Here is a 115,343-nt window from a genome sequence, read left to right as displayed (position 1 = left end):
TAGCGCCCCTGTTAACACCGGGGCATGACGACCGCGCCCCGCCCCAATCCGCTGCTGTCGGACCGCGACGTGGACTTCCAGCTCTATGAAGTGCTGGATGCCACGGCGCTGTGTGCCCTGCCCGCGTTCGCGGAGCACTCCCGCGACACCTTCACCCTGCTGTTGGACAGCACGCGCCGCTTCGCGCGCGAGGTGCTCTACCCCACCTACCGCGCCATGGACGCCCAGCCCCCGTCCTTCCGCGACGGGCGCGTCCACGTCCACCCGCTGATGCGCGACTTGTACCCGCGCCTGGTGGAGCTGGGCCTGCTCACCGCCTCGCGCCCGCCCGACGTCGGCGGACAGCAACTGCCGCTCACCGTGCACGCGGTGTCCACCGCCTACCTCATGGCGGCCAACCTGAGCGTCTACGCCTGGCTGGGCCTGACGCTGGGCGCGGCGCACCTGCTGGAGGTGTTCGGCACGCCGGAGGTGAAGGCGGCCTTCATGGAGCCGATGTACCGCGGTGAATGGACGGGCACCATGGCCCTCACCGAGCCGCAGGCGGGCAGCAGCCTCGCGGACGTGCGGACCCTCGCGACGCCCGCGCCGGACGGCAGTTGGCGCATCCAGGGCTCGAAAATCTTCATCAGCGGCGCGGACCAGGACTTCCGTGAGAATGTGGTGCACCTGACGCTGGCGCGCATCGAAGGCGCGGAGGGCGGCACGCGGGGCATCTCCCTCTTCGCGGTGCCCTCCCGGCGGCCAGCGGGCGGCACGCTGGTGGACAACGACGTCCGCGTGGCGGGCGTCATCCACAAGATTGGCTGGAAGGGCATCCCCAGCCTCGCCCTCAACTACGGTGAATCAGGTGACTGCCACGGCTGGCTGGTGGGGCCTCCGGGACGCGGCCTGGCGTGCATGTTCCAGATGATGAACGAGGCGCGCATCATGGTGGGCATGAACGGGGTGGCCACCGCGACGGTGGCGTACCACGAGGCCGTGGCCTACGCGCGTGAGCGCCCCCAGGGCCGGCCCGCCGGCGTGCGCGACGCCACGCGGCCGCAGACGCCCATCATCGAACACGCGGATGTGCGGCGGATGTTGCTGCGGCAGAAGGCCATCGTCGAAGGGGGCCTGTCGCTGCTGCTCGCCGCGTCGTACCAGGCGGACCTCGCGGAGCATGGCCAGGACGAAGCCACCCGCCAGCGCGCGGGCCTGCTGGTGGACCTGCTGACGCCCGTGGCGAAGTCGTTCCCCGCCGAGCGGGGCTTCGAGGCCAATGCGCTCGCGGTGCAGGTCCATGGAGGCTACGGCTACTCCAGCGAGTACCTGCCCGAGGCCTGGCTGAGGGACCAGAAGCTCAACAGCATCCACGAGGGCACCACCGGCATCCAGGGCCTCGACCTGCTGGGGCGCAAGGTGATGGCCGGCGGCGGCGCGGCGCTCCAGGCCTTCACGGAGGAGGTGGGCACCACGGTGGCGCGAGCGCGCGCGGCGGGCGTGACGCCGGAGTGGGCCGAGGCGCTCGAACAGGCCCTGGCGGAGACCACCACCGTGGTGACGGAGCTGGGCGCGCGTGGCATGTCCGGCGAGGTGGAGCTGATGCTGCGCCACAGCGCGGACTTCCTGGAGCTGTTCAGCGTGCTCGCGGTGGCCTGGCGCTGGCTGGCCCAGGCCGCGGCGGCGAAAGAAGCGCTGGGGCGTGGCGACCTCGCGCCCGACTTCTACGAGGGCAAGCTGGCGGCGGCGCAGTACTGGTTCGCGGTGGAGCTGCCTCGGGTACCGCTGCTCGCCCGGCTCTGCCGGACAGGAGAGGACTCCTACGCGCGCATGCGCCCGGAGTGGTTCTGAGGCGACGCTCCGGACGATTCTCCTGCATGAATCGTTGGAGCTCGTAAGATGTGAAGGGTGACTGTTTCTTTCCACCTGTGCCAGCCCGGTGGAGGCGCGTCGTGCGGAGCCTGCTGCGGCCTCTACAACTTCCAGGACCATTCCCGCCTGGCCGTGGCCGAGCAGCTCTCCATGCAGACGGAGCGGCTGCGCCGCGTGCCCTGGGAGGCCTCGGCGTGGCACGAAGCCGCCCGGGAGTTGCTGGCGGCCCGGCGCGCCGAGCCCATGTTCTCCGCCGTGCGGGTGTGTCCGCTGCTGGGCTTCCTGGACACCGAGCGCAAACAGGTGGGCTGCCTTGCCCACCCGCTGGTGACGGGCGGCACGGACCTGCGGGACTGCGGCGTGTACCGCTCATCCGTCTGTGAGACGTTCACCTGCCCCTCGTTCGGTTGGCTGACGGACGCCCAGGCGAGGCTGGTGCAGGTGGCCTGCGCGGACTGGTACCTGTACGGGCTGGTCATCACCGACGTGGAGTTCGTCCGCGGCTGCCTGCGCTTGCTGGAGTGGGAGCTGGCCGGGCCCGCGCGTCCGGAAGTGCTGATGGAGCAGCCGGAGGCGCTCGCCGCGATACGGCGGATGTTCGCCTTGAAGGAGACGGCGCCGCGACGGGGGACGAACGCCACGGTGTTCGGCCGCTTCAACCGGGACGCCGACGGCGAGCCCGTGCCGCGCACCCTGGACTACGTGAAGCTGGGCGTGCGGACGGCGCCAGAGGACGACGTGGTGCTGTGCCTGGGCTATGCGCCGCAGGACGCCACGGAGCTGATGGGCGCGCGCGAGCTGGTGCGCTCACACGTGAAGGCCGTGGCCCGCGCGCTGCCTGCGTGACGCGGAAGGGGCTGCGCACACCGTTTGCATTGGAAGCCGCGAAACGGAGCGATTGGGAACTCGAGGGGAACAGTATGGGAAGAGGATGGGCGTGGGTGGGGATGCTGGGACTCTTCGCGATGACGACGGGTTGCCGTGAGCGGGAGCCTCGGGCGGCGGTGGTGACGCCCAGCGGCGTGGAAGCGGACACGACGGCCGGGGCCATTGAACGAGCGCCCGCGATGGAGGTGGACAGCCCGACAACGCCCGCGGCGCTCCAGCCCGCGACGGCGGTGCGGGAACAGGCGCCCCGGATGAACGCCCCGGCGCGAGCGCCCGCGGCCTTGAGCGACACGTCCGTGGCCCCGCTGGAGGGCGCACCCGTGCGCGCGCCGGCTGCGCTGGCGGAGTCCTCCGCGCCGCGGACGCAGCAGCAGGCGGCCGCGAGCCGGGTGATGATTGGCTCCGAGGCGGTCCAGGCCCGGGAGGACGAGGACTGGTACCTGGGCGCGGCGCGCGCGGCGCAGGACGCGACGGTGGAGACGGGCCAGGGCGGCTCGGGGAGTGCGCCCCTGGAGGACGTCGTCATCGCCTCCAGCTCGGTGAGCGGGCGCGTCACGCGGGTGAAGCAGAACACCCTCACCGTGAAGGACCGGGAGGGCGGCGTCTACGAGTTGGAGCTGGACCAGCGCAGCCGTGGCCTGCGGCAGGGGCGGAAGGTGCCGCTGCGTCAGCTGCGGGAAGGCACGCCGGTGCGTGCGCAGTTCGTCCTCATGGGTGGGCGCACCGTCGCGCGCGACGTGCAGATCCGTCGCTGAGGTGGGCTCGCGCCGTGGTAGGGCCTGCCAACAGGGAGGCCCTGCCCGGACACCGGGCAAGCGCAAGGGCTCATGGCTTTCGCCAGCGCCCCGCGCCTCCTGAGATATCGGGGCCCAAGCCCCGGAGGCGAGCGCATGCAGGAGCCCCTTCCACCACAATCCCCCACGTCCGGCTGGCGCCGTGCGTGGCGCGGCCTGTGGGAGACGTTCGCCGCGAAGCCCACCTGGACGCAGGCGCCCCGCCGTGGCCGCGCCTGGCTGGGGATGCTGCTCGCCCTGGGCACGATGACCGCATGCGCGACGCGCGGCGCGGGCTCGGCCCAGCCCTCCATTCCAGCAGCGCCGCGGCTCTCCGTGTCACAGGTCGCCAGGCTGATGCCGCCGCGGCTCCAGGACCGCGAGGGCTGGGCGCGGGACGTGCTGGCCGCGCTGGAGGTGGAGGCGCTCGCCCCGTCACCGCCCGCGGTGTGCTCGGTGCTGGCCGTCATCGAGCAGGAGTCCGGCTACAAGGTCGACCCGGCCGTCCCGGGGCTCCCGAAGATGGTCCGCGCGCGTCTGGACGAACACGCCAGCAAGCTGGGCCCGCTGGGCCGCAAGGTCCTGGCGTCGGTGCTGGAAGGCCGGGCGAAGGGCAGCAAGAAGACGTTCGACGAACGGCTGCGCGCGCTGCGCACCGAGCGCGACCTGGACCGGCTCTTCCGCGACATGCTCGCGTACTACGAGAACGAATACCCGAGCGCCTTCAAGGTCGTGGACCTCGCCAGTGGCGTCTTCGCGTCGGGGAACCTGAATGCGTTCAACCCCGTCACCACCGCGGGCTCCATGCAGGTGAGCGTGCGCTACGCGATGCAGAAGGCGGGCGAGGACGCGGACCCGGCCGAGGTGCGCGAGTCGATGTACACCCGCGCGGGCGGCGTGCGCTACGGCACCGCGCGGCTGTTGGGCTACGAGGCCGCATACCCCGAGCCCCTCTTCCGCTTCGCGGACTACAACGCGGGCGTCTATGCCTCACGCAACGCCGCGCTCCAGTCGCAGGTGAGCCGTCTCACCGGCCATCCCCTGGCGCCCGACGGAGACCTCCTGCTCTATGACAAGCAGGGGCAGCCGCGCGGCGAGGACAGCAAGTCGCTGCTGGCGCTGCTCGCCTTCCGTCTGCGCTTCGCCCCGGAGGAGCTCAGTGAGCGGCAGGTGCGCCGCGACGTGCGCGAGGAGAAGGCGCTGGACTTCGAATCCACCGACACGTTCCGCGCGGTGAAGCGTGTCTACCAGCGGGAGACAGGCGAAGCGCCGTCCTACGCCCAGCTTCCCCGGGTGACGCTCCACAGTCCGAAGCTGAAGCGCGAGCTGACCACCGCGTGGTTCGCGCGCTCGGTGGACCGGCGCTTCCAGAGCTGCATGACGCGCTACCGCGCGCTGACGGCGAAGGAGTGAAGGGCGCCAGGCACCGCCGGCCCGATTGCTTCCGGAACCGGCGGCGCGCGGCGGGACTCAGGGCTTCGCGGGCGCGGAGGGCGGCGAGTAGCGCTTGTCGGAGATCTTCATCTCCGTGACGGCGCCGTACTTGCGCGCCGCCTCCCGGATGTCCGCTGCCTTGCCGATGAGGACGAAGGTGAGGTCCTCGGGCGCGGGGAGCTTGCGCTGGATGATGCCGTTCACGCGCTCGCGCGTCGTGGCGGAGACGGCGCTGGCGAAGCCGTCCACGTCGCTGGCGTCCAGTCCGTAGAAGGCCAGCTCCGACAGCTTGCCCGCCACCTGCGCCCCGGTCTCCAGCGAGGGCGGGAACTGCCCCAGCACATACGACTTCGCGGAGGCGAGCATGGCGTCATCCATGCCGGCCTTCCGGTAGCCGGCGAGCGTCTCCAGCGCCAGGTCAATGGCGCGGCCGGTGGACTCCGTCTTCGTGTACGAGGCGATGATGACGGGCCCCGGACGCGTGTGGCGGATGAACACGGAGCTGGCGCCGTAGCTGAGGCCGGACTTCACGCGCAGCTCGGTGTTGAGCAGCGAGGTGAAGCGTCCGCCGAACACCGTCTCGGCGACTCGCACCGAGGCCCGGTCCGGGTCATCGCGGGAGATGCCGGTGTTGCCAATCCAGAAGTACGTCTGGGTGGCGTCCGGCTTGTCCACCAGCAGCACGCGCCGGCCCTTGGAGGCGGCGGTGGCGGACACGGTGGGCGCGGGCGCGGCGGCGCGCGCCCAGCCTCCGAGCGAGGACTCCAGCTTCTTCGCGAGCGCCTTCGCGTCGAAGTCACCCACCACGGACAGGATGAGCCGGTCCGCGCCCAGGTGGCTCTTCGCGTACGCGAGCACGTCCTCGCGGGACAGGCCGGGCAGGGACGCCTCGCTGCCGTTGACGGGCGTGCCATACGGGTGCCCGGCGAAGTGGAAGGCCTGGAAGTACGCGCCAATCAGCATGCGCGGGTCGCCATCCTTCGCGGCGGCGATTTCAGAGGCCTTGCGCGCGCGGACCTTCTCCAGCTCCTTCGCGTCGAAGCGCGGGCGCGTGAGCATGTCGGCGAGCAGCTCCACCATCAGCCCGGTGTCGCGCGACATGAACTGGCCGCTGATGACCAGTGCCTCCAGGTTGGCGGCCACCTGAATATCGCCACCCACGCCGTCCACGGCCTCGGCGAACTGGCGCGCGTCGCGGCCGCCGGCGCCCTTCTGCAACAGCTCGCCGGTGAGCGAGGCCAGGCCCTCTTTGCCGGCGGGGTCGCCCAGGGCGCCGCCGCGCACCCACGCGCTGAACGAGACGAGCGGCAGCTCCTTGCGCTCCACGAGCAGGAGCTTCGCGCCGTTCTTCAGCGTGACGGTGGTGGCCTTGGGGAGCGTCACGCCCTGCTGCGCCACAGCCGCCGCGGCGGCCTTCGGAGCAGCGGCGGCGCCCTGGGCCGCGGCGGGGACGGAGGACAGCAGCAGCGTGGTGAACGCGGCCTTCCAGGTGAGGGGGGCGCTCATCGCGAGGCCTCCTTGCGGGAGTCGGGGGTGGCGACCTGCGCGTCGGCGGGCACGAGCCAGCCCACGGTGCGGCGCTGCGAGTTGAAGATGCGCGCGGCGACCTCGCGGACATCGTCACGCGTCACGCGCTCATAGCGCTCAGGCGCGTCGAAGAGCTGGCGGTAGTCCCCGCGGAACGTCTCCGCGGCGCCCAGCGCGCGGCCTCGGCCGTTGTTGGTCTCCAGGCTGCGCCAGAACTGGGACAGGGTGATGTTGCGCGCCTTCTTGAGCTCGGCGTCGCTGACGCCGTCCTTGACGACGCGGGCCAGCTCCTCGGTGAGCAGGCCTTCCACCCTGGCGACGTCGGCGCCGGGCGGCAAGTCCGCGTAGACCCAGACGAGCGACGGGTCGAAGCCCGGGCTGAAGTGGGTGTTGACGCGGAGGGCGGCGCGCTCCTCCTCGACGAGGCGGCGGTGCAGCCGCGAGGACTCACCGTTGGCGAGGATGCCCAGGAGCAGCGTGAGCGCCTCCACGTCCGCGTCCTTGCCGGAGATGCCGTGGTAGGCCAACTGGATGAGCGGGGCCTGGGCCTGCTTCTTCACGACGATGCGGCGCTCGCCCTGCTGCTCGGGCTCCTTCGTGCGGACCGGCTCCGGCGCGGGCTGGGAGGGGATGGGCCCCAGGTACTTCTCCGCGAGCGCGAAGATTTCGGCGGGCGTCACGGCGCCGGTGAAGACGAGCGTGGCGTTGTTGGGGGCGTAGTACGTCTTGTAGTAGCGCTGGAGGTCCTCGATGCGCCACGACTCGATGTCGGACGGCCAGCCGATGACGGGGAACTGGTACGGGTGCGCGACGAAGGCGGTGGCCTGCACCTGCTCCATCAGGGCGCCCATGTTGTCGTTGTCGATGGCGGAGCGGCGCTCCGAGTACACGACGCCGCGCTCGGACTCGGTGACCTTGGGGTCGATGGCCAGGTGCTGGAGCCGGTCGGCCTCGAGGTCGAAGATGACGTCGAGCGCGGAGCGCGGGAACCAGTCCATGTAGACGGTGACGTCCTCGGAGGTGAAGGCGTTGTTCGCGCCGCCGTTGGCCTCCATGACGCGGTCGAACTCACCGGGGCCGTACTTCTTCGCGCCGTTGAACATCATGTGCTCGAAGAAGTGGGACAGGCCGGTGATGCCGGGGTACTCGTTCCGGCTGCCGACGCGGAACCAGTTGTAGAGGACGACACTGGGAATGTCGTGGTTGGGCCAGACGATGACCTTGAGCCCGTTCTTGAGGGTGCGGGACTCGATGCCGGCGCCGAGCTTGGGCGCGGCGGCTACGGCGGACTTCGCCACCGGCCTGGCCTGCGTCTGCGCACAGGCCACGGGGCCGGAGAGCAGGGCCAGACACGAGGCCCAGAGTAACGACTGACGGAACATCCGTGCTCCTGTCGGAAGAACGCCCGGGAACGGGCGGCGGGGCACGATATTCCAGGTGCCACCCTCCTGGGTTGACCAGGAGGGCGGTGGGGCTGACGGACGCCTCAGGCTCCGAGCACGCCGCGGAGCACTTCCTGGAAGTAGTTGATGCTGCCGGTGTGCGTCTGGAAGTGCCGGGCGGACTGGTGGAGGCGGTGGACGACGGCCTCGAACTCCGCCTGGCTGACGTCGCGCAGGGACATGTAGAGGCGGACGGCGCCCTGGAGGTGCGAGAAGAGCGGGTTGCGGTCGGTGCCGTCGGGGCGGCGCTGGAGGTGGCGGTAGAGCCGCTCGAACTCCTGGTCCGTCTCGGTGTTGCGCACGGCGCGGCAGTAGCCGGCGGCGGTGGCCTCGATGAGGAGGAAGAAGGCCTGGTACTCGTCCGGGGGCGCCTTGGCGAAGCTGGGGGGCTTCACGTCCCCGGTGAAGAGCTGGGAGATGGGCTTGAGCGTCACGTGGGCCAGCTGCTCGCCCGCGCGAATCTGGACGCGCTCCCCCACGGGACGCACGTGCTTGCCGTCCTCGTCCCACTCCACCGCCACGTACAGGCGCTCGGGCTGATCCACCTTCACGCCCGCCTTCTCGAGCTCCGCCACTGCGTTCGCGTCCATCTTGATTCGCTCCTCCGGCTCCCTCTCTACCCTGCTCCGGGCGGCCCGTGCACCCGGCATCGTGGGGCAGCGTCCAGGAAGCGGCGCTTGGTGCTGGACTTCCGGTTGCTGGCCGTCCCCCTGCCCGCGCCGCTATCGGGCGGCAGGCGATGGACGGGGGGTGGGGGACCGGTAGAAGACCCCTGCCTCCGGGCGGGACCGCAGCACGAGCCGCGCATCCTCGCTCCCGGCCAGGACGAGATAGACGTCCCCCCCAGCCTCGCCGCCACTGGCGAAGCCCGGAGCGTGGTCGATGAAGGCCACCCAGCCGCCGAACGCGCGGAGCGAGAGGTCCGCCAGCCGAGGGAAGCCCGTCAGCCAGCGGCGGGCAGCCCCCGAGCCCAAGGGAGACAGGGACAACACCACGGGGTCGGACGAGTCCTCGCCTGATTGCACCGAGGCAAACCATCTCCGCGAAGGCAGGTACCCCTGGATGTACTCACCGGGCGCCTCCGCTTCGTCCGGCGGCGGGCGGAGCGGGCGCAGCATCCCGGCGTCACCCAGCGCACCAATCCGCTCCCCAGCCCCCGTCTCCACCGGCCCCGCGGCCAGCAGACCATGCTCCCGGTCCCAGCCCACCAGCCGATGGACACCTCGCACCTGCCGGGACACCATCTTCCCGACCCGGGCATCGAAGCGAACGTGTTTCACTTGAGGGCTCTCACTCCCGGATGCGGCATTGCACAGCACGTCCAGCGTCCTCCCGTCCGGCCTCCACAAGGCGTCGAAAGGGAGACACCCGGAGGGCAGCGGCACCTTGCCAGGCCGCATCCCCACCGCGCCTGGCCGCTCTAGTGGAATGCGCTCAACGGTCGCTTGAAGGACGACGGTCACCTCGGTGCTGTCCGGATGAAACACATACGCGGGAGCGTCAGCAGGCATGGGAATGCCCTTCACGAGCCCGTGCGCGGGTTGTCCATCCAAAGCCTGAAGCAGCTCCGAGCCACGCCGGTAGACCAGGTGCGCCCCGTCCGGGGACCAGCCCGGGCTCCCCAGGTCCGGCTCCCAAGGCCCTGCCCGCCGCACCCGCTGGGCCTGCACGTCGATGACCACGAGCCGGGAACCCTCTTCGCCCCGCTCGATGGCGGCGACCTCGGTGGGCACTGGCTCGCGCGGCGCATCGCCACGCGCCGCGTCCAGCGGAGGAGGAGGCCCCTCTGGAACGGAGGCATCCCCGAGGGCCCGCGCGCCGGGAACGCCCGCATCCGGGGCTGCCTCCGACTGTCGAGTACACCCCACTGAGGGAGCGAGGCCCAATATGAAAGCAAGAACAGGCCCCAGGAGGACACGCATCCGAATCACCATAGCTTGGGGTTCCCTGGGTTCTGGGGTAGCTGAGCGGTGTAGGTGACTGAATCGAAGTCCGCCTGAGGGTTCAGCAGTGCCTCCACGATGCCCGCGACAATCTGCTCCGCCACGGTATCGATGAATGGCTGCCGCACCATGTCCTCGTAGCGGTACTGCGCGGGTGGCGTTGGATGCGGCGCGTCCATGAACTCCAGCTCGAAGTACACGTAACGCGCCCTGTGCTGATTCTGCGCGCTCAGCATGGCAGCAGGATTTCCAGCCTCCTCCAACGTGACTCCTCCCTGGCGTGTGCCCTGGTCAAACGGGTCGACGTATTTGACGAACGTCTTCGCCAGGCGGAGCTGCTCGACAGGCGGCGCGCTGGCGGCATTGGGCAGCGCGGGGTTGGGGGGCACCCGCGACAACAGGGACATTGCTCCTTTACCAGGCCCGGCGTTGAGGTGGAGCGTCAGGTACAGGTCGCAGGTCGGCGCCACCCCGTTCAGGTAGTTCGTCCGGGGCGTGGGCCCCCAGGCCTTGATGCCACTCTGAAGGTAGGAGTGTGGAGCCGTGACATGCAGGTACTGGAGCGTCTTCGCGCGCGCATAGTCGACAAAGCCGGTCTCGCGCATGGCGGCTCGCGCAACGGCCTGGAACGCAGCGCTCCCCCCAACCTCGCACCGCAGTGACCAACGCGCGGAGCGCTCTGCCAGCACCTCCAACATTCCAGCGTCCACACCGAACCAGTCCTGCGCGGTGATGGGCAGCGCCACCGCGGCATTGACGATGACATGGGGCGGCTGAAGCGCCTCCTGGGTATAGACGTAGCCACCCACGGGCTCGTCCCAGCGCACCGAACCCGCCCGGACACGCCGCTGCTGTGGCAGAAGCTGTTGGTTGAGCCGCGCGACAATGTTCATCACCGTCGCTTCATTGGTGGCCAGCAGCCTCGCTCGGTCCGCGGCGAGGACGGCCTGAGCGGTGTCATCATCTCCCTGATGGCGCACCAACAACAGGTCCGACAACTGCTGGAGGCTTCGCTGGGCATTCCGGACACGAATGCGCTGCTGCGCCATGTCATACTGATAGAAACCGTCTCCCGCCTCCGGCGCGTTGGCCGCGTGCACGGAAACAGGCTCGATGAGGCCGAACCCCGCGCTTCGGGTCCAGGAGATGCTGTCCGCGGGGACTCCGTGGCGGGACTGGAGCAACTCCGCCACGCGGTCCGCGATGCGGTGAACGCCGTACCACTCCTGAGAACGCCGTGAGGTGGCCAGCGCGTAGACAACGCCATGCCCAGGGTCCAGCAGGAACCGGTGAGTGGCCAGGCTCGCATTGACGACCTGGGTCATGGGAAGAACCGGCGCCTCGAAGGGGTGTTGGTTGGTATTGCCGGTGAGTTGCTCACTCCCCAGCCGCACCAGGTGCCCACGCTGCACGCAGGCAGGCAGGGTGGCCCGGAACAGCAATGGCCAGTCGATGGGCAGGGCCATGATGGGACGCGTACCGTCCGCGACATACCCATCCGCGCCTGTTTGCAACCGCACCCGGCGATGCGAATCCCGATATCCACTGCCGAGATTGTCCCGCAGGACTTCGGCGCTGACGGAGGCCCCCTCCACAGGCGTCGTGCCATCCCCAGCCTCCACCACCCGCAGTTTCACCCAGCAGTACCGCTGCGACGGCTTGCGATGGACGACATAGTAGATGAAGAGGTTGGTGACACACTGCTGGCGCTCCACACGCAGCGCCACGTCCAGCCGGCATGTCTGCGTCGCTGCGCCTGTCGTGTACCGGGCCTCCAGCCTCAACATTCCGGTGAAGGCAACCTGGCCGGCGGACACCTGCGCCGCGAAGCACAGGTGACAACGCCGCGCACCGCCATCCCCCTCCAGCAGCAATGGCATGGTGGTGACGGCGCTTCCCACTTGGACCCGGCGCTCCGCCAGGGCCGGTGCCGGTGCCTCAACCTCTGTCTGAACCACGGCGTCCGGTGAAAGTTCGAGGACGATGTCGAAGATGCCGAAGTCGGTGAGAGGTGCCGTCAGCGTATTGGTGCTCCCAGGGGCCACGAAGGCGTCGTCAACCGAGGCTGTCGCCGCCTCGATGCTCGTCCCTGGAGCCAGTGGCCAGAAGGACTGGGCCGTCTCCCCATTGAGCACGGAGTAGCTGCCAACCTGGATGGGCACGATTCCTCCTCAACAGCCATGAACTTCCACGAGTCTTGCTCGCGTGAGCGGCCCCACCACGCCATCAACCGACAGGCCATGATTCCGCTGAAAGGCCCGCACCGCGGCCTCCGTCAACGGCCCGGCAATTCCGTCAATCGGCCCACAGCCAAAACCGAGGTTGCGCAAGCGTCCCTGGATGCCGCTCACCGTGTCTATCGGGTCCAGATGCCCCACCCGCAGGCGCCAAACGAGCCCCGGCACCTCAGCGTGCGCATCCTTCCACACGCGAAGCGTGGCCATCTCCGTGTCCACGGGAACCGCGTGTTCAATGAATGTCTTCAGGATTCCAGAGAAGACCTCCCGCCCGGTCTCCAGTTCGTAGAAGCTGCCATCCATGGATTGCCCATCCGCATCCTTCACCGCGAGCCGCAAGAGCATCGTCTTCTGCGACGACGTGAAGCGGTGCGACCGCCCCGTAGGGCGCCGTGCCCTCCGCTCCTTCCGGTCCGGGATGTAGACGACATCTCCAGGGTAGAGCAGAAAGGGGTTCGGCCTCATCGCGCGCAACGCACGGTTATCCGGATGCTCATACAGGGCTCTCCAATTCAGGAATCCATACCGAGAGGCAATTCCTGGCAAGTGCTCGCCCTGAGCCACGGTATGCCGCATGCCCATCGCCCCCCTTCGCAGGCGCCCGACAACCCGGACCTGTCTGGGCAGTCTGCACGAGAGGTCCAAAGGCGCGCAAAGGCTGCTGCCACCTCGGGCACGGCGTTCGACCATCCGCGCTCACCCCTCAACACCCACCTATGCCTACAAATCCAGGTCTGGTGCACTCTCGGGGTGAGGACTCAAGGAAGGCCCGTGGGGTCATAGGGTTGGGCGCGGACGGGGCTACCGGATTCGTGCGCCACCCGACAGATGCCTTTCTCATGCCCTGGGATTGTTGGTATGCCACTGAACGCCGAGAGCATCCGCACCAACGGCTCTCAAGCCGCTGTGCGTCATCCCTGACTCCCCTGCTCCCCATGTTCGAAAATCTGTTTCGCTCACGAGATGCCGACGCGCTCGAGGTCTTGGGAAAAGTCGACACGGTCCGCCGACTTCATGGCCTCATTGATGAAGCCCAGCAGCATGTCACGTTGATCAGCCCTTACGTCAGCATCGAAAAGCTGCGGGATGTCGAGCGCAAGATTCGTCAAGCCCTCGACCGGGAGGTGGCCGTGACCCTGGTCATCCGAGAGGGTGACGAGCACACCCGGGGGCCCTCGCAGCAAGGCGTGGACCTCCTGGTCAGCCTCATGCAAGCCGGCATGCGCTTGTTCGTCGTGAGGGACCTGCACGCCAAGCTCTATTACTCAGAGCGCCACGCACTCATCACGTCGCTCAACCTCATTGAGTCCTCCTTCAATAACAGCATTGAAGTCGGCATCTGCGTCTCTGCCGGCCGTGACGAGTACGCGAGAATCAGCGGCTTCATCGAGAGTGAAATCACACCACACCGCAAGGAAGTCCCCTTCAAGCCGGCCACCGCGCCGCGGCGCAAGAGCGCCACGCCCGTCCCCCGGAACCCCACACAGGGGTTCTGCATCCGCTGCCGCGACGAAATCGGCTTCGACCCGGAGAGGCCCTACTGCGACAGCGACTTCAACGTCTGGCGCCGATACAGCGACCCCACCTACGAAGACAGCCATTGCCACCATTGCGGCACGGACTTCGCCGCCAGCAAGAACAAGCCCCTGTGCCGCAAGTGCTACGGGCTGCTCAGGTAGCCTTCAGCGCCCCGCCCCGTGACGATGACCTCCCCGTTTCTCTCCATCCCTGAAGCGCAGTGGGTCGCGGCCAACACGTTCGCTTTCGCCATCCGGGATGGCTTCCCGGTGAGTCCGGGACACACGCTGGTGATTTCCCGGCGGCGGGTCGCGACTTGGTTCGACGCCACGGCCGAGGAGCAGCGCGCCCTCTTCGAGCTGGTGGACGAGGTGAGACGCGGGCTGGATGCCGAGCTTCATCCAGACGGGTACAACATCGGCATCAACGTGGGCGCGGCGGCCGGCCAGACGGTGCCCCACCTGCATGTGCACGTCATCCCTCGCTTCCAGGGAGACATGGACGACCCGCGCGGCGGCGTCCGGCACGTCATTCCAGACAAAGGCAACTACCTCTCCGGGCGAAACAAGCCACTGGCCACGGGAGGCCTCGACGACCCGTTCCTGCACCACCTGGAGCCGCTGTTCGCGGAGGCGGTGGAGATTTCAGTCCTGGCGGCCTTCGTGCAGGACAGCGGACTGGAGTTGCTGCGCGAGTCCGTGGAAGCAGCGCTCACCCGGGGCGCGACGGTTCGCATCCTCACGGGTGACTATCTCGCCATCACCCAGGCGGAGGCGCTTCGACGGCTGCTCGACTGGATGGAAGAAGACGCCGCGCTCCAGGCGGAGCCAGGCCGTGGCCGCTTCGAGGCGCGCGTCGTGGAGGTGGAGAAGCTCCGCCTCGCGTCCTTCCACCCGAAGTCCTGGCGCTTCCTGGGCGCTGGACTCGCGGTGGCCTATGTCGGTTCGAGCAACATCTCACGCGCCGCCTTGAAGACAGGCATCGAGTGGAACCTGCGCGTCGAGCGGGACCGGGACCCGCGGGCCTGGAACGAGGTGGTGGACGCCTTCGAGGGCTGGTGGAGCCGCGCCTCCCCCTTGGACGCGAGCTGGGTCGAGCACTACGCCCGCCGTGCACGGGCGACACGGCAGCTCCTTCCAGCAGGTGAGGCGGAACCTGAAGCCCCCTTGCCCCGTCGCGAGCCACACAGCCTGCAGCGTCAGGCGCTCGATGCGCTCGCGCGTGGCCGGCGCGAGGGACGGAAACGTGCGCTGGTGGTCCTCGCGACGGGCCTGGGGAAGACCCTGCTCGCGGCGCTCGACGTGGAACAGTTCAGCCAGGAGCGGGGGCGGACAAGCCGCGTGCTGTTCCTCGCGCACCGGGAAGAGCTCCTCGTCCAGGCAGCGGAGACGTTCCGTCGCCAGCAGCCCCACCTCCGCTTCGGCTGGTACGTGGGTCAACGCGCGCAGCTCGCGGGCGACGTGGTCTTCGCCTCGGTGCAGAAGCTCTCGCGGCCACAAGAGCTTCACGCGCTCCGCCTCGCGGCCGCGTTCGACTACGTCATCGTGGACGAGGTCCACCACGCCACGGCGGCGAGCTACCGGTCCATCCTCGCCTGCGTGGAGCCCGCGTTCCTGCTCGGGCTCACGGCGACACCGGAGCGCGCCGACGAAGGCGATGTGCTCGGCCTCTTCGATGACCACCTCGCATGGCGCTCGGACCTGGGAGAGGGCATCCAGGAGGGGCTGCTCGCACCGTTCGAGTACTTCGGGCTCAAGGACACGGTGCCCTACGAGAACATCCCCTGGAAGAGCCGCCGCTTCGACGTCGCGCTGCTGACCCAGGCGGTTGAGACGGAGGCACGCATGCGGACCCTGTGGCGTGCGTGGCAGAAGCACCCCGCCAGCCGCACGCTCGTGTTCTGCTGCTCCATCTCCCATGCCCACTTCGTCCGGCAATGGCTCGGAGGCCAGGGGATTCGCGCCGTGGCCGTCCACGCCGGGGCGGGCTCGGCGGACCGTGCCCAGGCGCTGCGCCAGCTCGCGAATGGCACGCTGGACGCCATCTGCGCCGTGGACCTGTTCAACGAAGGCGTCGACGTCCCGAGCATCGACCGCGTGGTGATGCTGCGCCCCACCGAGTCCCCCGTGGTGTTCCTCCAGCAGCTCGGGCGAGGCCTGCGGAAGTCCGAGGGAAAAGAGCGGGTCATCCTCATTGACTTCGTCGGGAATCACCGGCTGTTTCTCGACCGGCTCCGAACCCTGCTGGCCTTGGGAAAGGCTCCGGTCTCCCTGCGTGACTTTCTCACCTCGGACCGGCAACCCGAGCTGCCCGCTGGCTGCACCGTGGAAGTGGAGCTCGAAGCCAAGGAGCTGCTCCTGCACTTCCTCTCTGGAGGGGGCCAGGAGGTCGAGCGAGTCTACCGCGAGCTGCGAGACGCACGGGGGCTGCGGCCCACCCTTGGAGAGCTCTATCGTCGTGGATACTCCCCCGCGACGCTGCGCAAGGCGCACCCGGGTTGGTTCGATTTCGTGAGGTCGGAGGGCGACCTGACCGACGGCGAGGCTCGGACGCTCGACGAAGGCCGCGACTGGTTCAAGGAGCTCGAGTTCACGAACCTGAGCCAGTGCTTCAAGATGGTCGTGCTGGAGGCGCTGCTCGAAGCCGGGGCCCTGCAACAGGGAATGCCGCTGCCCGAGCTTGCCCGGCGAAGCCTGGCCATCCTCCAACGCTCCCCCGAGTTGCTCCGGGACCTCGAAGCGGTCAAGGCGCTGGGCGACCCACGCCTCCCGAATCCCGCCCGGTTCCTCACGTACTGGAAGTCGAACCCCATCGAGGCATGGACGAAGGGCGGGAGGTGGTTCCGCGTCGAGGAAGAGCGGTTCATCCCTCGGCTCCCCATGGCTCCATCAGCCCCGGAGTCCTTCGAGGCAATGACTCGCGAGCTGGTGGACTACCGGCTCGCGCAGTACCGGCGCCGCCAACAGGCACAGACGCGGGACGCCGCCTTTGATGCGAGGGTCATCTCGAACAGCCGGGGCCCCATCCTCAAGCTCCCGGAGCGGAGCGCACGCCTGGACCTGCCCCTGGGAACGACAGCGGTCCGGCTCGACGATGGAGCGCGCTGGCATTTCGACTTCGTGAAGATTGCCGTCAACGTCGCGCGCTCCGATGACGCGAAACAGAATCAACTGCCGGACCTCTTGCGCAAATGGTTTGGCCCCACCGCGGGAGCGCCGGGCACCGCCTTTCGCGTCCGGTTCACGCTCGGCCCTGACGGGTGGAGCGCGGCCCCCGTTCAGGCCGAGCCGAGTCCCCTCGCGCCTTGGGGGACACTGGTCGCATTTCCCACCCTGCGCGCGGCCGCGGGCGCCGTGGAGCAATCCATCTCAATCGACCAGGCCCCGGAGGCGGCGAGGGTCCGGCTTCCGAGCCGAGCCCAAGGGGATGGTCTGTTCGCGGTGCGCGCCGCGGGTGATTCCATGGACGGCGGAGCGCACCCCATCCGCGATGGTGACTGGCTGGTGATGCGCGACGCGAAGGCCGCGGGGTCGGGGCCCCTGGAGGGAAGGGTGGCCCTCGTCCAGGTCCCCGACCCCATCACAGGCTTCCGCTATCAAGTGAAGCGGCTCATCCGTCAAGACGGGCACTGGCTGCTCCGCTCGGACAATCCCTTGCGTGAATCCTTCCAGGCTGGCGAAGCGGTCTCCCCCATTGCGCTGGTCATCGAAGTCATCCCGCCTGAACGGCTGGCGCCTCCGCCGGGCACAACGCTCGCGGACGAGCAGCTCAGCGCCCACTTCGGCTTGAGCACGGTGCCCAGAACGGGGCGCCATGAAGGCCACCTGTTCCTGTTCGTCAAGGACGCGCACGCCTTCACGGCCCCCGGCCGCCTGGCGTTGCGCGTCCCGGACCGCCACCCCAGTGAAACAGCCTTCGTCTTCACACAAGAGACCGCGTCCGGTGGCTGGACCTACCAGGGAGCCGCTGTCTGGCGAGACGATGAAGACCGGTGGGCCCTGGAGCCCTCCAGGGCCGGGTGAGCCTCCGTCCAGGCTCAAAAGGGTCCGCCCAGAACCGCCCCGTCACGCTCCCCCAGCCGCGCCGAAGCGCAGCAGCGCCAGCAGCTGCTCGGGAGAAAGCGCGGCGCCCCCGTCCGCCCCGGAGAGGAGGCTGTCGGCCAGCTCGCGCTTCTCCGCGTGGAGCGCGAGGATGGCCTCCTCCAGGGTCCCCTCGGAGACGAGCCGGGACACGGTGACGGGGCGCGTCTGACCGATGCGGTGCGCCCGGTCCGTGGCCTGGTCCTCCACCGCGGGGTTCCACCAGGGGTCCAGGTGGATGACGTGGTCCGCGGCGGTGAGGTTGAGGCCCGTGCCGCCCGCTTTCAGTGAGATGAGGAACAAGTCACCCTGCCCCCCCTGGAAGGCCTCCACGCGCGCCTGCCGCTCCGCCGGCGGTGTCTGCCCATCCAGGTACTGCATGGACACGCCTCGCGCCGCCAGCGCCTCGCGCGCCAGCGCCAGGTGCTTCACGAACTGGCTGAAGACGAGCGCCCGTCCCCCGGAGGCGCGCACCGTGTCCACCAGCTCCAGCAGCCGCTCCAGCTTGGAGGACGGCAAGACTGAGTCCTCGTCGACGAGTCGCGGGTGGCACGCGGCCAGCCGCAGCCGGGTGAGCGCGGCCAGGAGCGCGAAGCGAGCGTCCATCCCTGGCGCCTCCCCGACCTGCGCCAGCGCGGCCAGCCGCACGTCGTCGTAGAGCCGGCGCTCGCCCGCGCTCAGGGCCACGGAGACCACCGTCTCGATTCGCGCTGGCAACTCGCGCGCCACCTCACCCTTGGTGCGGCGCAGGAGGAAGGGCCGGACCACCCGCGCCAGCGAGTCCCGGGCCCCCGCGTCCCTGTCCCGTTCAATAGGGACGGCGAAGCGTGAACGAAAGGACTCACGGCTGCCCAGCAGCCCCGGGAAGAGCAGCGCGTAGAGGCTCCAGAGCTCCGACAGGCGGTTCTCCACGGGCGTGCCCGTCAGCGCGACGCGCGCGTCGGCATTCACGGTACGCAGGGCGCGGGCGCGCGCGGTGTCCGGGTTCTTCACCGCCTGGGCCTCGTCCACCACCAGGGTGGCGAAGGACACATCCGCGAAGCGCTTCGCATCCTTGACCAGCAGGCCGTAGCTGGCGACGAGCACGTCTCCGGGCCCCAGCGCCTCCAGCAGCGCCTCGCGCTCCGACTCGCGGTAGGAATGGATGCGCAGCGAGGGGGCGAAGCGCGCCGCCTCGCGCGCCCAGTTGAAGCAGACGGAGGTGGGCGCCACCACCAGCGCCGGGCCCTCGGCCGCGCGGTGCAGCAAGAGCGCGAGCGCCTGGAGCGTCTTCCCCAGCCCCATGTCATCCGCGAGGCACGCGCCACCGCCCCATGAGGCCAGCCGCGCCATCCACACGAAGCCCTCTCGCTGGTAGTCCCGCAGTCCCGCCTTCAACTTCCGGGGAACCGCTACCTTCGACGCCTGCGCCTCCCGGATGCGGGTGGCCAGCTTGCGCCAGTCCGGTGGGGCCTGCACCCGCGCGCCCGCCTCCTCCAGTCCGTCCAGCACGGGCGCGGCCGCCGCGCTCACCTCCAGCCCTTTGCGCGTGGGGAAGGTCAGGTCGGCCAGGGGCGCGAGCCGCTCGCGCAGCGAATCGGTGAGGCGCATCCAACGCCCCGGCCCGAGCCGGACGTAGCGGCTGCGGCGGCGCACGGCCTCCAGCAGCACCGCCAGCGCCACGCGCTCGCCGTCCACCTTCAGCTCTCCCTCCACGCCGAACCAGTCCTGCCCGCTCCCCACCCGCACCCGCAGCGCCGACGCGTCGGGCGTGCTGGACACCCGCCAGGGCTGCTGCTGCGCCCACTCCACTCGCACCCCTTCCCCGTCGTCCAGGGGCGCCAGCGCCTCCAGCAAGGCCAGGCTGGACGCCACATCGCCCCGCGTGAAGCGGTGGGCGCCGTGAGGCAGCCCCAGGCGCTCCAGCAGGGCGGCGGCCTCCGCGCGCTCCGCCGCCAGGTTCCGCGACACCCGGACGCGCTGGCGGCCCCGCACCCCGCGCACCACGGGCGCGCCTTCTCCAGGCACGAGCAGCGGCCCCTCCCGGAGCGGCCGGGCCAGCACCGTGCCCTCCAGCGCCTCCTCGCCCACGGGACGGAGCCGGACCCACAGGCCCCGCTCTGGCTCGACCTCCGCCCCTTCCATTGACGACGGCAGCGTCAACGGCACGCGGGCCTCCAGCCCGGACAGCCGCGTCAGCAGGTCGCCCCGCGCGGAGGCTGGGAGCCGCGCCCCCGTCTCGCGCAGCGTCGTGAGCAGCTCAGCCGCCTCCGGCGCCACGGCGAGCAGGGTGACGCGAGGCACCTCCCGCTCCAACAGCAGCCACGGCTGGGACGTCCTCGCCGCGGACGTGGGCGGATGCAGGTCCCCCACCTGGACAGCGGCGCCTTCGACGGCGGGGCGCACGCGCAGCGTCCCGTCGTCCTGCTCCTCGAAGAGGAAGCCCAGCGGAGCCTCGCGGACCTGGAGTGGCACGTCGGGACGCTCCGCCAGGTGCAGCCGCGCGCTATGGGTCAACGCCCGCAGCGCCTGGAGCAGCAGCACCCAATGTCCTTCTTCCGCGGACGGATTGAAGCTGAACCCCGAGGACGCCAACGAGGCGCTCGCCTCCACCAGGGCCAGCGCCTCGCGCTCACCGGGAGCGGTGAGCAGGGCGAGCGCCGCCGGCCGGTCCCTCCAGCCCACCTGGGTCCCCTTGGAGAGCTTCCCCGTCTTCGTCGGCCGGTGAAGGTAGGCGCGGAGCGTGAAGGCGAGAGAGGTACCTTGCTCCAGACGGAAGCTCACCTGTGACTCGGGCGCGGGCGCGTCTTCGACGGGAGTCGCGAGCGAAGCGGCCTCCAGCCTCTCGAGGATGTACTGCCCGGGGACGTCATAGAGCAGCTCCGCCAGCCGTGCGTTGCGCGGCGCCGCGGCTTTCTCGCCGAGCGAGTCCAGCACCGCGTCCAGCGCCGTGAGCGCGTGCACGCAGCCGGCGCCGGAGTCCCGCGTACATCGACAGCGGACCCCCGGCCCGCCATCCAGCAGCGCATGGGGCTCCACGATGACGCCCTGAAAGTGCGCATCGGAGAGCAGGGGGTGGGCTGGCAACGCGCCCGTCTCCGACACGAGCAGCCGCGCGGGGCGCTCCCGGAGGAGGATGGCCGGCGGAGTCTCCAGCACGCGAGGAGGCACCCGCGCGCGCAGGCGCTCACGCTCCTGGACGAGCGCCTCCATCAGCGGCTTCAGCCGGACGTCCGTGAGCGGAGGGCGCGGCGCGGCGTCCTGCTCCCGCTCCAAGCCTTGGCGCACCCGCTCCGCTTCCCTGCACACATGGCCCCAGGCCGCGTCCTCCAGCAGGGCCCGGTGATGGGCGTTGAGGTAGCCACGGGCGACGACGCTCCCCAGGACAGTCCCGATGGAGGTGTTCGACAGGCGCTCAAGGGCCCCATGCCGCCGGAGCGCCTCGGGCAGATGGGAGCCGAGCACACTGAGGGGGTCCCCCCCCGCGTGAGTCACCTGGTGCGCCTCCATCCAGGCCTGAAGCGCGGCGCTGGTGGCGGGCCGCTCGGTGACAGGCGCCTTGTCCGGCTGGCGCAGCCAGGCGAGCCCCACGGCCACGAGGTGCTTGCAGAACGACAGCGCCAGGAAGTCGGCGCACTCGCAGGAGAAGACGTCCCCTTCGCCGCTCGCCGAGATTCGGACCGAGTACGGCCTTGGGCGCCCCACGGCGACCGTCCCTTCGACGACGTCCCCGCACGCCTGGACGGACAGCACCCGCTTCCGGGCGAGCAGGTCCTTGCCCTGTTCGTAGAGGTCCTCACCCGCCTCCTCACGGAGCAGGGCATCCGTCAGCCACCGCCCCAGCGTGGAGCGGGCATTCCCCGAAGCCACTTCAAGCATCCGCGGTATTTATCCCCACCCACCAGGTCGTGCCCGTGTCATTTCCACTCCCGGGACTGGACACAACCTGGGGCCGCGCGGCACATCTGTCCAGGCGCGGCGCCGGAAACGAAAAAGGCCCCTGGACTTTGGGTCCAGAGGCCTTCATGTCCGCTGAGTGCCCAGGGGCGGAATCGAACCACCGACACGGGGATTTTCAATCCCCTGCTCTACCGACTGAGCTACCTGGGCGTAAGGGGCACCGCGCGGAACGGCGCCTTCATAGCGAGCCCCTCCCTCCTCCGTCAACAGCATTCTCCGCCACGCGGGCGGGCAGGCGTCAGGCCGCCAGGGACATCGCCTCCCCGTCCCAGGACGTGAGACCGGCCGTCAGCCTGTGGCGCAGCTTCACCCGCAGGCCCTGTTCGATCTGCCGGATGCGCACCGCCGTCACCCCGAAGCGGCGCGCCAGCAGCTCCGCGCTCACCCCGTCCTCCGCCAGCATCCGCTCCTCCACCAGCGCGCGCTCCCGGGCGTCCAGCTCCGGCCAGGCCGCGTCCACGCTCGCCCGGAGCCGCCGCGCCCACTTCGCCCGGTCCACCAGGTCCTCCTGCGAGTCCGCGTCCGCCATCAGCCCCTCCAGCCGCGTAACCTCCGAGTCCGGCGACACCGGCGCGTCCAGCGACACGTCCCGCGACAGCGCCTCCATGGCGCGGGCCACCTCCTCCTCCCGCTTCCCCAGGGCCTCGGCCAGACGCCGCTCCACCTCCGGGTGGCCCTCCCCCCACCGGGCCTCCAGCCGCGCCCGCTCACGCCGGAGCTGGAACACCACCCACGGCGCCCGGCCGCCCGCCATGCTCCAGTTGCGGCCCACGTAGGCGCGGATGCGCGCACGAATCCACTGGCTCGCATAGGCCGCGAACGGCACCCCGCGCTCCTCGAACCGCCCCGCCGCCTCCATCAACCCGACGTTGCCCTCCGCCACGAGCTCGTCCATCGACAGGCCGGTCCACCGGTATTTCCACGCCAACCGCCGCACCAGCTCCAGGTGCCCACGGACGCGCGCTTCAACGACCTCGGCCGCAACCACGAGCTCAGGGGATTCAAAGGACACGTTCAGGCTGACGGTTTCCATGGACCTCCTCCGGTTGGACGCGCCCACACGACGGCGCGACGCAGAGGAAATTAAAGGTTCGGACTCCATAAGAAAATTAGGTAGTTTAACGGTGATACTTCGGCTATCTCTATGGATATGAGCTGGCTCAACTATCACCACCTCCTGTACTTCTGGACGGTTGCGAGGGCGGGCAGCATCGCCAAGGCGGGCGAGGAGCTGCACCTGGCGCAGCCCACCATCAGCAGCCAGCTCAAGCTCCTGGAGGAGTCGCTGGGCCACAAGCTGTTCGAGCGCCAGGGCCGCAAGCTGGTGCTCACCGACGTGGGCCGCACGGTGATGCGCTACGCGGACGAAATCTTCCGCCTGGGCAACGAGCTGAAGAACGTCGTCTCCGGCCTGCCGCCTGGACAGCAGCTGCGGCTCAACGTCGGCGTGCTCGACGTCATCCCCAAGCTGGTGGCCGAGCAGCTCCTCAAGCCCGCGCTCGAAGCGGGCCCATCGCTGCGCATCATCTGCCGCGAAGGCCCCCTGCCGCAGCTGCTCGCCTCACTGGCCCTGCATGAGCTGGACGTGGTGCTCGCGGATGCGCCCAGCTCGGAGCCCGTGAGCGTGCGCTCGTTCAACCACTTGCTCGGCAAGTGCGGCGTGTCCTTCTTCGCGGCCGGGAAGCTGCTTGCGCTCAAGGAGAACTTCCCTCAGTCGTTGGACGGAGCGCCCGTGCTGCTGCCGTCGGACGAGTCCTCCGCGCGCCGCTCCATGGACCTGTGGTTCGAGCGCAAGGGCCTGCGCCCCGTCATCGCGGGGGACTTCGATGACAGCGCGCTGCTCCAGGCCTTCGGCCAGCGCGGGCACGGCGTCTTCGCCATGCCCAGCGCCATCGAGGCGGAGGTGGAGCGGCAGTTCAACTGCTCCGTCATCGGGCGCACCGACGAAATCGAGACCTGCTTCTACGCCATCACCGTCGAGCGGAAGATTCGCCACCCCGCAGTCGTCACCATCGCCGAGGCGGCGCGCTCGCACATCTTCAGCGAGTGAGCCGGGAGGCCCGCCGCGCTCAAGCCACGGACGGCGCGCGGTACACCTCCGCGCCAGCGACCACGGTGGCGAGGACCTGGGCCTGCACCAGCGCCGAGGCGGGCCCCTCCAACGGGTCTTCCGACAGGGCCACGAAGTCGGCGTCCAGCCCCGGGGCCAGCCTGCCGCGTCGGGCTTCGTCGAAGGAGGCCCAGGCGGGCCCGGTGGTGAAGCCCTCCAGCGCCTCGCGCGCCGTCAGCCGCTCCTCCGGCATCCACCCGGCCTCGGGCCAGCCCGCCGCGTCCTGCCGCGTGCGCGCTGCGTACAGCCCCGCCAGCACGTCCGGATTCTCGATGGGGAAGTCACTGCCCAGCGCCAGGTGCGCGCCCGCGTCGCGCAGGCTGCGCCAAGCATAGGCGCCCTTCAGCCGCTCGCGGCCCAACCGCGACTCCGCCCACGGCATGTCGCTGGTCGCATGGGTGGGCTGCACGCTCGCCACCAGCCCCGCGGCCCCCAGGCGGAGGATGTCCTCGCGCCGGAGAATCTGCGCGTGCTCCACGCGGTGCCGCAGCGCCTGCGTGCCCGTCACCTCGGCGCCGCGCAGCAGCACGTCCAGCACCAAGGTATTGGCACGGTCTCCAATGGCGTGGATGCACACCTGGAAGCCCCGGGACATGAAGGCCTGGGCGCGTGCGGCGAGCTCCTCGGGTGGCAGCAGCAGCAAGCCCCGCTGTCCTGGCTCGTCGCAGTAGTCCTCGTGCAGCGCCGCGCCCCGGCTCCCCAGCGCGCCGTCGGCCAGGAACTTCACCGAGCGCATCGCCAGCATCCGCCCCTGCCACGGCCCCTGCTCGAGGTATGCGTGCCGCTCGTCGCCCTGGCCCGCCGCCATCGCGTAGACGCGCAGCGGCAACGTGCCCGCGGCGTCCCAGGCATGGAGCACGCGAAAGGCCTCCCGCTCCATGCCCGCGTCGTGCACGCCGGTCAGCCCCACCTGCGCGCAACGCATCAACGCGGCCCGCAGCCGTGTCTCCAGTTGCGCGGTGGAAGGCGGAGGCATCGCGGCGGCGACCCCGTCCATGGCGTTGTCCACCAGCACGCCCGTGGGCTCGCCGTGCGCGTCCTTGAGGATGCGGCCTCCCTCCGGGTCCGGCGTGGCGCGGGTGATGCCAGCGCGCCGCAGGGCCTCGCCATTCACCCAGGCCGCGTGGTGGTCCACCCGGGTGAGGAACACGGGCGTCGAGGGGAAGCGCGCGTCCAGCGCCTCGCGGCCCGGGAAGGCGCCACCGGGCCACTCGTTCTGGTCCCAGCCTCGTCCCAGCAGCCAGTCTCCCTGGAAGCTGGAGGCGGGCGCCTCGGTCAGCCGGCGAAGGGCCTCATCGACCGAGCCCGCCTTCTCCAACCGCACCGTCGTCAGGCTCCGGCCCAGCCCGTGGATGTGCGCGTGCGCGTCCACGAGGCCCGGCACCACGGTGGCGGCGCCCAGGTCCACCAGGCGCGCATTCGGGCCGGCGGCGGCCTCCGCTTCTTCGCGAGTCCCCACGGCCAGCAGCCGCCCATCCCGCACCGCCAGCGCCTGGGCCCGGGGCCGCGCCGCATCCAGCGTCCACACCCGCTCCGCCAGGTAGACTGTCGCCCGCACCGTGACTCCTTCCGCGTGCCTCACCGCTGAACGGCCAGGATGCGCCAGCCGTCTACATCGACCGCGTACGTCGCGCCCACATCCAGGGCAAGGCCTTCTTGAACACAGGCCCCCTCCTTGGGCGGCTTCGCGCCCCTCGGCAAGAAGTCATCCATCGCCAGCCCGACCGCGGTGGAGATGGTGGCTGGAATGAAGGTGTGCTCCCCCGGAGGAAAGCCCAAGGGAAACACGAACCCTTCCGTCGCGTGAAGCCACCCGAGGAGGTGTGAGCGCCCGACGCGAGTAGCCGCTCACCTCCCGGTGGCTCGTTGACAATAAGCGAGCGCACGCTTATTTATTGCCGACCGGGTCTCCCGGCAGCTCTCCCACGGCGCTCCTCCATGCGAATGCTCGGCCTTGCCCTGAAGATGTTGCTCGATGTCCCCGCCAAGAGCCTGGGGACGCTCGTGGGGGTGGTCGTGTCCGTCTTCCTCATGTCCCAGCAGCTCTCCATCCTGCTGGGCATCCTGAGCCTCGTCTCTGCGTTCGCGGATGGGACAGACGCGGACATCTGGGTCGCCTCGGCTGCCACCGAGAACACGGACATCACCGATTCGCTGCCCGCCACCCGCGTCGCCGAGGTGGCGAGCACTCCCGGCGTGGCCTGGGCCGCGCCCGTCATTCAGGGCATGAGCCGCATCACCCGCCCGGACGGCGTCCGCGAGCTGGTGAAGGTGGTGGGCGTCGAGCCACCGCGCTACGCGGGGCTGGCCCGGACGCTGGTGGACGGCACGCAGCGTGAGTCCCTGAGAGGCCCCGCTCGCGTCTTCCTCTCCTGGAGCGCCCGGCCCGCGTTTGCCTTCCCAGCCCCGGGCGAGCGGCTCGAAATCGACGGGAAGACGGCCTTCGTCGCCGGCTTCTTCGACAAGGTGGACCCGCACAGTTCGTACACCTACGTCTTCGCGAATCTTGATGACGCGCGCGCCTATACGCAGTTTCCCCAGGACCGCATCACCTTCGTGGCCACCGGCGTCTCCCCCGGAGAGGACGCCGTCACGGTGCGCCAGCGGCTCCAGGCCCGCATCCCCGACGCGCTCGTCGTCACCCGCGGCGAGCTGAGCGCCATGGAGGTCCGTCACTTCCTCCGGCGCACGCCGGTGGGCATGGTCTTCGGCATGGGCACGGCGGTGGCCGCGTTCATCGGTTCCGTCATCGTCGCCATCACCCTCTACTCGTCCGTGGTCGACCGCCTTCGGGACTACGGGACGCTCAAGGCCTTGGGGGCCACGCGCAAGGACCTGGTCCGCTTGCTGCTGGCCCAGGCGTGGCTGTTCTTCGCCGTGGGCGCCGGGGTGGGCCTCCTGGCCTTCTTCTTCGTGAAGGCGCATGCCCCGCAGGCGCCCATGCTGGCCCCGCCGTGGATGCTGGCCGGTGTCATGGCGGTGTCCCTCACCTCCTGCACGCTCGCGTCGCTGGCGGCGGTGCGCCGCGCGCTCGCCATCGACCCTGCCATCGTCTTCCGGGGCTGAAGCCATGAGCACTTCCTCCTCCCAGGTGGTCCTCGAAGGTCGCGGTGTCGGCCGTTTGTTCGGTACGGGGCCGCTTGCCGTGCGGGCCCTCCATCCCACGGACATCCAGGTGCGCCGCGGCGAGGTGCTCGTCATCATGGGCCCGTCCGGTAGCGGGAAGACGACGCTGCTGAGCCTCCTCGGGCTCGTCCTCTCGCCGACGGAAGGGGAGGTGGTGCTCGACGGGCGGACGGTGTCGGGTGGAAGTCCCGATGCGCTGGCCCTCCTGCGGAGAGAGCGGGTGGGCTTCGTCTTCCAGCAGTTCAACCTCATGCCGGGGCTGAGCGCGCTCGACAACGTGGCACTCCCGCTGCTTCTGCGCGGCACGTCAGCCCGGGAGCGGGCAGCACGGGCACGCGAGGCGCTGGCCCGGGTGGGCCTGTCAGACCGCGAGGCGGCGAAGCCCCGGCTCCTGTCGGGAGGTCAGCAGCAGCGCGTGGCCATCGCCCGTGCGCTGGTCACTGACGCGCCCGTCATCCTGTGTGACGAGCCCACGGCCTCGCTGGATGGGGTGACGGGCAAGGCCGTCCTGAACACGCTGAAGGGCCTCGCCACGGACCTGGGACGTGCCGTCGTGGTCGTCACGCATGACGACAGGGTGCTCGCCATCGCGGACCGCCTGGTCGAGGTCGTCGACGGGCATGTCCATGAGAGGGCGGACCCCTCCGCTCGGGAGGTACACGGATGAGGAAGACGCATCGTCTTGGAGTCGCGGCGGCGGGAGTGCTCGGACTGCTGGCGTCGGGTTGCCACGGCCCGCCTCCTGTCGAGCGCGACAGCGTGGTGTCGGGCCCGGCAGGTGGAGGCGTCCAGCCCATGGATGTCCACCGCGTGGTGGCCCCCGGCATCGTCGAGCCCTGGGGCGGGGCGGTGGAACTGGCGGCCCAGGAGTCCGGGCGCGTGGCCGAGGTGCTCGTCCACGAGGGACAGCCCGTCACGCAGGGCGAGGTGCTCGCGCGGCTGGAAGACGAAGCCCAGCGGCACGCCATCACCCTGGCGCGGGCCGAGCTCGCGGAGGCCGAGGCCGTGGCCGAGCGCTACCAGCGGGGCGCCACCTCCGAGGAGCGGGCCCAGGCCCGGGCGGAGCACGAAGCGGCCGCCTCGCGTGCGAAGCAGGCCGCCGTGGATGCGGCGCGGGCCCTCCGGTTGAAGGCGGCGGGCACCACCGCCGCCGCGGACACCGAGCGAGCCACGTCCGAGGCCCGGGCGCTTGAAGCGGCGGCGCTCGCCGCCGAAGCGAAGCGCCAGGCCATCGAGCGGGGCCCCAGGAGGGAGGACCGGAAGGTGGCGCAGGAGCGATTGCAGGCAGCGCGTGCGCGGCTGCGGCAGGCCGAAGCGGCGCTGGCCCGCCGTCAGGTCCTCGCGCCCCTGGCCGCCACGGTGTTGTGGAGTCGGTTCCAGCCGGGCGAGCTCTACACCCAGGGTCCGCAGGCGCTGTTCGTGCTGGGCGACACCTCCCGCATGCAGGTGCGGCTGGAGGTGGATGAAATCGACGCGCCCCGGGTGGAGGTGGGCATGCCGTGTGTCCTCTACACGGATGGCGGGGCACGTCTTGCGGAGGGCCGGGTGGTCCGGCTGGCCCCCATCATGGGGCGGCGCGGGCTCACCACGGAGACGCCGACGGCGAGGGCGGATGTCCGCATCCGCGAGGTCTTCGTCGAGGTGCAGGGCACCGCCTCGCTGGTTCCGGGTCAGCGGGTCTGGGGACACACGGGCCCGCTCTCCCCGCCAGCACAGGGGTGAGAGGCCGGGTCGCGCTGCCCTTGCCGCCGTCCCTCCCGAGGCTCATGCTCGCCAGGGGCGGCGGGGTGCGCTGTCCGTGCGATGCCAGGGAGCTGACGTGGGCCGGACGAAGACCATTGATGATGCCGACATCCTCCGCATCGCCGAGCGACTCTTCCGGGACAAGGGGCAAGCGGTGTCCACACGGACGGTTGCCCAGGAGGCGGGCATCTCCGAGGCCGTGCTGTACCAGCGCTTCGGCTCCAAGGACGACCTCTTCGTGGCGGCGATGACGCCCCCCCAGGCCGACGTGGAGAAGCTGCTCGGCACGCCGTCCCCCGAGGATGTGAAGGCCCACCTGCAAGAGGTCGCGGGACGGCTGGCGGCCTACTTCGTGGAGCTGATGCCGACGCTCCTGCACGTCATCACCCATCCCTCGCTGGACCGGCCCACGCTGGCGAAGTGGCACCGGGGACTACCGTTCATGCAGCTCCAAGAGGCGCTCACCGCGCGGATGGTCCGGTGGCGGAACGAGGGGCGCATTGCCCACGTGGAGCCGGCCGCCGCGGCCCAGGGGTTCATGGCGGCGGTGCACAGCGTGGCCATGTTCGAGACGATGAACGGCCAGCCTCGCCGTGAAGGACGCAAGGCCCATGTCCAGTCGCTCGTGGCCGTCCTGTGGAGCGGCCTGGAACCGCACCCAGCGGCAGCGGGTTCTTCTTCCCGCCGGGGGCGGCCGTAGCCGCGCGTTGCCAGTCCGTGCTTGTGGCGGTGGTGGACGCCGTGTGCATCTTCCGCGCGGGCTGACCATTCCTACTCCGCCGGCGTCTCCGACGTGCCCGCGTCGGTCTCCGGCGTGCCCGCGTCGATATCCGGCAGGGGCGTCGCGGGGCCAGCGGGGGAATCCGCCACGGTCTGCACGGGCTCACGAATCTGGTCCGGGCCCATCAAAGGCCGACTGTCCTCCGTTCCTTCGGGCTGCGTGGTCTTGCAGGCAAGCGCGGCAACCACCACGCCCAGGGCAATGAGAACGGCACGACGCATGTAGCCTCCTTACCGAATCGAGTTGCGGACGGACCCTAGGGAGCGTGCCCTCCAGCGACAATCTGTCGACGACAGCGAACGTCCACCAGCGGATGCCCGGGCACAGCTTCGGGCGCTTGCCCCCAGCGCCGGACAGCAGCCTGGCGGGCACAGGGCGCGGGATGATGCCGCGTCCCATGCGCACCGTTGCCTGGAGCGCGTACCTGGGAGGCCGAGGCCATGCTGGACGTCGTCGACGTCGGCAAGCGTTCGCTTGCCACCTATCGCGGGATTGCTCCTGACGAAATCCTCGACGAACTGCACCGGCTCTCCGAGGACCTGCGCGGGGCCCGGTGCATGCACCTGAGCGCCACGCCCTACGGCGGCGGCGTCTCCGAAATCCTCCGCTCCCTGGTCCCGCTCTACAACGACCTGGGCCTCGTCACGGACTGGAAGCTCATCCACGGCGACGACACCTTCTTCCAGGTCACCAAGCGCATCCACAACGGCCTGCAAGGCGCGCCCGGTGAGCTCACCGAGGCCGAGAAGGCCACCTACCTGGCCAACGCCCAGCTCAACGCCCACCGGCTCGTCTCGGATTCGGAGAACTACGACTTCGTCTTCGTCCATGACCCGCAGCCCGCCGTGCTCGCCACGCTCACCCCCCATCTCGATGCGCGCTGGATATGGCGCTGCCACATCGACACCTCGCACCCCAACCCGGCCTTCTGGGACTTCCTGTCGCCCTACCTGCACGCCTACGACGCCGCCATCTTCACCCTGCGGGAGTTCATTCCACCGCGGCTCCCCATCTCCGACGTCCGCATCTACCCGCCCGCCATCGACCCGCTCAGCCCCAAGAACCACCCGCTGCATGAGTCACTCGCGCGCGACGTGCTGGAGTGGATTGGCATCCGCACCCACCGGCCGCTCATCACCCAGGTCAGCCGCTTCGACCGGTGGAAGGACCCGCTCGGCGTCGTCCGCGCCTACCAGCGCGTGCGCCCCCACGTCCCCGACCTCCAGCTCGCGCTCGCGGGCTCACTGGCCCTGGACGACCCGGAGGGCTGGGAGGTGTACGAAGAGCTCCGCGCCGCCACCGCGGGCGACAGCCTCATCCACATCCTCACCAACCTGGTCGGCGTGGGAAACATCGAGGTCAACGCGCTCCAGGCCTTCTCCGACGTCGTCGTCCAGAAGTCCCTGCGCGAGGGCTTCGGGCTCGTCGTCGCGGAGACGCTGTGGAAGAACACCCCCGTCGTCGGCAGCCGCGTGGGCGGCATTCCCATCCAGATGCCCGAGGGCACCGGCGGCTTCCTCGTGGACACCGTGGAGGAGTGCGCGGAGGCCATGCTCCACCTGCTCCGCCGTCCCGACGAGGCCCGGCTGCTGGGCGCGCGCGGACACGAGCATGTGCGTCAGCACTTCCTCATGCCCCGGCTGCTGAGGGACCACCTGCGGCTGCTCAAGCACCTGGCCGCCGTGCGGCCCTTGCCCCAGCGCGGCATCGTCCCTGTTTCCTTCAACCCCGCCAGCCTCCAGGGGGTGTGAGATGCACGCACGGGCACGATGGCGACTCGCGGGCCCGGCCCTCCTGTGTGTCCTCATGGCGGGCCTGCTCGCGTCCGCGGCCGAGGCCCCCACGACGACCGGCCAGCCCACCGTGGCGCGCTGCGACCTGGAGGGCGTGGTCGACGCCGGCACCAGCGGCTACCTGTCCGACTGCGTGGCGCGCGCCGAGGCCGCGGGACATGACGCGCTGCTCGTCCGGCTGGACACCCCCGGCGGCTCGCTGGAGGCCACACGGCACATCGTCCGGGCCTTCCTTTCGTCACCGGTCCCGGTGCTCGTCTGGGTCGGCCCCTCCGGCGCACACGCGGGCAGCGCGGGCGTCTTCATCGCCCTGGCCTCCAACGTCGCGGCCATGGCGCCGGGCACCAACATCGGGGCCGCGCATCCGGTGGTGGGCCCCTCCGGCCAGTCCCCGGAAGCCGTGGGCGGCGAGCAACTGGCTCGCAAGGTGGAGAACGACGCCGTCGCGTTCGCGGAGAGCATCGCCCAGCAGCGGGGCCGCAACGCGCAGTGGGCCGCCTCCGCCGTGCGCGACAGCGTCAGCGTGTCCGCGGACGACGCGCGGGCGCTGCGCGTGGTGGAGTACGTCACGCCCACCGAGGCGGAGTTCCTCGCGCAAGTGGACGGGCGGCGCGTGACGGTGGCGGGTGGCGAGTCCGTGCGGCTCTCCACCCGGGATGCACACCTCGTCACGCTGGAGCCCACGCTGTCCCAGCGCGCCGTGCACGCGCTCGCCAACCCCGGCATCGTCTATCTGCTGTTCCTGGTGGCCGCGCTGGGACTGGTGGTGGAGCTGTCACACCCGGGCGCCATCGTCCCGGGGCTCATCGGCGCGGTGGCGCTCGTCCTGGCGCTGGTGGCGTCCTCCGCGCTGCCGGTGCGCGCGGGCGCGGTGCTGCTGATGCTGGTGGGCGCGGCCCTCATCATCGCGGAGCTGTTCGTCGCCAGTGGATTGCTCGGCGCCGCGGGCGTGGTGGTGCTGGGCCTGGGCGGCCTGTTCCTCGTGGACCGCTTCGACCCGGAGTGGTTCGTGGACCGCTCCTTCCACGTGTCGTGGACGTGGCTGGTGCCCACCACCGTGGCGCTGGCGGGCGCGGCGGCCTACGTCGCCTACCGGAGCGCGCAGACGCGGCGGATTCCCCAGCGAGGTGGCGACCTGGGGCTCGTGGGGGAGCGCGGCACCGCCCTGGCCCCGGTGACACCGGAGCGCGGCGAGGTGTTCATCCACGGAGAGCGCTGGCACGCCACCTCCGCCACACCCATCCGCTCCGGCGCGCACGTCGTGGTGCGGGGAATGGAAGGACTCACCCTCTTCGTCGACGAGGTACCGACATGATGCAATGGTCAGGACTGCTCGGAGTGCTCATCCCCGTCGCCATCGTGTTCCTGCTCTTCATCTCCGGGGTGCGAATCGTCAACGAGTACCAGAACGGCGTGGTGTTCCGGCTCGGGCGCTTCGTGGGCCTCAAACGCGCGGGCTTCCGCTGGCTCATCCCCTTCGTGGAGCGCATGGTCATCATCGACCTGCGCACCGTCACCCGCGACGTGCCTCCGCAGGACGTCATCACCCGGGACAACGTCAGCGTGAAGGTCAACGCCGTCGTCTACTTCCGCGTCATCCACGCGGACAAGGCCGTGCTCCAGGTGGAGGACTTCCTCTATGCCACCAGCCAGCTCGCCCAGACGACGCTGCGCTCCATCCTGGGCCAGGTGGAGTTGGACCAGCTCCTCTCCGAGCGCGACCGCATCAACCAGGACATCCAGCAGGTGCTCGACGCACGCACCGACCCGTGGGGCATCAAGGTGTCCAACGTGGAGGTGAAGCACATCGACCTGCCCTCGGAGATGCAGCGAGCCATCGCGCGGCAGGCCGAAGCCGAGCGCGAGCGCCGCGCGAAAATCATCGCCGCCGAGGGCGAACACCAGGCCGCCGAGAAGCTCTCCATGGCCGCCAAGGTCCTCGGGCGCTACCCGGCCACCCTCCAGCTCCGCTACCTCCAGACGCTGGTGGAGATTACTTCCGGGGGCAACCACACCATCCTGCCCATCCCGCTGGACCTGCTGCGCACGCTCAGCGGCGTGAAGGCCGGCCTGGAGCAGGCCGACGATGGGCACGAGGACCGGCGCTACACCGAGGAAGAAGAGGAGGGGCCTCCCGCGGGCGGCCTGTCCTGAGCGCCGTCAGTCGAAGAGCTCCTGCCGCTCCAGTTTGATGGCCCGCCGGCTCAGCCGCAGCGACGCCAGCACGAGCAGCGCCGTCGCGCCCAGCAGCACCACACCCACCGCGAAGGTCACCACCGGCAGGGCCTCGGGGAGCTGCGTCTGCCGCTCATGCCCTCCTCTGTTCCACCCCACCCCGACTGACGCAACACCTCCGCGCACCTCCCCCGCCACCGCTGCTGACAACTCACCAGTGGCAACTTGACACCACAAATGTCGAGTCGTACTGTCTGAACCGTGAGCACGCCGAAGACACAGAGCGAATGGAAGCTGACGGAGCTGGCCGAGGCGGTGGGCGTCTCGCCGCGGACGGTGCGCTACTACGTCCAACGCGGCCTGCTCCCCGCGCCCCCCTTCCGGGGGCCCGACACCGTGTACGGGGAAGCGCACCTCGTGCGGCTCAAGGCCATCCGCGTCCTACAGGCGCGGTTCCTTCCCCTGGATGCCATCCAGGCGGAGCTGCAGCGCCTGAGCCTCGATGAGCTGCGCCAGCTCGCCGACTCGGACGCGACCCCCACGCCCCCGGTGTACGCGCAGCCGGCGCCGGGGCCCGCCGTGGTGGCGCCACCAGACCCGGCCACGGGCCTGAAGCGTTACGAGCGCTGGGCGCTGCTCCCAGGGCTGGAGCTGCACGTCTCGGAAGCAGCGGACACGAAGACCCGGGCGCTCGCGGAACGCGTTCGCGCCCTCATCGCGGAATTTCAGGAAAAGGAGAAGCCATGACCCACGAGAAGGCTGGGCTGTACACGCGCAACGGCACGCAGGTCCCCCTCCAGGGTGTTGAAGTCACGGGCGAGCTCCTCGGCGGCCATGCGCGCGTGCGCGTCCGCCAGCGCTATCGCAACGACGAGCACCAGCCGGTGGAGGCCGTCTACACCTTCCCCCTCCCCTCCGATGGCACCCTCTCCGCCTTCTCCATGACGTGCGCCGGGCGGCGCATCGAAGGCGTGGTGCGGGAGCGTGAAGAGGCCTTCCGCACCTACGACGATGCGGTCACCGCGGGCCACGGCGCGGCGCTGCTGGACGAGGAGCGCCGCAACGTCTTCACCGCACAGGTGGGCAACCTGCTGCCCGGTGAGGAGACGGTGGTGGAGGTGGAGTTCCTCCAGGCCGTCACCGCCGAGGAAGGCAGCGTGCGCTGGATGCTGCCCACGCTGGTGGCGCCTCGCTACATCCCCGGCGCGACCACGGGCGACCGCACCGGCCACGGCAGCGCGGAGCCCACGGGCCAGGTGCCGGACGCGGACCGCATCACTCCGCCCGTGGGCAACGTGCACTACGGCCTGCGCATGGACCTGCTCGTGGACCTGGGCCGCGAGGTGGTGGTGGAGAGCCCGTCCCACGCCATCACCACCACCCGGGAGGAAGGCACCCGCGTGCGCGTCGGCTTCTCGCGCGGCGAGGTGTCCCTGGACCGCGACCTGGTGCTGAGCCTGCGCAGTTCGGACAGCAGCGCGGTGTTCACGCCGCTCGTCACCCACCGCAAGGCGGAGGGAGGCCCGGGCACCTTCGCGCTCACCGTGGTGCCGGACCTGCTGGCCATGGCCTCCGCGCCGCCCAAGCAGGAGGTGGTGCTCGTCGTGGACGTCTCCGGCTCCATGGCCGGTGAGAGCCTGCCCCAGGCCCAGGCCGCGCTCCGGCTGTGCCTGCGCCACCTGCGCGAGGGCGACCGGTTCAACGTCATCGCGTTCGAGAGTCGCTTCCGCTCATTCCAGCCCGAGCCCGTGCCCTTCACGCAGCGCACGCTCGAGGAGGCGGACCGCTGGGTGGCCGCGCTGGACGCCAATGGCGGCACGGAGCTGCTCGCGCCCATGCGCGCCGCGGTGCAGGCGGCCCCCGACGGCGTCATCGTGCTGCTCACGGACGGACAGGTAGGCAACGAGTCGGAAATCCTCCGCGAGGTGCTCGCGGCGCGGAAGACGGCGCGGGTGTACTCGTTCGGCATCGGCACCAACGTCAGCGACGTGCTGCTGCGGGACCTGGCGAAGCAGACGGGCGGCGACGTGGAGTTCATCCACCCGGGCGAGCGCATCGACGACAAGGTGGTGGCGCAGTTCTCCCGCGCGCTGGCGCCGCGTGTCACCGAGCTGGAGGTCCGCTTCGACGGCGTGGAGTGTGTGGAGCTGGCGCCCGCCGAGCTCCCGCCCCTGGTGGATGGCGTGCCCTGGACGCTGCTGGGCCGCTATGCCTCGCCCGGGACGGGCACGGTGACGCTGCGGGGGCGCTCGGGCCGAGAGCCCTTCTCGCTCACCGTCCGCGTGGACCTGCCCGCGGTGTCGGACCGGCCGGCGGTGGAGAAGTTGTGGGCCGCCGAGCGCATCCGGGGCTGGGAGGCCGCGCAGCTCACCGGACGCCGCGCGGAGTCCATGAAGCAGCGCATCGTCGAGCTGGCCGTCGCGCACCAGCTTGTCACCCGGTACACCTCGTTCGTGGTGGTGGAGGAGCGCAAGGGCGAGCGGCGCACGTCTGGACAGGCCCATACGCGCGTCATCCCCGTGGAGGCACCCGCGGGCTGGGACATGTTCGGCGCGAAGAAGGACGAGGCTGGAATCGGTGGCGCCGTTCCCCGGCGCGGACGGATGGCCGCCAGGGGCGGCATGCCGCCTCCTCCTCCGGGGGCCCCGGTCATCGCGACCCTCCCCAGGCCGACGGGTGCACGGCCTCTCATTGAGGTGAGGCGCAGCACCACTGCCGGGGCCCCGCCCGCCCCTGCACCCGCCCCCGCCGTGCCCTCCAGTGATGCCGCTGACGACGGCACGGACTGGATGGTCATGAGGAGCGAGCGGCGAGAGCAGAGCAAGGCCGACGTCATGAAGAAGCGCAGCAAGGGAGGAATCCTCTCCCGCTTCTTTGACGGTGCGCCGGTCTCGGAGTCGTTGAAGGAGGCGGAGGCCGAGGCGTCCGCCGCGTACCCCGCGGAGGCTCCAGCGGCCGAGGGCGGTGTCGACATGGGCGCGGAGAGCCTGCTGTCGAGGCAGCTCGCCAACGGGCTCTGGGACGGCACCGGCGAAGGCTCCGAGCCCGTGCGGCAGGCACGCGCCACGGCGCTGGCCCTGCTGACGCTGCTGCGCGAGGGCATCACCAGCAGCCACCCGCTGCACGGCGCGCAGGTGAAGAAGGCGGTGGAGGCCCTGCTGTCCCTGGCCGCCGGCCTGAGCAGCGATGCCCAGGTGTCGGAGCTGGCGCTGGGCGTGGCGTGGCTGGCCGCCGCGGGGCCGCGCACCCGGGGCCGCATCGAGCAGGCCGCGAAGCCGCTGGCCGGGCTCACCGGCCGGCTGGGCAACGAGGTGGCCCTGCGCGAGCACGTCGACACGCTGGCCGCGCGCTGACGCACCGCGAACAGACGGCGGCATGACTGACACATGCCGCCGCCGCGCTTCGCATACAGTGCCGGGCGCCATGACGCTCGCCACGCTCCTCCTGCTTGCCACGCTCGCCGCGCAGTCCCCGGAGGCTCCGCCCTCGCCCGAGGCCACTGCACCGGAGGCGGTCACCTCGCCGCCCCTGATGTCCACGCCCGAGGCCTGTGCGCCTGGCTCCGAGGCGGATTACTCGGCGGGCTTCGACGCGCTCGTGAGCGGCGACGACGCGAAGGCGCTGGCGCTGTTCGAGCGGGTGCTCGCGGCCTGTCCGCAGCACCCCCATGCCACCGAGCTGGCCCGGCTCTCCCGGACCCGGCTCGTGCCCGGGGGGCGGCTGGCCACCGCCGCCGCGCGTGAGGTGGGACGAGCGCCTCGCTCCAGCGCCGCGCGTGCCTCGCTCGTCGTGGTGCAGACGCTGCACGGCGCGGCCCAAGGGGTGCTCCTGTGCGCCATCGGTGATTGCAGCGGCCAGGGTTACGCCGCGGTGTCACTGCTGGGCGCCGGAGCGGGCGCCGCCAGTTCGTGGCTGCTCACCCGGGGCGGCGTGACGGATGGACAGGCCGCCGTCATCAACTCCGGCACCGTGTGGGGCTTCTGGTTTGGTGTCGCGACGCTGCTCGCCTTCGACCTGGAGGGTGACAATGCCCTGGGCGCCGCCATCCTCGGCGGGGCGGGCTTCACCGGCGTGGGCGTCTTGCTGGCGCACCTGGTGAGCCCCACCTCGGGGCAGGTGTCCCTGGCCAACTCGGGCGGCCTCTGGGCCGGCGTGGTGACGGCGCTGTTCCTGGCGACCTCGGACAGCAATGACACGCGGGGCTTCTTCGCCGCCGAGTTGGGCGCCACGGCCGCGGGCATCCTGTCGATGGCCATCCTGTCGAAGTACGTGCCGGTGTCCCGGGGCCGCATGCTCCTCATCGACGCGGGCGGCATCCTCGGCGGGATGGTGGGCGCGAGCGCCGTCTACCTCACCGCGGGCAATGACGCGGGAGACGCCATCCTCCTGGGCAGCGGCATTGGCGTGCTGGGCGGACTGGCCCTCACCACGTACCTCACCCGGAACTTCGACCTCCCGGACGCGCCCCAGGTGACGCTGGCACCGCTCACCACATCGCGTGGGGGCACGGGCGTGTCCATGGTGGGCCGGTTCTAGCCGCGGTCAGCGACGACGCAGGCCGTAGATGGACATCAGAATCCGCTCGAAGGTGCGCGAGGGCAGCACGGCCTTCGCCACCACCGCCACCCGCTGCGCCAGTTGGGCCACCGGGTAGCGCACGCGAGGCGCACCGCGCTCCATCACCTCCAGCACCTTCTTCGCCGCGTCCTCGGCGGCCAGGCCTTCGCGTTCGCCGGACTCGATGGCCTTCAGCACGGCCTCGAAGCGCTCCTGATACGCGGAGCCCTCGCCCGCCCTGGCGACACACACGCGGTTCTGGGTGATGTGCGTCCGCACGTCTCCGGGCTGCACCAGCGTCGCCTCGATGCCGAACTCGGCCACTTCCTGGCGCAGCGCCTCGGTGAAGCCCTCCAGGGCGAACTTGCTGGCGCTGTAGAGCGACTGGAAGGGCAACCCCACCTGCCCGCCCAGGGAGCTGACCTGGATGATGCGGCCGGAGCGCCGCGCGCGCATCGACGGCAGCACCGCCTTGCACATGCGCAGCACGCCCAGGAAGTTGACGTCCAGCTGCGCGCGCGCCTCCTCGATGGAGGTGTCCTCGGCGGCGCCCGCGAGCGCATGGCCCGCGTTGTTCACCACCACGTCAATGCGGCCCTCTCGCGCCAGCACCGTCTCCACGGCCCGCTGCACGGAGTCATCCTGGGTGACGTCCAGCACCAGCATCCGGTAGCCCGGCGGCGCGGCCTCCACGGGGCGGCGACTGGTGCCGTAGACGGTGTGGCCCCGCGCGCTCAGCAGCTCCGCGCACGCCTTGCCGATGCCGGACGAGGCACCGGTGATGAGAACGACCCTTCCTTGCGAACCGGACATCCAGGCTCCGTGCAGCAGTCTTCCTGGCGCACAAACCACGGGTGCCCGGGGCCCGACAAGGCACTCTCACCCCGCGTCACGGGAGTGCCCGGCGACCTACACAGTCTTGCTGCGCGCCGGGGCGGCGACACCCGGCTGCGCATCCTCTCCCGCGACGACGATTTGATGGCGTTGCACCTCGCGCACCATGAAGAAGGCGGCGGCGGACAACACGCCCAGGTCATCCAACCAGCCGAGCACCGGGATGATGTCCGGCACCGCGTCCACGGGCGACAGGAAGTAGACCACCGCCATCACCCCGGCGAGCTTCCGCCAGAGCGCTACGTGCGGGTCGCGCACGTACCGGAAGAAACGGCTCCCCATTCCACGAAGGCCTGCGATGTTCATACCTACCTCTACGCACGAGGGGCCCGGGTGATTGCGGCCCCAGCCCATACCCAGCGTATGCCGTCCGGCCGCCCGGAGGACAGCCAGGCTCAGTCCGGAGTGTCCTCCAGCACCATGGCCCGGCCCACCACCTCCAGCCTCGCCCGGTCGCCCGCGCGCAGCGGCAGGTCCGGCGCGCCGCGCACGGTGAGCTCCAGGCCGTTGCAGGCCACGGTGAACTCGGCGGCGGGGCCCTGGAACTCGCGCGTCAGGACCTCCGCTCGCAGCGCGCCGCCCAGCGCGACGCCATCCGTGTCCGGCACCAGTCGCATGGCCTCCGGCCGCAGCGACAGCAGCACGTTGCCCTTCGCCGGCGCGCCCGTCACCGGGAGGATGCCGAGCAGCGTCCGGGCGCCATTGCCGAAGCCCACGCCCGGCAGCAGATTGGTGCCGCCCAGGAAGTACGCCACGAAGGCCGTGCGCGGCGTGGCATAGACGGCCTCCGGCGTGCCCACCTGCTCCACCTTGCCCGCCCGCATCACCGCCAGCCGGTCCGCGAAGGCCATGGCCTCCTGCTGGTCATGCGTGACGAGCATCACCGTGGCCCCCAGCGACTTCAGCGCCCGCCGGACCTCCATCCGCGTGGAGGCCCGCAGCGCGCTGTCCAGGCTGGAGAAGGGCTCGTCCAGCAGCAGCACCCGCGGACCTGGAGCCAGCGCGCGGGCCAGCGCCACGCGCTGCTGCTGCCCGCCCGAGAGCGCGTGCGGCATGCGCGACTCGAAGCCCTCCAGGCCGAAGAGCTTCAGCATGTGGCTCGCGCGAGCACGGGCCTCCTGGCGCGGCATCGCGGTGAGGCCAAAGGCCACGTTCTCCACCACGGACAGGTGCGGGAAGAGCGCGTAGTCCTGGAACACCATGCCCACGCTGCGCTGCTCGGGCGGAACGAAGGCGCCGGAGCCGGCCAGGGTGCGGCGCTCCAACGTGACGGTGCCGCCGCTGGGGCGCTCGAAGCCCGCGACCAGCCGCAGCGTCGTCGTCTTGCCACACCCCGACGGGCCCAGCAGCGCCAGCACCTCGCCGGGCTCCACCGCCAGGGACAGGCCGTCCACCGCGGCGGTACCGCTGGAGGCATAACGAAGGGTGACGTCGTCGAGCGAAAGCAGTGGCATGGCGGGCGGCGCACCCTACCGCGTTCCCGCGGGCCCGGGCGCTTTGGCTCAACCCGGAGACGAGCGGCCCTCTTGCGACACCAGCAGCCCCACACCCAGCGTGGAGACGGCCATCAGCACCAGCGCCGGCAACGCGGCCTCGGCGAAGCGGCCCTCGGCCGTGGCGCCCCAGACGCGCGTGGCGAGCGTCTCGAAGCCGATGGGGGCCAGCAGCAACGTGGCCGGGAGCTCCTTCATCGCCGTGAGGAAGACGAGCGCCGCGCCCGCCAGCAGCCCGGGCCGCAGCAGCGGCGCCGTCACCCGGCGCAGCACGCCGGACGGAGGCTGGCCCAGCGACGCCGCGGCCTCCGGCAGGTGCGGGTTGAGCTGGAGCAATGACGCCCGCACCACGCCCACCGCCTGCGGCAGGAAGCGCACCACGTAGGCCAGCACCAGCATGACCAGGGTGCCGTAGAGGAAGGGCACCGCCTGCACGCCCAGGAAGACGAGCGACAGCGCCAGCACGATGGGCGGCAGCGCATAGCCCGCGTAGGACACACGCTCCAGCGCCACCGTGAGGCGGCTCGGGTAGCGCACCGCGAGGAAGGCCAGTGGCAACGCGCCCACCACCGCCGCCACCGCGCCCAACATGGAGGCGCTCACCGAGTTCCACGCGGGCCCCATCATCGGCCCGGAATCCACCGACAGCCCCCGCGCGCCCCAGTAGACGAGCACGCCCACCGGCAGCCCCACGCCTACCGCCACCACCGCGCCGCACAGGAGCAGCGCCGGCACGCGCCAGCGGCCCAGGAGGACGAGTGAGGAGGCCCGCGCGGCGCCCTTCGCGCTGCGGTGGTAGCTCGCCCGGCCGCGCAGCCACAGCTCCAGGGCCAGCACGCCCACCGTCACGGACACCAGCGCCAGCCCGAGCAGCGCCGCGTAGCTGCGGTCATACGCGCCCTCGTACTGCACATAGATGGCGCGCGAGAAGGCGTCGTACTGCAGCAGCGCCACCGCGCCGAAGTCGGAGAGGACGTACAGGCCCACCAGCAGCGCGCCAGACGCGAAGGACGGGCGCAGCAGGGGCACGGTGATGCGCAAGAAGGCCCGAGCAGGCGTGAGCCCCAGGCTCCTCGCTCCCTCCAGCCACGCCGGGTCCTGGGACTGCATCCCGGCGCGCAGCGCGAGGAAGAAGTACGGATACGTCGACACCGTCAGCGCCAGCAGCGCTCCGGGAAAGCCATACACGGGTGGCACCGGAAGGCCCCAGCGCGTCAGGGGCTCTTCCAGCGCGCCGCCCACGCCGAACGCCGCCAGCAGCACGTAGCCGCTGACGAACGTGGGCACCGCCAACGGCACACACAGCAACACCGTCCACAGACGGCGCCCCGGCAGGTCCGTGCGCGCGGTGAGCCAGGCCAGCGGCAGCGACAGCAGCGCCGCGCAGCCCGTCACCGCCGCCGCGAGCCCCAACGTGCGGCCCAGCAGGCCCCACGTCCTGTCCCGCAGCAGCAGGCCCCAGGCGTCCGCGTCCGCTTCCACGGCGCGCACGCCCAGGTACACCGCGGGCACCAGCGCCAGCGCGGCCATGGCCACGCCGGCCACCCACAACCCCACCGGGGCACGACGGCGCATCAGAGGACGCCGGTGTCCTGGAGCAGCTTCACGGTGCCGCGCAGGTCGTCCAGCCTGGACAGGTCCAGGTCGGGCGAGCCCACCTTGTCGAGCGGGGGCAGGCCTTCGGCCAGCTTCGCGCCCGGCACCAGCGGGAACTCGGACGTCTCCTGCGCGAAGTACGCCTGCGCCTCCGTGTCCAGCAGGTACGCGGCCAGCTTCTTCGCCGCGTCCGTGTTCTTCGAGCCCTTGAGGAGGGCCACGCCCGCCACGTTCACCAGCGCGCCCGGGTCACCCGCCGCGACGAAGTAGTTGGCCACGGGCAGGTCCGCTTTGTTCTTCTTCGCGGAGAACAGGTAGTAGTGGTTCACGAAGCCCGCGTCGACTTCACCGCGCCCCAGCGCCTCAATGATGGCGGAGTTGTTCTTGTAGACGCGCGGCGCGTTGGCCTGGATGCCCTTGAGCCACTGCGTCGCGGCCTCGTCGCCCTTGAGCAGGCGCAGCGCGGTGACGAAGGCCTGGAATGAGGCGTTGGTGGGCGCCCAGCCCAGGCGGCCCTTCCACTTCGCATCCGTGAAGCCGAGGATGCTCTTGGGCAGCGTGTCCGCCTTCACCTTCTTCGTGTTGTAGGCCACCACGCGCGCCCGGCCGCTGGTGCCCACCCACACGCCCTGCGGCGAGCGGAAGCGCGCATCCACCTTGTCCAGCGTCTGCTTGGGCAGCGCCTGCAGCTGGCCCGCCTTCGCCAGCGCGCCGAGCGCCCCCGCGTCCTGCGCGAAGAACACGTCGGCGGGCGTCTTCGCGCCCTCCTCCAGCAACGTGGCGGCGAGCTGCGGCGTCTCGCCGTAGCGCACCTTCACCTCGACGCCCGTCTTCGCGGTGAACTTCTTCAGGAGCGGGCCCACAAGCTTCTCGTTGCGGCCAGAGTAGATGGTGAGCGTCTCCGCCGCGAGCGCGGGGGAGGCCAGGGTCAGGACCAGAGAGGCCAGAAGGAGTCGAACCATGGGCCGGCACCCTAACGGACGACCTCCCCCGCTTCCACCGATTGCGCGGGGGGACCGGGTGAAGCGCGAAGCAGGTGACGACAGCGCTCCTTCGCGGCCCGGAGTAGCCTTTGGGGCCGCAACCTCCCGCCACCGTGGAGACACCATGCCGCGCCCGCTCGTCGCCGCCTGTGCCGCTGCCGCCCTGCTCGCCGCGCCCTCCGCCCTCGCGCAGGCGCCTGCGTCCCCGAAGCCGCCCATCTCCACGCCCAACCCGATGAAGGACGCCGCCGAGCGAACCCGGAGCGCGCTCCAGCTCGCGCCCGCGCCTCGCCCCGAGGATGTGCGTTCCATCGATTCACTCATCGCCGCGCTGTACGACGTCATCAGCGGTCCGGCGGGACAGGCGCGTGACTGGCAGCGCTTCCGCTCCCTCTTCCACCCAGGCGCGCAGATGATTCCCATCCGCCGGCCGAAGGACGGCAAGGGGCCCGCGGCCACGCCCTTCACGCCGGATGACTACGCCACCTCCGCATCGGTGGCCTTCGCCAAGCGGGGGTTCTTCGAGAAGGAGACGCGCCGACAGGTGTCTGGCTATGGCGACCTGGTCCAGGTGCTGAGCGCGTATGAGACGCGTGAAGCCGCGGACGGTCCGGTGATGGCCACGGGCGTCAACAGCCTGCAGCTCGTCTTCGATGGGCGGCGCTGGTGGATTCTCAACATCGCCTGGACGGACGACAAGGCCGCGGGGGTTCCCGTGCCAAAGGACTTCACCCGGAAGTAGAACGCGCGGTCATGGGTGACGCGTCCCTGCGCGATGTGTTGGTGGTGGGGAGCTACTGCCACGACCTGCTCCGGCATGGCCCCGGGAGGGAGACACATGCGCTCGGCGGGTCGGCGGCGTACATCGCGTCCGTCCTGGAGGCGATGGGTCTGGAGTACGCGGTGGCCGCGGTGGCCGGCGAGGACTTCCGCTACAGCGACGCGGTCCGGTATCCGCCGCGCATCGTTCCGGGGACGCGCACCACGCAGTTCATCGCGGACTTCGAGGGAGAGGCGCGGACCCTTCGCGTCAGCGCGAAGGCGGAGCCGATTCTTCCCACGGACATCACCGTCGACGCGCGCGTGGCGCTGGCGTGCGGCGTGGCGGGCGAGGTGCTGCCGGAGACGTTGCTCCGCGCCTCCGAGCGGGCGCGGCATGTGCTGGCGGATGCGCAGGGGTTGCTTCGGGCCTTCGATGACAATGGACGGGTGCTCAACCTCCGCCTGGAGGACACGCCCTTCGCGGGGCTGCTGGAGCGGCTCCGGGTGCTGAAGGCCAGCGAGGAGGAAGCCCGGGCGATGGACATCGAGCGGGTGCGCCAGCGAACGTGCCTGGTGGTGACGCGCGGGGCGCGGGGCTGCACGGTACTCACGGCGGAGGCGCGCATCGACGTGCCCACGGTTGCGGTGGCGGAAGTGGATGCCACGGGCGCGGGGGACTGCTTCCTCGCGGGCTTCACGCTGGGGCTGCTGCGGGGGCTGCCGTTTGAGCGCTGCGCCGCGGTGGCGAACTGGTTTGGCGCGCAGGCGGTGACGCAGGTCGGTGTGCCGAAGTTGGATGTCAGCCGGCTTCCGGCGGAGCTGCGCTGAGCAGGATTAAATGAAAACCCAGAACACCGCCACGCCCTTGGGATGTGTGCTCATGAGCCTTGCCCTGGGATGTTCCAGTGGTGCGCACTCCACCGGGAGAAGAGGCGAACCGTACGCACTCGCTTCCTGCGCCGATTCCGTCTCGTGCTGCCTCCAGCGATTCCCCGGCATGCCCGAAGCATGTGGACTTTCCGCTGCCGAGGCCGCTGTGCTCATGACCGGCGCCCAAGCCGCAACGGACACCGCACCGGTCGAGTGGGATGACTCACATAATGCAGCCCTCCCTGAATGGAAACGAACGTGCATTCGTGCCTATGGCGATTGCAAGCAGGATGGCTGGAAGGGCCACTGTTACTCCTGCTTTCAACTCTGCGAGGGCCAGCACGAATGGCCCGGCGACAAATGCTATCCCGTGGGAAAATAGCGCATGGCTGAAGAACTCGATTGGGACCCGATTCGCTCCCTTGCTCGCCGGGTGCTGCGCGATGGAGAGCCCCTGATGCTCACCATCGAAGTGCGGGGACTCCTGGCGCGAACTGCTCGCGAAGTGGGCTTCAGCCAAGCCGAGGCGACTGCGGCACTTGCGTCGGACACGAGCGCCCTGGAGCTCCTCCAAGAGTGCTCGCGTCGCATCAGCGAAGGGTCCAGCCGGATGGTGAATGCGCTTCACCGGATGTACCAACACAAGCGCGAGGGTGACCTCGATAGTGCCCGCCAGGAAATGCGGGACGTATTGGCCGCCGAGGTGGTGCCGCACTACCGCGCCGTTGCGCAGGGTCAGCTCAACCTGCTGGATGATGCGCCTTGAATGACAACGGGGACGCGACTTCCGCCGCGTCCCCGTCAGTCAGCCTTCCGGCAATTCAACGAACGACTCAGCCCTGAGTGGGCTCCTCGTCACCCGGGGTACCACCCTCCTCGGGCGCCGGGGCCGGCTCGGCAGCGGCTTCCACCGGAACCGTGGCCTCACCCGTGGCCTCCACCGGAGCCGCGGCCTCACCCGTGGCGTCCACGCTCTCCACGGGAGTCACCGCCTCGCCGTTCTCCTCGGACTCGTCGCTCTCGGGCAGCTTGGAGATGGCCATGACCTTCTCCTGCTCGTTCTCCAGCGCAATCAGCCGCACGCCCTGCGTGTTGCGGCCGATGACGGAGATTTCCTTCACCCGCATGCGGATGAGCATGCCGCCGTTGGTGACGATCATCACCTCGTCCGACTCCTTCACCTGGAGCAGGCCCACCACCTTGCCATTCCGCTCGGTGGTCTTGATGTCGATGATGCCCTTGCCGCCACGACCCTGCTGCCGGTACTCGGTCTCCTGCGTCCGCTTGCCGTAGCCGTTCTCCGTCACCGTGAGGATGGCCGTGTCCGTCTCCACCATGTCGGCGCCCACCACCTGGTCGCCGTCCTCCAGCGTGATTCCCTTCACGCCGTAGGCCTGGCGGCCCATGGAGCGGACCTCCGTCTCCGGGAAGCGGATGCTCATGCCCGACGCCGTCGACAGCAGGATGTCCTTGCTGCCGTCGGTAATCATCACCGCCACCAGCTCGTCCCCGTCGTCGATGCCCAGCGCGATGATGCCGCTGGAGCGGACGTTTTCGAACGCGCTCAGGTCCGTGCGCTTCACCACGCCCCGCTTCGTCACGAAGAAGACGTAGCGGTTCTCCGGGAAGTCCCGCGTCACCAGCACCTGCGCCAACCGCTCGCCCTCGCCGAACTGCACCAGGTTCACCATGGCCTTGCCGCGCGACGTGCGGCTGGCCTGCGGAATCTGGTGCACCTTCAGCGAGTACAGCTTGCCCTTCGTGGTAATCGGCATCAGGAACGCGTGCGTGCTGGCCACGAACAGCTTGCTGACGAAGTCGTCTTCCTTCGTCGCAGCGCCCGTCTTCCCGCGCCCACCGCGCTTCTGCGCCCGGTACTCGGTCAGCGGCGAGCGCTTCACGTAGCCCGTGTGCGACAGGGTGACGACCATCGTCTCTTCGGCGATGAGGTCCTCGCGGGTCATCTCATCCACGGCGCCGGTGATTTCCGTGCGGCGCTTGTCGCCGTAGCGCTCGCGAATCTCCACCAACTCCGTCTTGATGACGTTGAGCAGGCTGCTCTCGTTGGCCAGGATGTCCTGCAGCCGCGCGATGTCGCGCACCAGGCCAATCAGCTCGCGGAACAGCTCCTCGCGCTGCAGGCCGGTGAGCCGCTGCAGGCGCATCTCCAGGATGTTCTGCGCCTGGCCCTCGCTGAAGCCCGCGCCCTCGTACTTGTGCGCGAGGCCCCCGTAGCTGGGCTCCTCGTTGCGCGCACGGGAGACGAGCAGCTCCATCTGCGCCTTCGCCTTGTCGTAGTCGATGCGCTGGAGGTTGACGAAGCGCTCGTGCTCGTACAGCGCGGGCGACAGGATGTGCATCAGGCCCCAGCGCGCCTCGTCCGGGTCCTTGGACGCGCGGATGAGGCTGACCACCAGGTCGATGAGGTCCTGCGCGACGAGCAGACCTTCGACGATGTGCATGCGCGCCAGCGCCTTGCGCAGCTCGTAGCGCGTGCGGCGCGTCACCACGTCGCGGCGGTGCGCGATGAACCGGTCCAGCATCTCCTTCAGGTTGAGCGTGCGCGGCTGGCCCCCGTCGATGGCCAGCATCACCGCGCCGAAGGTCGTCTCCAGCGACGTCATCGCGTACAGGTTGTTGAGCACCACCTGCGCAATCGCATCGCGCTTGAGCTCGATGACGATGCGCATGCCCTGGCGGTCGCTCTCGTCGCGGATGTCGCTGATGCCCTCCAGCTTCTTCTCGCGCACCAGCTCGGCGATCTTCTCGATGAGCCGCGCCTTGTTCACCTGGTACGGAATCTCCGTGAAGATGAGGGCCTCGCGGTCCCCCTTCTTGGAGGTCTCGATGTCCGAGCGCGCCCGGATGGTGACCTGACCGCGGCCCGTCTCGTAGGCGCGGACGATGCCCTCGCGCCCGGTGATGATGGCGCCGGTGGGGAAGTCCGGACCGGTGATGAACTCCATCAAGTCACGGACCGTGCAGCCCGGGTTGTCGATGAGGTGCAGCGTGCCGGTGATGACCTCGGTCATGTTGTGCGGCGGGATGTTGGTGGTCATGCCCACCGCGATGCCGCTGCTGCCGTTGACCAGGAGGTTGGGGAACTTCGACGGGAGGACGAGCGGCTCTTCCAGCGAGTCGTCGTAGTTGGGACCGAAGTCCACCGTCTCCTTGTCGATGTCCGCCAGCAGGTCCTCCGCCAGCCGCTCCATGCGCACTTCCGTGTAACGCATGGCCGCGGGCGAGTCGCCGTCCACCGAGCCGAAGTTGCCCTGGCCGTCCACCAGCAGGTAGCGGAGGCTCCACTCCTGCGCCAGGCGCACCATGGCGTCGTACACCGACGAGTCACCGTGCGGGTGGTACTTACCGATGACGTCACCCACCACGCGGGCGGACTTCTTGTAGGCCCGGTTGTGGAGGTTGCCCAGGTCATTCATCGCGAACAGCACGCGGCGATGCACGGGCTTGAGTCCGTCACGCACGTCGGGCAGCGCGCGCCCCACGATGACGGACATGGAGTAGTCGAGATACGAACGGCGCATCTCGTCTTCGATGTTGACGGGAATGAGCTCTCCAGCGCTGTCCGGGGGAGGAGGCGCGGAGGGCGATGCCGGCTTGTCGGTCGTGTCGTCAGCCATGAGCTCTGGAAGTCTGCGGAGGGGCCCGCGAATGGGGGCCGCCGTCCAGTGGGTGAGCGTTCGTAACCCCTGGATTTCCCAGCGTCAACAGGGGAAACAAGGGGCTTTCGCCCCGAGCGGCGGGATGCCGGGATGGGACTCTTTTTTGAACGCTTGAGCGGGCCTTTTTCAGCCCCGCGGGCGCAGGGGAGCAGCCAGGCGCTCGGCTTCGGTTCCCACCGGTCCTTCCGGGTCTCTCTCCTTCGCTTTTTCGAACGCCGCCAGGGCCCCTTCCCGGTCGCCCTTGAGCTTCAAGGCCACGCCCACGTTGAGGTGCGCGGCGGGAGCGTCCCGGTCCATGGCCACGGCCTCCCGGAAGAGCACCAGCGCCTGGTCCACGTCGCCCGACAGCAGGGCCTCCTTGCCCGCCTGGACGCGCTTCTCCGCGTCATTCACGAGCTCCACCTGGAACACGCTGCCGCCCACCACGTTCGCGACGAGCACGCGCAAGATGCCGCCCCAGTAGAACGTGAGCCCCTCCGCGGCCACCACGGCGGCCAGCGGCAGGTCCGGGAGCAGCTGCTTGCCCCGGAACTTGAAGCGCACCCGCGTGTAGCGGCCCTTGTTGGCCCAGTGGACCATCTCCCCCTGGAGCTTGCGCAGCCCTTCTTCCATGCGCTTGGGGTCGATTTCGAAGGGCAGCACGCGGCCCGCGGGCTCACCTGACGGGAGCGCCTTGGGGCCAGGGCGGCGCGGCGTGGGCTCGGCTTCCAGCACGGGCTCGGCTTCCAGCACGGGGGGACGAGGCGCCTCGGCCGCGGGCTCGGACACCGGCGCGCTGGCCCGACGGGACGCGGCGCGAGTCCTGGAGGAGGCCTTCTTCGGGGCAGCGGCCTTCTTCGGGGCAGCGGCCTTCTTCGCCGCTGCCTTCGACGCGGAGGGCTTCTTCGCCTTCGACGGACGCTTCTGGGACGTGCGCTTGGCCATGGACACACCTTAAACGAGCCACGGCGGCAACGCTTGCACGGCGCCGCCGGATGGCGGGCTTCGCACGGTTCTTCGCACGCACCGCCACACGACTTCACGCCGTGCGAGTCCCTTCCCGCCGGGTGCTCGGGGATGATGGGGCCTCTTCCTCAAAGGACCTTCCCCGCATGACTCGCGTCCGGCACGCCCTGCTCTCCGCCCTGCTCCTCGCCGCCCCCATCGCCAGCGCCGCGCCCGCCGACCCCATCGCGTCCCAGGACGCCTGGCCCCGCATCCGCAAGGAGCGCATCCAGAAGCTGCTGCCCCAGGCCATGGCCCGCGCCAACGTGGACGCGTGGGTGGTCATCTGCCGGGAGAACGACAACGACCCGCTGGCCATCCACGTCGGCTGTGAGAACGCCGGAGGCACCGCCGCCTTCCTGTTCCTCAAGCAGGGCGAGGCCGTGCGCGGCGTGGCCCTGTCACCGGAAGGCGAGGCCACCGCGCTCCGCGACGTGGCGCCGCTCGACGAGGTGGTGCCGCTGCCGCGCGGCACGAAGCTCTACGCCCTGGTGGCCTCGCGGCTGGCGGCGGCGAAGCCGAAGCGCATCGCCGTCAACTCGTCCACGTCGGTGACGGTGGCGGATGGCCTGTCCGCCACGCAGCGCGCCGCGCTGGAGAAGGCCCTGACGCCCGCGCTGCGCAAGAAGCTGGTGTCCTCCGAGGACCTCGTCTCCGAGTGGCTCTCCGTGAAGCTGCCCGAGGAGGTGGACATCCTCCGCAAGGCCGCCGCGCTGACGTCCCAGATGGAAATCGAGGCCTACCGCGCGGTGGTGCCGGGCAAGACGCGCGACGTGGACGTGGCCCGCTTCCTGCGCCAGCGCATGGCGGAGCTGGGCGTGGGCGACGCCTGGGCGCCGGACCAGAACCCCAACGTCCAGAGCGGCCCCACGCGAGGCCACTCCCACGCCACCGAGCGCGTCATCCAGCCGGGTGACTTCATCCAGACGGACTTCGGCATCCGCGTGGGCGGCATGTGGGTGACGGACATCCAGCGCTTCGCCTACGTGCTGGCGCCGGGCGAGACGCAGCCGCCCAAGGCGGCCCTGGAGAAGTGGGAGAAGGGCAAGAAGGGCAGCCGCATTGCATTGGCCACCCTGAAACCCGGCGTGCGCGGCTGGGACGTGGACAAGGCCCAGCGCGACTGGATGCGCGAGGCCGGCTCGGCGCCCGTGATGTGGGGAACGGGGCACCCGGTGGGCTACTGGGCGCATGACGTGGGCCCGGCGCTCTCCGGCGCGCAGCAGGGCAAGCCCGCGGCGGGCCAGGCGGCGCGCATCGTCCGGCCCGGGCAGGTCTTCGCCTTCGACGGGTTCTTCGCGTGGCCGGACGGCGGCGAGGGCGCGCAGCGCATCATCGCCGTGGAGGAGATGGCCGTCGTCACCGAGACGGGCGCGGAGTACCTCATCCCACCGCAGGAGGACCTGGTGCTCATCCCCTCCCCGGGTCCGTCCCGCCCCGTGCCGTGAGACATGTGTGACGTGACAATCTCGTGGGAGAAGCTCAGGTAGGATGGGCGGAACCGCTCGTGGAGATGGCCCCGATGCAGAACGTGCTGGTGATTGACGACGACGCCTTCGTGCTCTCGGTGGTGCGGGACATCCTCCAGAGCGCGGGCTATGGCGTCGTGACGGTGCAGTCACCCACCGCGGCGTTCAACCTGGACCTGTCCAGCGTCTCCGCCATCCTCTGCGACTACAACATGCCGGACATGAACGGCTCCGACGTGCTCACGGTGATGCGCGAGCTGAAGGACTGCCGGGTGCCGTTCATCTTCCTCACCGGACACGAGGACCTGGATGACCTCGTGTCCGTGGCCATCCGCTACGGCGCGGAGCTGCTGCCCAAGCCCATCCAGCCCGTGGAGCTGGTGCGGCTGCTGGTGAAGCAGCTCGCGTCCGCGGCTTGAGCCGCCTCCCAGACCGGCGTCATCGCTCCCGCCCTGCGCAAGGCCGCGGCCACCGGCAGCTCACGCCGCCACGACATCCATCGATAGCAGTTGGAAGCGCACTTGCTCCACCTGCAAGGAGCGCTTGTCACATGGCACAGCGCCCCGCCACGTCATGCACACCTGCCCCTCCGCTGGCGTCAAGTGCACCGTCTCCAGGCGAAGCAAGGGCCGCTCGGGTCTGCCCGCGATCCGCACCGTGGCCTGTACCTCGCAGCGTGGGAGTGTGAAACGCAAGGCCCCTCCAGGGGACAGGCTGAGAAGCTCCACGGGCTCACCGCCCTTCAGCCCCTCGGAGGCGCACAGTTCCGGAGGGGCCACATGGAAGAACTCGGCCTTGAAGTCGCGCGGAAGATACGGCGCGCGCCGCGTCTGCCATGCCTCGTCATAGGTGCCGGCGTACGACTTGCGAGGCTCCCAGGCAGGCGCCACAGGCCCCACGCCCACCGGCGTGGGCACGTCGGAGATGGAACGGATGAGCTGACGGGGATTCTCCAGATTTGGCAGCGCGCGCCCTGCCATCTCCGAGCCGCTGCGCTTGCCCCTGAAGCCCTGCCCCACCGGGTTGCGCGCCGCACCCAACGGCCGCTCCTTCTCCATCTGGTGCATACCGCCGAAGGCCCGTTCCCACACGAGCGGCATCGTCACGAAGGGCGCGGGCGCCGAGGGGCTCGGAGACATCAAGCCGCCCTTCCATTTCCGGTCTCCGAACACCTGAAGGACCTGCCGCACCGGCCCCACCTGCATCTGCACCAGGCACGACTCCACGGCCCTTCCCTTCGGCGAATGCGCCTCGCCCTCCACCAGCACGTCCGTGCCTGGTTTCAAGAGGTGGGCCTCGCTCGCAGCCTTCAGACTCGACTGACCGGGCTCGCCTCGGTACTTGTCCGCGACGAGCACCGGCACCTGCGTCTCCGCGACGTGTAACCGGCCGGCCTTCAGGCTGAAAGTGGCCTTCAGTACCACGTACATCGTGTCCACGCCCTGCGCGTCTGGGAACAGAAACATGCCGGGCGAGAAAGGTGTTTCGTTGCGAACCTGAAGCATGTCCGCCTCCTTTTCAGACGCCGAACGCCCATGGGGGCAGGCGCTGGCGGATGGCGGATGCCCGCGCCAGCGCCGCCCGCTGCTTCGAGGAAAACGCGCGCACCAAGACGGATTGAGCGCCCTGAGTCCGCAGCATCAACTCCATTGCATGCACGTGCCGCCGCCGCATCGGTCCGATTGTCAGCGCATCCAACAGCCGTTCGCCGGTGAGCGGCTGTCCTCCCAGAAAGCGCGAGCCGGGCGCGAAGTCCTTTCGAACAGCCTGCCACCAGCGTGCGACTTCCTCGGGCGCGGGCCGCGGCAAAGCATCCTCCGGACGGAGCGACAGGTCCGCGTCCAGGTCGTCCTCCTCCAGCGGCGGCAGGGCATCGTCCGGCTCCTCCTCCGGAAGCACGTAGGTCTCCTTCAGTTTGAGCCCGGTGATGGCACTGAAGGACTCACCCGCCAGCCTGGCTACGAGCGGAGGCCCGGCCATGGCACGCAAGCACGCGTCCGCTGCGCTCCGCAGTCCACTGAAGCCGAGCGCCCAAAGCGCATCCGCACTGGCCGCCGCGTCCTTCGTGAACGCGACAAGTCGCTCCAAGGCATCGTCCTCGCCCACGAGCGCTTGCAACACCCACGCCTGCTTCCGGACGAAGCCCACCTCCGTTACCGCGTCCACGCCGTTGGCGGTCCAGGCTTCTCGCAGGCCAAACACCAGCCCCGCCTCAATGGCGGACCGCCGGACCTCGGGGCGCGAATCCCCAAGCAGAACCCCAAGCGCTTTGGGAGGCGGCATCCTCGCTGAGGGTCTCAACGCCCGCAGCGCCGCCGCAGTCACCAGCCCGTCGGAATCCCCCAGTAACTCCACCACCCCACTCATGGGGGCACTGCCGCGAAAGGCCAATACCTCCAACGCCAGTACGCGGAGTTCCGGCTCGGCGGTGTTGAGCCAGGACGCCAGGGCCGCGTCCACGCCCGCGCTCTCCGCCAACTCCAGCGCGCGGTGCAGTGCGGCCCATACCTGGGACGGAACTTGGCCTGACCGCTCCTCCACAGCCTCCAACACGACGGGCGGCGTCAACGAAAGCAGCGCCCAGGCGGCGGCGAAGACCTCACCCGGCTCCTCGCTTTCATGCAGGCGGGGAATCAGAAACTCGACCGCCGGCACTCCCGCCACAACCAGCCCATCCAAGTGGGCGAGCAACCGCTCCTCCAAACTGGAGGCTTCGTCCAGGGTGAAATCAGGCGCAACCAGGGCCCGCTCCCACTGGGACCAGAGAAAGGCGGCTTCGGCGAGATGTTCCTCGAAAACATCCACCAGCATCGCCGCCCCCTCAGTTCACCTGGACCGAGCTACCCTTGATACGGTTGACCCCCGAGGCCTGCGTCTCCACGTACACCCCGCGGATGATCACCTTGCCGTTACGGCGCAGGGTAATGCTGGCCTGACCGCAACGGAGAACCACCTCGTCCTCGCCCTCGATGACCACACGCTGACCATCCACGAGGGCTTCGATGGGCGGAGAGGCGGGCCCGGAATTGGACTCGTCCAGCAAAGCGTCGAGCAGAGGGGTGGGGTTAGCACCCTGCTCCAGGCCAATGACCAACGGTAGCCGGGGGTCGCCGTTTTCGAAGAGCAGCACCGCGCTCTGCCGGGTGGCCACTGCGTGCTGCACCATTTCTGGTGTCAAATGGAGCGTCCGCTTCGCAGGCAGCGGCCCCTCCGGGTTCCCCCCGAAGTCCACCAGCAGGAGTCCCCCTGCATTCACGCCGGTGAACCACCCCAATCTGCTGCCCCAGATTCGCTTGCGTGGCGCCTCTGCCACTCCAGACTCTGAGGCGGATTTCCCCGAGGACATGCTCATGGCGGCATCCTTCTCGCGGACCTGGCGCAGGCCCATGCTGGCATGCTCTCACACACTCCTCGTCGAATCACCTACTCAGAGGGGAGGGCCTCCTGAACGCTTGGTCCAAAGACGCCAGGGCGCATTCCCACTCCACGAACTCATATGCGGCCGCGTTCCAGGAACCGCCGTTCCCCGTGGCCAAGCTCCGCCCGGGAAGCAATGAGCAAGCCCCGGGTGTCAAAACCTACCGCGGCACGGATGGCCGCCGTGAGCCAACCACAGCGCTGCCGTTCCAGCATTGTCACTGACGCCGAAATCGGGGCGTAACCGTTCACCGGCTGGTGCCTGCTTGAAGAGACATCGGGGCAGCGGACGGTGGGCGGGACGGCGCTCGACGGTGTTGGCCGCGGCGTGACACACCGCCACTCGTGGCGGAACTCGACCCCCGGGACGCGCGGATTGCGAAGCTGGAGGCGCTGCTGGAAGCGGCGCTGGGGCGCATCGCGCACCTGGAGGAGGAGAATCGGCGGTTGCGCGAGGAGAACCGGCAGCTGCGCGAGGAGAACCGGCAGCTGCGCGAGGAGAACCGGCAGTTGAAGGAGCGGCTGAATCTCAATTCGAGCAACTCCTCGAAGCCCCCCTCCGCGGACGCCCCCGGCACGCCGCGCCCGCTGAAGAAGCCCACGGGCCGCCGCCCCGGTGGTCAGCCAGGGCACAAGAAACATGAGCGAAGTCTCCTGCCGCCCGAAGCCGTGCAGCACGTCGTCGAGTTGGTGCCCAAGGAGTGCCAAGGCTGCGGGCACCGGTTGGAGGGCAGAGACTGCGAGCCGCGCCGCCACCAGGTAGTGGAAGTGCCGCCGTTGTCGGCCGTCGTCACCGAGTACCGCAGCCACGCCCTGGAGTGCCGCGCGTGCGGCACGCTGACGCGCCAGCCGGTGCCGGCGCACGCCCGCAGCGCTTTCGGAGACAGGCTGGGGGCGCTGGCCAGTCTGCTGGTAGGCAAGTACCGGCTGTCCAAACGACTGGTGAAGGATGCCCTCTCGGACATGGTAGGCGTGGACTTGTCGGTGGGCAGCGTGGTGAATCTCGAAGGGGAGATGACGGACGCATTGGCCCCAGCGGTGGCCGAGGCCCTCGCATATGTGCAGGCGGCCGACGAGGCCCACGCGGACGAGACGGGATGGGTGGAGGGGCGCAAGGATGGCCGGGGCCATCGTGCCTGGTTGTGGGTGGTCGCCACGGCCTTGGTGGTGGTGTTCCACATCGCGCGGAGTCGTGGCGGCAAGGTGGCCCAAGCCCTGCTGGGGGAGGGCTTCCTGGGCTTCCTCACCACGGACAGGTGGGCCGGGTATGACTGGTATGACAAGGGCCTGCGCCAACTCTGCTGGAGCCATTTAACGCGCGACTTTCAAGGCTTCATCGACCGCGGAGGCGAAGGCTGCCGCATTGGCGAGCGGTTGATGCGCGAGCGCCACCGCTTCTTCAAGTGGTGGCACCGGGTGCGCGATGGGACGCTGGCTCGAGAAGACTTCGAGCAGCGGATGAAGAAGGTACGACGCACGGTGGGCCGACTGCTGCGTGAGGCCGAGGTACGCGCGGAGAAGAAGACGGCGGGCATGGCACGAGAAATCCTCAAACTGGAGGAGTGCCTCTGGACCTTTGTCGACGTGCCCGACATCGAGCCGACGAACAACTTCGGCGAGCAGTGCATCCGCCACGCCGTCATGTACCGCAAGACGTCATTCGGGACGCAAGGCCCCGAGGGCAGCTGCTTCGTCGAGCGCATCTTCACCGCCGTCACCACGCTCAAACTGCAAGAGCGGGGCGTACTGGACTTCCTCACGGACACGCTGCGCACGCACCGCCGGAGCCTGCCGCCTCCCTCGCTGCTTCCCCTTGCGGAAGTCCCTCAGCCCGCGCACGCAGCATGAGTCGGTGAACGGTTACATCGGGGCAAGCTCATGCCTCTCCAACGCCACGTGCGCGCGAAGTCGCTTCAAGGGCACGAAGCGTATGTGCGGCGACGACACCGCATTCACCACGACTGTGTGCCATCCTCGGCATGGCTGCACCACCGCGTCCTGGATTTGGCAATTTCCAGACAGGCACATGCGGCCCGGTGAACTGCGGCACCACGCGCGGGTGTGACCAAGGCAACCGTGTGCTACCCTCCCTGAGCACCAGACGCGGCGGCGGAACCTGTCAACGCGAGTGAGACAGTGAGTTCGAGAGATTACTGCGTAGCATCCTGTGAGGCAGAGAGCCGCGCGGGGTCATTTATCCAGACGATGGTTGGCGGGGCCTTCGGCACGGGTACACCGCGAGGGAAGCGCTCAGGGTGAGCGGCGTAGGCAGCGGCGAGCACGGCAGCGCGGGCCGCGAGGCGCTCGGCCGCCAGGCCGTGGTGCACGTCGTAGGGCGTCAGCAGGCCGAGGCCGCCGTGGTGGTGCTCATTGTTGTACCAGCCGAAGAAGTCACCTGAGTGGCCGCGAGCGTCCTGGATGCAGCCGAAGCACTCGGGAAAGTCGGGCTGGTACTTCATCGTCTTGAAGTGGGCCTCGCTGAAGGGGTTGTCGTTGGAGACGTAGGGCCGCGAGTGCGTCTTCGTCACGCCCAAATCGGCCATCAGCAGGGCCACCGGCTTGGACGTCATGGAGGAGCCCCGGTCGGCATGAATCGTCAACTGGCCGGGCACCACGCCTTGGCGCTCGCACGTCTGCGCCAGCAGCTTCTTGGCCAGGGTGGCTGACTCGCGGTGGGCCACCATCCACCCGACGACGTAGCGGCTGAAGACGTCCATGACGACGTAGAGGTAGAAGTACGTCCACTTCGACGGGCCGTGCAGCTTCGTTATGTCCCAGCTCCAGAGTTCATTGGGCTTCGTTGCGTGAAGCTGAGGCACCGGGTGGTTGGGGTGGCGCAGCTGGTCGCGGCGCTCGCGCACCTCCTGATTCTCGGCGAGCACCCGGTACATGGTGCGCTCCGAGCACAGGTAGCGCCCTCATCGAGGAGCTGCGCGTAGACTTCCGCGGGCGCGGCATCCACGAATCTCGGCTCGTGCAGCACCGCGAGCACCTCGGCTCGCTGCTCGGGCGACAGGGCCCGCGGCTGAGGGCCTCTGCGCACCGGCCCGTGTAGGGGCCGAGCCTGCCGGTAGAAAGTGGCGCGCGGCAGGCCCAGTGCCTGGCACACCGGCGCCACGCCCAGTGCGTCGACAGCCTCCAGTGCCACGGCCATCAGGGCGTCTCGCCGGGCATGGGCAGCTCCACTCCCAGGATTTCCGATACTTTTTTTTGGAGGTCCAGCAGGGCCTCGGCGCGCTTGAGGCGCACCTGGGCCCGCGCCAACTCCCTCTCGAGCTCGGCCACGCGTCGGGCACTCGCGTCGGGCACCTTCGCTGGCGGCCCTCGCTTCTTCGGGCTGCGGGCCGACAGCTCTCCCGCGTCGCGCTGACGTCGCCACGCGCTCAGCAGGGAGGAGTACAGCCCCTCGCGGCGCAGCAGCGCCCCGACTTCACCTGGCTGCGTGCAGCGCTCTGCCTCCGCCAGCACTCGCAGCTTGTACTCCGCTGTGAATCCTCGGCGCCTGGCCTTCTCCACCACCTCGGTCTCCCGGACTCGAGTCTCTTCCACCACTGGATTCATCGTTCCTGCCTGGGTCGCCCTGCACACTAAACTACCGGGTACGAACTGTCTCACTCACGTTGGCAGAGAGGGCGGGATGGGCGGATGCGTTGCCGGGTGGAGCGCCTTGCTCGTGAATCGCATCTGGTTGACGTCATGCGAACTGGTCGTGGCACTCGAATCGCAGACCCCATCGAGGTGCAAGGCATGCAGCTTGAGAATGTGCGGTTCGAACTCGACGAGGTTGCTGTGTGGTGACCCGACCGGTGGAGATACTGGGCGTCGGCATGGTGACACCCGTGGGCCTCAACGCCCCCACGACAGCGGCGGCGGTTCGTGCCGGCATCGTGCGGACCCGCGAGACGTCCATCCTGGATCTGCGCTTCCATCCATTCGTTGCTGGATTCCTCGAAGCGATGCCAGAGCTGGCATTACTACCCGCTTCATTCAGCTACCGCGAGGAGCGGATGCTCCGGCTCGCAGTCCCCGCCCTCCAAGAGGCGGCGAGAGAAGCAGGAAAGGCAGTGCTGCTCCTGGGCCTTCCTGAGGAACAAAGCGACCCACAGCGCGCGGGGAATGCGTTCCTCCAGGAACTCATTCACGCGAGCGGGACACGCATAGAGCCAGGTGCGAGCAGGAGCTTCCCGCTGGGACGTGCCGCGGGGCTCTGGGCACTTGCCGAAGCCATCCAACTCATCTCTGCGGGAAGGGCCCAGGACGTCCTCGTGGGCGGGGTCGACTCGCTCGTGGACCCAATGGTGCTCGCCGGGCTCGAAGCGGACCACCGAATCGCCGGCACCCGCCCTTCAGACGTCTTCATCCCGGGCGAGGGTGCCGGGTTCCTATGGCTCGCTCCGGCCGGAACGGCCCGGCGGCGACGGCGAGAAGCACTGGGAGAAATTTTTGGAATGGGCGTCGGCCGCGAACCGGGCTATCGGGAGAGCTTGGAGCCCTACCTGGGCGAGGGGCTCTCCGCTGCGTTCCACGAGGCGTTTGCTGACATGCCAAGGGGCGAGCAGCACAACGTCCGCACAGTCTACTTGAGCTTCAATGGCGAGAGCTTCTGGGCGAAAGAGTGGGGTGTAGGCCATCTACGGTTCCAGAGCCGATTCGACGGCAACCTGCGAGTCGAGCACCCCGTGGAGAACTTTGGGGACCCGGGGGCAGGGCTCGGGCCGCTCATGGTGGGCTTGGCCACCATGGCCCTGCGACGTGGATACAGGCAGGGGCCTTGTCTTGTATCCTGCTCTTCTGACCGAGAGGAGCGTGCCGCGGTGCTGCTGCGTTCGGTCGAGCAAGGGGGATAAGGCACATGCCAGAGTTTGGTGAAGACATATTGTCGCCGGATGACGGGGACGACCATCCGGACGACTGTCTCTTCTGCAAGGATGGCGAGCCGAAGCTGCGTAATTTCAAGACGAAGCATGGGGCCGACAAGGATGAGGAAGAACTCCGGAAAAGCCTCATGAGTTCGGAGCGGGAGGTCACTTCCGATCCAAAGGTAGGCCCCATCCACCCTGTCCCGGGAGGGAACGACCCGACCACAGGCTGGCATGTCGCCGCGGGAATCCTCGAGGAATTCGAGGTCGAGATGGCAGCGGCGCCGCATCACATCATTCCAGGCGACGCGGTGATGGCGAAGTCAACCTTGGAGAAATGGACGCGCGCGAGCAAGGGGGCAATCAAGCAGGACATCGGCTACACCATCGATGGCGCCCTCAACGGGATCTTCCTCCCTCACCTGCCGGACATCTACTGGATGCGCAAGAAGCGGGTGGCAGACCTGCGCGAAGCGCGACTGAAGAACCCGACGGCCGCTCCTGCCCTGACCAAGCCAGACCAGAAAATAACGCTGAGGGACTTCTACGGCAGGAAGTGGAGCCAGTTGAGCGACCGGTCTCAGCAGAGCATCGGCGAGATTGTGATGCTCGCCACGTGGCTGCAGATGCACTACGTGGACCACAAGGCGAGCTACCCGACAGCGACGGGCTCAAGCGCTTCGTACAACGAGGAAGCCATGCAGTCGTGCAACAACCTTGGCGACCTGATGTTGAACTACCAGGTCGTATGCGAGCGTTCGAAGGCGGGCGATGGCAAGCACTACCCTCCCTACGCGCTGGTGGCGAAAATCAACGCAGAGTCCACCTTCTTCAAGGGGCGATTCACCGGCCGCCCGGATCGCTGGGATGTCTGGGTCTCTCCGCTGGCGTACCATGTGACGCAGGCGCTCAAGTCTGGAAGGATGGTGCTTGCCAGCAAGGGGGGCATCACCCGCAAGTATTGATGGCGCATGAAGTGCTCACGGAGGGGCCCGACGTGTATTACCGCCTGACCAATGATCTGTACTCCTCGAACTTCGCCGGCCTTTCGTCGACGCCGACGACGGGGGTGCCCTGGACCATGGGGGTGCGTAGCAAGGCACAAGTCGAGGAGCCGATTCCGTGCGAACTGCATCCGGAGAGTGCAGACCCGCCGCCGGACCTCATCCTCACCATCCCCATCTTCTCCACCCGCCTCATCGAGGTACTCAAAAGTGTGGGGGTGAAGAACATGGATTTATACCAGGTGGCGTTGAACCACCCGGAACTGGGCAAGACGTACACCGACTATCGGGCCGTCAACATCCTCGGCCGGATTGCCTGCGCGGACCTGAAGCAGTCTCAATACCTGCCAGACCACGAGCCACCGCTGATGAAGTTCGACAAACTCGTGCTCGATGAGACGAAGACGATGGGCGTGCCCATGTTCCGGCTGGCGGAGTCGACGATGTGCATCCTCGTCTCGGAGAAGGTGAAACAGGCGCTGGAGACAGCAGGGCTCCGCGGCGTACGACTCCTGTCTCTAGACGGCGCTGCCAACACCGGGGGAAATTGAGATGGGAACCAAGGTCTACGCCAATGGCCGGGGTATTGCCGCCGAGGACAGTGGCGGTCAGAGCATCGCCTTTCCGGATGTATGCAAGACGCCGAGCCCAGGCGGGCCCATTCCCCTGCCCTATCCGAACGTCGCGATGAGCTCGGACGCGGCCAAGGGGCCCAAAAGCGTCCAGGTCAACGGCAAGATGCCGATGGTCAAAGGCGCGCAGTACAAGAAGTCATCAGGAGACGAGGCAGGCACCGCTGGTGGCGGGGTGCTGAGCAGTTCCACCAAGGGAGTGGCGGAGTTCATGCTGTATTCCTTCGACGTGAAGTTCGAGGGCAAGAATGTGTGCCGGCTCGGTGACTCGCTCTTCCACAACAAGAAGAACGCAGTCGGGTAGCAACGCGCGCACCTTCGCGGAGCCGATGACGTCAATCAGCGCCTCCGCGGCTTGAGCGCTATCCCAGCACCGCCACCAACTGGCGGCACTGGGCCAGCAGCTCGCCCTCCTGGGTCCACAGCTGCTGGAAGTCCTCCGAGTAACCCTCCGCCGCCTGCCGTGAGCGCCCCGTGCGCAGGAAGTAGGCGTCCTCGCGCAGGCCGGGCCGCGGCAGGTCGTGGAAGAAGTGCACGGTGAAGTCCACGCTCGCCGCCGCGTGGAAGCCGTCCACCCGCGAGAGCACCGACGGCGGATAGGCGTCCATCAGCCCCACGCACAGCGGCGCGTCCAGCACCAGCGCGTCCTTGGGACGAATCCACCCGCCCGTCTCCGCCACGTCCGCGCCGGAGTACGGCGCCGAGCCCACGCAGAAGCGATACTCAAAGAAGCTGCAGAAGGTGGGCATGGGCACGTCGTCCGGCACCGCGGGCACCTCGTGCGGAGCCGGGACAACGGGGCGCTTCACGTCGAAGTACTCCGTCACCCCACCGCGCGACGCGCCGAACGTGGCGGTGGCCACGCACAGCACCCCCGCGGCGCTCTCCACGCGCGCCGTCGCGTGGGTGACGAGCCGCCCCGTCCTTTCGATGCGCGTCTGGATTTCCGCGTCGCCCTCCACCGCCGGCGCGCAGAAGTGCGCGGTGAGCGTGCGCACGGGGCGCCCCACCTGCTGGGCCTGCGCCAGGGTGTGCTCCAGCGCGCGCAGCGTCGCCCCCGCGACGATGCCGCCATAGGCGCCCTTGCCCTGATACCAGGGCGCGGTGAAGCGGATGCCGTAGCGGTTGGGAGAGAGCGGCTCGGGGGTGGTGGCGGCGAGGAAGGCAGCGGTCATGTCGCGCCGCAGCGTATCAACGCGGCCCCGAGGTGTCCGGCCCAAGCCGCACACGGGCTCGCCGCCTCTTCAAGCGAACAGGCGCCAGTCGACGGGCGGACGGCCGTGGGACTCCAGCGCCTCATTCACGGCGCTGAAGGGACGGCTGCCGAAGAAGCCATTGCTGGCTGACAGCGGAGAGGGGTGCGTGCCCTCGATGATGACGTGCCGCTTCGCATCGATGAGCTTCTTCTTCTTCTGCGCGTAGCGGCCCCACAGCAGGAACACCACCGCGTCATCCTTGGCGCTCACCGCGCGGATGACGGCGTCCGTGAAGTCCTCCCAGCCGTGGCCCGCGTGGCTGTTGGGCTTCGCCTGCCGCACCGTCAGCACCGCGTTGAGCAGCAACACGCCCTGCCGGGCCCACGGAATCAGCGAGCCGTCCTTCGGGCGGGGCACGCCCACGTCGCTCTCCAGCTCCTTGAAGATGTTCACCAGCGACGGCGGCGGCGCCACGCCGGGCTGCACCGAGAACGCCAGCCCGTGGGCCTGTCCCGGCCCGTGGTAGGGGTCCTGCCCCAGCAGCAGCACCCGCACGTCTTCATAAGGCGTGAGCCGGAAGGCGGAGAAGAGGTCCTCCTCCGACGGGAAGACGGTGGCCGCCCGCCGCTCCGCTTCGACGAAGCGCTCCAGCTCCTGGAACGACGGCGACACCAGCGCCGCGCGCAGCGCCTGCTTCCAATCTTCCGGCAGCCCTTCCGCGAGCATGAACGCCTCCCCTTCCAGCGGCGGCGGCATTGAAGCACCGGGCTCCAAGAGGGCCCACTGCTTTCCACCCGCCCACGCTGGAAACCGTCGGTGGGCGGCCCCTGCCCCAGAAAGCAGCCAGGCAGGCGGGGCGGGTTCTTGGGCCCTGGGGCCAGAGCGCGCTAGCCTGGGCGGCGCCATGACGATGTACACCGAGTCACTCCGCGCGTTCCTCAAGCCCGTCCTGCCCTACATGGACGACGAGGCCGTGTCGGAAATCATGATCAACGGCCCGACCGACATCTGGATTGAGCGCAAGGGCCGGCTCACGAAAGTGGATGCATCGTTCACCGACGAAGGCCTGCTCGGCGCCGCGCGCAACATGGCCCAGTTCGTGGGCCGCATGCTCAACGAGGAGCGCCCCCGCCTGGACGCGCGCCTCCCGGATGGCAGCCGCATCCACGTGGTGATTCCGCCCATCGCGCGCAAGGGCACCACCATCTCCATCCGCAAGTTCTTCAAGGAGAAGCTGACGGTCAACTCCTTGATGAAGTTCGGGTCGCTCACGCCGCAGATGGCGCGCCTCATCGAGGCGGGCATCGCCACCAAGCTCAACATGCTGGTGGCCGGCGGCACGGGCTCCGGCAAGACGACGCTGCTCAACATCGTGTCGTCGCTCATCCCGGACGAGGAGCGCATCCTCACCATCGAGGACTCGGCCGAGCTCCAGCTCAACCAGTCCCACGTCGTGCCCTTCGAGAGCCGGCCCCCCGACAAGTTCGGCAAGGGCGCGGTGGACATGGGCGACTTGCTCCACTCCGCGCTGCGTCTGCGCCCCGACCGCATCGTCGTCGGCGAGGTGCGCGGCGGCGAGGCCTTCCACCTCATGCAGGCCATGAACACCGGCCACGGCGGCTCGCTGGCCACCACGCACGCCAACACGCCCACGGACACGCTGCGCCGCATCGAGTCGCTGTGCCTCATGTCCGGCGTGGACCTGCCCATGGTGGCCGTGCGCGCCCAGGTGGCCAGCGCCATCAACTTCATCATCTGCTGCGAGCGCCTCCACGACGGCAGCCGCAAGACGATTGCCCTGTCGGAGGTGCTGCCCCTCAACGAGAAGGGCGACTACCGCACCCAGGACATCTTCGTCTTCACGCCCGTCACCAAGGACGAGGACGACCACATCCTGGGCTACCACGCGCCCACAGGCATCATCCCCAACTTCGTCAGCAAGGCGCGCGCGTACGGCTTCAACGACCTGGACGAGGCCTTCTTCGACCCGGCCACCTACGGCCTGCCGCCGCCGCCCACCTTCCACGCGGGCGAGTCCTACACCGTGCGCTGGGCCCCGTCCCTGAAGCACCGCGAGCAGGGGAGGCCAGACCCGGACCACTTCAAGACGGAGTGGTCCGCCTTCGAGCAGCGCCTCAAGCAGGACGCCCGCGACGCGAAGGCCGGCAAGGCCGCCGCAGCGCCGCCTCCGCCGCCCGCGCCGGCCGTGCAGGTGCAGGTGCCCGCGAGCCACCCCACCCCGCCGCCCGCCGCCCGCGCCCGGCCGCCAGAGCCTCCGCCGGCCGTGAGGCCCGCGACGCCCCCGGCCCGGCCCGCGGCCGCCGCGCCGCCGCGCCCGCCGCCCCCCATGGACGACGACGCGACGCCGCCGCCCACGCGCAACCCCTTCGCGGAGGGCCCCGACGAGACGCGCACCGCCATCCCCACCGAGGCCAAGGTCGAGGTCTCCGAGGACCTGCTCGCGGAGGATGACGGCCCCAGCACGGTACCCCCGCGCCGGCCTCCGCCCTTCACCCCGCCTTCGCGGGCGCCCTCGCCCAACCTGGCCACCGGCGCGCGCCCGGCCGTGGGCGCTCGCCGCCCCCCGCCGTCCCGCCCCGCGCCGGAGTCCGATGAAGACGACGACGACGGCACCCAGGGCTCGAATGGCGGCTCCGAGAAGACGCAGATTCGCCCGGCGCCGTCGGAGCGGCCCCGGCGCTGAAGCCACGCCCCGACCCGGCGCGTCGGAAACGACTCCGGGCCGGTGGGGCGGCCTCCCACCACACGCGCTCCGCCCTGGCGGGTTTCACCCGAAGCACGAGCGGTGATTCCCGACCTTGCGAGGAGGTCCGGTCAGGGGGAAAGTGTTTGGGTGTGGATCTCCCTCCTCGCCGCGCTCACCCTGGCCACCCAGGCGCCCGCCGCGGCGCCTCCCCCGCCGCCCCTGTCCATCCTGGTCGCGCCGCCTGACGCGGCGGGAGCGCCCTCCCACGTCGTCGAGTTCGCCCAGGAGCACGTGGCCGAGCAGCTCCGGGCCCGTGGGCTGGTGGTGGTCCGTATCGAGGACATCACCCGCAAGCTGTCCGCGTCCAAGCGCCGCCCGCTGCTGCGCTGCAACCGCACGGCGGCCTCCTGCATCCGTTCACTGGGCGCCGCGGGGAAGACGGAGCTCGTCCTGGTGACGGAGCTGGGCCAGCTGCTCAGCGGCTACCGCACGGGCGCGCGCATCTACACCGCCGATGACGGCGCGCTCGTCACCGAGCACCTCATCCCCGGCGTGAGCGAGGACCAGCTCCTGGACTCGCTCACCCAGTCGCTCGACGCGGTGTTGCCCGTGGCGCAGACGGCCCTGCGCGGCCCGCCGCCAGCGCCGCCCCCAGCCGAGCCGCCCCCGCCGCCCGTGGCCGTGGTGGAGGCGAAGCCGCTGGCCCCCGAGTTGGAGCCCGAGCCCCTCCGCCCGCTGCGCCGCTGGGCGTGGCTGCCCGCCGCGGGCGGCGCGGCGCTGGCCGGCGTGGGCACCGTCTTCTACCTGCAGGCGGGTGACAGGTATTCACGGCTCGACAAGGACGGCACGCCGGACGCGCCGCTGGACGACGCGGATGGCCTCGCGTCGTCGGGCCGCCGGGCGCAGACGCTGAGCCGGGTGGCCTTTGGACTGGGCGCCGCGGGGCTCGTGGCGGGCGCGGTGATGTTCCTGCTGCCCGGTGAGCTGCCCGCGAAGGTGCAGCCCTCCGCCGCCGTGGTCCCCGGTGGGGGCATGGTGGGCCTGTCCGGGACGTTGCCTTGAATTCGAGGAGAGTCATGCGGAAGACCAGGATGCTCGGCGCCACGGGCACCGCGCTCGTGGCGGCGCTCGGCGCGGGCGCTTGCTACGACTTCGACGGCGCGCGGCAGCGCTGCAGCGACGAGGGACGCTGTGAGCCCAACGTCGCCGACTGTATCCCCGTCCCCGGCGAGGACCTTCCCGACGACGCCTTCGCCGACACCGACTGTGACGGCGTGGACGGACAGGCGGACGCGGGGCTCTTCATCGACCCCATGGATGGGGATGACGACGCGGGCGTGGGCACCCGGCAGGCGCCGCTGCGCACCGTGGGCCGCGCGCTGGCGATGCTGCGCGAGCTGGACGGCGGCCCGCGCCACCTCTTCCTCGCGGGCGGCGCCTATGACGAGGCGGGCCTGGTGCTGGACGTCCCCGCCTCGTTGCACGGCGGCTATGCCGGACGCAGTGGCGGCTGGCGCCGCGCCGCGGACCGCGTGGCCCTGTTCGACGCCGGCACGCTGGGGTTGACGGTGCGGGGCCTCCAGGACGCGGACGTGCTGATGGAGTACGTGCAGGTCAGCGCCGCCACCGCGACCGGCCCCGGTGAGCCCTCCATCGCCGTGCGCATGGTGGACTCCTCCGGGGTGCGCCTGCGCCACGTCACCCTGGCCGCGGGCGCGGGTGGCCTGGGCGCCCCCGGCGCTGCGGGGGACGCGGGCCTGGGCGGCCCGGACGGAGGCGAAGGCGGGCACGGCGGCGTTGGCAACTCCGACACGGGCCAGGGCGGGACGCCTGCCTCCATCACCTGCCCGGATGACACCCAGCCCACGGGCGGCTGGGGGGTGATTGGCAGCAGCGGCGGCAATCCTGGACGGGATGGCGGCACGGGTGGGCCCGACGAGACGGGCGGCGCGGGCGGCGCGGGCGGTGGTGCGCCGGACGCCGCGTGCTCCGGGAACGAGTGTGTCTGCAACCCCCCTCCGGGCGAGCCGGGCCAGGGCGGCACGGAAGGAGGCTCCGGCACACCGGGCGGCGGCGGCGCGGGCCTGGGGGTGCTGCTCGACGGGACCTGGGTCGCTGAACAGCCAGGCGAGCCCGGCGGCGGCGGCGCGGCGGGCTTCGGCGGTGGCGGCGGCGGGTCTGGCGGAAGCTGCAACATCGACAACGTGAGCGTCGCGGGCGGCGGCGGCAGTGGCGCGGGCGGCGCGGGCGGATGTGGTGGCGGCGGCGGCGGCGGCGGCGGCGGCGGCGGCGCGTCCATCTCCCTGCTGCTCATCGGCTCCCAGGCGGCCGTGGAGGAAGGCAGCGTGCTGCGCACGCTGGGTGGAGGCCCGGGTGGCGAGGGTGGCGAAGGCGGCAGCGGCGGCCCAGGAGGCGAAGGCGGGCCCGGCGGCGGCGGCGGCCAGGTCGTGCGGGACGGAGGCGTCGTTGACGGAGGCATCCTCATCCACCGGACGACCGGCGGCGCGGGCGGCCCGGGCGGTCCCGGTGGCGGCGGCGGCGTGGGCGGCGGCGGTGGTGGCGGCGGCGGAGGGCCCTCGGTGGGCGTGTGGTGCGGCCCGGGCGCGACGGTCCGCTACACGGATGGCGGCGTCACCTTCCAGGTCGGTCCGGGGGGGCGGGGCGGCTCCGGCCCCGGGCTCGAGGGAAGCGCGGGCGCGCAACTGCCGGAGGTCGACTGCGTCAGCCCCAACCCGTAGCGTCCGCTGTCCGACGTTAGAGGGCCTGCCCGGAGGGCGCTGGCGTGCTGCGCCTGACCGCCGGCCAGGCACTCCGGGCCAGAGCACATCGCCCCACCCGGGTCCTCCTGCTACGCTGCTTCCCGGTTTGAGATGGCTTCCGAGTTGATCTGCGATACCTGCGGCCTGGCCGTACCCTCCGACACCACCGTGTGCCCACGCGATGGGACGGTGGTGCTGTCGTCGTTCGACGTGCCCCCCCGCATGGAGGAGCCGAACGTGGTGGTGCAGGCCCCGGAGCCTCCCCCGCCCGCGGCCGTGCAGAGAGATCCGCTCATCGGCTTGAAGCTGGGCGAGTACGAGCTGCGCTCGCGCATCGGCGTGGGCGGCATGGGGCTGGTGTACGAAGGCATCCAGCCGCTCATCGGCAAGCGCGTGGCGGTGAAGGTGCTGCGTCCGGAGCTGGCCCACTCCACGGAGCAGGTGGAGCGGCTGCTGGCGGAGGCCCGCGCCGTCAACGCCATCCGTCACCGGGGCATCATCGACATCTTCGGCTTCGGCCAGGTGCCGGACGGCCGGCAGTACATCGTCATGGAGTACCTGGAGGGCCAGGCGCTCGACGCGGTGCTGACGGAGAAGAACCGGCTGCCGGTGCAGGAGGCGCTGGCGCTGCTCGACGAGGTGCTGGCCGCGCTGGCCGCCGCGCACGGCGCGGGCGTGGTGCACCGCGACCTCAAGCCGAGCAACATCTTCCTGGTGCAGCAGCCGGACGGCTCGCGCTACGTGAAGGTGCTGGACTTCGGGCTCGCCAAGCGAGGCCAGGGCCCCACCGGCCGCACCGCGCAGACGCGCACGGACATGGTGGTGGGCACGCCGGAGTACATGGCGCCGGAGCAGGCGCGCGGCCAGGAAGTGGGTCCGATGACGGACCTCTACGCCCTGGGTGTCGTCACCTTCGAAATCGTCACCGGCCGCCTGCCCTTCGTGGGCAGCTCGCCGGTGGACCTGCTGATGAAACACGTGGAGGCGCGGCCGCCTCGCCCGTCGGAGTTCGTCTCCGACTTGCCGCCCGCGCTGGACGCCTTCATCTTGCAGATGCTCACCAAGGACCCGGAGACGCGCCCCAACTCCGCGGACGCGCTGCGGCAGCAGCTCCACAAACTGCGCCGCACCCTGCGGGCCTCCACGCGCTCCAACCCCAGCGCGCTCGCGCCCGGCTTCGAGAAGTCCCCCGCGGCGGCGGAAGCGGACTCGCGCCGTCCCACCACGCCGGTGCCGGTGCCCCCGGAGCTGAACACCGAGCTGACCTCGCAGGAGCTGCGCGCCGCGGGCGTCCGGAGCCCGCTGCGCAAGCACCTGCCGCTGGTGGGCGCCGTGAGCTTCGCCGTGCTGCTGCTCGCGGGGGCCGCCGCCGTCGTCATCCGCGCCGCGAAGGCCCCCTCATTCGTGCCGCCCTCCATCACGCCGCAGCGGGCCGCCGCGGCCACCCCGCCTCCCGCCGCGCCCGAGCAGGCCGCCGCGGCCACCCCGACTCCCGCCGCGCCCGAGCCGGAAGTGCCGCTTCAGCCCTTGGTCGTCGCCGCCGTCGCGCCGCCCCGGCCTGACAGCGCGGAGCGTCCGCCGCCGGCCCCGCGCGCCGAGGTCACCCGCGTCGCGCCGCCCCGGCCCCTGAAGGCCTCCGCCCCCACGCTGGAGGACATCCTCCAGAGCATCGACCGGCTGGAGCGCCGGGTGGACCGGCTGGAGACGAGCGGGAAGCTGGACGCGCCCAAGGCCAACGCCGCGCGAAACCTGCTGGCCAAGTACCGCCACGACGCGCGCGCCGACACCAGCGTCCACGCCCGCATCGACCTGCTCAAGAAGGTGACGGGCGTGGCGGGGATGATTCGCTGACGGCCGCTCAGAGCGCGCAGGACATCGGCTCGTTCATGGCGGCGATGGCGCGGTCCTTACTCACCAGCCGCCAGGCAGCGAGGTCCTCCAGCAACTGGTTGCGGTACTTCCGCAGCTCCGTGGGGTTCTTGCACGTCTTGATGCCGAAGTAGTCGGAGTACGGCGGCAGGGCCAGCTGCAGCTCGGCGAGCTCCTCCAGCTTCAACTCGCTCAGCTCACGGTCGAAGAGCGCCAGGGCCGCGTCCTCCACGCCGACGATGCCGCGCTCGAAGTAGATGATGGACAAGTCATAGGCGATGAGCTGGTCCTTCTGCATGAAGGTGTGGATGCGGTGCGCGGCCACTGAACGCTCTCGCGTGCCCTCGATGCCCAGCGCGGCGGCGATGCGCATGGCTAGGATGCGCTCACAAGCCCCGTCTCCCGGCGGCGACGTGCCCACGGTGGCGCCCAGGAACAGCCGCCAGGCCCACGCGGGGCCGTCCTCGCGCGGCGTCTGGAAGTACCGGGGGCACTCCATGTGGCGGATGTAGAGGGCCACCAAGTCCTTGGGCAGCTTGGAGAAGTCCGGCCGCACGAAGGTGATGGGGCGCGGGTTGCGCTGGGACTGCCCCGCCCGAAGGCTCATCCGCTCGCCTTCGATGCTGTGCTTGAGCTGCTTCTCCACGTCGAATTCGCTCTCCAGCGGCGGCAGCTTGCTCGCCGTGTAGAGGTACGTCAGCGGAATCACCACGCCGGCCAGGCCCAGCATGAACAAGACGATCCAGAGCAGACTCTTCACCCCCTCAGGCTACCAGGGGCAGCACGCGCCGGGCGCGTAGGTTAAAACCCCGACATGCCCGACTGGCACCCGGCCACCGTCACCGACAGTGCACCCGCCGCAGATGGCCTCACCGACCTGGTGCTGGACGTCCGGGGCACGCCCCTGGCGGGCAGCCATGAGCGGCCAGGCCAATATGTCCACTTGCGCCTGCCTGGCGTGGGACAGGGGCTCTTCGCCATCGCCTCCCCGCCTGGCCGTCCAGGGACGCAGTGGGAGTTCCTCCTCAAGGTGGGCAGCCCGCTGCCCGACGCCCTCATCCACCTGCCTCGGGGCGCCCACGTCGACGTGTCGAGGCCGGAGGGGCGGGGCTTCCCGCTGGAGCGCGCCCGGGGACAGGACGTGCTCCTGTTCGCCACCGGCTCCGGCATCTCCGCCATCCGCTCCGTCATCACCAGCATCCAGCAGGAGCGCGGGGCCTACGGCCAGGTGACGCTCTACTTCGGCGCGCGCACACCGGGCGCCTTCGCCTACGCGGACGAGCTCCACGAGTGGGAGGCCGGCGGGATGCGCGTGGTGCGCACCGTCAGCCAGCCCGGCGCCAGCGGCTGGCAGGGCCTCACGGGCTACGTGCAGGCGCACCTGGGTGAAGGGCCCGTGCGGGCCGCGGTGGCCTTCCTCTGCGGACAGAAGGAGATGGTGCGGGGCGTGATGACGACGCTCCAGGCCCGCGGCATGCCCGCGGGCGACATCCACCTCAATTACTGAGCGGCGGACGCCCCGGCAGCGCCTGGCCCCTGCACGGTGGGCGACTCATAACCCACGTCCAGCAGCACCGCCGCCGGGTCGCTGTCCCCGTCGCGGCTGGCCACCTGGGGCGTCCACGCGGCCACGCCCAGCCAGCGTCCGTCCGGGCTGAAGCGCACGCGCCGCACGGACCAGTCGAAGCGGTGCTCGCCGCGCGCGCCCACGTCCCCTTCGGTGAACAGGTACACGCGCTTGTCCCAGCCGCCGCTGGCCAGCGAGCGCCCGTCCGGGGAGATGGCCGCCGTGGCCACCACGCCCCGGTGCACCGGCCACTTCGCCAGCACCTGGCCGGACCGCGCGTCCACCAGCGCGCCCGCGTTGAAGGGGCCTTGCGGCTCCTCCACGCCCTGGCGCTCGCGCTCGTACACCGCGCGGTCCCGCTCCGGCTTCTGCTCCGACAGCCCCACGCCCAGCCGCTGGCCGCGCGCGTCCACCGTGACGTCGCTCACATAGGCCGGGAAGGCAAACTCCGAGCGCCGCGCGAGCACCAGCGCGTCCACCGTCACCGCGCCCTCGGGCGGGCCGCCCTTCAGCGTGAGCACGGCCTCCTGCGTGACTTCGTCGAAGGCCACCTCCACCCGCTCGGAGAAGGGCGCGCCCAGCACGCCCTGGGTGCCCTGCGGCACGCACGCGTCGCAGATGGCGACGTCCACGCCCTCCACCCGCATGGACTTGAAGCGCAGGGACTGCGCGGGCGCCAGCCGCGCGGCGATGGTGCCCAGCGGCCCCGGCACGTTGACCGTCTCCTTCAGGAAGGGCACGTCGATGCCCGCCGCGGCGGCCGCCTCGCTGGTGAGCACCAGCGCGGGCGCGCGCGCGTCCAGCGCGAAGGCCAGCGGCGCCTTGTCATTCACCGTGCCGCCCAGCACCACGGAGCCGGCGCGCCGCTCGAAGCGCATGCGCGCCTGCCCCGGCCGCAGCCCCTCCACGGAGGTGCGCCAGGCCCGCACGTGCTTGTCCCAGCCGCCCGAATACAGCGTCCCGTCCGGCGCGAAGGCCAGCGCCGTCACCGGCCCCAGGTGTCCGCGCTCCTCGGAGCCGTACGCCAGCGCGGGCGCCGACAGCACCGTCATCAACCCCTGGTAGCTGCCCACCACCAGCCACTGCCCCTCCGGGTGGAAGGCCACCACGGACAGCGGCTCCTCGGTGCGGCGCTCCGCCACGAGCGCGCCGGTGGCCGCGTCGAAGAGGCGCACCACGCGGTCCTTGCCCGCGGTGGCCACGCGCGTGCCATCCGGGGAGAAGGCCACGCCCTCCACGTCGAACTCGTAGGGGTTGATGGCCGGGTCCGCCAGCATCGTCGGCTCGGCGGAGCCCAGCTCCCAGACGGAGAGGAAGTAGGACTTGCTGCCCAGGCGCGAGTACGCCACCCGCGCGCCGCGGGGCGCGAAGGCCAGGCCCCAGATGAAGTCCTTGTTGTTGAGGACAGCCCTGCGCCCCAGGCCCACGGCGCTGCCGGACACCCAGGTGCCCGGCTCCGACTCCAGCCGGGCGCTCAGCTCCGGGGACACCCGAGGAGGCGCGTGTGCGCAGCCACCCCCACCCACCGCCACCACCCCGCCCGCCAGCAGCGCGAACGCCCCCCTCGCGAACTTCATGTCCCAGAGCCTCCTGACGCCGAGGCGGCCTTCTGCCGCTCCTGCTCGACGTTGATTTCCTTCACGCCCTTGTTGTCGATGGACAACAGGAACAGCTGCTTCACCGCCTCGCGCTTCTCGTTGAAGGACGTGCGCCCGGTGGCCCCGTCGAAGTCCTTCAGGTTGGCCATCGCGTCACGCATCTGCGCGCGCGTGCGCGGTGCATCCTTCTGCTCCATGAGCTGCCGCACCATCCGGCCAGAGTCGTAGCCAATGGCCTCCAGCAGACCCGGGTCCCTGCCCGTCTCCGCCCGGTAGGCCTCGCGGTACTGCTGCACGAAGCGGCGCGTGGCCGGACGCTGCGAGTCCACGAAGAAGCCGTCCACGTACACCGAGCAGGTGACGAACTTGCCGCCGCGCTCCACCAGCTCCGGCAACCCCGAGCGGCCCTTGGGGCTGCTCCACTGGTTGGCGCCGAAGAGCGTCACCGTCTTCAGCTCCCGCTTGCCCGTCGTCTTGCGGATGCGCTCCAAATCGCGCGGATCACACGCGTTGGTGACGATGTCCTCCACCGCCAGCGCGGGCGCCACCAGGCTGACGCGGCGCCAGTCGTCCGGCATGAAGATGGCGTCGAAGTCGATGATGGGCTCCACGCCGCTCTTCACCTTCTCCATCGCCTTGCGGCGGCGGAAGGCGTCCAGCTTCTCGCCCTGCACGTCGCGCACGCCTTCGATGTAGTCGCCGCGGTCATCCAGGTAGTAGCGGCCCACCAGCTTCTTGGCCTCGGTGGTGAAGGTCGTCTGGTCATGCGAGTAGCGCTCCGCCCCGCGCACGCCGCCGCCCCGCGCCACCACCTGGTCCCAGAAGGCATCCGCCAGCTCAACGCCGTAAGGGATGTTCGGGTACAGCAGCGCGAAGCGCTTGTAGCCCTTCACGTTCATCGCGTAGTCGGCGATGGCCTCCGCCTGCGCCGCGTTGGTGAGCATGTTGCGGAAGATGTAGCCGCCCAGCTCGGTGATGCCATCCTGACGGCTCATGGTCAGCAGCGGCACCTGGAGCTCCTCGGCCACCAGCGCCGCGCGCTTCGAGTCGTCCGCCAGCAGGGGCCCCAGCACGGCGATGGCGCCATCGTCGAAGGCCAGCTGCTCCATGGCCTGGCCCGTCTTGTTGACGTCGCCTTGCGTGTCCTTCACCACCAGCTCCACGCCGCTGCCTTCCAGCCCCAACTGGATGCCGCGCAGCACGGCCTCGCCAATGGGCTGGTAGCGGCCCGTCATGGGCAGCAGCACGCCCACCGTGCGCGGGCGGGCCTCCACCCGGCGCGTGGCGCGGGCCAGCAGCTCGCGAGCCTGCGGCGCGAAGGCGTGGCCGGGCGCCTGGGCGAGGAAGCGGTTCAGCGTCTCCTCCAGCCGCGTCCAGTCACGCAGGTGGTAGTAGACGCGCGCCAGCTTGAAGGTGATGACGGGCCACGCCGGGTTGGACGGCGACAGGCCCTCCGCCACGCGGGCGATGTCCGCGAAGCCCGCACGGCCCTCCACCAGCGCCTCCACCTTGGCCACCGCGGCGGCCTGCGCCTGGGCGCCCTGGGCCTGGCCCGCCTCGTCCACCGCCATCCGCAGCGCCTGCTCGTAGAGGCCGGCGCCCTCGGCGGCGCGGGCGGCCTCGTTGAGCAGTTGGGTGCGCTCGGCGCCGCTGGCGCGCTCGGCGAGGCTGGAGAGCGTCTGGTACGCGTCGCGGTAGGCGCCCACCTCCATCGCGGAGACGGCCAGCTTGCGCTTGGCGTCATCCGCGCGCGCGTAGAGCGGGTTCTCGAAGAGCAGCTCGTTGAAGCTCTTGCGCGCGTTGACGAAGTCCTTGGATTCGAAGAAGAGGACGCCGGCCTGATACAGCGCGTCCTGGCCCGCGGTGGTGGCGGGATACGCCTTGCGCACCGACAGGAAGGCCTCCGCGGCCTTCTTCTTGTCCGGGGTGGCGCTGGCCGTCCGGGACGCCTGCGCCAGCGCCGCGTCGGCGGCGGGGTCCTTCTTCGCCTCCACCGAAGGACGCGTGGGGAACGGGTCTCCCGAAGGCAGGTCCCCGCCGGTGTCACCTCCGGAGGGCGTGCGGGTGGACCGGGGGCAGGCCGTCAGCAGCAGGGCCAGGGCGATGACGAGCGAGCGGCGCAAGGTGGGCAGGACATCCATGGCAGGGGCGTGCATAGCAGTGGGGTGCGCCCCCGTCGACACCCGAGCGGGGGGAAGATTCCACTGCCAGGATGCGCTGTTTTGCAGTGCCCGTGCCCACGGCGGCCCGCCGCGCCGCGGCGCCCGCCTGCCCGGCGAGCGCGGCACGGTGGCCGCGCCTTCGCGGCCCCGCGCCCGCAACCGTCGTCAGCCGAACAGCTCCTTCACCTTGCCGAAGAAGCTCTTCGACTGCGGATGCGACTCCTCGCCGGAGGCCTCCGCGAACCGCTCCAGCAGCTCACGCTGCTTCGACGACAGCTCGGTGGGCGTCTCCACCACGACGCGCACGTGCTGGTCTCCCCGCTGCTGGCTGTGCAGGTGGGGGATGCCCTTGCCCTTGAGCCGGAACACCTTCCCGGACTGGGTGCCGCTGGGGATGGTCATCTTCACCTTCCCATCCAGCGTGGGGACGTCGATTTTCGCGCCCAGCGCCGCCTGCGTGAAGGAGATGGGCACCTCGCAGAAGACCTCGTACTCCTCGCGCTGGAAGAGCGGGTGCTCCTTCACGATGACGGTGACGTAGAGGTCACCCGGCGGACCGCCCCGGTCCCCCGGCTCACCCATGCCGGACAGCCGCACGCGCGTGCCGTTGTCCACGCCGCCGGGGATGGCCACCTCGATGACCTCCTCGGCGGGCACCTTCCCGGAGCCCTTGCAGCGCGTGCACGGGTCTGGCACCACCGCGCCCGTGCCGCCGCAGTCACCGCAGGGCCGGGACACCGCGAAGAAGCCCTGGGTGTAGCGCAGCTCGCCGCTGCCACCGCACGCCGCGCAGGGCCGGGGCCCGGTGTTGCTCTTGCTGCCGGAGCCGGAGCAGGTGTCGCACTTCTTCGGCCGGGGAATGGTCACCTTGGGCCGGCAGCCGAAGGCCGCTTCCTCGAAGGTGATTTCCAGGTTGTAGCGCAGGTCCGCGCCACGCGAGCTCGTCCGGCGCCCTCCCCGGCCACCGCCGAAGATGTCGCCGAAAATCTCGCCGAAGATGTCGTTGATGTTGACGCCCTGGAACCCGCCCCCGGCGCCGCCGAAGCCCTCGAAGGGGTTGCCCGCGTGCCCGAAGCGGTCGTACTTCGCCCGCCGCTCGGGGTCGCTCAGCACCTCATAGGCCTCCGAGGCCTCCTTGAACTTCTCCTCGGCGTCCAAGTTCCCCGGATTCCGGTCCGGGTGGTACTGCAGCGCCACCTTGCGGAACGCGCTCTTGAGCTCCTGCGCGGAGACAGACTTCTGGACGCCCAGGACCTCGTAGTAGTCGCGCTTCTGACCCGCCGCCGCTGGCATTGATTACAACCCCTGGAATTTGCTGTGCTTTTCTGCGCTGCGTGAAAACTCGAACCACTATAACGCAGCGAAACGCACCGGCAATCCAGCGGGGACACGCGCCGCCCGCGCCCACCCGGCGCCAGGCGGGCATCCGGGCGGGTGGCGTGACGGGAAGAGAGGAAGCCGTCAGACGGTCCACACGCGGTTGGCCGTCAGCTCCATCCGGGCCAGCCTGCGTTTGAGTCCCGGGTCCACCGCGCCGGTGGAGGCCCACTTGGGCACCACGAAGTGGAGCTCCGCGTTGTACAGCTTCGCGGCGCTGGCCAGGAGGCTCCAGCGGTTCTCCGCCGTGGGGTCTTCCACCATGTTCGGGGTGACGATTTCCAAGATGATGGGCGTGCGTGCCGAATCCGACTGCCGGCAGGTGAAGTCGGGGCGGTGGTCCTCGATGGTGCCCGACAGGATGGGAGGCGGCATGAAGCCGGGAAGGCGCGCCTTGATGTCCGTGTACCCGATGGTCCGGAAGTACTCCGCCATCAGCCACAGGAGCCGCCGGCGCTCCTCGTCCTCCACGACCGGCTCACAGCCCGGATTGAGCAGGGCCTCTTTTTCGTTATTGGTTTCCATGGCTCCCCTGAACCTGTCCGCAGGGGTGAAGGTGGGCAATGGAACTGGCCCGGGCGCTGCAAGCGCCCGGTGGCAGGGCAGCCGACAAGGCATCAGACTCCAGGGCCCGGTAGCCTTGGACGTTCTGGCGACTCAGTGACAGAGTCCGCCGCCGAACAGTGGCTCCCCGTCCTTCGCCTCACGTCTACCGTCGGCTCCTCGGCTACCTCCGCCCGTACCGCCTGCTGCTCGCCGCGGGCGTGAGCGCGTCGGTGGCCGCGGCCATCGCCACGTCCGCCTACGCCTGGGTGGTGGGCCCCCTGCTGCGCGCGCTGCTCACCCACGAGCCCGTCACCGTCGCCGGGGTGTCCCTGCCAGGAGACGCCCTGCTCAAGCGGCTGCCACTGCTCGTCGTGGCCGTGGCCATGGTGAAGGCCACCGCGCAGTTCTTCCAGGGCGGGCTGATGCAGCGGCTGGGGCAGCGGGTGATGGCGGACCTGCGCGGGTTCCTCTACGGACGGCTGCTCGGCCAGCCCCCCGCGTTCTTCGAGCGGCGGCACTCCGGCGAGCTGCTGTCGCGCTTCACCGCGGACGTGCCCCTGGTCGAGTTCTCCGTGACGCAGGCGCTCACGTCCTACGTGAAGGACGGGCTGCAAATCATCGCGCTGCTCGTCACCTGCTTCCTCATCGACAAGACGCTGTTCCTCTTCACCTTCGTGGTGGTGCCGGTGACGGTGTTGCCCATCAACCGCTTCGCGCGCTCGCTGAAGAAGGTGGCCGCGCGCTCGCAGGAGCGGCTGGGCTCGCTGACGGCGCTCACCGCCGAGCAGCTCCAGAACCTGCCCGTGGTGCAGGCCTTCCGAGGACAGCCGCGGGCGCTGGAGGCCTTCGAGGTGGAGGCGGACAAGTACCTGGGGGAGATGCGCCGCTCGCTCTTCCTGCGCGGCGCGGTGAGCCCCACGGTGGAGCTCCTGGGCATCGCCGGCGTGGCCATGGCGGTGGCGTGGGGCGCGCGCGCGGTGGCGGCGGACCCGGCGCTGGCGGGGCGGCTGCTCTCCTTCATGGCCGCCGCGTTGCTGCTGTACCAGCCCGTGAAGTCGCTCAGCGGCACGCTGTCGCAGGTGCTGACGGGCCTGGCCGCCGCGGAGCGCCTCTTCGTCATGGCGGACGCGCCGTTCGCGCCGGACGTGGGCGACGCCGCCGGGCCGCTGGCGCGCGAGCTGAAGCTGGAAGGCGTGCGGGCCACCTACGCGGACGGGCGCGAGGCGCTGCGCGGGGTGGACCTGGTGGTGCCCGCTGGCGCGCGCGTGGCGCTGGTGGGCCCCTCCGGCGCGGGCAAGACGACGCTGTTCTCCGTGCTGCTGGGCTTCTTGCCCACGTCGGGCGGACAGGTGCTGTGGGACGGGGCGCCGCTGACGGCGCTCCAGCCTTCCAGCGTGCGCGGCCAGGTGGCGTGGGTGCCCCAGGAGCCCGTGCTCTTCTCCGGCACCGTGCGGCACAACCTGCGACTGGGCCGGCCCGAGGCGACGGACGAGGCGCTGTGGGAGGCGCTGCGGCTGGCGCACGCGGACGACTTCGTCCGCGCCCTGCCCGGCGGCCTGGATGAGCGGGTGGGCGAGCGCGGCGGCCGGTTGTCCGGCGGACAGCGGCAGCGGCTGGTGCTGGCGCGGGCCTTCCTGTGCCGCCCGTCGGTGCTGCTGCTGGACGAGCCCACCAGCGCGCTCGACGCGGCGAGCGAGGCCGCGGTGGGTGAAGGCCTGGTGGCCCTGATGAAGGGGCGCACGGTGCTCGTCATCGCGCACCGGCTGTCCACGGTGCGTGACGCGGACCTGATTGCCGTGGTGGAGGGCGGCCGCGTGGTGGAGGCCGGCACCCACGCGCAGCTGCTGGCCCTGCGGGGCCGGTACACGCAGCTGCTGGGCGAAGGCGCCGTCGCGGCGTGAGGCGGCGCGCGTCCCGCCGCTGCCGGACACCCCGCCCGCTTCCGCCTTGCACCCCCACTGCCGCTCTGCCAGCGTCCTGGGCTGACTTCGATGCGTCCCCGGGAGCCGCTGTCCCTCAACGCCCTGCTGCTCGTCCCCGCCCTGGCGCTCGCGGCCCTGGCGTGTGTGGCGGTGTCGGCGCAGCAAGGCACCCTGGCCACCGCGGCCACGCTGACGCTGCTGCTGCTCCCCGTCGTCTTCCGGTTGTGGACACGCCCCTGGTACCGCGGGCTGGTGCTGCGCGGCGCCGGCGTCTTCCTCATGGGCATGCACGTGCCCCTGCTGCTGACCGGTGTCCTCGCCCATGGCCGCATCGGCTGCGGCGACGGCGGGTGTCCCAAGCTCTACCTGCTGGGTGTGCTCGTCTCTCCTGTCGCGGGAGCGCTGGCGAGCGTCATCTACTGGCTCGTGGGTCGTCCCCCGGTCTAATTTCACAGGCTTAACCGGAGAGACTACTCTCTCCTGAAATGCTCGTTCCGCTCCGGCTTCGTCTCGCGCCCGGCCTGGCCGTGGCGCTGGCCGTGCCCATCACAGTGTTCGTGTGGTGCTTCATCCTGGCGCCCCTGCTGGAGGGGATGGCTGGGGTGTCGCAAGCGCTCCAGGCGGCCGGGCCGTTCGCCGCGCTGGTGGCGATGGCGCTGGCGCTGGAGGTGCCGCTGCTGTCCCTGGCGCTGGTGGGCTCGGGCGTGGAGCGGCGGGTGCCCTTGTCCGCGATGCTGGGACTGGCCACCTTGCCGTGGATGCTGGGGTTGATGGGCACCGAGGTCTTGATGGACCGGGTGATGGCGTCCCTGCCCCGACTGGACACTGTGGAAGCGGGCCTGGCGCTGGCGACTCGCACGGGAGAGGCCATGGCGCCGCGGCTGCTGGGCGCCTGGACGAGCACCGCGCTGCTGCTGGGGCTGGCGCTGGGGCTGGCGCTGGCGCACTTCGACCCCACGGGCTTCCGGGAGGCCGCGGGCCCCCGCAACCGCAGACTGCTGCTGGCCAGCGGCGTCTCCGCGTCCCTGGCCTCGGTGGCGCTGGTGGGCGCGCTCGAGGCCCGCCACCTGCTGGGCTTCCTCACCAGCCTGGCGCGGATGCCGGACGCGGAGCGCTCGGAGTGGATCGCCACGGGGCTCGCCGCGACGGCGAACCTGCGCGCGCTGCGGTGGACGTGCACCGGGGTGCTGACGGTGCTGGGGCTGACGCTGATGGCCCGGCGGCGCGCCGGAGAGGCTTCCCACACGCCGCTGGGCTGGTCGGCGCGGCTGGTGCCCGCCACCGCGGTGGCCGTGCTGCTGGTGCTGGATGCGAACCCGGTGACCTCCACCACGGAGCACGCGCCGGTGGCCATCCCCGCCGAACACGGCGAGAGCCCCACCGGGAGCATGCCGCGGCCACCCTCTGGAGACGTGAGCCCCGCTCAGCCCATCAAGATGAACGCCAGCATCCCCAGCCCCACCAACAACCCCAGGGCGAGCACCAGCAGCATCGTCATGCCCTCACCGGGCCGCACCACCGGAGGCGTCACGTCCTCCACCACCGCCACCGCGGGCGGCACGTCGAAGACGGCGGCCTGAGCCGTCATCACGATGGGCGCCTCCACGGCGGGCAGCGTGGGCTCCGAGGGACGCGTCAGGCTGCCCTTCATCTCCAGGCCCTCGCGCGCCAGCGCCAGCACCCGCTGCATGTGGAGCAGGTAGCGGTCCTGCCCCGTGTACGTGCCCATGGCGAGCGCGGCGCGCAGCAGCCGCTGAGGCACGAGCTCCGGGTCCGTCTGGACCACCGCCGCGGCCGTGGGCTTGCCGCCGCGCTCCAGACAACCGGTGCGCACGCCCTCACCGCTGGCCCACACGTAGTGGTCCTCCAGCAACGTGAGCTCCTGCCGGCGCACGCGCCCCTCTGCGTCCACCAGGGACATCAGCTCCGCGCCATCCGGGCACAGGTGCCAGACGGTGCGCAGTCCATTCTCGCCGGGCGGGCCTTCCACCGCGTGGACGCGGTAGAGCGCCTGCACCGCGGTCTTCAACGTCTCCACGGAGGTTTCTGCCATGTGTGAACGGAGACTAGGTGCGAAGGTCCTGAAACGGAAGACGACCCACCGCTCGTCTGGCTGGCGGCCCCGCTCCTCTCGCACCTGGAGCCTCCCTACTGTTCACACCAGGAGGATTGAGCCATGGCCGTCACCCTTCCTGGGGTCATGAAGCCGCGTGCGCCCGCCCGCCCGCTGTGCTTAGCGTGCCCGCCCACATGAGCCGCTCCCGCGACAGAGATGAGGACTTCCAACGCCACTTCGAGGGCGCCCAGACGCTCGACGGCCTGCTGGACCTGGCCGGCAGCGGGCTGGACAGCGCCCAGGTGCTCGAACGCATGCGGGACGCCCGCGCCAATGGCACGCCGCCCAGCGACGTCATCCCCGGCCTGTTCGACGAGGAGCCGCGCTTCCCCTCCCCCGAAATCGCCCGGCGCCTCTACCAGAACCTGCTGGGCCTCTGGGATTGGGTGGCGGAGGGAAAGCACGTGCGGCTGGAAGACGAGGCCCGCCCGCCCCGCCCGAAGAAGGTGAAGCCCGCCGCGCCCGCGCCCTTCCATCCGGGGACGCCCTCGGGCGAATTCGTGGAAGCCGCCTGGCGTTACCTGGAGGACGACGAGAAGACGCGCACGCGCTTCACCCATGCCTTCGAAAACCGGCAGGACGCGCTGCTGGGCGCGCTTGACGCGGCGGCGCTCACGGACGAAGGATATGGCGTCGCCCGCCACCTGCTCCTCGAGCTGTACGCCATGCTGGAGCTGGGCTGGCCGCCGGGACTCACGTCCATCAATCCGGCGGTGCTGGAGGCGGACACGGAGGCCCCGCCAGTGCCTCAGCCGCTGAAGGACTACGCGGACGAGGCGCTCTTCGAGGCGGAGCAGGACGAGGAGCAGCCCCTGTCCTCCCAGGAACTGGAGGTGGTGCGGCGCCTCGTCCATCGCGGACTGGCGGCGCTGTGGGGCGCTCGCAAGGAGAGATGAAGGATGGCCGACGAAAAAAAGCGCTCCAAGAGCTGGCGCGAAATCGACGCGGGGCGGGGCAAGGGCAGCAAGTACACCTCCCGCCAGGATGACCCCGCGCAGCAGAAGCTGGAGCGCAGCGCGAGCTACCAGAAGTACAAGGCCGCCGCGGACGCGCTCTTCACCGGCGGCGAGCTGCCGGAGGGGCTGGCGAAGACGTTCGACCCCGAAGGCAAGCGCAAGGCCCAGAAGCAGGCCATGCTGAAGGTCACCGAGTCCGACACGCGCGCCGACTGGGTGAAGGCCGTGGTGGACTACCTGGAGAAGTACCCGGAGCTGCCCGAGGACGCGTACTTCCTCGACAGCCTGCTGGACCACCCGCGCGAGCGCATCGTCGACAAGGCGTTGGCGAAGCTGGAGCTGCTCGGGGAGGAAGGCAAGCTGAAGACCAAGGTGCCGCAGAGCCTGGACCAGCGCCTGAAGTCCGTCGAGCTGACCAGCATGGACCCGGACATGCAGGGCCGCGCCAAGGCGCTGCGCGACAAGCTGCGCGCCTGAGCGGCGTGGGGCTTCAGGGAACGGCGGCGGGCCCGGGCGGCGGCGGCCGCGCGCTCCGTCCGCCGCGGTACACCAGCACCACGGCCCGCTGGTGGGCCTCGCCCGGCTCGTGGACCACGCGCAGCTCTTCGCCCGCGCGCACGTAGAAGGACGTCTCCCCCTCCTCCAGCCGCCAGCCCGCGCGCGTGAGCGCCTGGGCGTAGAAGGCGTCCACGGCCTCGCCGGACATGGGGACGTGGAAGGCGAGCGTCCGGGAGCTCTCGCTGTTGACGCGCAGCACCTGGCTGGCCTGGGGCGGCATGGGCGCGAAGTCCCCCGCCGCCGCCGGGTCCCTGCGCAGGGCGTGGTTGGCCTCACCGAGGTACATCATCGTGGTGCGGTCCGGCCGCGGCTGGAAGATGACGGTGTAGGTGATGCCCCGGTGCCCGTCGATGGCGGTGAGCATCACCGCGCCGCTGGCGAGCTGCGGCTGCTCATGACCGGGCGGCACGTGCAGGCCCGCCTGGAGGAAGGCGTCCGCGAAGCGCTGCACCAGGTCATCCATCCGCTCCTTCGCGTGCACGGCGCGCAGGGCGACGGGGATGCCCCCGGCCTCGACGATTTCATTCGCCTCCACGGTGTTGATGACCTGCACGCGGGGCCAGGCGAAGCGGGGCCGGGAGGGCGCCTCGGGCCGCGCCGGAGCCGTGGCGGGCGCCTTGCTCGCCGCCGTGCCCTGCGCCGCCACGGGCGCCGCGCCGAGCAGCCATGCCGTGACGAGCAGCCCCCGGCGCCACGTCACCGCGGCACCCCGAGCCAGTGGTTGGCCCGGCCCACGTTGTGCGAGCGGATGTTGGGCGCGTCGAAGGGCGTCACCTCCCAGCGCGTCTGGCCGCCAGCGTGCGTCGCGCCGAGGTTCTCCTCGTAGTCGGTCTCCGCGCCGCGGAAGCTCATGAAGAACTGGTCCTCGTTGACGCCGACCGTGCCGGTGAGCGCCGCCAGCGCGGAGCCGGCGTTGCCACCCGCGCCGTTGGCCCGGTACACGCGCTGCGTCCACTCGTAGTAGTCCAGGTTGGCGCACCGGCGCGCGCCATCGGTGTTGAGCGCGCAGGACTGGCCCTCCGCCGCGGTGCCCAGGCCCCAGTCATCCAGCAGCATGCCGAAGCGCGCCGTGCAGCGGCCTCCCGAGGCGCGCCCGGCGGCGCACACCGTGAAGGCATCCGCGGCCCGGCGCTGGGCCACCTGGAAGAACCCCTCCCGGCCATCCTCCAGATAGCGGCCAATCCGGACGCCGCGAATGCTCGAGGACGCGGTGCACCCCATGCCCTGCGTCCCCATGGCGATGGTGCCGGCCAGGTCCGGGTCCGCGTCCGCCATGGTGAGCCCTGGTACGCCCCCGGGCAGCTCCGGGCGGCAATCCACCTGGATGGGCTGCGCGCGGGCAATGGCCTGCTGGACGGCCACGCCCGTGCCGCCCATGCGCCGACGTCCGTCGAAGTCCACGTAGCGGCCGTTGGCCTCCGCCTCGGCGGCGAGCACCGTGCCCCGCCGGCCCCATTCGTTGTCCCGCGGGTCGTGCATCACACGGCCGGTGGCGTTCCACAGCGCGAAGTTGGCGGCCTCCTGCACCTTGAGCGTCAGCGCGCCCACCTCGGCGAAGTAGATGCCGAAGAGCAGGATGGTGACGAACACCATCGTCCCCAGCGCCGTCTCCACCAACGACTGGCCTCGTGCGTGGCGAGCCCTCATGTCAGTAGCTCCTGTCGCCGGGGCCACCGCCCCGGTAGCCCACGGAGTGCAGCTCGCGCAGCGCCCGCGCGTGCCCGGAGAAGCCCGCGGCGGACAAGCTGTCCGCGGGCCGGTCATCCCGGGCGCCCTCAGCGCTCACCAGCGTGGCGCGCCAGAAGGGGTTGAGGAAGTTGGGGGGCTCGCGCCACCCGCCCCCCTGCCCCGCGGGCCGGTGGTAGTAGACCTGCCCCGCGGAGAGAGCCACCTGGTTGCGGTGCACGTCCTCGCGGCCCGTGGGGCGGATGCGGCCCAGCGGGCTGCTGTTGTCGAACTCTGTTTCGGTCCCCGCGAAGCGGAAGCGGAAGAAGAGGTTCCACGGGTCCGGGCGGGCCCGGCGCGCCGCGCTCGCGTAGTCCCGGTACAGCATGCTGTACAGCTTGGGCTGGCCGTAGTGGTTGGCCGCGCCGGCGTGCAGCTCGTCCACGTTGTAGCCAATGGAGTAGGGCCAGATGCCGGGGCACACGACGCAGGCGCCCAGCGTGTGCGTTTCGTAGGGCGGCGTGCCGTCCTCCGGCGCCTGGCCCGGGGGCAGGCGCGCGCCGTAGACATGCTGGTCCTCGTGCGTCTGCTCCTCGTCGGACATCACCCACGCATCCGTCGCGATGGGCGGCACCGAGGGCGGAGTGGGGCAGAGCGTGGGGATGACGACGCGCCCGTGGTCATGCGCCGTCGAGTTGCGGCCCGACACGGTGTGGTACGACGAGGGGTCCATCTGCGCCACCGAGCCATAGCGGCGGAAGGCGGTGGAGACGGCGGCGCCGCCGGTGCCGAAGCTGGCGGTGCCTCCCGGCCGGTTGTGGACCCACGTCCACCCCATGCTCCCCATGGTGGCGTTGAGCGCGGGGGTGCCGCCGCCCGACGGGCACAGCGTCCCGTCTCCCACGCCGCAGCTGTAGGTCCCCGCCTTGATGGACGCGATGACCGCGTCGCGCTCGGGGACGTCGTTGCCCCCGTTGAGCTCGGAGAAGCTCTTGGCCGCGCCCGCGGCGGGCGCCTGGAGCTCCGGGTTGACCGCCTGCGCGACGCGCCGGGTGAGCTCCTGCCCCGCGATGTGCTCGCTGAGCAGCTTGCCGTAGATGTTGAGCCCGCCCCGGAACATGTTGCCGGCCCGCCCCTGGAGCTGCTGCACCTGCGTGGCGGCGGCCGCGTCCGCGGCGAACCACGCCGGCGCCGGGATGATGCCGGGGCATGCGACGGAGTGGGCCGCGTACGCCTGGCTGCTGTGGCTGATGAGTGACTGGGTGCCGGCCATGGCCACCATGTGCGCCACCTGGGCGCGGTTCATCACCGCGATGGCGTTGAAGGCGCGCGCGGTGGCCACCGCCTGGCTGTAGGCGGCCGCGTCCGCGGCCATCTGGATTTCGACGCGCTCCTTGGCGCGCATGCCGAAGCCCAGCGTCATCAGCACCATCAACGTCAGCAGCAGCAGCGTCAGCGCGAACAGCACCAGCGCCTGGCCTCGCCTCGAGTGCCTCACGAGCCGTGGAGATTGCACGCGGGACCTCCCATGAAGTGCTCGGCCATGACGGGCGTCATCATCCGCATGGCCGCGTTGACCTGGATGGGGAACACGAAGTGCCCCTCGTCGCTCCAGCGCACCATGCGGGCGCCCAAATCGCCGCCGGGCCAGCCGTCGCGTCCCAGCGTGGCGCTCGTCTCACCCCACCACGCGGAGCGGCGCTGCACCGGCATCAGCGGGTTGGCCGCCGTGTAGCGCCGGAGCCGGAAGTGGGCCAGCAGCATGCGGCTCATCACCCAGTTCGCGAAGGGGATGCGCATGTAGTACCAGGCCACCATGCGTATCTCCAACGTGCGGGCCCGCAGCGCCCCCGCGTTGTCCGTGGGCTGGTCGAAGAGCAGGTCCTCGCCTCCCGTCAGCGCCTGCGCCCAGCCGGCATCCGGCGACTCCCGGACGATTTCAATCAACGGCTCGTTGAAGTCGCGCCCGTAGGAGCTGCGCACCCGGAAGTGGTTGTGACGCCGCGGTGAAAAGGCCGCCGCCAGGGTCTCCGCGCTGTCCGTGCGCGCCACCGTGGGCAGCATCGTCACCAGCGCCGCGTGCATCATCGGCAGGCAGTTGCCGTGATTGATGCTGCCCGCGCGCACCGCCCGGTACGCCGCCACCTGCGCCAGGATGCGGGCCTGGAGCATCATGAAGAGCTGCAGCGTCCCCAGGACCAGGAACACCACCAGGGGAAGGGTCAGCGCCGCTTCCACCGCGGCCTGTCCCGACTGACGTCGTGTACGTGGGGTGCCTCGGTGGATCATACGAGCCTCCACCATCCTATTTCTCGTTGATTGAGGAATCGGTCAAATGGCCCGCCAGGCTGAAAACGCGCGATTTCACTCAGAGAACAAAAGCAGTAATTCATGACGTCCGAGCAACACGGCATCACGCGTCCACAGGCGGACATTTGACGGGGCGCCTCAGCGGTTGAGGACGAAGCCGCAGGCGGAGTCGAGCACCACCTTGGCGCCCGCCAGCGCGTCCAGCAGCCGGGTGTAGTGGATCCGCTCCGCGTCCAGCTGCGCCTCCACGGCCTCGGTGGAGAGGCCCTGGTGCCCCAGGGACAGGCGCAGGCGGGCCACGGCGGCGTCGCGCTCGGCTTCAATGGCCTTGCGCGCCCGGGTGGCCAGCTTCGCCAGCTCCGCCTCGGCGGCCTTCTGGCCCACGGGCACCGCCGCGTCCACGAAGTCCGCGAAGCCCGGGAAGGCGCGCGCCACCTCGTCCCCCTTGAGCGAGCGTCCCTCCGTCTCCAGCGCGGGCAGCAGCGCGGTGTCGGCCTTGGGGCCCCCGGCGCCGTCCACCACGGCCACGTGCAGCAGCGTGCGCTCCAGGAAGCGCGCCAGCTGGCGGCTGGGCACCCGGGCGCCTGGGGACGTGTCCTCCGGCTCCGGCAGCTGGGCGTGGAAGAGCAGCTCCACGCCGCGCCCCTTCTGGGGGCCGCGCCGCTCGATGAAGCGGAAGGCGCTGCGCCCGTAGGGGCCGTCCCGCAGGAAGCCGAAGAGCGCCTCCACCAGCGGGTGGCCGGTGGCGAAGTACTCCAGCTCCTCCGCCTCCACCGCGGTGTCGCGCCAGAAGGTGCCCAGCTGCGTGCGGTCCTCCATCACGTCGATGCCCGGCAGCCCGTCCACCTTCAGCGCGTGGCCGAACTGGAAGGCCACCTGGAAGGCCTCCACCTGCTCGTCGGTGTCCACGCCGATGCCCACCCGGCGCGCCAGCTCCGTCACCGTCTCCTCCAGCCGCTCGTCCAGGTCGCGCGCGATGCCCCACAGGCCATCCTCCACGCCGGACGCGTCCTCCTCGCCGTCCTCGTCGGCCTCGATGCCCATGCGCTCCTGGGCGCGCTTCACCAGGCGCTCCACCGCGGGCCGGTCGAAGCTGCGCACGTCCAGGAGCGGGTCATAGGCGCGCTTCACCTGCGCGCGCGCCGCCTCCACGCGGGCCTTCAGCGCCTGCGCGTAGGCCATGCGGGCCTCGCGCGGCATCAGCGCCAGTTCGGCCAGCCGCGCCTCCACCTCTTCCAGCACCGCGTCCAGGCCGCCCACCGTCTCGCCGAAGACGCCCACCGCGTCCGCCAGCAGCATCAGCACGTCGGAGGCCAGCGTGCCCGCCGGGTCGAAGACGTGAATCTCCACCGGGTGCGTCTGGCCAATGCGGTCCAGGCGGCCAATGCGCTGCTCCACCGTGGCCGGGCTCCAGGGCAAGTCGTAGTGCACCAGGTGGTGCGCGAACTGGAAGTTGCGGCCCTCGCCGCCGACCTCCGTGCACAGCAGCACCTTGGGCCCCTCCGGGTCGCGGAAGCGCGCCACCTGCCGGTCGCGCTCCACCAGGGGCAAATCCCCGTGGTAGCCCAGCGCCTCCACGCCCTCGCGGCCCAGCTCGGCCTGGAGCGCGTCCAGCGTGTCGCGGCTCTCCGTGAAGACGAGCACCTTCGCCCCAGGCTCCGACGTCCAGACGCCGCGCAGCACGCCCAGGAAGGCGCCGAACTTCGCGTCGCGCGACGCGAGCCGCAGCGCCTCCGTGTGGCCCTTGAACACGGGGTTGGCGCGCACCGCGCCCGCGAAGGCGGCGGGGCTGGACTCCAGCCGGCGCAGCACGTTGCCCAGCGGCGCGCCGCGCAGGCTGGCCCCGGCGAGCACCGCCAGCGCGGCGTCGCGGACCTTCAGCTCCTCGGCGGGCAGCGTCACCGGGTAGCGGTGCAGCCGGCGCGTGGAGAAGCCGCCCACCACCGCGCGGCGGTTGCGCACCAGCCTGTCGCTCAGGCTGTACGTCTCCGACAGGTGCTGCAGCAGCGCGTCCCGGTCCTTCAGCGAGGACAGCTTCGCGTCCTCAGGGAAGCGCCTGGCCAGCGCCTGCACCGCCGCGGACGGCTTGCCCCCCTCCATCAGCGCGCGCACCGCGGCGGACAGCTCCTCCTGGCGCTTGAGGCGCTCCTCGAAGCCCGCGACGGTGGGCGCCGTGGCCGCGTCGATGAGGGTGAGCAGGCCGTGGTACTCTGCCGGATCCAACTGCATGGGCGTGGCGGTGAGCAGCAAGAGGCCCCACGTATTCCTGGCCAGCACCTGCGCGGCCTCGAAGGCGCGCTCGCCCTTGAGGTGGTGCGCCTCGTCGATGATGACCAGGTCCCAGAAGGCGTCTTCACCGGCCAGCGCGCGGCGGTGCTCCTCGCTGCGCTGGAGCAGCTCCAGGCTCGTCACGACCAGCGGGAAGCGCGCCCAGGGAGACACCTCCGGCGCTTCCTTCAGGGACTGCGCGTAGCGGTCCGAATCCATCAGCGTGAAGAGCTGGTTGAACTTGTGGAACAGCTCCACCAGCCACTGCACGGTGAGGTGGCTGGGCGCCACCACCAGGCAGCGGCGCGCCAGTCCGGACAGGCGCAGCGCGCTGAACACCATGCCCGCCTCAATCGTCTTGCCCAGGCCCACCTCGTCCGCCAGCACGAAGCGCGGACGGCTGGCGGACAACACGCGCTGCACCACGCCTACCTGGTGCGGCTTCACCATGATGCGGCTGGCCAGCAGCGCGCCCAGCGCGTCACAGCGGCGCTCGTCGTCCAGCACCAGCGCCTGCTTGCGCAGCGTGAAGGCCCGCGCCTCGCCCACGCGGCCCTCGCGCAGGGTGGACAGCAGGTCGGAGCGGGGCGGCAGCGCGCGCAGCGAGGACTCGGGGAGCTCGTCCTCCTCGTCGGTTTCCACGTAGCGCAGCACGTAGCGGCGCAGGCCGCGCGCCCCCGGCTCCTCGCGCACCACCAGCGCCAGGCGGCCCTTGTAGGTGATGACCGGCTCGCCGGGAGGCAGCGGGTACTGCACCAGGGCGCCCCCCTTGGTGGACACCAGCACCGGGGCGTCTTCCCGGGCGGGGAAGGCGACGAGCGCCTTGGCGCCCTCCTCCTGCAGCGACAACAGATGCCCCACACCCCATTCGGGCTGCGGGAGGTAGCGGACCTTCGAACCTTCGACGAGAGACATGGAACGTCCGCTCATAACTCCCCGTCTGGACGAAGGCCATTCCCTGACGCCCCTGGGGTGGACCCACCCCGCCCACCAGGACGATGTCTTCCAACGTGCAGTCTGGGTGATGCTTTCCTCACCGACGGCACGCCCGACAGGGTGCCTCGGGGGGGGAGTCACCACATGATGCGCCGTTGGACGTTCGCTCAGCGCGTGAGTGCGGGCCTGTCCGCCTGCCTGTTCGCCGGGTTGCTGCTGCTCGCGACGCTGCTGTCCGCTGTCTTCGCGCAAGCCAGCATGCCCCTGGGCCACGGCGCCCTGCCCCAGGCCGTGCTGGCGGGGCTGCTGGGGCTGGCCTGCGTGGCGGCGCTGGGCTTCGTGCTCCACCGCGCGCTGGCGCCGCTGCACGCGCGCCACCAGTCCAGCGAGCAGCACCTGCAGCTCCTCATGGACGGGGTGACGGACTACGCGCTGTGCTTCCTGGATTGGCACGGCCGGGTGACGGCGTGGAACGCGGGCGCCGAGCGCCTCACGGGCTGGTCCGAGGTGGAGCTCGCCGGACGCGACACGGACCGCATCTACCCGGTGGACCAGGTGGCCGCTGGCGTGCCCCGCGCGCACCGTGAGCGGGCCGCGCGCGAGGGGCGCCTGCTGGCGGAGGGCTGGCGGGTGCGCCGCGATGGCAGCCGCTTCTGGGCGGAGACGCTGCTCACCGCGCTGTACGACGCGCACGGGCGGCTGCGCGGCTTCGTGATGGTGACGCGCGACATCACCGAGCGCCGCCGGATGGAGCGGGCCCAGGCGCTCTTCGCGGAGGCCGGCCGCGTGCTCCAGCCGCTGTCAGGCGCGCGCGAAGTCGGAGAGGCCCTCACCCGGCTGTGTGTGCCCGAGGTGGCGGACGCCTGCATCCTCTTCCTCCCCTCCGAGGACGGCACGGTGCGTCCGCACGCGGTGGCCTGCGAGGACCTCGCCGTCACCCACCACATGTGGGAGCCGCTGCTGCGGTGCCCGGAGGATGGCGAGGTGGGCCCCTCCCACGTGGTGCGCACGGGCCGCAGCGAGCTGCTGCCGGAGCTGGACGGCGCCCGTCTCCCACCGGCGCTGGAAGGCAGCGCGCATGGCGAGCTGCTGGGCGCGCTGGGCGTGACGTCCGCCCTCACGGTGCCGCTGGCGGTGGGCTCCCGTGTGCTGGGCGCGCTGTGCCTGCTGTCCACCGGCACGCACCGCCGCTTCGGCGAGGTGGACCGGGCCTTCATGGAGGAGCTGGCGGCGCGCGCCGCGCTCGCGCTCGACAACGCCCGGCTGCTGGCGCAGGCGCAGGACGCGCTGGAGCTCATCGGTGTCGCCGCGCACGACCTGGGCAACCCGCTCAGCTCGCTCCAGCTGCGGCTGCGGCGCCTGTCCATGCAGAGCGCCGGCAGCTCCGATACGCGGCTTCGCGAAGGCCTGGCCGGCGCCGAGGGCGAGACGCGGCGCCTGGGCCGGCTGGTACACAACCTCCTGGACCTGTCCCGCCTGTCGGCGGGGCGCATGGTGCTGGACACGGAGCCGCTGGACCTGGCGCACCTGGTGCGCGAGGTGGTGGAGCGCCACGGCGACCAGGCCAGCGCCGCGGGCTGCGCCCTCAGCGTCCGCGTGGAGGAGGGCGCCACCGGCCAGTGGGACCGGCAGCGCCTGGACCGCGTCGTCACCAACCTGCTGAGCAACGCCCTCAAGTTCGGCCGCGGCCACCCCGTGGAGCTGCGCGTCCAGGCCGATGCCCACCGCGTCCGCTTCGCCGTCCGGGACGGCGGCATCGGCATTGGCGTGGAAGCCCAGCAGCGCCTCTTCCACCGCTTCCAGCGCGTCCATGACGGCGGCCAGCACCCCGGCACCGGACTGGGGCTCTACATCGTCCGCCAGCTCGTCGAGGCCCACGGGGGCACCATCCACGTCCAGAGCTGCATCGGAGAAGGCGCGGAATTCACAATTGAACTTCCTCGCAGGACAAACAAGGAATCCTGCTCAATGAATGAAGTGCAGGTATGACCTTGTGGGTGAGGCGGCCCTGCGGGGCAGCCATCCATCTCCTTGAAAACACAGCAGGTTCGACCCCAGGTGGATTGTTTTCCTAAAAGTTGAACAAATCTGCTGGTTGCAGATAATCTTCGTACGGCTAAAAAGGCTCGAACCGGGGAAACCCGGAAACGGGAGAGGCCCGGCCCACACCGCCCCACAGGCGACGGGTTACACGGCCCACTGGCCCCAGGCGCCATGGCGGCGTCGGCTTTCACACGTACGAGGAGTTGCACCATGGGTGGACTTGGAGCCCCCCGGGCCCTACTCGCGTCGCTCGCGGGGCTGATGCTCGCTTGCGGCGGACAGGATGCCCTGGACGCAGCCCCGCTGGACGCGCAGGCGCCGGACCTGGCCTCGCTGGAGACGGCGTTGCTGGACACGCGGTCCGCGGACAAGACGCTCCCGGACGCGGCCCCCCCGTCGCTGTTCGGCGGTTGGCCGTGGCCTGACAAGACGCCCGCGGTGGGGCTGGCGCTCGAGGTGGAGAACGGCGTGGGCAAGCCGCTGCGCGTGCGGCAGGGCGCCACCTTCTTCATCAACCAGATTGATATCCGCGCCTTCGTCAACTCCACCCGGGACGAAGGGCTGAGCAACATCATCGCGCGGAGTGACTTCGGCGGCCTGGGCTGGTGGGGCGTGCGCCAGGTGGACCAGGAGTCCGTGGGCGCCCCGGGGCCCTACACCCGCCGCCGCTACTACCGGGGCGCGGCGTGGATGGACCTGCCCAGCCACTTCATCGTCGAGCCGGTGGACTCGCGCGGCCGGCTCACCGGCGTCCCCATCCTGCTCAACGCGGGCACCGAGCATCAGCGCCGCGCGGGCCTGGATGATTTCTTCATCCGCCGCTTCCGCGGCATCCAGACGGCCAACGGCTGCGCCACACCCGACGACTGCTCGGCCTCCACGTCCTTCGAGGAGGAGGCCATCCTGGAGCTACGCAACGCGTACGAGCACGCCCAGCGCCAGACGCTCACGCTTCGCTCCGACACGCGCAAGCTGCGCCTGCGCTGGAGCCTGCGCCCGGCGGCCCCCTACGAAATCCCGGTGGAGCAGGTGGTCGACGGCCGCTACACCTACGGCTTCCGCATCGGCGTGGAGGCCCTCACCCCGCCGCGCCCGGACGGCACCTACGCCCCCGGCACGGAAATCTCCTTCCAGCTCACCCTGCGGGATGGCGCGGGCAACCGGCTCCACGACAAGGGCTACCTGCCGCCCTACAACGAAGTGGCGCCCGACGGCACCGACTCCGGGCTGCAGTACTACCGGGCCTTCTTCGACGCGACGGCCACCTACTACCGGCGCAAGCACCGCGAGCGCATGCTGATGACGCAAATCATCGGGCCGGCGCAGCACATCCAGCCCATCCGCTCCATCGTCCCGCTGGAGGCCTTCCTGGACCCCGAGGTGGACGAGCAGGTGGTGGCCACGCCCGAGCGCGACGGCGTCTTCTCCCAGTTCGCCACCCTGCCCTTCGCCAACGTCCTCTTCGGCGGCGCCTTCATCGACCCGAACCTCTGGAACCAGCCCAACACGGACACCTGGCAGTTCAAGCTGCCGGCCAACGCGGCCCCCGGCACCTACCTGGTGACGGTAAAGGGCCGCCGCGCGTACCTGGGCGAGGACCTCCCCGCGACGACGACCCTTGAAATCCAGGTGGGGACGAAGCAGCGCACCCAGCCCAAGCTGACCACGGGCCCCTGCACCTCCTGCCACAGCAAGGGCGGCGAGCTGGGCGTGGTGCTCCACGCCAACGACAACCGCGCCGCCTGCGCCGGGTGCCACGCCCCGCTCGCCTTCGAGCTGGAGGGCCCCATCTTCGTGCGCACCCACTTCATCCACTCGCGGTCCAACCGCTTTGACGCACCGCTCCAGCAGTGCGCGTCCTGTCACCAGACGAAGGAGAGCATCCAGCGCACCAGCAAGGCCGCCTGCCTGTCCTGTCACAAGCGCTATCCGGACAGCCATGTGGCGCAATTCGGACCCATCGAAAGCATGTATGTGGGGGGCGGCGCGGAGTCTTTCCAGCAGTGCACCGGCGCCTGTCATACTCGGCACCCCGGCAGCGGCCTCTAACCCCCGCTCGCGCAACCCGGAGTACCTCCATGGCTCAGGTCAAGATGCAGACGGCTCGCACCACGTTGAAGGAGCCGGATGCCGCCGCGGAGGACCTCCTGAGTCAGCTGGGCAGCGACACGCCCCGCCTGGTGACGATGTTCGCCTCGCGGGAGCGTGACCAGCAGGCGCTCAACCGCGCCGTGCGTCAGCGGCTGCCGGCGGGCACGCGCCTGATTGGCGCCACCACCGCGGGCGAGCTGGACAACACCGGCATCCACGAGGGCAGCGTGGTGATGAGCGCCCTCTTCGGTGACTTCGAGGTGGGCCTGGGCCTGGGCACCGGCCTGTCCGTGGACGCCATCAGTGCGGGCGCCACCTCCATCAAGCGCGCGTGCGAGGATTTGGGCGTGCGGCAGCAGGACCTGGACCCGCGCCGGTTCGTCGGCCTCGTGATTGACGACGGCTTCCGCTACAAGAAGGAAGAGCTGCTGCTCGGCATCCTGGAGAAGTGCCAGACGCTGGTGCTGGTGGGCGGCGGCGCCAGCGACACCAACCGGGACCCGGCCAAGCAGTCCGCCATGGTCCACGTGGACGGCGAGGTCGCCACCGACGCGGTGCTGGTGGCCCTCTTCAAGACGAGCGCGCCCTGGGCCGCGCTCCGCTCCCACTGGTACGTGCCCACCGGCGAGAAGCTCACCATCACCAAGGTGGACGAAAGCCACACCCGCGCGCTCGAAATCGACGGGCGCCCGGCGGCGAAGCGCTACGCGGAAATCCTGGGCGTGGGCGTGGACGAGCTGGAGTTCGGCACGCCCCGGGGCTTCGCCGTGCGCCCCACCGCCCTGCGCGTGGGCCGGGAGTACTTCATCCGCGCCGCCTGGAGCCCGCAGGAGGATGGCTCCATCCTCTTCGCCAACCTGCTGGAGGAAGGCACCGAGCTGGAGCTGATGAAGCTGGGCGACATGGCCGGCATGACGCGCAGCTTCTTCACCGACGAGGTCCCCCGCAGGGTCCAGAAGCCCCAGGCCGCCCTGCTTTTCCATTGTGGTGGACGCATGTGGTACGCCAGCGCCACCAACACCGTGCAGCAATTGGCTGAGACGCTGAAGGCCGCACCCACCGCCGCTGGGATGAACGTGCACTTCGAAATCTATTCGGGGTTCCACATCAACACCACGCTGACCGCGCTGGTCTTCGGGGCGAACTGAGCCATGGCCTCCTCCCAGCCTCCCTCTGAGTCTCCGTCGGACAATGCGTCGCTCCTGCTCGTGGCCGGCGAGCGCGAGTGCCAACGCGTGGAGGAAGCCCTCCAGCGCGCGGGGGTGACGGTGATGACGGAGCGCGCCACCACGGCGGCCGCGGCGGAGGCCGCGCTGTCACGCACGTGGGGCCTGGTGCTGTGCGGCTCGGAAGTCCCCGACATGGGCTTCGCCGAGGTCAAGGCGCTGTGGAGCAAGTACGGCAAGGAGCTGCCCTTCGTGGTGCTGTCGCGCGACTGGTGCGAGGACACGCTGGAGGCCAGCGTGCGCGCCGGAGCGCTCGACTACATCACCGAGGACCGCTTCAGTCGCCTGGCGCCCGTGGTGCAACGCGAGCTGCGGATGACGGCGGACCGCCGCCGCCACACCGCCACCGCGGAGCAGCTGGAGCGCACCAACTACTTGATGGAGAACATCATCGACGCGATTCCGTTCGTCCTCTTCGTGAAGGACGCACAGACGCGCCGGCTGGTGGTGGCGAACAAGACGTTCGCGGACGCCTTCCGCGTCACCAAGCAGTGGCTGCTGGGGAAGCTGGACCACGACTACTTCCCCAAGGAGCAGGCCGAGTCGTTCATCGCCATCGACTCGGAGATTCTCGAAACCCGGCAGATGAAGTCCTTCGAGGAGGTGGCCCGCGCCGACGGCGTGGACCGCATCTTCGCCACGCGCAAGCTGCCCCTGCTGGACGAGCAGGGCGTGGCCCGCTACGTGATGGGCGTCACCGAGGACATCACCGAGCGCAAGCAGCATGAAGAGATGCTGCGCGCGTCCAAGGCGGAGCTGGAGGCGGCCAACAAGCAGCTCGCCGCCAGCCTGGAGGAAATCAAGCGCACCCGCGCCGTGTCCGCCCGCTCGCTGGCGTCCTACCAGCAGCGCGCGCTGCAGATGGAAATCATCCGTCAGCAGAACGAGGACCTGGACCGGCTGGCCCAGGAGCTGGCGGTGGCCAAGCGCAACGAGGAGGAGCGCGCCCGGGAGGCGGAGGCCGCCGCCCGCCTCAAGAGCGAGTTCCTGGCCAACTTCAGCCACGAAATCCGCACCCCGCTCAACGGCATCATCGGCTACTGCGACCTGCTGATGCGCGAGGAGGGCCAGCGGCTGACGGCGCACGGCCGCCGCGACCTCAACGTCGTGAAGACGAACGCCAAGACGCTGCTGGCGCTCATCAACGACATCCTGGACCTGTCCAAGATTGAGTCCGGCCGCGTGGAGGTCGTCACCGAGCAGGTGGACGTGCAGGAGCTGGCCGAGGAGTGCCTGGCCACGGTGAAGGAGTACCTCAAGGGCAAGGACGTGGCCCTCACCACCAACATCGACCCGTCCGCCCGCATGCTCCGCTCGGACGCGCTGAAGCTGCGGCAGATCATGCTCAACCTGCTCAGCAACGCCGCCAAGTTCACCGACGCGGGCGAGGTGTCGCTGAACCTGGTCCCCGCGGGCGGCGAGGTCGTCATGACGGTGGAGGACACCGGCGTCGGCATCCCCTCCGACCAGCTGCCCTTCATCTTCGAGAAGTTCCGTCAGGTGGACGGCTCCACCACGCGCAAGGTGGGCGGCACCGGGCTGGGGCTGGCCATTGTCCGCGAGCTGTCCCGCGTGCTGGGCGGCACCGTGTCCGTGAGCTCCACGCTGGGCCGCGGCACCACCTTCACGGTGCGCCTGCCCTCCACCCTGGAGTCGCCGGACAATGGCGGCGGCCCGCACCTGGAGCGCGGCGTGCCCATGTCGGAGGTGGCCCAACACGTGGGCACCCTGGCGCAGCCGGGCAGCACGGTGCTGGTGGTGGACGACGACCCGCTCATCCAGCAGCTGGTGGCCGGACAACTGGAGCCCGCCGGCTTCAAGGTGGTGGTGGCCGAGGACGGCATCGCCGCCCTCAAGCGGGCCCGCGAGCTGCGGCCCCAGGCCATCCTCCTGGACATCCACCTGCCCAAGCTGGACGGCTGGTCGGTGCTCAGCCAGCTCAAGAGCGAGCCCTCGCTGGCCGGCATCCCCGTCATCCTCATCTCCGTGGAGGAGCAGCGCGCGCGCGGCTTCTCCCTGGGCGCGTGTGAGTACCTCGTCAAGCCGGTGGAGCCGGACCGGTTGGTGGAGGTGGTGCAGCGCAGCCTCCACCAGACGGCCGGCGCCACCACCAGCGTGGGCGAGGTGCTGGTGGTGGACGACGACTCGGCCACCCGCGAGCTGGTCAGCCGCAACCTGCGCCGCGCCGGCTTCTCCACCTCCGAGGCCCGCAACGGCGAGGACGCCCTGCTCAAGGCGCGCGTGTCCCCGCCCGCCCTGGTGGTGCTGGACTTGATGATGCCCAACCTGGACGGCTTCGAGGTGCTGCGCCGGCTGCGCGCGGAGAAGCTCCAGGTGCCCGTGGTGGTGCTCACCGGCAAGACGCTCTCCGAGGAGGAAGAGGCCCTCCTGCGTGACGGCTTCGCCGGCTTCGTGAAGAAGGGCGGCCACGCGCTGGAGGACGTCATCGCCCAGGCCAAGGGCCTGCTGCTGTCCCAGCGCGCCGCCAGCGCCGGCAAGCGAGCCCGCATCCTCTATGTGGAGGACAGCGCGCAGAACCGCGACATCGTCCGCCGCTACCTCAACGGCCACTTCGAGGTCATTGAAGCGGAGGACGGCGAGCACGGCTTGGAGCGCGCCATCCGCGACGCCCCGGACCTCATCCTGATGGACCTGTCGCTCCCCCGCCTGGACGGCTGGGAGGTCACCCGCAGGTTGCGGGCCCTACCCGCCGCGGCCAATGTTCCCGTCATCGCGGTGACGGCACACGCGGGGCGGGAGTACCAGGACAAGGCACACGAGGCCGGCTGCACCGCGTACCTCACCAAGCCCCTTGATCGTGACCAGTTGCTCGAGATGATTCGAAAGCATCTAGGGAGAACCCATGTCTGAAGAAAAAGCGCGCGTCCTGGTGGTGGACGACGACCCGGACCTGCTCGACCTCGTACAGCGCTCGCTGAGCGCCTACGGCTTCGAGGTGCTCACGCACACCTCCGCGCTGGGTGTCTCCAACCTCGTCCGCTCGGTGGAGCCGGACTTCGTCCTCATCGACGTGAACTTCCCCGCCCTCAAGGGCGACAAGGTCGTCAACCTGGCGCGCCAGTACGCGCTGCCGAAGACGAAGTTCATCCTCTATTCAGCATCCGACGAATCGAAGCTGCGCTCCCTGGCGCTCGCGTCCGGTGCGGACGGATATATCTCCAAAAGCGTGCAGGGCGAGGAGTTGGCTCAGCGCCTGCGCGCCTTCCACCTGAAGCCCCGGCCCCCCACACCGACGCCTGCCCCCTGAACGCCGGATGACATGCCCGCGGGTGCCGTCGGGACGGTGCCCGCGACTCCACACCTTCCGAGCCACCCCTACTGCGGAGGGACGCATGAGCGCGTCCGTTGATTACAGTCACGCTGAAAAGTTACGACTCGAACTGGCTGAACCCCTCTTCAACCCCCTGTTGAAGAAGTGGGTGGGCAAGGGCGAGCTCGACTACGAGGTCTACCTCAAGACGCCCACGCTGCTGTCGCTGCAGGCGGCGGACGGCGAGCGCGTCACCCACGACGAGCTGATGTTCCAGGTGGTGCACCAGGCGCAGGAGCTCTGGCTGAAGCTGGCCTCGCGCGAGGCGGTGGAAGTCGTGGCCGAGCTGGACAGGGACGCCCTGTGGGCGGCCTCGTCGCGGCTGGAGCGCATCTGCCGGGTGCTCCAGGCGGTGAAGCAGGAGCTGGCCATCCTGGAGACGATGACGCCGGACACCTACCAGGTCATCCGGCGCAGCCTGGGCAACGGCAGCGGCCAGGAGTCCCCCGGCTACAACATGCTGCGGCGGGTGGCGCAGGGGCTGGAAGGCGCCCTGGAGCGGCTGCTCGCGCGGCGGGGACAGACGCTGACCACGGTGTACACCGCGGGTGGCCCGGATGACTTGAAGCGCCTGTGCGAGCAGTTGGTGGACCTGGACGAGGCCTTCCAGGGCTGGCTCCATGCCCACTTCCAGCTCGTGCGCCGCACCATTGGCGTGGACCGCTCCGTGAAGGCGCTGGACGGCCTGCCCACGCAAGTGCTCGCGGGGCGGATGACGCTGCCGCTGTTCCGCCAGCTCTGGGACGTGCGGCTGGAGCTGACGTCCGGGTGGCAGCGCGAAGGCGGCCTCGCCCCGGGCGCCACCCGGGCCCCTCCAGGCGGCGGCTGCCCCATGGCGCACGCGGCCAGGATGCAGGTGGAACAGCCATGAAGGGGGCGGCCACGGCCCTGGCCACCACCCCTCGCGCGCTGCTCCACCTGCTGGTCAACGGCGCCCGCGCCGTGGACGTGTTGAAGACCTCCCTGGACCTGGGGCTGCTGGACGCCCTGGAGCCGGGCCCCGTCACCCTGGCAGCACTGGCGGCGCGGCACCGGCTGGTGCCCCTGCGGCTCTACAAGCTGCTCGACTGTCTGGAGAGCCTGGGGCTGGTGCTGCGCGAGCAGCCCACCGACGCCCTGGAGTCCGCGCGCTACCAGGCCGTCCCTGGCTTGCGCGCCGCCGCCCAGGCCGTGCTGGGGCCGCAGTCCCTGGAGAAGGACCGGGAGCGCTACGCCTGGCACGAGCTGCATGGGCACCTGCCCCAGGTGCTGCGCGGTGAGCGCTCCATGCCCGCCGCCGCCTTCGACTGGCCTCCGAGCACCGCCGAGCAGGTGGCGGGCTTCGAGGCCAGCATGGCCGCGGGCCTGCCTCCCATCCTGGAGACGTTCCGCGCCCATCGCGACCGGCTGTGGGAGCGCGGCGGGCGCGCGCTCGACGTGGGCGGCGGTGACGGCACGCTGGCCGCGCACCTGGCGAGCGAGCACCCGGGCCTTCGCGTGGACGTGTTCAACCTGCCCGCCACCGAGCCGCTGGTGACGCGCACCCGCGAGCGCTTCGGCCTTCCTCCCGAACGCCTGGGCTTCCAGGGCGGCGACTTCCTCAAGCAACCGCTGCCCGCCGGCTACGACACGCTCTGCTTCGTGCGGGTGCTGCATGACTGGCCCGCGGACACGGCGCGCGCGCTGCTCGTGGCCGCGCGCGACGCGCTCCCGCCCGGCGGCCGCGTCCTCATCTGCGAGGAGTTCCGCACCCCGGAGCGGCTGGCGGCCCAGTTCTTCTGGTCCTACTTCCTCATGGGCGTGGACACCTGCGTGAGCCGCCTGCGCGAGGTGGAGCACTACCTGCGCGTGCTGGACGAGACGGGCTTCAAGGACGCCGAAGTCCTCCCCGGCCCCTTCGAGCTCATCCTGGCCCACCGGTAAAAACGATAGGACTCCCCAGGTCGGGTCATCTGTTCGTCCCCCAAGTGTCACCGGCCCCGCCGCGCCGCGCCTGGGCAGCGCTGGTAGAATGGGCTCACCCCGTGCCTGGGGAAGCCCTGGCACGGCCTCTGCATCATTCCAGTCCGTAGCGCGTGTAGCACGGCAGCGACGCAGTCCGACAAAGAGGAGGGACTCCGCATGAAGAAGCAGGGTTCACGCAGGTCGGATGAAGGCTCGGAGAAGGCGGTCCGCGGGCTGGTGACGCAGCCGCAAGGCACGGGGAGCTGGACGCCCCCCGCCGCGGACGGAGAGGTCCGCATCCCCGTTGAAGAAGGCGTGGAGCTCAGGGGCCTGCTCCAGGTGCCGCCAGGCGCCACCGGCGTGGTGGTGATGGTCCGGGGCCACGGCAGCAGCCGCCGCGGCGTCACGGACCTGGAAGTCGCCCGGCTGCTGCAGAACGAGGGGCTGGCCACCCTCGCGGTGGACCTGCTGACGGCGGCGGAAGAGGAGGCCTGCCGCGAGCGGGACTTGCGCTTCAACCTGGGCCTCTTCGGCGGACGCCTGGCGGGCGTGGCGCGCTGGCTGCGGCGCGCGCCTCGCACCAGCGCCCTGCGCATCGGCTACTTCGGGGCGTACACGGGCGCGGCCGCGGCCCTGGCCGCCGCGGCGATGCGGCCGGAGTCGGTGGACGCGGTGGTGTGCCGGGGCGGACGCCTGGCGCAGCCGGGGGCGACGCTGGCCCGGGTGCGCGCGCCCACGATGCTCATCGTCGGCGCGGAGGACACGTCCGCGCAGGAGCCCCACCGCCGCACCTACGCCGCGATGACGGCGGAGAAGCGCCTGGAGGTCATCCCCGGCGCCACGCACCGCTTCGAGGAGCCCGGCACGCTGACGCAGATGGTGGACCTGGCGTGCCTCTGGTTCCTCCAGCACCTGGGCGCGCCGCGCTGGGATTGTCTGCCCGCGCCGCGCGCCGCCGGGAGCTGAAGCCCCGGCCTTCCCCTTGAATGGGCCAGGGCAGCCAGCAGCGCTGCCCTGGCCCCCAGGAGACGCCCCGGCGTGGGGGGAGGAGGCGCGCGGGGCGCCTGACGCCCAGGCACCTCCACGGTGCCACCAACCGTGGCGCACTCCCAGTGGCCAGCGGTCTGACGCCCAGGCCCTCCGGGCTCAGAGACTTGCCGGGCGCTGCACACCCAACTGGCACCCGAGGACCGCCAGCTGCGTGCGGCTCTCCGAGCCCACCTTCTTGTAGATGCTGGTGATGTGCGCCTTCACCGTGCGCTCGGTGATGCCCAGGCACGCGGCGATGCGCAGGTTGTCCGCGCCCGCGGCGATGTAGCCCAGCACCTCGCGCTCACGCGGCGTCAGCCGGCCCAGCTCCCCCTGCGGGGGCGACTCCGACAGGGGCCACGACAGCCCGGCGGGCAGCAGCCGCTCCCCACGCACCACCCGCTCCACCGCCTCCACCACCTCCGCGCAGCCCACGTTCTGCTTCCACAGGTAGCCGGCCGCGCCCGCCTGGAGGCATTGCTCCACCATCTCCGCCTCACGGTGGCCCGACAGCACCAGCGGCTTCACCGCCGGGAAGAAGTCATGCAGGCACCGCAGCGCCGACATCCCGCTGGTGGGCGCTTCCCACTCCGGCAGCTCCAGGCGCAGGTCCACCAGCGCGACATGGGGCAGCGTCTCGCGCACGCGCGCGAAGAACGGCGCGGGCTCCGCGAAGCCCGCCACCACGTCCATGCCCGCGCCCTCCAGCACAGACACCAGGGCCTCACGGAAGACCTGCTGGTCCTCCAGGATGGCTACCCGGATGCGTTCTGATTCCATGGCCCTTCCACCTCTCCATTCATTCCCCGCGATTCAACCCCGCTAAGGGGATTCCCTCAGGTGGGGGGCGACAGGGAATGACGACTGGAGGATACTCACCCCGTCAGGAAGTGCCCGCAGTGCCATCCGCACGCTGAAGGGGGAAAGCCATGCCGGAGACGAAAATCCGCGTCCTCATCGTGGACGATGACCAGGACCAGCTCTCCCTCGCGGAGCGCACCCTCTCCACCTTCGGCTTCGACGTCCGCACCCACCGCTCCTCCCTGGGCGTGTCCAACCTGGTGCGCACCACCCTGCCGGACCTGGTGCTGCTGGACGTGAACATCCCCGCGCTCAGCGGTGACAAGGTGCTCACGCTCGCGCGCGGACAGGCGCCCAAGGGCACGAAGTTCATCCTCTACTCCGCGTCGGACGAAGCCCAGCTGCGCGCCCTGGCGCGCGCGTCGGGCGCGGACGGCTACATCTGCAAGAGCGTGCAGGGCGAGGAGCTGGCCCAGCGGCTGGAAGCGCTCCACCTCAAGCCCGCGGCCCCGGAGTCCGTGCCGGCCGCCCGGTAGCGCGCGGCGCCGGCCTCACGCGGGCAGGTCCGTCACTTCCAGGAAGACGGCGCGGAAGTCACCGCGCGCGCCAATGAGCTTCAGGTTCTGCGCCAGCCCTCCGGTGGAGCGGAAGAACATGATGGCCTCCGGCGGCGGCCTGATTTTGAGGAAGCGCGGCGCGTTGCGCGAGAAGTGGTGGCGCATGTCGCGGTTGATTTCGCACACGGCGTAGTCGTAGTCCGGCTGGTGCATGGGCCGCCCGGCGATGCGCAGCACCTCCGCGATGAGGCCCTCGGCCTCCTCGTCCGGCAGCTCCACCGTGAAGCCCACCTCCCGGCTCAGGCCCAGGATGTCCAACGACTCCATGCGCACCGTCTGCCGGAGCATGCGCTGGTTGACGTCCACGAAGCGCGGGGAGAAGCGTTTGATGGAGCCGAAGTCCAGCAGGCCCAGCCGCCCGTCCGGCATCACCATGAAGTTGCCCGGGTGCGGGTCCGCGTGGATTTCGCCCGCGCCGAAGAAGGGCCCGTAGGTGGCGAGGATGAGCTGGCGCGCCACGCGGAAGCGCTCCTCGTTAGAGGGGTTCGTCGGCAGCCAGTCCTTGAGGGTGAGCCCCTCCAGCAGCTCCAGCGTCAGCACCCGCTTCGCGCTGTGGCTGGAGACGACGGCGGGCACGCACAGCTCCGGCAGCTTCGCCACGCTGCGCGCGAAGCCCTGGGCCAGCTCGGCCTCGCGGAGGTAGTCCAGCTCCAGCAGCAGCTCGTCGCGGAACTCCTTGAAGTAGGCACCGGCGTCGGACACGCGCAGCACCGTGGACGCCGTCTTCGCCACGATGCCCAGGTTCGCCATGTCGTGGGCCAGGGACACGTCGATGCCGGGGTATTGCACCTTCACCGCCACCGCCCGGCCGTCCTCCAGCACCGCGCGGTGCACCTGCCCCAGCGACGCGGCCGCGAGCGGCGCCTCGCTGAACTCGCGGAAGAGCGACTCGGGCGGCGCGCCCAGCTCCTCCTGAACGACGCGCGACACCTGCGCGTAGGACATGGAAGGCGCCTGGTTCTGCAGCCGCGCCAGCACCTGCCGCACCTCGGGGGTGAGCAGGTCCGGGTCCATGGAGATGGCCTGCCCCATCTTCATGGCGGCCCCCTTGAGCTCACCCAGGGTGGAGACCAGCTTCTCCGCGGCCTCCTTGCTGAGCAGGTCGGACGTGCTCCCGGACAGGCGCTTCGCGCCGCTCTTGAGCACATCCGTGCCTACCTGCATGGAGAGGCCCGCCAGCTTGCGCAGGCGGTTGAAGCGGCCCTGGGGAGGAAGCGTGTCGTCGGAGTCTGAGGCCATGGGAACCGGAGTGGATTAACGAGGAGGGCCCCGCAAGACGCAAGGCATGACGCCTCGCGAAGTCAGCCAGGCCGCCCTACCTGGAGGCGGGCGCGGCCCCCGGCGGGCCCCGGAGCGCGTACCAGCCCGGAAGCCGCTCCAGGCCCAGGGACTCCGGAGGTGCCGCGCCTCCGTCGAGCGCCACCGACGCGTGCAGGGCGTCGCGCAGCTCGGCGGCGCTGGCATAACGGTCCACCGGGCGGCGCGCCATGGCCCTGAGCAGCACGCGCGACAGCGCCGAGGGGAGCTCCGACGGCAGCGGCGGCACCTCCCCGGCGTGGCCATGAAGCGGCTCCTCCGCCGCGTGCCCGCGCGAGGACAACCGGCCCGTGACGAGCAGCGCGCCCAGCACCCCCACGGCGAAGAGGTCCGCGGCCACCGGCAGGTCGACGGCACTCTCGGAGGGAGGGAGCAACCCGGCGATGCCGAAGTCCAGCAGCTTCACGTGCTGGCGGCCCTTCGCGTCGGGGACGAGGAAGATGCTGGTGGGGTTGAGGCTGCCGTGGGCGATGCCGTGCGCATGCGCGGCGCCCAGGGCGTCACACACCTGGGTGAGCAGGTCCACCACCAGCGCGGGTGCCAGCGGCCCCTTCGCGAAGGCGGCCAGGCGCTGTCCCTCCAGGTACTCCATGACGAGGTAGGGCCGCCCGTCGCGCATGCCCAAATCGTAGAGCGAGACGATGTGCGCGTCCTGGAGGAGCGTCAGCGTGCGCGCCGCCTGGAGGAAGCGGGCCACTCGCGCCGGGTCCTGCGTCACGTGCGCGTGGAGCACCTGGATGGCCACGCGCTTCTGGATGAGCGCGTGCTCCGCGAGCAACACGATGCCCAGGCGCCCCCGGCCCAGCTCACGCAGCAGCCGGAAGTGGCCCACCTGCTGTCCCACCAGCGACGCCGCCGAGGACAAGGGCGGGGCCTCGCTCGCGGGCACACCCCTACCTGTGGACCGGAACGGCCGTGTGAATACGGGAACGGCGGTGGTGACGTCCAACCGGGACATGATGCCAACATCCTTCGCGCGACAGGCGCCCCGCTCCGGCCAGCAGCCAGTGGGCCCACGCACGAGCCAGCGCGAAATGGTTTCGGAAGCTGCGACGGTGAGCGGAAACCCTAATGCCGTCACGGCGTGTTTCGCGACGCACTTCGGGACGTGCGTCGAACGCACAACGACCGCTCTGTCGGGCGGAGCACGCACGCCGCGCGAGGCCCCCATGGCGCACGTCGCGCCACCGTCTGGAGCCCCGGCAAGTGTGCTGCGCTCAACGCGCCTCCGCGCCCATGAGACGAGCGCGGCGAGCCTCCCCGCCCGGATGCGGACGGGGAGGTGCTTCCATCCACCTCAGCCGATGATGGGATCGCAGGTGTTGTCTTCACCGCACGTCAGCCCGAAGCAGCAGGCGGCGGACTCACCACAGGCCTCGCCAATGGGCGCGCACACCGGAGCGCCCGCGTCCGGATCCTCGCCGCCCGTGCCCGCGTCCGGCTCCTCCCCGCCGCCCGCATCGGGCTCCTCGCCCGTGCCCGCGTCCGGCTCCTCGCCGCCCGTGCCCGCGTCACAGGGCCCCAACGTGTCTCCGTGCCGCGCATGCGCCGGCCAGGCCGCCGTGGACACCGAGAGGGTGTGCGCGTTGGCGGGGTTGCCCGGAGGAATGTGGCAGATAGTGACCTTGCCCGGCGTGGCGTCATCATCACCATCATCACCAGGGTACGTGGGCTCATCGCCGGCCTTGCCGCCCAGACCGCCGCTCTGAGGGGCGTGCATGTCCGGGGACTCACCGTCCGACGGTGAGCCGCCACAACCGCCCGCGAGCAGTGAGCACAGGGCCATCACCACCGCGGACGAGAAAACAGGATTGAGGCTTCGCATCGGTATGCTCCAGGTATGGGTGTGCGATTGCTGTCACCCACGCCGGGCCTCCTCCACGACGACCTCAACCGCGGCCTTGCACATGTCGACACCAGGCCGCGGGCGGGGGCGCGGCATCTGGAGTCACAAGCGCGGTTCGTCCAGGACTCGGCCCCCCGCGGATACAGCCACCACGGGGAATAGACTCGCCCGCGGCCCCACCGGCCACGCGTTCGCGCACGCCCCCACTGTGTCGACAGCACGACTGAAAACGTCCTGTCTCAGCTCACGCTTTCAGCGCTGTATCGCGCGATGAGTCCGCTCCGCACGGCCTGCCGGTGGACCCGCGTGAAGAAGGCGCACGCGAGCAGGATTTCCACCACGGCGAGGCCAGCCCCCCACAGCAACGTGGACACCTGGAACGAGCCTCCCGCCGCGAGCGTGCGCATGCCCTCGAACACGTACGAAGGCGGCAGCAACCGGGACCCGGCCTGCATCCACGCGGGCAGCGTGGACAGCGGGTAGAAGACGCCGGCGAAGGGCGACAGCAGCGCGGGGATGGGCCAGACGAACCACTCCGACGCCGGGCCCAGACGCAGCACCAGCGCGCAGCCGAAGATACCCAGCGCGATGCCGAACAGGAACAGCACCAGCAGGAAGGGCACGAAGAGCGCGCCGTACGCGGCGAAGGACAGGCCGAAGACGGTGCTGGCCAGCACCAGCATCACCAACAAGCCCAGGGTGCTGGTGGCGACGCTGGAGAGCACCAGCCCGCCCAGGTATTCGGAGATGGTGAGCGGGGACGCGAACATGTTGAGGAAGTTGCGCGACCACACGTCCTCGAAGAACACCATCGTCACGCCCTGCATGACGCGGATGAAGAAGTCCCACAGGAGGACGGCGCCCAGCAGCACCGGGACGAAGTTGTATTCCCGCGAGGTGACGGTGTTGAGGTAGCGGCTCATGAAGCCCCACAGCACCATGTCAATGGCCACCCACGCGAAGAGTGGCAGGAAGCGCGCCAGGCTCCCTCGCAGGAGGTAGTAGTGGCGAAGCGCGACGGCGGCGGCCCGGTGCGGGTGCATGGTCAGCTCCGCTCCAGCGCGAGCGGCTCGCGCGCCACGGTGATGAAGAGCTCTTCCAACGAGGCCTGGCCGTGCTCGCCGGGCAGCGTCCGCGGGTTGCCTTCCAGCAGCACCCGGCCACGCGCCAGGAACAGCACCCGGTCGCAGACCTCCTCCACCTCGTACATGTTGTGGGACGTCCACAGCACGCCGCCGGTGTCCCGCGCGGCGAACTCGCGAATCCGGGCGCGGATGTCCCGGGCCGTCGCGGGGTCCAGCGACGCGGTGGGCTCGTCCAGGAGCAGCAGGTGCGGCCGGTTGAGCATCGCCTTCGCCAGCGCCACGCGGGTCTGCTCTCCGGAGGACAGCACGCCGCACTTCACTTCGCGGTACTTCACCAGGTCGAACTGCTCCAGCAGCTCCGCGATGCGCGCCCCCAGGGACTTCACCCCGTAGATGAGGCCGAAGACGCGCAGGTTCTGGTAGACGGTGAGGTTGCCGGGCAGCGGCGAGTAGACGGCGGCGAAGTTCGTCAGCGCCAGCGCGGCGGAGCGCTGCGCCGCCAGGTCCAGGTCCTGGATGTGGATGGAGCCGGACGTGGGCTCCAGCACGCCGAGCACCATGTTGATGGTCGTCGTCTTCCCCGCGCCGTTGGGGCCCAGCAGCCCGACAATCTCTCCGCGCCCCACCTCGAAGGAGACCCCCTCCACCGCGGCCTTGTCGCCGTACTCCTTCCGCAGCTTCGCCACCGACAGCACCTTGGGCACACCGGCCCTTCCCGCAATCACCATGGCGCGCATTGTGCCGTGGACCGGGGCAGGCGCACGGTGAAGATGGAGCCCTGCCCGGGCCGGCTCTCCACCTCGATGCGGCCGCCCATGGCGTCCACGATTTGCCGGCTGATGTAGAGCCCCAGTCCCAGGCCGCCATAGTGCCGGTCGGACACCGCGCGCTCGAAGCGGCCGAACAGGCGCGGCAGGTCCTCCGCGGCGATGCCGATGCCCTCGTCACGCACCGACACCCGCACCATCTCCTCACCCTCGAAGGCCGCCTCCACCAGGACGGGCCGGCCCGCGCCGTACTTGGCGGCGTTGGTGAGCAGGTTCACCAGCACCTGGTCCAGCCGCATCGAATCCCACTTCCCCGGCAGCGGGCCCGGCACCTCCACCCGCACCGGACAGCCCGCCTGGGTGAACACCTCCTCCATGCGCTCCACCGCGTCGCGCACCGCCTGGCCCAGGTCCACGTCGGACGGCTCCAGCATCAGCCGCCCCAGCGAAATCCGGCTGACGTCCAGCAGGCTGTCCACCAGCGCGCTCAGCCGCTGCACCTGCCGCACGGCCGTGGCCAGCCGGGGCCGCACCTTCTCCCCGAGGTCCCCGCTGGCGGCGCGGTCGATGAGGCCGTGCTGGAGCTTCAGGCTGGTGAGGGGCGTCTTCAGCTCATGGCTGGCCACGGAGAGGAACTCGTCGCGCAGGCGCACCGCGGCCTGCGCGTCCCGGTACAGCGACGCGTTCTCCAGCGCCACCGCCACGCGCCGCGCCAGCTCCTCCGCCATGGCCACGTCGGCGGTGACCAGCCGGCGGCAGGGGGCCGCGGCGCCCAGCGTGATGACGCCCAGCGTGCGCCCCCGCGTGCGCACCGCCACCGACAGCAGCGAGTGCGGGCTCAGCGCCGCCAGCAACGCGCGGTGCTCGGGCCCCTGGAAGATGCGCTCGCGCAGCTCCGGCCCCACCTCGGGCAAGAAGCGCGTCTCTCCCGACAGGAAGCACTCGCGCGCCGGAAGCAGCGAGGCCAGCGCCGACACGTCCCGCTCCGGCTCCCGGTGGGCCGCGGCCACGCCGCGCGGCACGCCGTCCGCCCCCGCCAGCTCCACCAGGCAGAACGAGGCCACGTTTCGCGCGACCACCCGCGCCAGGTGTTCCAGCGTCCACTCCACGTCGTCCAGGTGCTCGGCCAGCGCGCGGCTCGCCTCCAGCAGGAAGAAGAGCCGCGCCTCGGCGTCCTTGCCGGCCTCCAGCGCCAGGTGCAGCTTGCCGCCGCGCTCGCGCAGCGCCTCGTACAGCGCCGCGCGCTCCAGCGCCTGCGCGCACTGCTGCGCCAGCGAGGACAGGAAGCCGCGCTCCTCCGGGAGGAACACCCGCGGCCCGTCCCACGCGAACAGCAGGAAGCCCCGGAGGCGGTGCTCCACCTTCAAGGGCAGCACCGCCCACGCCCCGCTCCCCACGCCCTGGACGAGGTCCCGCGCCCACTCGGGCACGGCGCGCACCGCCGCCTCGTGGCTGGAGAACCACTGCGGCTCCAGCTGCTCCAGCGCCCGGTCCACGCCGGGCACCGGGTCCGCCCACTGCCCCCGCAGGGCCTCCAGCACCGACGGCGCGGAGCCGAAGGAGCCCAGCACGTGCAGGCAGCCATCCTCCAGCCGGCCGAGCACCGCGCCGCGCGCCGGCCCCGTGGGCCGCAGCTCCTCGCGCATCAGCGCTTCCGCCACGTCCTCGGCGGTGGCCGCGCGGGACAAGGCCGCGGTGATGGCCTGGAGCCGCTCGGTGCGCTGCTGCGCGCCTCGCGCCTCCGCGTACAGCAGCGCGTTGTCCAGGGACAGGCTGGCGCGCCGGGCCAGCTCCAACGCCAGCGTCAGGTCGGACGCGCCGGGCACGCCGTCCGCGTCGCCCCGGACCAGCGACAGCGCTCCCAGCACGCGGCCCCGCGCCAGCAGCGGCACGATGAGGCCCGCCCGGATGCCCAGGCGCTGTGCCACCTCCAGCTGCGCCTCCGTGCGCACCACGCCCGGCAGCAGCGCGTCCAGGACCTCGGGAAGGAGGGCGACCTTGCCGGTGCGCAGCACCTCCGGGATGCCGCCTTCGGCCGTCAGGTCCAGGGGCTGGAGGCGCGCCAGCTCATGCACCAGCGGCACCTGCTCCGTTCGGCGGTGCGCCGCGGCCACCCGCTCCACCCGCCCATCCGCCGTGAGCACGTCCACCGCGCACCAGTCCGCCAGCAGCGGCACGGCCAGCTCGGCCAGCCGCTGGAGCACCGTGCCCGAGTCCAGGGATGACGACAGCAGCTCGCCCGCGCTGGCCAGGAACGCGAGGCGCTCCTCCGCCTCGTCACTGCCACGCAAGCGGACGTCCTCCGGCTCCCTGGAGACGGGCCGCTCCGGTTCGCGCTCGTCCACGGACGCGGGCCGCGAGGATGAAGAAGGGCGGCGCGACATGGGTATCCGAGATAATGACGCCCCCGCGCCTGCGACAACGGTGCTCGGACACAGGTACGAGACAACTGTCAGCCAGGCGACCTGCCGGACACCGGCGCGGCCCTAGCTGGAGCCGCCGCGGTTCGCGCGGTTCTTGTCCCAGATGGCGTAGAGGATGAGCAGGAAGGCGAAGAGCCGCGCCACGTAGATGAAGTAGCGCCGCTCGTCATCCGTGTCCAACAGCGCCGCCACCACCGCGTTGCCCGCCAGCATCGTGAAGGCCAGCGCGAAGCAGGCGAAGAGCCGGTCCTTCGACTGGAGCCAGAAGCGCAGGAAGAACAGCGCGCTCGCCAGCCACGCCATCGCCACCGCACCGTTGAGCATGGGCTTGAGCATCATGGCACCTCAGGACGCGTCCCAGATGAGGCCGTAGAGCAGGACGGAGGCACTGGACAGCGTGGCGATGGTGCGCGGCATGAACAGGTCGATGGTGGTGGGCAGCAGCACCAGGTCCACGAAGAGGAGCGCATTGCTGACCACCAAGCCCACGAAGCACAGCCCGCTCCACAAGAGCAGGCGCATGCCCGTGCGCTTGTAGGCGCGAAGCAGCAGCACCGCGCACGCCACGCTCGTCAATGCACACAAGAGGTAGACTGCTTCAGCCATGGCCGTCCCTGTCCTTCTTCAGGATGAATGCCTCGGCAAAGCCCCGCACCTTGTCCAACGGCCGCGAGAAGATGAAGGTGATGACGCTGACGCGCTTCACGCCATACACCGCCGCCAGCTCCGTCACCGCCTGCACGTCCTCCGGCGACTCGGGACTGTAACGATACGACGGCGGTGAGGCACCATCGCTCACCAACATCCGTCGGTTCGTCAGGTCCTCCAGCCTGGAGGCGGCGGAGACATCTGTAATGCGCAGTTCCAGACTCACCGCCGATGCCGTCCACTCCCTGTCCGCGCGCACACGAAGCAGGAGGAGCACCTCCAGCTTCTCCAGGGAGTCGATGTGCGTCGAGATGAAGCGCTGGACCCGCTGTGGGATTCCGGCGTCACTCACACGGCCACCTTGCCCATGTTATTCTGCGCGTCAACCATTTCTCACCCAGCGATGTTCAGCGCATGGACCGTGGGGGGTTGCCCGCCTGGCCGCTCTCCTCCGCTGGCAAGGAGCCCTCCTCGTGCTCCTGGCTGGGGCTCCCGGTGCTCAAGCCCGGCAGGTTCCGCAGCACCTCGATGAGCCGGGTGAGCGGGCCTGTGTCCTCCCCCTGTGCCTCCAGTGTAGCGATGTGCTCCGTCAGCGGCAGGGGAAGCCAGTCATGCCGAGCGACGGCTCGCAGCGCCGTCACGTCCAGGAGGCCGAGCACCATCGTCTCGGGACGCCCGTGCATGCGGGGCAGTCGCTCACTGGAGGCGAGCACTGAACCGTGCTGCCCACCGACGTCCCACTCCACGGGGTACGCCTGGAACACCTCGCCGCGCGCGGCGCGCCTCAGGGGCAGCGCGTCGTCCGCGAGCAGCCGGCCATCCGCGCCGCGGAAGCGTGCGTCCGCATGCAGCGCGCGCGCCTCGCGGTAGGCCAGACAGCCCCCCGCCAGCCCCTGCGCCGCCCGGTTGGCCAGCAGGGTGTGGCCGCTTCCCGGCTCCACCAACGCCAACGGCATGGGGAGCGCGGACATCACCGCCTCCAGCCAGCGCTGCTGGTTCCGGTTGGTTTCTGAACGAAGCCGCTCGGCCTCCACACGCCGCTGCGCCTCCAACAGCTCACGCGCGTGCTCGCGCTGCTGGGCCTCGCGCAGCGCCTCCGCCTGCCGCCGCACCAGCTCCGTCTTGCGGTACAGCTCCACGAAGACGCTGACCTTGGAGCGCAGGATGGCCGGCTCGAAGGGCTTGAGCAGGTAGTCCACCGCGCCCATGGCGTAGCCGCGCAGCTCCGGATGCGGCCCACGCGACAGCCCGGTGAGGAAGATGAGAGGCGTGCCACGGCTGCGCTCGCGCTCGCGGATGAGCTGGGCCGTCTCGAAGCCGTCCATGTCCGGCATGACGACGTCCAGGAGGATGACGGCGAAGTCTTGCACCAGCAGGTGGCGCAGCGCCTCTCGGCCGCTGCTCGCGGTGACCAGCCGCTGCCCCAGGGGCGCCAGGGTCGCCTCCAGCGCCAGCAGGTTCTCCGGCTGGTCATCCACCAGCAGCAGGCGGACGGGCTCCGACGGAATCGCGGGCAGGCGCTCGCGCGTGGGCGCGCCGCTCAAGGCAGCACCTTCGAACGCGGCACATAGGCCAGCCGCGCGAGCCACCCTCCCACGGAACCCAACGTCAGCTGCTCCATCTCACCCTCCTCGCCCTCTCCGCCCGTCTGGAGCGCGCTCACCACGGCCACCCGGGCGCCGCTCGCCTGGAGCACCTGCAAGCCCGCCACCCCATCCTCGTGCCCCGCGAAGCGCAGCCCCGCGGCGCGGGGGCCATGGCTGTCCGCCGCGGATTCGAGGAGCGCGTCCAGGGCGCCCCGGTGCAGCGCCAACGGCACGGGCAGGTGCGGCGGCGGCGGCGCCAGCACCGACTCCACGTCCGCCGCCGCGCAGCGCGGCGGCCCCACCACCAGCAGGCCCAAGGGACTCATGTCACCCTCCTGAAGATGCGACCGCGGTCCTCCAGCGATGTGGTCGTGCAGCGCGCGGTTGAAGGTCAGCAGCGTGTCGCGGCACACGATGACGTGGAACTCGTTGAACGAGCCGTCCGTGGCCAGGCTGTGCTGGGTGAAGAAGACGCGGTCGCGCAGCCGGGGCTGGAGCAGCGCCCAGTTGCCATCGCGCGTGCAGGAGTCGCAGAGCGCGCCCTTCCCGCCCGCCTCCAGCAGCAGGTCCGCCTCCAGCACCTCGCCGCGCGCGCCGGGCCCCGTCATCCGGAGACCTCCGTGCGCGGACCGCGCGGCGGCATGCCCCGCGGCGCGTGCAGCCACACGCGCAGCAGGCTGAGCAGCTTCTCGATGTCCACCGGCTTGGTGATGTAGTCGGACGCGCCGGCCTCCAGGCACTTCTCCCGGTCACCCTTCATGGCCTTGGCGGTGAGGGCGAGTATCGGCAGGTGGACGAAGCGCTCCATGCGGCGGATGGCGCGCATGGCCTGGTAGCCGTCCATCTCCGGCATCATCACGTCCATCAGCACCAGCTCGATGTCGGCGTCCTGCTCCAACTGGTCCAGGCCCTCGCGCGCGCTCTCCGCGAAAGCCACCTTCATGCCGTAGCGCTCCAGCACGGTGTTGAGGGCGAAGATGTTGCGCACGTCATCGTCCACCACCAGCACCTTGCGGTTCACCAGCAAGGGGTCCTTCTCGCGCGCCTTCTCCAGCATGCGGCGCTTGGGCTCGGTCAGCTCCGACGGAGCCCGGTGGAGGAACAGGCTCGTCTCCTCCAACAGCCGCTCCGGGCTCTGCGCGTCCTTCACCACGATGGCCTCGGCCACCCGCCGCAGCTCCGTCTCGTGGGCGCGCGTCAGCTCGCGACCCGTATAGACGATGAGGGGCGGCCCGCCCGCGCCGTGCGCCTCATGGATGCGGCGGATGAGCTCCGTGCCGGGCATGTCCGGCAGGCCCAGGTCCAACACCATGCAGTCGAAGCGGCGCTCGGCCAGCGCGGCCAGGGCCTCCGTCGCGGTGCCCACCGCCACCGTCTGCACGTCATCGCTGCCCAACAGCTCCGTCAGCGTCTGGCGGTGGACGGGGTCGTCCTCCACCACGAGCAGCCCGCGGCCCTTGCGCTCCACGAAGCGCCTGAGGGACTCCAGCGCGGCCACCGCCGCCTCCGGGTCCGCCGCGGCCCGCAGGTGGCCCAGGGCCCCCAGGTTGAGCGAGCGCTCGCGGTGGTCCTCCACCGACACCGTGTACACCGGCAGCGCGCGCGTGGACGCGTCGTGCTTCAGCCGGTCCAGCACCACCCAGCCCGCCATCTCCGGCAGGTCCAGGTCCACCGCCACGGCCACCGGCCGCGTGTTGCGGACGGCGTCCAGCGCGCCCTCCACCTCCGTGGACACCAGCACCTTGAAGCCCGTGCCCTGCGCCGCGGCGCGCAGGCGCGCGGCATGGTCCGCCAGGCGCGTCACGGCCAGCAGCACCTGGTCTCCGGGCTGGATGGAGCCCCGGTCATCATCAATGTCCATCCGGCTCAGCGCGGACACCGAGGCCTCGATGGCCGGCTCCGCGACGGGCGCGGGGAGCACCGCGGTGGCCAGCGGGTGGTAGTCCCAGCGCGCGGGCTCCTCCGGCGAGCGCTCCGCCATGAAGGCCAACGGCACGTAGAGGGTGAAGGCGCTGCCCTTGCCCACGTCGCTCTCCAGCCGGATTTCGCCGCCGAGCAGCCGCGCGATTTCACGGCTGATGGACAGGCCCAGGCCGGTGCCCCCGTACTTGCGGGCGGTGGAGCCGTCCGCCTGCTGGAAGGCCTCGAAGATGATTTGATGCTTGTCCTTCGGGATGCCGATGCCCGTGTCCACCACGGTGAAGGCCACCACCGAGGGCGCGGAGGACAACATGGCGTGGTCCGGAGACCAGCCGCTCTTCGCCAGGCCAATCTCCAGCGACACCGAGCCGGACTCGGTGAACTTGAAGGCGTTGGACAGCAGGTTCTTGAGCACCTGCTGCAGGCGCTTCGCGTCCGTCTCCAGCGCGCCGGGCAGCGAGTCCGCCAGGCCGATGTGGAACTCCAGGCTCTTCTTGTCCGCCACCTGCCGGAAGGTGCGGTCCACGAACTCGCGCAGGTCGCCGAAGCGCAGCGGCCCCACGTCCACGGCCATGGTGCCGGATTCAATCTTCGACAGGTCGAGGATGTCGTTGATGAGCTCCAGCAGGTCCGCGCCGGACGCGTGAATCGTCTTGGCGAACTCCACCTGCCGCGACGTGAGGTTGCCGTCCACGTTGTCGCTGAGCGTCTGGCTGAGGATGAGCAGCGAGTTGAGCGGCGTGCGCAGCTCGTGGCTCATGTTGGCCAGGAACTCGGACTTGTACTTGGACGTGAGGCTGAGCTGTTCGGCCTTCTCCTCCAGGGCGAGCTTGGCCTGCTCCACCTCGCCATTCTTGCGCTCCACCTCCGTCTTCTGCTCGGAGAGCAGCTTCGCCTTCTCCTGGAGCTCCTCGTTGGTGCTGCGCAGCTCCTCCTGCTGGCGCTTGAGCAGCTCCTCCGACTGCTGCAGCGAGGTGGCCTGCTGCTCAAGGCGCTTGTTCGTCTCCGTCAGCTCCTCCTGCTGCTTGCGGAGCTCGTCCGTCAGCGCCTGCGACTGCTTCAGCAGCGCCTCCGTGCGCATGTTGGCGGCAATCGTGTTGAGCACGATGCCGATGGACTCCGTGAGCTGCTCCAGGAAGCCCATGTGGACCTCGCTGAAGGCGTGGAAGGAGGCCAGCTCGATGACGGCCTTGACCTCCCCTTCGAAGAGCACCGGCAGCACCACGATGTTGCGCGGCACCTCCTCGCCCAGTCCAGACGCGATGCGGATGTAGCTGTCCGGCACGTCCGACAGGAGGATGGGCTCCTTCTCCAGGGCGCACTGGCCCACCAGCCCTTCGCCGTACTTGAAGGTGTTGGCCAGCCCCTTGCGCTGACGGTACGCGTAGGACGACAGCAGCTTGAGCATCTGGTCGCCGCCGTCCACGCGCTCGGAGATGTAGAAGACGCCGTGCTGGGCATCCACCAGCGGCGCCAGCTCCGACAGGATGACCTTGGACACCGTGAGCAGGTCCCGCTGCCCCTGGAGGACGCGGGTGAACTTGGCCAGGTTCGTCTTGAGCCAGTCCTGCTCCGTGTTCTTCCGCGTGGTGTCCTTCAGGTTGCGGATCATCTCG

Annotated in this window: 94 protein-coding genes, 1 tRNA gene and 1 pseudogene (2 of these 96 running past the window's edge); 46 read left to right on the top strand and 50 right to left on the bottom strand. The window is 70.5% G+C overall.

Features of this window, described 5'->3' with window-relative positions:
- From KGD87_RS30780 to KGD87_RS30760, 5 genes are all read left to right on the top strand, one after another.
- Positions 1-3, top strand: partial view of a hypothetical protein gene (locus tag KGD87_RS30780; protein WP_284668714.1) — the end only. It extends 303 nt beyond the left edge of the window; 3 of the gene's 306 nt are visible here — the last part of the coding sequence; its start codon lies beyond the left edge, outside the window; the stop codon is at positions 1-3.
- Between the two features lie 21 nt (positions 4-24).
- Entirely contained in the window at positions 25-1,833 is a 1,809-nt protein-coding gene (locus tag KGD87_RS30775) for an acyl-CoA dehydrogenase (RefSeq protein WP_284664511.1), read from the top strand.
- A gap of 57 nt (positions 1,834-1,890) precedes the next feature.
- Positions 1,891-2,700 carry a hypothetical protein gene (locus KGD87_RS30770; protein WP_284664510.1) on the top strand — a complete coding sequence of 270 codons (810 nt, stop codon included), beginning with the start codon at positions 1,891-1,893 and terminating at the stop codon, positions 2,698-2,700.
- Positions 2,701-2,801: 101 nt separating this feature from the next.
- On the top strand, positions 2,802-3,497 hold the full coding sequence (locus KGD87_RS30765) for a hypothetical protein (protein WP_284664509.1): 696 nt from the start codon (positions 2,802-2,804) through the stop codon (positions 3,495-3,497).
- 135 nt (positions 3,498-3,632) lie between these two features.
- Positions 3,633-4,928, top strand: a complete 1,296-nt coding sequence (locus KGD87_RS30760) for a DUF1615 family protein (protein WP_284664508.1) — start codon at positions 3,633-3,635, stop codon at positions 4,926-4,928.
- A gap of 57 nt (positions 4,929-4,985) precedes the next feature.
- Here KGD87_RS30760 and KGD87_RS30755 read toward each other — a convergent pair whose 3' ends face one another.
- The 6 genes from KGD87_RS30755 to KGD87_RS30730 all read right to left on the bottom strand — a co-directional run bounded on the left by KGD87_RS30755 (position 4,986) and on the right by KGD87_RS30730 (position 12,437).
- A complete protein-coding gene (locus KGD87_RS30755) occupies positions 4,986-6,455 on the bottom strand; it encodes a M16 family metallopeptidase (RefSeq protein ID WP_284664507.1) in 1,470 nt (489 codons plus the stop codon).
- A complete protein-coding gene (locus KGD87_RS30750) occupies positions 6,452-7,858 on the bottom strand; it encodes a M16 family metallopeptidase (protein ID WP_284664506.1) in 1,407 nt (468 codons plus the stop codon). The genes KGD87_RS30755 and KGD87_RS30750 overlap by 4 nt, the downstream gene beginning before the upstream one ends.
- 104 nt (positions 7,859-7,962) lie before the next feature.
- Positions 7,963-8,508, bottom strand: coding sequence for a hypothetical protein (locus KGD87_RS30745; RefSeq protein WP_284664505.1), 546 nt, complete (start codon positions 8,506-8,508; stop codon positions 7,963-7,965).
- A 132-nt stretch (positions 8,509-8,640) separates the two neighbouring features.
- A complete protein-coding gene (locus tag KGD87_RS30740; protein WP_284664504.1) occupies positions 8,641-9,786 on the bottom strand; it encodes a hypothetical protein in 1,146 nt (381 codons plus the stop codon).
- 59 nt (positions 9,787-9,845) lie between these two features.
- Positions 9,846-12,023 carry a hypothetical protein gene (locus KGD87_RS30735; protein ID WP_284664503.1) on the bottom strand — a complete coding sequence of 726 codons (2,178 nt, stop codon included), beginning with the start codon at positions 12,021-12,023 and terminating at the stop codon, positions 9,846-9,848.
- A gap of 9 nt (positions 12,024-12,032) precedes the next feature.
- Positions 12,033-12,437 (bottom strand): peptidoglycan-binding domain-containing protein, encoded by a 405-nt coding sequence (locus KGD87_RS30730; protein WP_284664502.1) that lies wholly within the window; start codon positions 12,435-12,437, stop codon positions 12,033-12,035.
- A 596-nt stretch (positions 12,438-13,033) separates the two neighbouring features.
- On the opposite strand from KGD87_RS30730, the gene KGD87_RS30725 reads away from it, so the two are divergent.
- Positions 13,034-13,777: a phospholipase D family protein gene (locus KGD87_RS30725; RefSeq protein ID WP_284664501.1), complete on the top strand. Its 744-nt coding sequence runs from the start codon at positions 13,034-13,036 to the stop codon at positions 13,775-13,777.
- A gap of 24 nt (positions 13,778-13,801) precedes the next feature.
- Entirely contained in the window at positions 13,802-17,638 is a 3,837-nt protein-coding gene (locus KGD87_RS30720; RefSeq protein WP_284668713.1) for a DEAD/DEAH box helicase family protein, read from the top strand.
- Positions 17,639-17,680: 42 nt separating this feature from the next.
- On the opposite strand, the gene KGD87_RS30715 is transcribed toward KGD87_RS30720, so the two are convergent.
- From KGD87_RS30715 to KGD87_RS30705, 3 genes are all read right to left on the bottom strand, one after another.
- Complete coding sequence (locus KGD87_RS30715) at positions 17,681-21,553, bottom strand: DEAD/DEAH box helicase (RefSeq protein WP_284664500.1); 3,873 nt, start codon at positions 21,551-21,553, stop codon at positions 17,681-17,683.
- Positions 21,554-21,711: 158 nt separating this feature from the next.
- Positions 21,712-21,784, bottom strand: a tRNA-Phe gene (locus KGD87_RS30710).
- A gap of 88 nt (positions 21,785-21,872) precedes the next feature.
- A complete protein-coding gene (locus KGD87_RS30705) occupies positions 21,873-22,667 on the bottom strand; it encodes a sigma-70 family RNA polymerase sigma factor (RefSeq protein ID WP_284664499.1) in 795 nt (264 codons plus the stop codon).
- A 117-nt stretch (positions 22,668-22,784) separates the two neighbouring features.
- Here KGD87_RS30705 and nhaR point away from each other — a divergent pair, with 117 nt between their 5' ends.
- On the top strand, positions 22,785-23,684 hold the full coding sequence (nhaR, locus tag KGD87_RS30700; RefSeq protein WP_284664498.1) for a transcriptional activator NhaR: 900 nt from the start codon (positions 22,785-22,787) through the stop codon (positions 23,682-23,684).
- Positions 23,685-23,703: 19 nt separating this feature from the next.
- Here nhaR and KGD87_RS30695 read toward each other — a convergent pair whose 3' ends face one another.
- Both KGD87_RS30695 and KGD87_RS30690 read right to left on the bottom strand, forming a co-directional pair.
- Positions 23,704-25,302 carry an amidohydrolase gene (locus KGD87_RS30695; RefSeq protein WP_284664497.1) on the bottom strand — a complete coding sequence of 533 codons (1,599 nt, stop codon included), beginning with the start codon at positions 25,300-25,302 and terminating at the stop codon, positions 23,704-23,706.
- Between the two features lie 20 nt (positions 25,303-25,322).
- Complete coding sequence (locus KGD87_RS30690) at positions 25,323-25,532, bottom strand: hypothetical protein (protein WP_284664496.1); 210 nt, start codon at positions 25,530-25,532, stop codon at positions 25,323-25,325.
- A gap of 150 nt (positions 25,533-25,682) precedes the next feature.
- Here KGD87_RS30690 and KGD87_RS30685 point away from each other — a divergent pair, with 150 nt between their 5' ends.
- The 4 genes from KGD87_RS30685 to KGD87_RS30670 all read left to right on the top strand — a co-directional run bounded on the left by KGD87_RS30685 (position 25,683) and on the right by KGD87_RS30670 (position 29,313).
- Positions 25,683-26,810 carry an ABC transporter permease gene (locus KGD87_RS30685; RefSeq protein WP_284664495.1) on the top strand — a complete coding sequence of 376 codons (1,128 nt, stop codon included), beginning with the start codon at positions 25,683-25,685 and terminating at the stop codon, positions 26,808-26,810.
- A gap of 4 nt (positions 26,811-26,814) precedes the next feature.
- Complete coding sequence (locus KGD87_RS30680) at positions 26,815-27,537, top strand: ABC transporter ATP-binding protein (RefSeq protein ID WP_284664494.1); 723 nt, start codon at positions 26,815-26,817, stop codon at positions 27,535-27,537.
- Complete coding sequence (locus tag KGD87_RS30675; protein ID WP_284664493.1) at positions 27,534-28,592, top strand: HlyD family secretion protein; 1,059 nt, start codon at positions 27,534-27,536, stop codon at positions 28,590-28,592. Before KGD87_RS30680 ends, KGD87_RS30675 begins: the two co-directional genes overlap by 4 nt.
- A 97-nt stretch (positions 28,593-28,689) precedes the next feature.
- Complete coding sequence (locus KGD87_RS30670) at positions 28,690-29,313, top strand: TetR/AcrR family transcriptional regulator (protein ID WP_284664492.1); 624 nt, start codon at positions 28,690-28,692, stop codon at positions 29,311-29,313.
- 71 nt (positions 29,314-29,384) lie between these two features.
- On the opposite strand, the gene KGD87_RS30665 is transcribed toward KGD87_RS30670, so the two are convergent.
- A complete protein-coding gene (locus tag KGD87_RS30665) occupies positions 29,385-29,615 on the bottom strand; it encodes a hypothetical protein (protein ID WP_284664491.1) in 231 nt (76 codons plus the stop codon).
- A gap of 219 nt (positions 29,616-29,834) precedes the next feature.
- Here KGD87_RS30665 and KGD87_RS30660 point away from each other — a divergent pair, with 219 nt between their 5' ends.
- From KGD87_RS30660 to KGD87_RS30650, 3 genes are read left to right on the top strand one after another with little or no spacing between them, the layout of a single operon-like run.
- Positions 29,835-31,145, top strand: a complete 1,311-nt coding sequence (locus KGD87_RS30660) for a glycosyltransferase (protein WP_284664490.1) — start codon at positions 29,835-29,837, stop codon at positions 31,143-31,145.
- Position 31,146: 1 nt separating this feature from the next.
- On the top strand, positions 31,147-32,502 hold the full coding sequence (locus KGD87_RS30655) for an NfeD family protein (protein ID WP_284664489.1): 1,356 nt from the start codon (positions 31,147-31,149) through the stop codon (positions 32,500-32,502).
- Positions 32,502-33,341, top strand: a complete 840-nt coding sequence (locus tag KGD87_RS30650; protein WP_284668712.1) for a slipin family protein — start codon at positions 32,502-32,504, stop codon at positions 33,339-33,341. The genes KGD87_RS30655 and KGD87_RS30650 overlap by 1 nt, the downstream gene beginning before the upstream one ends.
- Positions 33,342-33,347: 6 nt before the next feature.
- Here the strand turns inward: KGD87_RS30650 and KGD87_RS30645 are convergent, their stop codons facing one another.
- A complete protein-coding gene (locus KGD87_RS30645) occupies positions 33,348-33,521 on the bottom strand; it encodes a hypothetical protein (RefSeq protein WP_284664488.1) in 174 nt (57 codons plus the stop codon).
- 102 nt (positions 33,522-33,623) lie between these two features.
- On the opposite strand from KGD87_RS30645, the gene KGD87_RS30640 reads away from it, so the two are divergent.
- The 3 genes from KGD87_RS30640 (at position 33,624) to KGD87_RS30630 (ending at position 37,898) form a co-directional block, all read left to right on the top strand.
- Positions 33,624-34,109, top strand: a complete 486-nt coding sequence (locus tag KGD87_RS30640) for a MerR family transcriptional regulator (protein WP_176423731.1) — start codon at positions 33,624-33,626, stop codon at positions 34,107-34,109.
- A complete protein-coding gene (locus tag KGD87_RS30635; protein WP_284664487.1) occupies positions 34,106-36,715 on the top strand; it encodes a VIT domain-containing protein in 2,610 nt (869 codons plus the stop codon). Before KGD87_RS30640 ends, KGD87_RS30635 begins: the two co-directional genes overlap by 4 nt.
- A 70-nt stretch (positions 36,716-36,785) precedes the next feature.
- The gene (locus KGD87_RS30630; protein ID WP_284664486.1) at positions 36,786-37,898 is read left to right on the top strand and encodes a hypothetical protein; all 1,113 of its coding nucleotides are present in this window, start codon (positions 36,786-36,788) and stop codon (positions 37,896-37,898) included.
- A 6-nt stretch (positions 37,899-37,904) separates the two neighbouring features.
- Here KGD87_RS30630 and KGD87_RS30625 read toward each other — a convergent pair whose 3' ends face one another.
- From KGD87_RS30625 to KGD87_RS30605, 5 genes are all read right to left on the bottom strand, one after another.
- Complete coding sequence (locus tag KGD87_RS30625) at positions 37,905-38,732, bottom strand: SDR family oxidoreductase (RefSeq protein ID WP_284664485.1); 828 nt, start codon at positions 38,730-38,732, stop codon at positions 37,905-37,907.
- A 96-nt stretch (positions 38,733-38,828) separates the two neighbouring features.
- Positions 38,829-39,119 carry a YkvA family protein gene (locus KGD87_RS30620; protein WP_502887969.1) on the bottom strand — a complete coding sequence of 97 codons (291 nt, stop codon included), beginning with the start codon at positions 39,117-39,119 and terminating at the stop codon, positions 38,829-38,831.
- A gap of 89 nt (positions 39,120-39,208) precedes the next feature.
- Positions 39,209-40,267 (bottom strand): ABC transporter ATP-binding protein, encoded by a 1,059-nt coding sequence (locus KGD87_RS30615; protein ID WP_284664484.1) that lies wholly within the window; start codon positions 40,265-40,267, stop codon positions 39,209-39,211.
- Between the two features lie 48 nt (positions 40,268-40,315).
- Complete coding sequence (locus KGD87_RS30610) at positions 40,316-41,881, bottom strand: ABC transporter permease (RefSeq protein WP_284664483.1); 1,566 nt, start codon at positions 41,879-41,881, stop codon at positions 40,316-40,318.
- On the bottom strand, positions 41,881-42,864 hold the full coding sequence (locus tag KGD87_RS30605) for an iron ABC transporter substrate-binding protein (protein ID WP_284664482.1): 984 nt from the start codon (positions 42,862-42,864) through the stop codon (positions 41,881-41,883). The genes KGD87_RS30610 and KGD87_RS30605 overlap by 1 nt, the downstream gene beginning before the upstream one ends.
- Positions 42,865-43,009: 145 nt before the next feature.
- On the opposite strand from KGD87_RS30605, the gene KGD87_RS30600 reads away from it, so the two are divergent.
- The 3 genes from KGD87_RS30600 (at position 43,010) to KGD87_RS30590 (ending at position 45,283) form a co-directional block, all read left to right on the top strand.
- Positions 43,010-43,627, top strand: a complete 618-nt coding sequence (locus KGD87_RS30600) for a nuclear transport factor 2 family protein (RefSeq protein WP_284664481.1) — start codon at positions 43,010-43,012, stop codon at positions 43,625-43,627.
- A gap of 11 nt (positions 43,628-43,638) precedes the next feature.
- Positions 43,639-44,475, top strand: coding sequence for a PfkB family carbohydrate kinase (locus tag KGD87_RS30595; protein WP_284664480.1), 837 nt, complete (start codon positions 43,639-43,641; stop codon positions 44,473-44,475).
- A 427-nt stretch (positions 44,476-44,902) separates the two neighbouring features.
- The gene (locus KGD87_RS30590) at positions 44,903-45,283 is read left to right on the top strand and encodes a DUSAM domain-containing protein (RefSeq protein ID WP_284664479.1); all 381 of its coding nucleotides are present in this window, start codon (positions 44,903-44,905) and stop codon (positions 45,281-45,283) included.
- A 67-nt stretch (positions 45,284-45,350) separates the two neighbouring features.
- Here KGD87_RS30590 and gyrA read toward each other — a convergent pair whose 3' ends face one another.
- Positions 45,351-48,155, bottom strand: coding sequence for a DNA gyrase subunit A (gene gyrA / locus KGD87_RS30585; RefSeq protein ID WP_284664478.1), 2,805 nt, complete (start codon positions 48,153-48,155; stop codon positions 45,351-45,353).
- A gap of 168 nt (positions 48,156-48,323) precedes the next feature.
- The gene (locus KGD87_RS30580; RefSeq protein ID WP_284664477.1) at positions 48,324-49,121 is read right to left on the bottom strand and encodes a tetratricopeptide repeat protein; all 798 of its coding nucleotides are present in this window, start codon (positions 49,119-49,121) and stop codon (positions 48,324-48,326) included.
- 167 nt (positions 49,122-49,288) lie between these two features.
- On the opposite strand from KGD87_RS30580, the gene KGD87_RS30575 reads away from it, so the two are divergent.
- Both KGD87_RS30575 and KGD87_RS30570 read left to right on the top strand, forming a co-directional pair.
- Positions 49,289-50,629, top strand: a complete 1,341-nt coding sequence (locus KGD87_RS30575) for a M24 family metallopeptidase (protein WP_284664476.1) — start codon at positions 49,289-49,291, stop codon at positions 50,627-50,629.
- 74 nt (positions 50,630-50,703) lie between these two features.
- Complete coding sequence (locus tag KGD87_RS30570; RefSeq protein WP_284664475.1) at positions 50,704-51,069, top strand: response regulator; 366 nt, start codon at positions 50,704-50,706, stop codon at positions 51,067-51,069.
- Between the two features lie 60 nt (positions 51,070-51,129).
- Here KGD87_RS30570 and KGD87_RS30565 read toward each other — a convergent pair whose 3' ends face one another.
- Genes KGD87_RS30565 through KGD87_RS30555 form a run of 3 tightly spaced genes read right to left on the bottom strand, consistent with a single transcriptional unit; the run spans position 51,130 to position 54,038 of the window.
- On the bottom strand, positions 51,130-52,155 hold the full coding sequence (locus KGD87_RS30565; RefSeq protein ID WP_284664474.1) for a DUF2169 family type VI secretion system accessory protein: 1,026 nt from the start codon (positions 52,153-52,155) through the stop codon (positions 51,130-51,132).
- A gap of 13 nt (positions 52,156-52,168) precedes the next feature.
- A complete protein-coding gene (locus tag KGD87_RS30560; RefSeq protein WP_284664473.1) occupies positions 52,169-53,461 on the bottom strand; it encodes a TIGR02270 family protein in 1,293 nt (430 codons plus the stop codon).
- Positions 53,462-53,471: 10 nt separating this feature from the next.
- Entirely contained in the window at positions 53,472-54,038 is a 567-nt protein-coding gene (locus KGD87_RS30555; protein ID WP_284664472.1) for a DUF6484 domain-containing protein, read from the bottom strand.
- 374 nt (positions 54,039-54,412) lie between these two features.
- Here KGD87_RS30555 and tnpC point away from each other — a divergent pair, with 374 nt between their 5' ends.
- The gene (gene tnpC, locus KGD87_RS30550) at positions 54,413-55,915 is read left to right on the top strand and encodes an IS66 family transposase (protein ID WP_284664471.1); all 1,503 of its coding nucleotides are present in this window, start codon (positions 54,413-54,415) and stop codon (positions 55,913-55,915) included.
- Between the two features lie 302 nt (positions 55,916-56,217).
- Here the strand turns inward: tnpC and KGD87_RS30545 are convergent.
- Positions 56,218-57,628 (bottom strand): annotated as a pseudogene (locus KGD87_RS30545) (IS3 family transposase).
- Between the two features lie 230 nt (positions 57,629-57,858).
- On the opposite strand from KGD87_RS30545, the gene KGD87_RS30540 reads away from it, so the two are divergent.
- From KGD87_RS30540 to KGD87_RS30525, 4 genes are read left to right on the top strand one after another with little or no spacing between them, the layout of a single operon-like run.
- Complete coding sequence (locus KGD87_RS30540) at positions 57,859-58,914, top strand: beta-ketoacyl synthase N-terminal-like domain-containing protein (protein WP_284664470.1); 1,056 nt, start codon at positions 57,859-57,861, stop codon at positions 58,912-58,914.
- A gap of 5 nt (positions 58,915-58,919) precedes the next feature.
- Positions 58,920-59,891, top strand: coding sequence for an AHH domain-containing protein (locus tag KGD87_RS30535; RefSeq protein WP_284664469.1), 972 nt, complete (start codon positions 58,920-58,922; stop codon positions 59,889-59,891).
- A 32-nt stretch (positions 59,892-59,923) separates the two neighbouring features.
- Positions 59,924-60,481 carry an imm11 family protein gene (locus tag KGD87_RS30530; protein ID WP_284664468.1) on the top strand — a complete coding sequence of 186 codons (558 nt, stop codon included), beginning with the start codon at positions 59,924-59,926 and terminating at the stop codon, positions 60,479-60,481.
- A gap of 1 nt (position 60,482) precedes the next feature.
- Positions 60,483-60,866 carry a DUF4150 domain-containing protein gene (locus KGD87_RS30525; RefSeq protein WP_284664467.1) on the top strand — a complete coding sequence of 128 codons (384 nt, stop codon included), beginning with the start codon at positions 60,483-60,485 and terminating at the stop codon, positions 60,864-60,866.
- Between the two features lie 58 nt (positions 60,867-60,924).
- Here KGD87_RS30525 and KGD87_RS30520 read toward each other — a convergent pair whose 3' ends face one another.
- Positions 60,925-61,737, bottom strand: a complete 813-nt coding sequence (locus tag KGD87_RS30520) for an acyl-CoA thioesterase (RefSeq protein ID WP_284664466.1) — start codon at positions 61,735-61,737, stop codon at positions 60,925-60,927.
- Between the two features lie 69 nt (positions 61,738-61,806).
- Positions 61,807-62,484 (bottom strand): uracil-DNA glycosylase, encoded by a 678-nt coding sequence (gene ung, locus KGD87_RS30515; protein ID WP_284668710.1) that lies wholly within the window; start codon positions 62,482-62,484, stop codon positions 61,807-61,809.
- A gap of 178 nt (positions 62,485-62,662) precedes the next feature.
- Between ung and KGD87_RS30510 the strand changes: the two genes are divergently transcribed.
- The 4 genes from KGD87_RS30510 (at position 62,663) to KGD87_RS30495 (ending at position 69,075) form a co-directional block, all read left to right on the top strand.
- The gene (locus KGD87_RS30510; RefSeq protein ID WP_284664465.1) at positions 62,663-64,462 is read left to right on the top strand and encodes a TadA family conjugal transfer-associated ATPase; all 1,800 of its coding nucleotides are present in this window, start codon (positions 62,663-62,665) and stop codon (positions 64,460-64,462) included.
- A gap of 42 nt (positions 64,463-64,504) precedes the next feature.
- A complete protein-coding gene (locus KGD87_RS30505) occupies positions 64,505-65,527 on the top strand; it encodes a hypothetical protein (RefSeq protein ID WP_284664464.1) in 1,023 nt (340 codons plus the stop codon).
- Between the two features lie 14 nt (positions 65,528-65,541).
- On the top strand, positions 65,542-67,203 hold the full coding sequence (locus KGD87_RS30500; RefSeq protein WP_284664463.1) for a hypothetical protein: 1,662 nt from the start codon (positions 65,542-65,544) through the stop codon (positions 67,201-67,203).
- Positions 67,204-67,335: 132 nt separating this feature from the next.
- Complete coding sequence (locus tag KGD87_RS30495; RefSeq protein WP_284664462.1) at positions 67,336-69,075, top strand: serine/threonine-protein kinase; 1,740 nt, start codon at positions 67,336-67,338, stop codon at positions 69,073-69,075.
- A 7-nt stretch (positions 69,076-69,082) separates the two neighbouring features.
- Here KGD87_RS30495 and KGD87_RS30490 read toward each other — a convergent pair whose 3' ends face one another.
- Entirely contained in the window at positions 69,083-69,853 is a 771-nt protein-coding gene (locus KGD87_RS30490) for a transglycosylase domain-containing protein (protein WP_284664461.1), read from the bottom strand.
- Positions 69,854-69,907: 54 nt separating this feature from the next.
- Here KGD87_RS30490 and KGD87_RS30485 point away from each other — a divergent pair, with 54 nt between their 5' ends.
- Positions 69,908-70,600: a ferredoxin reductase domain-containing protein gene (locus KGD87_RS30485; RefSeq protein WP_284664460.1), complete on the top strand. Its 693-nt coding sequence runs from the start codon at positions 69,908-69,910 to the stop codon at positions 70,598-70,600.
- Here the strand turns inward: KGD87_RS30485 and KGD87_RS30480 are convergent.
- The 4 genes from KGD87_RS30480 to KGD87_RS30465 all read right to left on the bottom strand — a co-directional run bounded on the left by KGD87_RS30480 (position 70,594) and on the right by KGD87_RS30465 (position 76,322).
- Positions 70,594-72,237, bottom strand: coding sequence for a WD40 repeat domain-containing protein (locus KGD87_RS30480; protein WP_284664459.1), 1,644 nt, complete (start codon positions 72,235-72,237; stop codon positions 70,594-70,596). The genes KGD87_RS30485 and KGD87_RS30480 overlap by 7 nt on opposite strands.
- On the bottom strand, positions 72,234-74,399 hold the full coding sequence (locus KGD87_RS30475) for a penicillin-binding protein activator (RefSeq protein ID WP_284664458.1): 2,166 nt from the start codon (positions 74,397-74,399) through the stop codon (positions 72,234-72,236). Before KGD87_RS30475 ends, KGD87_RS30480 begins: the two co-directional genes overlap by 4 nt.
- A 186-nt stretch (positions 74,400-74,585) precedes the next feature.
- Complete coding sequence (gene dnaJ / locus KGD87_RS30470; RefSeq protein WP_284664457.1) at positions 74,586-75,713, bottom strand: molecular chaperone DnaJ; 1,128 nt, start codon at positions 75,711-75,713, stop codon at positions 74,586-74,588.
- Between the two features lie 168 nt (positions 75,714-75,881).
- The gene (locus KGD87_RS30465) at positions 75,882-76,322 is read right to left on the bottom strand and encodes a hypothetical protein (protein WP_163786733.1); all 441 of its coding nucleotides are present in this window, start codon (positions 76,320-76,322) and stop codon (positions 75,882-75,884) included.
- Positions 76,323-76,480: 158 nt separating this feature from the next.
- On the opposite strand from KGD87_RS30465, the gene KGD87_RS30460 reads away from it, so the two are divergent.
- Together KGD87_RS30460 and KGD87_RS30455 are read left to right on the top strand one after the other, a co-directional pair.
- On the top strand, positions 76,481-78,244 hold the full coding sequence (locus KGD87_RS30460; protein ID WP_284664456.1) for an ABC transporter ATP-binding protein: 1,764 nt from the start codon (positions 76,481-76,483) through the stop codon (positions 78,242-78,244).
- Between the two features lie 90 nt (positions 78,245-78,334).
- Positions 78,335-78,712, top strand: a complete 378-nt coding sequence (locus KGD87_RS30455; protein ID WP_284664455.1) for a hypothetical protein — start codon at positions 78,335-78,337, stop codon at positions 78,710-78,712.
- Positions 78,713-79,688: 976 nt separating this feature from the next.
- Here KGD87_RS30455 and KGD87_RS36990 read toward each other — a convergent pair.
- On the bottom strand, positions 79,689-80,318 hold the full coding sequence (locus KGD87_RS36990) for a hypothetical protein (RefSeq protein WP_350100416.1): 630 nt from the start codon (positions 80,316-80,318) through the stop codon (positions 79,689-79,691).
- 197 nt (positions 80,319-80,515) lie between these two features.
- Between KGD87_RS36990 and KGD87_RS30445 the strand changes: the two genes are divergently transcribed.
- On the top strand, positions 80,516-81,277 hold the full coding sequence (locus KGD87_RS30445; protein WP_284664453.1) for a hypothetical protein: 762 nt from the start codon (positions 80,516-80,518) through the stop codon (positions 81,275-81,277).
- 3 nt (positions 81,278-81,280) lie between these two features.
- On the top strand, positions 81,281-81,814 hold the full coding sequence (locus tag KGD87_RS30440; protein WP_284664452.1) for a hypothetical protein: 534 nt from the start codon (positions 81,281-81,283) through the stop codon (positions 81,812-81,814).
- Positions 81,815-81,827: 13 nt separating this feature from the next.
- Here KGD87_RS30440 and KGD87_RS30435 read toward each other — a convergent pair whose 3' ends face one another.
- The 5 genes from KGD87_RS30435 to KGD87_RS30415 all read right to left on the bottom strand — a co-directional run bounded on the left by KGD87_RS30435 (position 81,828) and on the right by KGD87_RS30415 (position 89,053).
- On the bottom strand, positions 81,828-82,595 hold the full coding sequence (locus tag KGD87_RS30435) for a hypothetical protein (RefSeq protein ID WP_284664451.1): 768 nt from the start codon (positions 82,593-82,595) through the stop codon (positions 81,828-81,830).
- Positions 82,592-83,542 (bottom strand): hypothetical protein, encoded by a 951-nt coding sequence (locus tag KGD87_RS30430; RefSeq protein ID WP_284664450.1) that lies wholly within the window; start codon positions 83,540-83,542, stop codon positions 82,592-82,594. Before KGD87_RS30430 ends, KGD87_RS30435 begins: the two co-directional genes overlap by 4 nt.
- A gap of 1 nt (position 83,543) precedes the next feature.
- Positions 83,544-85,076, bottom strand: coding sequence for a pilus assembly protein (locus KGD87_RS30425; RefSeq protein WP_284664449.1), 1,533 nt, complete (start codon positions 85,074-85,076; stop codon positions 83,544-83,546).
- On the bottom strand, positions 85,055-85,864 hold the full coding sequence (locus KGD87_RS30420) for a TadE/TadG family type IV pilus assembly protein (RefSeq protein WP_284664448.1): 810 nt from the start codon (positions 85,862-85,864) through the stop codon (positions 85,055-85,057). The genes KGD87_RS30425 and KGD87_RS30420 overlap by 22 nt, the downstream gene beginning before the upstream one ends.
- Positions 85,865-86,008: 144 nt before the next feature.
- Positions 86,009-89,053, bottom strand: coding sequence for a helicase-related protein (locus tag KGD87_RS30415; protein ID WP_284664447.1), 3,045 nt, complete (start codon positions 89,051-89,053; stop codon positions 86,009-86,011).
- 165 nt (positions 89,054-89,218) lie between these two features.
- Between KGD87_RS30415 and KGD87_RS30410 the strand changes: the two genes are divergently transcribed.
- The 8 genes from KGD87_RS30410 to KGD87_RS30375 all read left to right on the top strand — a co-directional run bounded on the left by KGD87_RS30410 (position 89,219) and on the right by KGD87_RS30375 (position 100,654).
- Positions 89,219-91,063 carry a sensor histidine kinase gene (locus KGD87_RS30410; protein WP_284664446.1) on the top strand — a complete coding sequence of 615 codons (1,845 nt, stop codon included), beginning with the start codon at positions 89,219-89,221 and terminating at the stop codon, positions 91,061-91,063.
- Positions 91,064-91,288: 225 nt separating this feature from the next.
- Positions 91,289-93,166: a cytochrome c3 family protein gene (locus KGD87_RS30405; RefSeq protein WP_502887968.1), complete on the top strand. Its 1,878-nt coding sequence runs from the start codon at positions 91,289-91,291 to the stop codon at positions 93,164-93,166.
- Positions 93,167-93,195: 29 nt separating this feature from the next.
- On the top strand, positions 93,196-94,356 hold the full coding sequence (locus KGD87_RS30400; protein WP_176419784.1) for an FIST signal transduction protein: 1,161 nt from the start codon (positions 93,196-93,198) through the stop codon (positions 94,354-94,356).
- Between the two features lie 3 nt (positions 94,357-94,359).
- A complete protein-coding gene (locus tag KGD87_RS30395; protein ID WP_284664444.1) occupies positions 94,360-97,305 on the top strand; it encodes a response regulator in 2,946 nt (981 codons plus the stop codon).
- Positions 97,298-97,702, top strand: a complete 405-nt coding sequence (locus KGD87_RS30390) for a response regulator (RefSeq protein WP_013936116.1) — start codon at positions 97,298-97,300, stop codon at positions 97,700-97,702. The genes KGD87_RS30395 and KGD87_RS30390 overlap by 8 nt, the downstream gene beginning before the upstream one ends.
- Positions 97,703-97,787: 85 nt before the next feature.
- A complete protein-coding gene (locus KGD87_RS30385) occupies positions 97,788-98,636 on the top strand; it encodes a tryptophan 2,3-dioxygenase family protein (RefSeq protein ID WP_284664443.1) in 849 nt (282 codons plus the stop codon).
- On the top strand, positions 98,633-99,667 hold the full coding sequence (locus KGD87_RS30380; RefSeq protein ID WP_284664442.1) for a methyltransferase: 1,035 nt from the start codon (positions 98,633-98,635) through the stop codon (positions 99,665-99,667). The genes KGD87_RS30385 and KGD87_RS30380 overlap by 4 nt, the downstream gene beginning before the upstream one ends.
- A 198-nt stretch (positions 99,668-99,865) precedes the next feature.
- Positions 99,866-100,654: a dienelactone hydrolase family protein gene (locus KGD87_RS30375; protein ID WP_284664441.1), complete on the top strand. Its 789-nt coding sequence runs from the start codon at positions 99,866-99,868 to the stop codon at positions 100,652-100,654.
- 180 nt (positions 100,655-100,834) lie between these two features.
- Here the strand turns inward: KGD87_RS30375 and KGD87_RS30370 are convergent, their stop codons facing one another.
- Entirely contained in the window at positions 100,835-101,497 is a 663-nt protein-coding gene (locus KGD87_RS30370; protein ID WP_284664440.1) for a response regulator transcription factor, read from the bottom strand.
- Positions 101,498-101,646: 149 nt separating this feature from the next.
- Here KGD87_RS30370 and KGD87_RS30365 point away from each other — a divergent pair, with 149 nt between their 5' ends.
- Positions 101,647-102,054, top strand: a complete 408-nt coding sequence (locus tag KGD87_RS30365) for a response regulator (RefSeq protein WP_284664439.1) — start codon at positions 101,647-101,649, stop codon at positions 102,052-102,054.
- A gap of 15 nt (positions 102,055-102,069) precedes the next feature.
- Here KGD87_RS30365 and KGD87_RS30360 read toward each other — a convergent pair whose 3' ends face one another.
- The 12 genes from KGD87_RS30360 to KGD87_RS30305 all read right to left on the bottom strand — a co-directional run.
- Positions 102,070-103,374, bottom strand: a complete 1,305-nt coding sequence (locus tag KGD87_RS30360; protein WP_284664438.1) for an ABC1 kinase family protein — start codon at positions 103,372-103,374, stop codon at positions 102,070-102,072.
- 76 nt (positions 103,375-103,450) lie between these two features.
- Positions 103,451-104,341, bottom strand: a complete 891-nt coding sequence (locus tag KGD87_RS30355; protein ID WP_284664437.1) for a serine/threonine-protein kinase — start codon at positions 104,339-104,341, stop codon at positions 103,451-103,453.
- A 408-nt stretch (positions 104,342-104,749) separates the two neighbouring features.
- Positions 104,750-105,277, bottom strand: a complete 528-nt coding sequence (locus tag KGD87_RS30350) for a hypothetical protein (protein ID WP_284664436.1) — start codon at positions 105,275-105,277, stop codon at positions 104,750-104,752.
- Between the two features lie 260 nt (positions 105,278-105,537).
- Entirely contained in the window at positions 105,538-106,341 is an 804-nt protein-coding gene (locus tag KGD87_RS30345) for an ABC transporter permease (protein ID WP_284664435.1), read from the bottom strand.
- 2 nt (positions 106,342-106,343) lie between these two features.
- On the bottom strand, positions 106,344-107,120 hold the full coding sequence (locus tag KGD87_RS30340; RefSeq protein ID WP_284664434.1) for an ABC transporter ATP-binding protein: 777 nt from the start codon (positions 107,118-107,120) through the stop codon (positions 106,344-106,346).
- Entirely contained in the window at positions 107,105-109,534 is a 2,430-nt protein-coding gene (locus KGD87_RS30335; protein WP_284664433.1) for a sensor histidine kinase, read from the bottom strand. Before KGD87_RS30335 ends, KGD87_RS30340 begins: the two co-directional genes overlap by 16 nt.
- Positions 109,535-109,636: 102 nt before the next feature.
- Complete coding sequence (locus tag KGD87_RS30330) at positions 109,637-109,912, bottom strand: DUF5985 family protein (protein WP_284664432.1); 276 nt, start codon at positions 109,910-109,912, stop codon at positions 109,637-109,639.
- Positions 109,913-109,918: 6 nt separating this feature from the next.
- Positions 109,919-110,179, bottom strand: a complete 261-nt coding sequence (locus KGD87_RS30325; protein WP_284664431.1) for a DUF5985 family protein — start codon at positions 110,177-110,179, stop codon at positions 109,919-109,921.
- The gene (locus KGD87_RS30320; protein WP_284664430.1) at positions 110,172-110,573 is read right to left on the bottom strand and encodes a hypothetical protein; all 402 of its coding nucleotides are present in this window, start codon (positions 110,571-110,573) and stop codon (positions 110,172-110,174) included. The genes KGD87_RS30325 and KGD87_RS30320 overlap by 8 nt, the downstream gene beginning before the upstream one ends.
- Positions 110,574-110,628: 55 nt before the next feature.
- Positions 110,629-111,765: a response regulator gene (locus tag KGD87_RS30315; protein WP_284664429.1), complete on the bottom strand. Its 1,137-nt coding sequence runs from the start codon at positions 111,763-111,765 to the stop codon at positions 110,629-110,631.
- Entirely contained in the window at positions 111,762-112,415 is a 654-nt protein-coding gene (locus tag KGD87_RS30310) for a protein-glutamate O-methyltransferase CheR (RefSeq protein WP_284664428.1), read from the bottom strand. The genes KGD87_RS30315 and KGD87_RS30310 overlap by 4 nt, the downstream gene beginning before the upstream one ends.
- A protein-coding gene (locus tag KGD87_RS30305) for a HAMP domain-containing protein (protein ID WP_284664427.1) crosses the window boundary here: on the bottom strand, positions 112,412-115,343 show its final stretch. It continues 2,972 nt past the right edge of the window; 2,932 of the gene's 5,904 nt are visible here — the last part of the coding sequence; the start codon falls outside the window, past its right edge; it ends in the stop codon at positions 112,412-112,414. Before KGD87_RS30305 ends, KGD87_RS30310 begins: the two co-directional genes overlap by 4 nt.

The organism is Myxococcus sp. SDU36, assembly GCF_030168875.1.
GTDB lineage: Bacteria > Myxococcota > Myxococcia > Myxococcales > Myxococcaceae > Myxococcus > Myxococcus vastator.
This window is presented reverse-complemented; position numbering and strand designations above follow the sequence as displayed.

Excerpts from the sequence above, each read along its gene's own strand:
- KGD87_RS30725 (WP_284664501.1), top strand. The coding sequence starts at position 13,034 with ATGTTCGAAAATCTGTTTCGCTCACGAGATGCCGACGCGCTCGAGGTC.
- KGD87_RS30415 (WP_284664447.1), bottom strand. The coding sequence starts at position 89,053 with ATGTCTCTCGTCGAAGGTTCGAAGGTCCGCTACCTCCCGCAGCCCGAA.
- KGD87_RS30715 (WP_284664500.1), bottom strand. The coding sequence starts at position 21,553 with ATGCTTGAAGTGGCTTCGGGGAATGCCCGCTCCACGCTGGGGCGGTGG.
- KGD87_RS30610 (WP_284664483.1), bottom strand. The coding sequence starts at position 41,881 with ATGCGCCGTCGTGCCCCGGTGGGGTTGTGGGTGGCCGGCGTGGCCATG.
- KGD87_RS30375 (WP_284664441.1), top strand. The coding sequence starts at position 99,866 with ATGAAGAAGCAGGGTTCACGCAGGTCGGATGAAGGCTCGGAGAAGGCG.
- KGD87_RS30525 (WP_284664467.1), top strand. The coding sequence starts at position 60,483 with ATGGGAACCAAGGTCTACGCCAATGGCCGGGGTATTGCCGCCGAGGAC.
- KGD87_RS30495 (WP_284664462.1), top strand. The coding sequence starts at position 67,336 with ATGGCTTCCGAGTTGATCTGCGATACCTGCGGCCTGGCCGTACCCTCC.
- KGD87_RS30600 (WP_284664481.1), top strand. The coding sequence starts at position 43,010 with ATGCCGCGCCCGCTCGTCGCCGCCTGTGCCGCTGCCGCCCTGCTCGCC.
- KGD87_RS30510 (WP_284664465.1), top strand. The coding sequence starts at position 62,663 with ATGACGATGTACACCGAGTCACTCCGCGCGTTCCTCAAGCCCGTCCTG.
- KGD87_RS30420 (WP_284664448.1), bottom strand. The coding sequence starts at position 85,864 with ATGGTGGAGGCTCGTATGATCCACCGAGGCACCCCACGTACACGACGT.
- KGD87_RS30480 (WP_284664459.1), bottom strand. The coding sequence starts at position 72,237 with ATGAAGTTCGCGAGGGGGGCGTTCGCGCTGCTGGCGGGCGGGGTGGTG.
- gyrA (WP_284664478.1), bottom strand. The coding sequence starts at position 48,155 with ATGGCTGACGACACGACCGACAAGCCGGCATCGCCCTCCGCGCCTCCT.
- KGD87_RS30535 (WP_284664469.1), top strand. The coding sequence starts at position 58,920 with ATGCCAGAGTTTGGTGAAGACATATTGTCGCCGGATGACGGGGACGAC.
- KGD87_RS30625 (WP_284664485.1), bottom strand. The coding sequence starts at position 38,732 with ATGTCCGGTTCGCAAGGAAGGGTCGTTCTCATCACCGGTGCCTCGTCC.
- KGD87_RS30665 (WP_284664491.1), bottom strand. The coding sequence starts at position 29,615 with ATGCGTCGTGCCGTTCTCATTGCCCTGGGCGTGGTGGTTGCCGCGCTT.
- ung (WP_284668710.1), bottom strand. The coding sequence starts at position 62,484 with ATGCTCGCGGAAGGGCTGCCGGAAGATTGGAAGCAGGCGCTGCGCGCG.
- KGD87_RS30635 (WP_284664487.1), top strand. The coding sequence starts at position 34,106 with ATGACCCACGAGAAGGCTGGGCTGTACACGCGCAACGGCACGCAGGTC.
- KGD87_RS30765 (WP_284664509.1), top strand. The coding sequence starts at position 2,802 with ATGCTGGGACTCTTCGCGATGACGACGGGTTGCCGTGAGCGGGAGCCT.
- KGD87_RS30660 (WP_284664490.1), top strand. The coding sequence starts at position 29,835 with ATGCTGGACGTCGTCGACGTCGGCAAGCGTTCGCTTGCCACCTATCGC.
- KGD87_RS30750 (WP_284664506.1), bottom strand. The coding sequence starts at position 7,858 with ATGTTCCGTCAGTCGTTACTCTGGGCCTCGTGTCTGGCCCTGCTCTCC.
- KGD87_RS30475 (WP_284664458.1), bottom strand. The coding sequence starts at position 74,399 with ATGGATGTCCTGCCCACCTTGCGCCGCTCGCTCGTCATCGCCCTGGCC.
- KGD87_RS30605 (WP_284664482.1), bottom strand. The coding sequence starts at position 42,864 with ATGGTTCGACTCCTTCTGGCCTCTCTGGTCCTGACCCTGGCCTCCCCC.
- KGD87_RS30390 (WP_013936116.1), top strand. The coding sequence starts at position 97,298 with ATGTCTGAAGAAAAAGCGCGCGTCCTGGTGGTGGACGACGACCCGGAC.
- KGD87_RS30575 (WP_284664476.1), top strand. The coding sequence starts at position 49,289 with ATGACTCGCGTCCGGCACGCCCTGCTCTCCGCCCTGCTCCTCGCCGCC.
- KGD87_RS30680 (WP_284664494.1), top strand. The coding sequence starts at position 26,815 with ATGAGCACTTCCTCCTCCCAGGTGGTCCTCGAAGGTCGCGGTGTCGGC.
- KGD87_RS36990 (WP_350100416.1), bottom strand. The coding sequence starts at position 80,318 with ATGGCAGAAACCTCCGTGGAGACGTTGAAGACCGCGGTGCAGGCGCTC.
- KGD87_RS30555 (WP_284664472.1), bottom strand. The coding sequence starts at position 54,038 with ATGGGCCTGCGCCAGGTCCGCGAGAAGGATGCCGCCATGAGCATGTCC.
- KGD87_RS30685 (WP_284664495.1), top strand. The coding sequence starts at position 25,683 with ATGCGAATGCTCGGCCTTGCCCTGAAGATGTTGCTCGATGTCCCCGCC.
- KGD87_RS30590 (WP_284664479.1), top strand. The coding sequence starts at position 44,903 with ATGGCTGAAGAACTCGATTGGGACCCGATTCGCTCCCTTGCTCGCCGG.
- KGD87_RS30350 (WP_284664436.1), bottom strand. The coding sequence starts at position 105,277 with ATGCGAAGCCTCAATCCTGTTTTCTCGTCCGCGGTGGTGATGGCCCTG.
- KGD87_RS30755 (WP_284664507.1), bottom strand. The coding sequence starts at position 6,455 with ATGAGCGCCCCCCTCACCTGGAAGGCCGCGTTCACCACGCTGCTGCTG.
- KGD87_RS30485 (WP_284664460.1), top strand. The coding sequence starts at position 69,908 with ATGCCCGACTGGCACCCGGCCACCGTCACCGACAGTGCACCCGCCGCA.
- KGD87_RS30395 (WP_284664444.1), top strand. The coding sequence starts at position 94,360 with ATGGCCTCCTCCCAGCCTCCCTCTGAGTCTCCGTCGGACAATGCGTCG.
- KGD87_RS30400 (WP_176419784.1), top strand. The coding sequence starts at position 93,196 with ATGGCTCAGGTCAAGATGCAGACGGCTCGCACCACGTTGAAGGAGCCG.
- KGD87_RS30405 (WP_502887968.1), top strand. The coding sequence starts at position 91,289 with ATGGCGGCGTCGGCTTTCACACGTACGAGGAGTTGCACCATGGGTGGA.
- KGD87_RS30595 (WP_284664480.1), top strand. The coding sequence starts at position 43,639 with ATGGGTGACGCGTCCCTGCGCGATGTGTTGGTGGTGGGGAGCTACTGC.
- KGD87_RS30580 (WP_284664477.1), bottom strand. The coding sequence starts at position 49,121 with ATGGCCAAGCGCACGTCCCAGAAGCGTCCGTCGAAGGCGAAGAAGCCC.
- KGD87_RS30570 (WP_284664475.1), top strand. The coding sequence starts at position 50,704 with ATGCAGAACGTGCTGGTGATTGACGACGACGCCTTCGTGCTCTCGGTG.
- KGD87_RS30630 (WP_284664486.1), top strand. The coding sequence starts at position 36,786 with ATGACGCTCGCCACGCTCCTCCTGCTTGCCACGCTCGCCGCGCAGTCC.
- KGD87_RS30620 (WP_502887969.1), bottom strand. The coding sequence starts at position 39,119 with ATGAACATCGCAGGCCTTCGTGGAATGGGGAGCCGTTTCTTCCGGTAC.
- KGD87_RS30760 (WP_284664508.1), top strand. The coding sequence starts at position 3,633 with ATGCAGGAGCCCCTTCCACCACAATCCCCCACGTCCGGCTGGCGCCGT.
- KGD87_RS30615 (WP_284664484.1), bottom strand. The coding sequence starts at position 40,267 with ATGCCACTGCTTTCGCTCGACGACGTCACCCTTCGTTATGCCTCCAGC.
- KGD87_RS30560 (WP_284664473.1), bottom strand. The coding sequence starts at position 53,461 with ATGCTGGTGGATGTTTTCGAGGAACATCTCGCCGAAGCCGCCTTTCTC.
- dnaJ (WP_284664457.1), bottom strand. The coding sequence starts at position 75,713 with ATGCCAGCGGCGGCGGGTCAGAAGCGCGACTACTACGAGGTCCTGGGC.
- KGD87_RS30455 (WP_284664455.1), top strand. The coding sequence starts at position 78,335 with ATGCGTCCCCGGGAGCCGCTGTCCCTCAACGCCCTGCTGCTCGTCCCC.
- KGD87_RS30520 (WP_284664466.1), bottom strand. The coding sequence starts at position 61,737 with ATGACCGCTGCCTTCCTCGCCGCCACCACCCCCGAGCCGCTCTCTCCC.
- KGD87_RS30385 (WP_284664443.1), top strand. The coding sequence starts at position 97,788 with ATGAGCGCGTCCGTTGATTACAGTCACGCTGAAAAGTTACGACTCGAA.
- KGD87_RS30410 (WP_284664446.1), top strand. The coding sequence starts at position 89,219 with ATGATGCGCCGTTGGACGTTCGCTCAGCGCGTGAGTGCGGGCCTGTCC.
- KGD87_RS30340 (WP_284664434.1), bottom strand. The coding sequence starts at position 107,120 with ATGCGCGCCATGGTGATTGCGGGAAGGGCCGGTGTGCCCAAGGTGCTG.
- KGD87_RS30365 (WP_284664439.1), top strand. The coding sequence starts at position 101,647 with ATGCCGGAGACGAAAATCCGCGTCCTCATCGTGGACGATGACCAGGAC.
- KGD87_RS30465 (WP_163786733.1), bottom strand. The coding sequence starts at position 76,322 with ATGGAAACCAATAACGAAAAAGAGGCCCTGCTCAATCCGGGCTGTGAG.
- nhaR (WP_284664498.1), top strand. The coding sequence starts at position 22,785 with ATGAGCTGGCTCAACTATCACCACCTCCTGTACTTCTGGACGGTTGCG.
- KGD87_RS30745 (WP_284664505.1), bottom strand. The coding sequence starts at position 8,508 with ATGGACGCGAACGCAGTGGCGGAGCTCGAGAAGGCGGGCGTGAAGGTG.
- KGD87_RS30500 (WP_284664463.1), top strand. The coding sequence starts at position 65,542 with ATGCGGAAGACCAGGATGCTCGGCGCCACGGGCACCGCGCTCGTGGCG.
- KGD87_RS30775 (WP_284664511.1), top strand. The coding sequence starts at position 25 with ATGACGACCGCGCCCCGCCCCAATCCGCTGCTGTCGGACCGCGACGTG.
- KGD87_RS30345 (WP_284664435.1), bottom strand. The coding sequence starts at position 106,341 with ATGCACCCGCACCGGGCCGCCGCCGTCGCGCTTCGCCACTACTACCTC.
- KGD87_RS30380 (WP_284664442.1), top strand. The coding sequence starts at position 98,633 with ATGAAGGGGGCGGCCACGGCCCTGGCCACCACCCCTCGCGCGCTGCTC.
- KGD87_RS30360 (WP_284664438.1), bottom strand. The coding sequence starts at position 103,374 with ATGGCCTCAGACTCCGACGACACGCTTCCTCCCCAGGGCCGCTTCAAC.
- KGD87_RS30430 (WP_284664450.1), bottom strand. The coding sequence starts at position 83,542 with ATGAGGGCTCGCCACGCACGAGGCCAGTCGTTGGTGGAGACGGCGCTG.
- KGD87_RS30310 (WP_284664428.1), bottom strand. The coding sequence starts at position 112,415 with ATGACGGGGCCCGGCGCGCGCGGCGAGGTGCTGGAGGCGGACCTGCTG.
- KGD87_RS30325 (WP_284664431.1), bottom strand. The coding sequence starts at position 110,179 with ATGGCTGAAGCAGTCTACCTCTTGTGTGCATTGACGAGCGTGGCGTGC.
- KGD87_RS30445 (WP_284664453.1), top strand. The coding sequence starts at position 80,516 with ATGAGCCGCTCCCGCGACAGAGATGAGGACTTCCAACGCCACTTCGAG.
- KGD87_RS30370 (WP_284664440.1), bottom strand. The coding sequence starts at position 101,497 with ATGGAATCAGAACGCATCCGGGTAGCCATCCTGGAGGACCAGCAGGTC.
- KGD87_RS30565 (WP_284664474.1), bottom strand. The coding sequence starts at position 52,155 with ATGCTTCAGGTTCGCAACGAAACACCTTTCTCGCCCGGCATGTTTCTG.
- KGD87_RS30335 (WP_284664433.1), bottom strand. The coding sequence starts at position 109,534 with ATGTCGCGCCGCCCTTCTTCATCCTCGCGGCCCGCGTCCGTGGACGAG.
- KGD87_RS30720 (WP_284668713.1), top strand. The coding sequence starts at position 13,802 with ATGACCTCCCCGTTTCTCTCCATCCCTGAAGCGCAGTGGGTCGCGGCC.
- KGD87_RS30440 (WP_284664452.1), top strand. The coding sequence starts at position 81,281 with ATGGCCGACGAAAAAAAGCGCTCCAAGAGCTGGCGCGAAATCGACGCG.
- KGD87_RS30655 (WP_284664489.1), top strand. The coding sequence starts at position 31,147 with ATGCACGCACGGGCACGATGGCGACTCGCGGGCCCGGCCCTCCTGTGT.
- KGD87_RS30330 (WP_284664432.1), bottom strand. The coding sequence starts at position 109,912 with ATGATGCTCAAGCCCATGCTCAACGGTGCGGTGGCGATGGCGTGGCTG.
- KGD87_RS30650 (WP_284668712.1), top strand. The coding sequence starts at position 32,502 with ATGCAATGGTCAGGACTGCTCGGAGTGCTCATCCCCGTCGCCATCGTG.
- KGD87_RS30675 (WP_284664493.1), top strand. The coding sequence starts at position 27,534 with ATGAGGAAGACGCATCGTCTTGGAGTCGCGGCGGCGGGAGTGCTCGGA.
- KGD87_RS30705 (WP_284664499.1), bottom strand. The coding sequence starts at position 22,667 with ATGGAAACCGTCAGCCTGAACGTGTCCTTTGAATCCCCTGAGCTCGTG.